This is a genomic window from Acidovorax sp. BL-A-41-H1 (assembly GCF_051942715.1).
In genome coordinates this window covers 1-113,085 of sequence record NZ_JBPVJQ010000011.1, presented here as the reverse complement: position 1 = coordinate 113,085, position 113,085 = coordinate 1, and the positions used below count along the sequence as shown (strand labels likewise).

99 protein-coding genes and 2 pseudogenes are annotated in these 113,085 nt (G+C 63.9%); 36 read left to right on the top strand and 65 right to left on the bottom strand.

Annotated features, from left to right (window positions below; translation table 11 throughout):
- The 10 genes from ACTPOI_RS24485 to ACTPOI_RS24440 all read left to right on the top strand — a co-directional run.
- Positions 1 to 496: branched-chain amino acid ABC transporter permease (locus tag ACTPOI_RS24485; protein ID WP_440113924.1), on the top strand; the 496-nt coding region annotated here is incomplete at its 5' end.
- A gap of 5 nt (positions 497 to 501) precedes the next feature.
- A complete protein-coding gene (locus ACTPOI_RS24480; RefSeq protein WP_252659156.1) occupies positions 502 to 1,341 on the top strand; it encodes an ABC transporter ATP-binding protein in 840 nt (279 codons plus the stop codon).
- Positions 1,338 to 2,156 (top strand): ABC transporter ATP-binding protein, encoded by an 819-nt coding sequence (locus tag ACTPOI_RS24475; RefSeq protein ID WP_440113920.1) that lies wholly within the window; start codon positions 1,338 to 1,340, stop codon positions 2,154 to 2,156. The genes ACTPOI_RS24480 and ACTPOI_RS24475 overlap by 4 nt, the downstream gene beginning before the upstream one ends.
- Positions 2,157 to 2,163: 7 nt before the next feature.
- On the top strand, positions 2,164 to 4,020 hold the full coding sequence (locus ACTPOI_RS24470; RefSeq protein ID WP_440113917.1) for an AMP-dependent synthetase/ligase: 1,857 nt from the start codon (positions 2,164 to 2,166) through the stop codon (positions 4,018 to 4,020).
- A gap of 203 nt (positions 4,021 to 4,223) precedes the next feature.
- Positions 4,224 to 5,390: an ABC transporter substrate-binding protein gene (locus tag ACTPOI_RS24465; RefSeq protein ID WP_094288797.1), complete on the top strand. Its 1,167-nt coding sequence runs from the start codon at positions 4,224 to 4,226 to the stop codon at positions 5,388 to 5,390.
- A 131-nt stretch (positions 5,391 to 5,521) separates the two neighbouring features.
- Positions 5,522 to 6,682, top strand: coding sequence for an acyl-CoA dehydrogenase family protein (locus ACTPOI_RS24460; protein ID WP_440113912.1), 1,161 nt, complete (start codon positions 5,522 to 5,524; stop codon positions 6,680 to 6,682).
- A gap of 214 nt (positions 6,683 to 6,896) precedes the next feature.
- Positions 6,897 to 8,102, top strand: a complete 1,206-nt coding sequence (locus ACTPOI_RS24455) for an acetyl-CoA C-acetyltransferase (protein WP_440113909.1) — start codon at positions 6,897 to 6,899, stop codon at positions 8,100 to 8,102.
- Between the two features lie 23 nt (positions 8,103 to 8,125).
- Positions 8,126 to 10,297, top strand: a complete 2,172-nt coding sequence (locus ACTPOI_RS24450; protein WP_440113906.1) for a 3-hydroxyacyl-CoA dehydrogenase NAD-binding domain-containing protein — start codon at positions 8,126 to 8,128, stop codon at positions 10,295 to 10,297.
- A 245-nt stretch (positions 10,298 to 10,542) separates the two neighbouring features.
- Positions 10,543 to 10,989, top strand: a complete 447-nt coding sequence (locus tag ACTPOI_RS24445; protein WP_440113903.1) for a hypothetical protein — start codon at positions 10,543 to 10,545, stop codon at positions 10,987 to 10,989.
- Positions 10,989 to 11,123, top strand: a complete 135-nt coding sequence (locus tag ACTPOI_RS24440; RefSeq protein ID WP_440113900.1) for a YHYH domain-containing protein — start codon at positions 10,989 to 10,991, stop codon at positions 11,121 to 11,123. The genes ACTPOI_RS24445 and ACTPOI_RS24440 overlap by 1 nt, the downstream gene beginning before the upstream one ends.
- Before the next feature lie 59 nt (positions 11,124 to 11,182).
- Here ACTPOI_RS24440 and ACTPOI_RS24435 read toward each other — a convergent pair whose 3' ends face one another.
- The 24 genes and pseudogenes from ACTPOI_RS24435 to ACTPOI_RS24320 form a co-directional block, all read right to left on the bottom strand.
- Positions 11,183 to 12,088 (bottom strand): 3-keto-5-aminohexanoate cleavage protein, encoded by a 906-nt coding sequence (locus ACTPOI_RS24435; protein ID WP_440113897.1) that lies wholly within the window; start codon positions 12,086 to 12,088, stop codon positions 11,183 to 11,185.
- Between the two features lie 14 nt (positions 12,089 to 12,102).
- On the bottom strand, positions 12,103 to 13,275 hold the full coding sequence (locus ACTPOI_RS24430) for an acyl-CoA dehydrogenase family protein (protein ID WP_440113894.1): 1,173 nt from the start codon (positions 13,273 to 13,275) through the stop codon (positions 12,103 to 12,105).
- The gene (locus tag ACTPOI_RS24425) at positions 13,272 to 15,206 is read right to left on the bottom strand and encodes an acetyl/propionyl/methylcrotonyl-CoA carboxylase subunit alpha (RefSeq protein WP_440113891.1); all 1,935 of its coding nucleotides are present in this window, start codon (positions 15,204 to 15,206) and stop codon (positions 13,272 to 13,274) included. Before ACTPOI_RS24425 ends, ACTPOI_RS24430 begins: the two co-directional genes overlap by 4 nt.
- The gene (locus tag ACTPOI_RS24420) at positions 15,203 to 16,012 is read right to left on the bottom strand and encodes an enoyl-CoA hydratase/isomerase family protein (protein WP_440113888.1); all 810 of its coding nucleotides are present in this window, start codon (positions 16,010 to 16,012) and stop codon (positions 15,203 to 15,205) included. Before ACTPOI_RS24420 ends, ACTPOI_RS24425 begins: the two co-directional genes overlap by 4 nt.
- Before the next feature lies 1 nt (position 16,013).
- Positions 16,014 to 17,192: an acyl-CoA dehydrogenase family protein gene (locus ACTPOI_RS24415; protein WP_440113885.1), complete on the bottom strand. Its 1,179-nt coding sequence runs from the start codon at positions 17,190 to 17,192 to the stop codon at positions 16,014 to 16,016.
- Positions 17,193 to 17,237: 45 nt separating this feature from the next.
- Positions 17,238 to 18,368 (bottom strand): DNA alkylation repair protein, encoded by a 1,131-nt coding sequence (locus ACTPOI_RS24410; RefSeq protein ID WP_440113882.1) that lies wholly within the window; start codon positions 18,366 to 18,368, stop codon positions 17,238 to 17,240.
- Between the two features lie 23 nt (positions 18,369 to 18,391).
- Positions 18,392 to 20,004, bottom strand: a pseudogene (locus tag ACTPOI_RS24405) (acyl-CoA carboxylase subunit beta).
- Complete coding sequence (locus tag ACTPOI_RS24400) at positions 20,001 to 20,930, bottom strand: SDR family oxidoreductase (RefSeq protein ID WP_440113879.1); 930 nt, start codon at positions 20,928 to 20,930, stop codon at positions 20,001 to 20,003. The pseudogene ACTPOI_RS24405 and the gene ACTPOI_RS24400 overlap by 4 nt, the downstream one beginning before the upstream one ends.
- A 24-nt stretch (positions 20,931 to 20,954) precedes the next feature.
- Entirely contained in the window at positions 20,955 to 21,692 is a 738-nt protein-coding gene (locus ACTPOI_RS24395; RefSeq protein WP_440113876.1) for a TetR/AcrR family transcriptional regulator, read from the bottom strand.
- Between the two features lie 1,094 nt (positions 21,693 to 22,786).
- Positions 22,787 to 23,563 carry an enoyl-CoA hydratase gene (locus ACTPOI_RS24390; RefSeq protein ID WP_288853635.1) on the bottom strand — a complete coding sequence of 259 codons (777 nt, stop codon included), beginning with the start codon at positions 23,561 to 23,563 and terminating at the stop codon, positions 22,787 to 22,789.
- A gap of 68 nt (positions 23,564 to 23,631) precedes the next feature.
- Complete coding sequence (locus ACTPOI_RS24385) at positions 23,632 to 24,504, bottom strand: acyl-CoA thioesterase (protein WP_082564986.1); 873 nt, start codon at positions 24,502 to 24,504, stop codon at positions 23,632 to 23,634.
- A gap of 27 nt (positions 24,505 to 24,531) precedes the next feature.
- On the bottom strand, positions 24,532 to 25,422 hold the full coding sequence (locus ACTPOI_RS24380; RefSeq protein ID WP_440113871.1) for an alpha/beta hydrolase family protein: 891 nt from the start codon (positions 25,420 to 25,422) through the stop codon (positions 24,532 to 24,534).
- A 326-nt stretch (positions 25,423 to 25,748) separates the two neighbouring features.
- A complete protein-coding gene (locus tag ACTPOI_RS24375) occupies positions 25,749 to 26,948 on the bottom strand; it encodes an acetyl-CoA C-acyltransferase (RefSeq protein ID WP_440113868.1) in 1,200 nt (399 codons plus the stop codon).
- Between the two features lie 12 nt (positions 26,949 to 26,960).
- Positions 26,961 to 27,470, bottom strand: a complete 510-nt coding sequence (locus ACTPOI_RS24370) for a DUF4442 domain-containing protein (RefSeq protein ID WP_440113865.1) — start codon at positions 27,468 to 27,470, stop codon at positions 26,961 to 26,963.
- Between the two features lie 31 nt (positions 27,471 to 27,501).
- Positions 27,502 to 29,904 (bottom strand): 3-hydroxyacyl-CoA dehydrogenase NAD-binding domain-containing protein, encoded by a 2,403-nt coding sequence (locus tag ACTPOI_RS24365; protein ID WP_440113862.1) that lies wholly within the window; start codon positions 29,902 to 29,904, stop codon positions 27,502 to 27,504.
- 66 nt (positions 29,905 to 29,970) lie between these two features.
- Entirely contained in the window at positions 29,971 to 30,408 is a 438-nt protein-coding gene (locus ACTPOI_RS24360; protein WP_252660324.1) for a DUF2147 domain-containing protein, read from the bottom strand.
- Between the two features lie 44 nt (positions 30,409 to 30,452).
- Positions 30,453 to 32,249 (bottom strand): acyl-CoA dehydrogenase C-terminal domain-containing protein, encoded by a 1,797-nt coding sequence (locus tag ACTPOI_RS24355; RefSeq protein WP_440113858.1) that lies wholly within the window; start codon positions 32,247 to 32,249, stop codon positions 30,453 to 30,455.
- Positions 32,250 to 32,254: 5 nt separating this feature from the next.
- The gene (locus ACTPOI_RS24350) at positions 32,255 to 33,001 is read right to left on the bottom strand and encodes a TetR/AcrR family transcriptional regulator (RefSeq protein WP_094288845.1); all 747 of its coding nucleotides are present in this window, start codon (positions 32,999 to 33,001) and stop codon (positions 32,255 to 32,257) included.
- A gap of 177 nt (positions 33,002 to 33,178) precedes the next feature.
- Positions 33,179 to 33,853, bottom strand: a complete 675-nt coding sequence (gene slmA, locus ACTPOI_RS24345) for a nucleoid occlusion factor SlmA (RefSeq protein ID WP_440113855.1) — start codon at positions 33,851 to 33,853, stop codon at positions 33,179 to 33,181.
- A 232-nt stretch (positions 33,854 to 34,085) separates the two neighbouring features.
- Positions 34,086 to 35,537 carry a sensor histidine kinase gene (locus ACTPOI_RS24340; protein ID WP_252660331.1) on the bottom strand — a complete coding sequence of 484 codons (1,452 nt, stop codon included), beginning with the start codon at positions 35,535 to 35,537 and terminating at the stop codon, positions 34,086 to 34,088.
- 89 nt (positions 35,538 to 35,626) lie between these two features.
- The gene (locus ACTPOI_RS24335; protein ID WP_063459990.1) at positions 35,627 to 36,319 is read right to left on the bottom strand and encodes a response regulator transcription factor; all 693 of its coding nucleotides are present in this window, start codon (positions 36,317 to 36,319) and stop codon (positions 35,627 to 35,629) included.
- A gap of 24 nt (positions 36,320 to 36,343) precedes the next feature.
- Positions 36,344 to 37,234 carry an acetylglutamate kinase gene (gene argB, locus ACTPOI_RS24330; protein ID WP_094288851.1) on the bottom strand — a complete coding sequence of 297 codons (891 nt, stop codon included), beginning with the start codon at positions 37,232 to 37,234 and terminating at the stop codon, positions 36,344 to 36,346.
- Between the two features lie 148 nt (positions 37,235 to 37,382).
- Positions 37,383 to 38,486, bottom strand: a complete 1,104-nt coding sequence (locus ACTPOI_RS24325) for an MraY family glycosyltransferase (RefSeq protein ID WP_252660333.1) — start codon at positions 38,484 to 38,486, stop codon at positions 37,383 to 37,385.
- Positions 38,483 to 39,235, bottom strand: coding sequence for a glycosyl transferase (locus ACTPOI_RS24320; RefSeq protein ID WP_440113849.1), 753 nt, complete (start codon positions 39,233 to 39,235; stop codon positions 38,483 to 38,485). Before ACTPOI_RS24320 ends, ACTPOI_RS24325 begins: the two co-directional genes overlap by 4 nt.
- Before the next feature lie 106 nt (positions 39,236 to 39,341).
- Here ACTPOI_RS24320 and ACTPOI_RS24315 point away from each other — a divergent pair, with 106 nt between their 5' ends.
- Positions 39,342 to 43,106: a methyltransferase domain-containing protein gene (locus ACTPOI_RS24315; RefSeq protein ID WP_440113846.1), complete on the top strand. Its 3,765-nt coding sequence runs from the start codon at positions 39,342 to 39,344 to the stop codon at positions 43,104 to 43,106.
- 27 nt (positions 43,107 to 43,133) lie between these two features.
- On the top strand, positions 43,134 to 44,432 hold the full coding sequence (locus tag ACTPOI_RS24310; protein ID WP_440113843.1) for a tetratricopeptide repeat protein: 1,299 nt from the start codon (positions 43,134 to 43,136) through the stop codon (positions 44,430 to 44,432).
- Positions 44,433 to 44,485: 53 nt separating this feature from the next.
- On the opposite strand, the gene ACTPOI_RS24305 is transcribed toward ACTPOI_RS24310, so the two are convergent.
- The 17 genes from ACTPOI_RS24305 to ACTPOI_RS24225 form a co-directional block, all read right to left on the bottom strand.
- Positions 44,486 to 45,355, bottom strand: a complete 870-nt coding sequence (locus ACTPOI_RS24305) for a class I SAM-dependent methyltransferase (RefSeq protein ID WP_440113840.1) — start codon at positions 45,353 to 45,355, stop codon at positions 44,486 to 44,488.
- A 62-nt stretch (positions 45,356 to 45,417) separates the two neighbouring features.
- A complete protein-coding gene (locus ACTPOI_RS24300; protein WP_440113837.1) occupies positions 45,418 to 46,311 on the bottom strand; it encodes a class I SAM-dependent methyltransferase in 894 nt (297 codons plus the stop codon).
- A 190-nt stretch (positions 46,312 to 46,501) separates the two neighbouring features.
- Complete coding sequence (locus tag ACTPOI_RS24295) at positions 46,502 to 47,782, bottom strand: ABC transporter ATP-binding protein (protein ID WP_440113833.1); 1,281 nt, start codon at positions 47,780 to 47,782, stop codon at positions 46,502 to 46,504.
- Between the two features lie 32 nt (positions 47,783 to 47,814).
- Entirely contained in the window at positions 47,815 to 48,615 is an 801-nt protein-coding gene (locus ACTPOI_RS24290) for an ABC transporter permease (RefSeq protein WP_440113830.1), read from the bottom strand.
- Between the two features lie 75 nt (positions 48,616 to 48,690).
- On the bottom strand, positions 48,691 to 49,527 hold the full coding sequence (locus ACTPOI_RS24285) for a peptidylprolyl isomerase (RefSeq protein WP_440113827.1): 837 nt from the start codon (positions 49,525 to 49,527) through the stop codon (positions 48,691 to 48,693).
- A gap of 186 nt (positions 49,528 to 49,713) precedes the next feature.
- Entirely contained in the window at positions 49,714 to 51,480 is a 1,767-nt protein-coding gene (locus ACTPOI_RS24280) for a cell surface protein (protein WP_440113824.1), read from the bottom strand.
- A gap of 187 nt (positions 51,481 to 51,667) precedes the next feature.
- Positions 51,668 to 52,096 carry a hypothetical protein gene (locus ACTPOI_RS24275; RefSeq protein WP_440113821.1) on the bottom strand — a complete coding sequence of 143 codons (429 nt, stop codon included), beginning with the start codon at positions 52,094 to 52,096 and terminating at the stop codon, positions 51,668 to 51,670.
- A gap of 75 nt (positions 52,097 to 52,171) precedes the next feature.
- Positions 52,172 to 54,634: a type II secretion system secretin GspD gene (gene gspD, locus ACTPOI_RS24270; protein ID WP_440113818.1), complete on the bottom strand. Its 2,463-nt coding sequence runs from the start codon at positions 54,632 to 54,634 to the stop codon at positions 52,172 to 52,174.
- Between the two features lie 666 nt (positions 54,635 to 55,300).
- Positions 55,301 to 55,861 (bottom strand): type II secretion system protein GspM, encoded by a 561-nt coding sequence (gspM, locus tag ACTPOI_RS24265; protein WP_252660347.1) that lies wholly within the window; start codon positions 55,859 to 55,861, stop codon positions 55,301 to 55,303.
- Positions 55,858 to 57,171: a PilN domain-containing protein gene (locus ACTPOI_RS24260; protein ID WP_440113814.1), complete on the bottom strand. Its 1,314-nt coding sequence runs from the start codon at positions 57,169 to 57,171 to the stop codon at positions 55,858 to 55,860. Before ACTPOI_RS24260 ends, gspM begins: the two co-directional genes overlap by 4 nt.
- A gap of 11 nt (positions 57,172 to 57,182) precedes the next feature.
- The gene (locus ACTPOI_RS24255; RefSeq protein ID WP_440113811.1) at positions 57,183 to 58,001 is read right to left on the bottom strand and encodes a type II secretion system protein GspK; all 819 of its coding nucleotides are present in this window, start codon (positions 57,999 to 58,001) and stop codon (positions 57,183 to 57,185) included.
- Positions 58,002 to 58,051: 50 nt separating this feature from the next.
- Positions 58,052 to 58,714, bottom strand: coding sequence for a prepilin-type N-terminal cleavage/methylation domain-containing protein (locus tag ACTPOI_RS24250; protein WP_252660350.1), 663 nt, complete (start codon positions 58,712 to 58,714; stop codon positions 58,052 to 58,054).
- A gap of 241 nt (positions 58,715 to 58,955) precedes the next feature.
- Positions 58,956 to 59,111 carry a PulJ/GspJ family protein gene (locus ACTPOI_RS24245; RefSeq protein WP_440113808.1) on the bottom strand — a complete coding sequence of 52 codons (156 nt, stop codon included), beginning with the start codon at positions 59,109 to 59,111 and terminating at the stop codon, positions 58,956 to 58,958.
- Positions 59,108 to 59,572, bottom strand: coding sequence for a GspH/FimT family pseudopilin (locus tag ACTPOI_RS24240; RefSeq protein WP_440113805.1), 465 nt, complete (start codon positions 59,570 to 59,572; stop codon positions 59,108 to 59,110). The genes ACTPOI_RS24245 and ACTPOI_RS24240 overlap by 4 nt, the downstream gene beginning before the upstream one ends.
- A 15-nt stretch (positions 59,573 to 59,587) precedes the next feature.
- Positions 59,588 to 60,037, bottom strand: a complete 450-nt coding sequence (gene gspG, locus ACTPOI_RS24235; protein WP_440113802.1) for a type II secretion system major pseudopilin GspG — start codon at positions 60,035 to 60,037, stop codon at positions 59,588 to 59,590.
- Positions 60,038 to 60,065: 28 nt separating this feature from the next.
- Positions 60,066 to 61,313: a type II secretion system F family protein gene (locus ACTPOI_RS24230; RefSeq protein ID WP_440113799.1), complete on the bottom strand. Its 1,248-nt coding sequence runs from the start codon at positions 61,311 to 61,313 to the stop codon at positions 60,066 to 60,068.
- Positions 61,306 to 63,033, bottom strand: a complete 1,728-nt coding sequence (locus ACTPOI_RS24225) for a GspE/PulE family protein (protein ID WP_440113796.1) — start codon at positions 63,031 to 63,033, stop codon at positions 61,306 to 61,308. The genes ACTPOI_RS24230 and ACTPOI_RS24225 overlap by 8 nt, the downstream gene beginning before the upstream one ends.
- 143 nt (positions 63,034 to 63,176) lie before the next feature.
- On the opposite strand from ACTPOI_RS24225, the gene ACTPOI_RS24220 reads away from it, so the two are divergent.
- Positions 63,177 to 65,090, top strand: coding sequence for a hypothetical protein (locus ACTPOI_RS24220; protein WP_440113793.1), 1,914 nt, complete (start codon positions 63,177 to 63,179; stop codon positions 65,088 to 65,090).
- A gap of 25 nt (positions 65,091 to 65,115) precedes the next feature.
- Here ACTPOI_RS24220 and rfbC read toward each other — a convergent pair whose 3' ends face one another.
- The 5 genes from rfbC to ACTPOI_RS24195 all read right to left on the bottom strand — a co-directional run bounded on the left by rfbC (position 65,116) and on the right by ACTPOI_RS24195 (position 70,644).
- Positions 65,116 to 65,664, bottom strand: a complete 549-nt coding sequence (rfbC, locus tag ACTPOI_RS24215; RefSeq protein ID WP_440113790.1) for a dTDP-4-dehydrorhamnose 3,5-epimerase — start codon at positions 65,662 to 65,664, stop codon at positions 65,116 to 65,118.
- 6 nt (positions 65,665 to 65,670) lie between these two features.
- The gene (gene rfbA, locus ACTPOI_RS24210; protein ID WP_440113787.1) at positions 65,671 to 66,555 is read right to left on the bottom strand and encodes a glucose-1-phosphate thymidylyltransferase RfbA; all 885 of its coding nucleotides are present in this window, start codon (positions 66,553 to 66,555) and stop codon (positions 65,671 to 65,673) included.
- Positions 66,556 to 66,568: 13 nt separating this feature from the next.
- Complete coding sequence (rfbD, locus tag ACTPOI_RS24205) at positions 66,569 to 67,459, bottom strand: dTDP-4-dehydrorhamnose reductase (protein WP_440113784.1); 891 nt, start codon at positions 67,457 to 67,459, stop codon at positions 66,569 to 66,571.
- A complete protein-coding gene (rfbB, locus tag ACTPOI_RS24200) occupies positions 67,456 to 68,544 on the bottom strand; it encodes a dTDP-glucose 4,6-dehydratase (RefSeq protein ID WP_440113781.1) in 1,089 nt (362 codons plus the stop codon). The genes rfbD and rfbB overlap by 4 nt, the downstream gene beginning before the upstream one ends.
- 111 nt (positions 68,545 to 68,655) lie before the next feature.
- Positions 68,656 to 70,644: an SDR family oxidoreductase gene (locus ACTPOI_RS24195; RefSeq protein WP_094288896.1), complete on the bottom strand. Its 1,989-nt coding sequence runs from the start codon at positions 70,642 to 70,644 to the stop codon at positions 68,656 to 68,658.
- A gap of 227 nt (positions 70,645 to 70,871) precedes the next feature.
- Between ACTPOI_RS24195 and ACTPOI_RS24190 the strand changes: the two genes are divergently transcribed.
- From ACTPOI_RS24190 to ACTPOI_RS24180, 3 genes are all read left to right on the top strand, one after another.
- Positions 70,872 to 71,465, top strand: coding sequence for a phasin family protein (locus tag ACTPOI_RS24190; RefSeq protein ID WP_094288898.1), 594 nt, complete (start codon positions 70,872 to 70,874; stop codon positions 71,463 to 71,465).
- A gap of 239 nt (positions 71,466 to 71,704) precedes the next feature.
- Entirely contained in the window at positions 71,705 to 72,367 is a 663-nt protein-coding gene (locus ACTPOI_RS24185; protein ID WP_094288900.1) for a TetR/AcrR family transcriptional regulator, read from the top strand.
- 52 nt (positions 72,368 to 72,419) lie between these two features.
- A complete protein-coding gene (locus ACTPOI_RS24180) occupies positions 72,420 to 73,196 on the top strand; it encodes a tetratricopeptide repeat protein (RefSeq protein ID WP_440113776.1) in 777 nt (258 codons plus the stop codon).
- Between the two features lie 192 nt (positions 73,197 to 73,388).
- Here the strand turns inward: ACTPOI_RS24180 and ACTPOI_RS24175 are convergent, their stop codons facing one another.
- Positions 73,389 to 74,156, bottom strand: a complete 768-nt coding sequence (locus ACTPOI_RS24175) for a type III pantothenate kinase (protein ID WP_094288902.1) — start codon at positions 74,154 to 74,156, stop codon at positions 73,389 to 73,391.
- Between the two features lie 173 nt (positions 74,157 to 74,329).
- Here ACTPOI_RS24175 and lysM point away from each other — a divergent pair, with 173 nt between their 5' ends.
- Complete coding sequence (gene lysM, locus ACTPOI_RS24170) at positions 74,330 to 74,815, top strand: peptidoglycan-binding protein LysM (RefSeq protein WP_094288904.1); 486 nt, start codon at positions 74,330 to 74,332, stop codon at positions 74,813 to 74,815.
- 201 nt (positions 74,816 to 75,016) lie between these two features.
- On the opposite strand, the gene ACTPOI_RS24165 is transcribed toward lysM, so the two are convergent.
- From ACTPOI_RS24165 to ACTPOI_RS24135, 7 genes are all read right to left on the bottom strand, one after another.
- The gene (locus ACTPOI_RS24165) at positions 75,017 to 75,433 is read right to left on the bottom strand and encodes a rhodanese-like domain-containing protein (protein WP_440113772.1); all 417 of its coding nucleotides are present in this window, start codon (positions 75,431 to 75,433) and stop codon (positions 75,017 to 75,019) included.
- A gap of 13 nt (positions 75,434 to 75,446) precedes the next feature.
- Positions 75,447 to 76,403, bottom strand: a complete 957-nt coding sequence (locus tag ACTPOI_RS24160) for a M48 family metallopeptidase (protein ID WP_440113769.1) — start codon at positions 76,401 to 76,403, stop codon at positions 75,447 to 75,449.
- 10 nt (positions 76,404 to 76,413) lie between these two features.
- The gene (locus ACTPOI_RS24155; RefSeq protein WP_440113766.1) at positions 76,414 to 77,199 is read right to left on the bottom strand and encodes a lysophospholipid acyltransferase family protein; all 786 of its coding nucleotides are present in this window, start codon (positions 77,197 to 77,199) and stop codon (positions 76,414 to 76,416) included.
- Positions 77,200 to 77,265: 66 nt separating this feature from the next.
- A complete protein-coding gene (gene gmhB, locus ACTPOI_RS24150) occupies positions 77,266 to 77,877 on the bottom strand; it encodes a D-glycero-beta-D-manno-heptose 1,7-bisphosphate 7-phosphatase (RefSeq protein ID WP_440113763.1) in 612 nt (203 codons plus the stop codon).
- A gap of 49 nt (positions 77,878 to 77,926) precedes the next feature.
- The gene (gene glyS / locus ACTPOI_RS24145) at positions 77,927 to 80,068 is read right to left on the bottom strand and encodes a glycine--tRNA ligase subunit beta (protein ID WP_440113760.1); all 2,142 of its coding nucleotides are present in this window, start codon (positions 80,066 to 80,068) and stop codon (positions 77,927 to 77,929) included.
- 20 nt (positions 80,069 to 80,088) lie between these two features.
- Positions 80,089 to 80,994 carry a glycine--tRNA ligase subunit alpha gene (gene glyQ / locus ACTPOI_RS24140; protein ID WP_015012411.1) on the bottom strand — a complete coding sequence of 302 codons (906 nt, stop codon included), beginning with the start codon at positions 80,992 to 80,994 and terminating at the stop codon, positions 80,089 to 80,091.
- 241 nt (positions 80,995 to 81,235) lie between these two features.
- Positions 81,236 to 82,324, bottom strand: coding sequence for a type II asparaginase (locus tag ACTPOI_RS24135; RefSeq protein WP_440113756.1), 1,089 nt, complete (start codon positions 82,322 to 82,324; stop codon positions 81,236 to 81,238).
- A gap of 179 nt (positions 82,325 to 82,503) precedes the next feature.
- Here ACTPOI_RS24135 and ACTPOI_RS24130 point away from each other — a divergent pair, with 179 nt between their 5' ends.
- The gene (locus tag ACTPOI_RS24130) at positions 82,504 to 83,412 is read left to right on the top strand and encodes a LysR family transcriptional regulator (RefSeq protein WP_440113753.1); all 909 of its coding nucleotides are present in this window, start codon (positions 82,504 to 82,506) and stop codon (positions 83,410 to 83,412) included.
- Between the two features lie 76 nt (positions 83,413 to 83,488).
- Here ACTPOI_RS24130 and fabB read toward each other — a convergent pair whose 3' ends face one another.
- The 6 genes from fabB to ACTPOI_RS24100 form a co-directional block, all read right to left on the bottom strand.
- Positions 83,489 to 84,718, bottom strand: a complete 1,230-nt coding sequence (fabB, locus tag ACTPOI_RS24125) for a beta-ketoacyl-ACP synthase I (RefSeq protein WP_440113750.1) — start codon at positions 84,716 to 84,718, stop codon at positions 83,489 to 83,491.
- Complete coding sequence (fabA, locus tag ACTPOI_RS24120) at positions 84,715 to 85,239, bottom strand: 3-hydroxyacyl-[acyl-carrier-protein] dehydratase FabA (protein ID WP_094288927.1); 525 nt, start codon at positions 85,237 to 85,239, stop codon at positions 84,715 to 84,717. Before fabA ends, fabB begins: the two co-directional genes overlap by 4 nt.
- Positions 85,240 to 85,399: 160 nt before the next feature.
- Positions 85,400 to 86,992 (bottom strand): apolipoprotein N-acyltransferase, encoded by a 1,593-nt coding sequence (gene lnt, locus ACTPOI_RS24115; protein WP_440113747.1) that lies wholly within the window; start codon positions 86,990 to 86,992, stop codon positions 85,400 to 85,402.
- 20 nt (positions 86,993 to 87,012) lie between these two features.
- Entirely contained in the window at positions 87,013 to 87,888 is an 876-nt protein-coding gene (locus ACTPOI_RS24110) for an HlyC/CorC family transporter (protein ID WP_094288931.1), read from the bottom strand.
- A 100-nt stretch (positions 87,889 to 87,988) separates the two neighbouring features.
- Entirely contained in the window at positions 87,989 to 88,729 is a 741-nt protein-coding gene (locus ACTPOI_RS24105) for a GNAT family N-acetyltransferase (RefSeq protein ID WP_440113743.1), read from the bottom strand.
- 341 nt (positions 88,730 to 89,070) lie between these two features.
- Positions 89,071 to 89,553, bottom strand: coding sequence for an Lrp/AsnC family transcriptional regulator (locus ACTPOI_RS24100; RefSeq protein WP_109790902.1), 483 nt, complete (start codon positions 89,551 to 89,553; stop codon positions 89,071 to 89,073).
- Between the two features lie 165 nt (positions 89,554 to 89,718).
- On the opposite strand from ACTPOI_RS24100, the gene ACTPOI_RS24095 reads away from it, so the two are divergent.
- The 5 genes from ACTPOI_RS24095 (at position 89,719) to phhA (ending at position 94,909) form a co-directional block, all read left to right on the top strand.
- Entirely contained in the window at positions 89,719 to 90,660 is a 942-nt protein-coding gene (locus ACTPOI_RS24095; RefSeq protein WP_094288937.1) for an esterase/lipase family protein, read from the top strand.
- Positions 90,661 to 90,663: 3 nt separating this feature from the next.
- Positions 90,664 to 91,653, top strand: coding sequence for a lipase secretion chaperone (locus ACTPOI_RS24090; protein ID WP_440113738.1), 990 nt, complete (start codon positions 90,664 to 90,666; stop codon positions 91,651 to 91,653).
- 196 nt (positions 91,654 to 91,849) lie between these two features.
- Positions 91,850 to 92,962, top strand: a complete 1,113-nt coding sequence (gene hppD, locus ACTPOI_RS24085; protein ID WP_094288941.1) for a 4-hydroxyphenylpyruvate dioxygenase — start codon at positions 91,850 to 91,852, stop codon at positions 92,960 to 92,962.
- A gap of 73 nt (positions 92,963 to 93,035) precedes the next feature.
- On the top strand, positions 93,036 to 94,004 hold the full coding sequence (locus ACTPOI_RS24080; RefSeq protein WP_440113734.1) for a Bug family tripartite tricarboxylate transporter substrate binding protein: 969 nt from the start codon (positions 93,036 to 93,038) through the stop codon (positions 94,002 to 94,004).
- 65 nt (positions 94,005 to 94,069) lie between these two features.
- Positions 94,070 to 94,909, top strand: a complete 840-nt coding sequence (gene phhA / locus ACTPOI_RS24075) for a phenylalanine 4-monooxygenase (protein ID WP_137747068.1) — start codon at positions 94,070 to 94,072, stop codon at positions 94,907 to 94,909.
- 980 nt (positions 94,910 to 95,889) lie between these two features.
- Here the strand turns inward: phhA and ACTPOI_RS24070 are convergent.
- Positions 95,890 to 96,783: an esterase/lipase family protein gene (locus ACTPOI_RS24070; protein WP_440113730.1), complete on the bottom strand. Its 894-nt coding sequence runs from the start codon at positions 96,781 to 96,783 to the stop codon at positions 95,890 to 95,892.
- A 97-nt stretch (positions 96,784 to 96,880) separates the two neighbouring features.
- Between ACTPOI_RS24070 and ACTPOI_RS24065 the strand changes: the two genes are divergently transcribed.
- The 9 genes from ACTPOI_RS24065 to ACTPOI_RS24025 all read left to right on the top strand — a co-directional run bounded on the left by ACTPOI_RS24065 (position 96,881) and on the right by ACTPOI_RS24025 (position 107,146).
- Positions 96,881 to 97,627 (top strand): FFLEELY motif protein, encoded by a 747-nt coding sequence (locus tag ACTPOI_RS24065; RefSeq protein ID WP_440113727.1) that lies wholly within the window; start codon positions 96,881 to 96,883, stop codon positions 97,625 to 97,627.
- Positions 97,628 to 97,871: 244 nt separating this feature from the next.
- Positions 97,872 to 99,554 (top strand): AMP-binding protein, encoded by a 1,683-nt coding sequence (locus tag ACTPOI_RS24060; RefSeq protein ID WP_440113724.1) that lies wholly within the window; start codon positions 97,872 to 97,874, stop codon positions 99,552 to 99,554.
- A 468-nt stretch (positions 99,555 to 100,022) separates the two neighbouring features.
- The gene (locus ACTPOI_RS24055; protein ID WP_440113721.1) at positions 100,023 to 100,976 is read left to right on the top strand and encodes a sugar ABC transporter substrate-binding protein; all 954 of its coding nucleotides are present in this window, start codon (positions 100,023 to 100,025) and stop codon (positions 100,974 to 100,976) included.
- An 87-nt stretch (positions 100,977 to 101,063) separates the two neighbouring features.
- Complete coding sequence (locus ACTPOI_RS24050) at positions 101,064 to 102,719, top strand: sugar ABC transporter ATP-binding protein (RefSeq protein ID WP_440113718.1); 1,656 nt, start codon at positions 101,064 to 101,066, stop codon at positions 102,717 to 102,719.
- The gene (locus ACTPOI_RS24045) at positions 102,716 to 103,708 is read left to right on the top strand and encodes an ABC transporter permease (protein WP_260666191.1); all 993 of its coding nucleotides are present in this window, start codon (positions 102,716 to 102,718) and stop codon (positions 103,706 to 103,708) included. The genes ACTPOI_RS24050 and ACTPOI_RS24045 overlap by 4 nt, the downstream gene beginning before the upstream one ends.
- 56 nt (positions 103,709 to 103,764) lie before the next feature.
- Positions 103,765 to 104,787 carry a LacI family DNA-binding transcriptional regulator gene (locus ACTPOI_RS24040; protein WP_440113715.1) on the top strand — a complete coding sequence of 341 codons (1,023 nt, stop codon included), beginning with the start codon at positions 103,765 to 103,767 and terminating at the stop codon, positions 104,785 to 104,787.
- A complete protein-coding gene (gene rbsK, locus ACTPOI_RS24035; RefSeq protein WP_440113712.1) occupies positions 104,784 to 105,728 on the top strand; it encodes a ribokinase in 945 nt (314 codons plus the stop codon). The genes ACTPOI_RS24040 and rbsK overlap by 4 nt, the downstream gene beginning before the upstream one ends.
- Positions 105,725 to 106,114, top strand: coding sequence for a D-ribose pyranase (gene rbsD / locus ACTPOI_RS24030; RefSeq protein WP_440113709.1), 390 nt, complete (start codon positions 105,725 to 105,727; stop codon positions 106,112 to 106,114). The genes rbsK and rbsD overlap by 4 nt, the downstream gene beginning before the upstream one ends.
- A 99-nt stretch (positions 106,115 to 106,213) precedes the next feature.
- A complete protein-coding gene (locus tag ACTPOI_RS24025; protein WP_440113706.1) occupies positions 106,214 to 107,146 on the top strand; it encodes an MBL fold metallo-hydrolase in 933 nt (310 codons plus the stop codon).
- 50 nt (positions 107,147 to 107,196) lie between these two features.
- On the opposite strand, the gene ACTPOI_RS24020 is transcribed toward ACTPOI_RS24025, so the two are convergent.
- The 3 genes from ACTPOI_RS24020 to ACTPOI_RS24010 form a co-directional block, all read right to left on the bottom strand.
- Positions 107,197 to 107,493, bottom strand: coding sequence for a hypothetical protein (locus tag ACTPOI_RS24020; protein ID WP_165773894.1), 297 nt, complete (start codon positions 107,491 to 107,493; stop codon positions 107,197 to 107,199).
- A 66-nt stretch (positions 107,494 to 107,559) separates the two neighbouring features.
- Positions 107,560 to 108,129, bottom strand: a complete 570-nt coding sequence (locus ACTPOI_RS24015; RefSeq protein ID WP_440113703.1) for a DUF4124 domain-containing protein — start codon at positions 108,127 to 108,129, stop codon at positions 107,560 to 107,562.
- Positions 108,130 to 108,272: 143 nt separating this feature from the next.
- The gene (locus ACTPOI_RS24010) at positions 108,273 to 110,258 is read right to left on the bottom strand and encodes a lytic transglycosylase domain-containing protein (protein ID WP_094288967.1); all 1,986 of its coding nucleotides are present in this window, start codon (positions 110,256 to 110,258) and stop codon (positions 108,273 to 108,275) included.
- 14 nt (positions 110,259 to 110,272) lie between these two features.
- Here ACTPOI_RS24010 and ACTPOI_RS24005 point away from each other — a divergent pair, with 14 nt between their 5' ends.
- The 3 genes from ACTPOI_RS24005 (at position 110,273) to ACTPOI_RS23995 (ending at position 112,024) form a co-directional block, all read left to right on the top strand.
- Positions 110,273 to 110,845, top strand: a complete 573-nt coding sequence (locus ACTPOI_RS24005) for a 5-formyltetrahydrofolate cyclo-ligase (protein ID WP_094288969.1) — start codon at positions 110,273 to 110,275, stop codon at positions 110,843 to 110,845.
- Positions 110,846 to 111,014: 169 nt separating this feature from the next.
- Positions 111,015 to 111,707 carry a glutathione S-transferase family protein gene (locus ACTPOI_RS24000; RefSeq protein WP_440113699.1) on the top strand — a complete coding sequence of 231 codons (693 nt, stop codon included), beginning with the start codon at positions 111,015 to 111,017 and terminating at the stop codon, positions 111,705 to 111,707.
- An 8-nt stretch (positions 111,708 to 111,715) separates the two neighbouring features.
- Entirely contained in the window at positions 111,716 to 112,024 is a 309-nt protein-coding gene (locus ACTPOI_RS23995) for an NIPSNAP family protein (RefSeq protein WP_440113696.1), read from the top strand.
- A 24-nt stretch (positions 112,025 to 112,048) separates the two neighbouring features.
- Here ACTPOI_RS23995 and ACTPOI_RS23990 read toward each other — a convergent pair whose 3' ends face one another.
- Positions 112,049 to 112,504, bottom strand: a complete 456-nt coding sequence (locus ACTPOI_RS23990; protein ID WP_440113693.1) for a hypothetical protein — start codon at positions 112,502 to 112,504, stop codon at positions 112,049 to 112,051.
- Between the two features lie 44 nt (positions 112,505 to 112,548).
- On the opposite strand from ACTPOI_RS23990, the pseudogene ACTPOI_RS23985 reads away from it, so the two are divergent.
- Positions 112,549 to 113,085: pseudogene (locus ACTPOI_RS23985) on the top strand (multifunctional CCA tRNA nucleotidyl transferase/2'3'-cyclic phosphodiesterase/2'nucleotidase/phosphatase); the annotation flags it as partial.

Below are 113,085 nucleotides of genomic sequence, written 5' to 3'. Positions count from 1 at the left end.
AGGGCGCGCGTTTGTCGCCATCCGCGATTCAGAGATATCGGCGCAGAGCATGGGCATCCACCTCGCGCGCTACAAGACGCTGTCGTTCTCGCTGTCGGCCGCGCTGGCGGGCATCGGCGGCGCACTGTATGCCCACAAGCTGCAGTTCATCTCGCCCGACCAGTTCAACATCCTGCAGTCCATCGACCTGCTGCTCATGATCGTGATTGGCGGCCTGGGCTCGGTGCACGGGGCGTTCCTGGGCGCGATCTTCCTGATCTCGATGCCGCAGCTCATCTCGCTGAGCAAGGATTGGCTGCCCGCTGCCATCGGCCAGGCGCCTGGGCTGCAAGCAGTTGTGTATGGCGCGGTGCTCATTGCCTTTGTGCTGTTCGAGCCCATGGGCCTGTACGGCCGCTGGCTCAAGGTGCGCACCTGGCTACAGATGTTCCCGTTCTACCGCCAGGGCATGTTCAAGCGGCAGAAGTCCTTTCAAAAATCCGACAGGTTGAAATGACTGCGATGACCAACGAAGTCCTGCTTTCGGCCCAGAATCTCAGCGTACGCTTTGGCGGTGTGCTGGCGGTCAACAACGTGAGCTTTGACGTGCGGCGCGGCGAGGTGTTCACCCTCATCGGCCCCAACGGCGCGGGCAAGACCACGGTGTTCAACCTCATCAGTCGCATCTACACGCCCACCACCGGCACCATTGCCTATGCAGGCCCGGGCGGCGCCATGCTGCCGCTGACCGACCAACCACCCCACAAGGTGGCCAGCCTGGGCATTGCGCGCACCTTCCAGAACATCGAGCTGTTTGAACACGCGAGCGTGCTGCACAACCTGCTGATCGGCCGCCACACGCAGCAGCACAGCAGCCTGTGGGCCGAGATGTTCTTCACCCGCAAGGTGCGCGAAGGGGAAATCCTGGCGCGCGAAAAGGCCGAGCAGATCATCGACTTTCTCGACCTGCAGCACTACCGCGACACCATGGTGGCGGGCCTGCCCTACGGCGTGCGCAAGGTGGTGGAGCTGGCCCGCGCGCTGTGCACCGAGCCAAAGCTGCTGCTGCTCGACGAGCCCTCGTCGGGCCTGAACGTGGAGGAGACCGACGACATGGCCTTCTGGATCCAGGACATCCAGCATGAACTGGGCATCACGGTGCTGATGGTGGAACACGACATGTCGCTGGTCTCCAAGGTGTCTGACCGCGTGCTGGCCATGAACCAGGGCGAGGTGGTGGCCATGGGCACACCGCGCGAAGTGCAGACACACCCTGGCGTGGTGGAAGCCTACCTGGGCACGATCGACGATGTGAGCAATCTGCGCCGCCCGGCAGGTTCCAGCATGGGAGTCCGCACATGAGCGCCGTGCTGGCCGCAACCCCCCCGTCCGCTGTGGCCGCAGCGGACCAGCCCCTGCTGCGCCTGCAGAACGTGGAGAGCGCCTACGGCCCCATCAAGGCCATCCGGGGCGTGAGCCTGCAAGTGCGGCGCGGCGAGATCGCCGCCGTGCTGGGCAGCAACGGCGCGGGCAAGACCACCATCCTCAAGACCATCAGCGGCATCATCGACCCGCGCAAGGGCTCCATCGAATTCCAGGGCGCCGACATCACCGCCAACGACCCGGCCGCCATCGTGCGCCGGGGCCTGATGCATGTGCCCGAGGGGCGCGAGGTGTTCCCCCTGCTCTCGGTGCGCGACAACCTGCTCATGGGTGCCTACACACGCGCCGACAAGGATGGCGTGGCGCGCGACATCGAAACCGTGTTCGGCTACTTCCCCATCCTGAAGGAACGCGCCGCGCAGGACGCGGGCCTGCTCTCGGGCGGGCAGCAGCAGATGCTGGCCATCTCGCGCGCGCTCATGGCCGCGCCCGAGCTGATCCTGCTGGACGAGCCCAGCCTGGGCCTCAGTCCGAAGCTCACCAAGGAGATCTTCGAGATCGTGGTGCGCATCAACCGCGAGCGCGGTACCACCATCCTGCTGGTGGAGCAGAACGCCAACATGGCGCTCAACGCGTCGGACTACGGCTATGTGCTGGAGAACGGCCGCATCGTGATGGAAGACAGCTGCGAGCGCCTGCGCGAGAAGGACGACATCAAGGAGTTCTACCTCGGCATGAAGGATGAAGGCGTGCGCGGTGAGCGCAGGTGGAAAAAGAAGAAAACATGGCGATGAGGACAACATGAGCAATCTCTGGGACCTCGATCACATCCAGCCCGCAGGCACCGACGTGCTGGCAGGCGACACCATCGCCGCCATGTTCTGGAACGCCGTGGCCGAGCGTGGCCCGCGCGTGTGGATGCGCCAGAAGGAGCTGGGCATCTGGAAGAGCTGGACCTGGGACCAGACGGCCGACGCCGTGCGCGAGATTGCGGGCGGCCTGATGTCACTGGGGTTTGCGCCGGGCGAGTGTGCATCCATCCTGTCCAACACCAACATCGAATGGGTGCTGGCCGACCTGGCTGTGCTGAGCTGCGGCGGCGTGGCCAACGGCATCTACCCCACCGACGCGGCCGCGCAGGTGCACTACCTGAGCGAAGACTCGCGCACCACCGTGTTGTTTGTGGAGGACGACGAGCAACTCGACAAGGCGCTGGAGGTGCGTGGCCAGTTGCCGCTGCTGCGCAAGATCGTCGTGTTCGACATGGAGGGCCTGCGCGGCCTGCAAGACGCCGATGTGCTGAGCCTGGCCGCCCTTCGCGAGCTGGGCCGCGCCTGGAACGCCCAGCACCCCGAGGCACTGATGCAGCGCGTCAAGGCCTGCCGCCCAGACGATGTGGCCATCCTGGTCTACACCTCGGGTACCACGGGCAAGCCCAAGGGCGCCATGCACACACACGCCGCACTCACCTACACCGTGCGCGGCTACAACACGCTGATATCGCGCAGCGAGGCGGACGAGACCATGTGTTTTCTGCCGCTGTGCCACATTGCCGAGCGCATGGGCGGCGAATACTTCTCGCTCTACACCGGCGCGCGCCTGAACTTTGTGGAGAACCCCGACACCGTTCCCGAGAACGTGCGCGAGATCGCGCCCACGGTGTTCACGGCCGTGCCGCGCGTGTGGGAGAAGTTCTACTCCGGCGTGATGATTGCCCTGAAGGAATCCACGCGGCTGCAGCAGGCGGCCTATGCCTGGTCCATCGGCGTCGGCACACGCATTGCCGACCTGGTGCTGGCAGGCCAGCCGGTGGGCGGGTTGCTGAAGCTGCAGTTCCAGCTGGCGCGCTGGCTGGCACTCAACAACGTGCGCAAGCTCATCGGCATCCACCGCGCGCGTTTTCTCGTCACCGGCGCCGCGCCCATCTCGCCCGAGCTGGTGAAGTGGTACCTGGCCCTGGGTGTGCCCATGCTGGAGGTGTGGGGCATGACCGAGACCTGCGGCGCTTCCACGGGTGTGCCCGCCACCCGCATCAAGCCTGGCTCCATTGGCCCGGCAGCCAGCTACAACGAGGTGCGCATCGACCCCGCCACCGGCGAGATTCTGGTGCGCGGTCCCAATGTGTTCAAGGGTTACCTCAACCAGCCCGAGAAGACGGCCGAAACCATCGACCCTGACGGCTGGCTGCACACGGGCGATGTGGGCGCCATCGACGCCGATGGCTACCTGCGCATCACCGACCGCATGAAGGACATCATCATCACGGCGGGTGGCAAGAACATCACGCCCAGCGAGCTGGAAAACGAGCTTAAGTTCAGCCCGTATATCACCGATGCGGTGGTCATTGGCGACAAGCTGCCCTACCTCACGGTCATCATCATGATCGACCAGGAGAACGTGGAGAAGTACGCGCAGGACCACGACGTGCCCTTCTCCAACTACGCCAGCCTGACCCGTGCGCGCGAGGTGCAGGATTTGATCCAGGCCGAAATCGACCGTGTTAATGCCAAGTTCGCCCGGGTGGAGCAGATCAAGAAATTCTTCCTGCTCGACACCCAGCTCACGGCCGAGGACGAAGAGCTGACGCCCACCATGAAGCTCAAGCGCAAGCTGGTGCAGCAGAAATACGCGCCGCAGATTGAGGCGATGTACCGTTAGGTCCCGGCCTTCGGCAGACTCAGGCTGAACGGACTCTGAGCGTGTTGAGGTTGGCCCCACCGTTCGGGCTGAGCCTGTCGAAGCCAGGGCACACCGCTGGCCAAAGCGCTGTTCGAGATAGGGAAAGTGCTGGTGCCCCACCCCGGGCATCGTTCTATAACGAGCGATCGTTTTTGTTTCGATCCAACCGAAGGAGACGTGCCATGAAGTTTCATCACATCGCCGCGCTGGCCCTCGTGGCCATGGCCGGTGCCTCCGCCCAAGCCCAGCCCAGCCAGGGCGTGAGCAAGGACACCATCACGCTGGGCTCCATCCAGGATCTTTCCGGCCCGCTGGCAGGGTTTGGCAAGCAGGTGCGGCTGGGCATGATGCTGCGCGTGGACGAAGCCAACGAGCAGGGCGGCATCAACGGCCGCAAGCTGGACCTGAAGGTGGAAGATTCAGGCTACGACCCCAAGAAAGCCGTGCTGGCCGCACAGAAGCTGGTCAACCAGGACAAGATTTTCATCATGGTGGGCCACATCGGCACGGCCCAGAACCTGGCGGCCATGCCCGTGCAGTTCAGCAAGAACGTGATCAACTTCTTCCCCATCACCGCCGCGCGGGAAATGTACGAGCCCTTCCACAAGCTCAAGTATTCGTTTGCCGCCACCTACTACGACCAGATCCGCCTGGCCGCGCCCAAGCTCATCAAGGAAAAAGGCGCCAAGAAGATCTGCACCATCTACCAGGACGATGAGTTTGGCCTGGAAGTGATGCGCGGCGGCGAGGCCGCGCTCAAGTCCATCGGCATGGAGTTCACCGAGAAGACCTCGTACAAGCGCGGCGCTACCGATTTTTCGTCGCAGGTCGCCAAGATGAAGTCTTCGGAATGCGACTTCGTGATCCTGGGCACCATCATCCGCGAGACCATCGGCACGATTGGCGAGGCGCGCAAGACGGGCTTCAACCCCACCTTCCTGGGCTCCAGCGCCGCCTACACCGACCTCATCCACAAGCTGGGCGGCAAACCCATGGACGGCCTGTACGCCACCATGACAGTGCAACACCCCTACCTGGATGAAGCCAGCCAGCCCATCCGCTTCTGGGCCAACAAGTACAAGACCAAGTTCAACGAAGACCCCACCGTCTTCTCGGTCTATGGCTACAACGCGGTCGATGCGTTCATCAAGGCGGCACAGAAGGCGGGCCCCAACCTGAGCACCGACAGCTTCATCAAGGCCATGGACACCATGGTGATTCCGCCCGACATGTTCGGCAGCGCCGAAGCCACCTTTGGCCCGCAAAAGCGCCTGGGCAGCGACCTCTCGCGCCTGTCACAGATCACCGACAGCAAGTGGAAGGTGGTGTCGGACTACGTGAAACCATGAGGACCTGAGCGCCCTCACCCCAGCCGCCTTCGGGCGGCTTTTTGCATTTCAGGGGGTGCGTTCCGGCGGCGTCGATGGCAAAATGATTTTAACCAAGCAGTAACTTTGCATAAATAGGATCGACCAGCACCATGATCGAACGCACCCTCTTCCAGCCCGACCACCAGGCCTTTGCCGACAGCCTCCGCCGCTTTATCGAGAAAGAGGTGACGCCCCACCACGCCGACTGGGAAGACCAGGGCTATGTAGCGCGCGAGGTGTGGAGCCAGGCGGGCGCCAACGGCTTTCTGTGCATGAGCCTGCCCGAGGAATACGGCGGCGCCGGGGCTGACAAGCTGTACTCGGTGGCGCAGATGGAAGAGCTGGCGCGTGCAGGCACCACCGGCATCGGCTTTGGTCTGCACAGCGAGATCGTGGCGCCGTACATCCTGCACTACGGCACCGAGGAACAAAAGCGCAAGTACCTGCCGCAGATGGCCAGCGGCGCCGTGGTGGGCGCCATCGCCATGAGCGAGCCTGCTGCGGGCAGCGACCTGCAGGGCATCAAGACCACGGCCATCAAAAGTGCAGATGGATCGCACTACGTGCTCAACGGCAGCAAGACCTTCATCACCAACGGCTGGCATGCCGACCTGGTGATCGTGGTCGCCAAGACCGACCCGGCCGCTGGCGCCAAGGGCACCAGCCTGTTGTTGGTCGAACGCGGCATGCCCGGCTTTGAGAAGGGCCAGCGCCTCAAGAAGATGGGCATGAAGGCGCAAGACACCTCCGAGTTGTTCTTCAACGACGTGAAGGTGCCTGCCGAGAATCTGCTGGGCGGGCCCGCCATGGAAGGGCGCGGCTTTATCTGCCTGATGGAGCAGCTGCCGTGGGAGCGCCTGCAGATCGCCATCACCGCCGTGGCTGCGGCCCAGGCCGCAATTGACTGGACGCTGGACTACGTCAAAGAGCGCAAGGTCTTCGGCCAGCCCGTCGCATCGTTCCAGAACACCCGCTACACCCTGGCCGAACTGCAAACCGAGGTGCAGGTGGCCCGCGTGTTTGTGGACAAGTGCTGCGAGCTGATCGTGAAAGACCAACTCGACACCCAGACCGCCAGCATGGCCAAGTACTGGACGACCGATCTGCAGTGCAAGGTGATGGACGAATGTGTGCAGCTATTCGGCGGCTACGGCTACATGTGGGAATACCCCATCACCCGCGCCTACGCCGACGCGCGCGTGCAGCGCATCTACGGCGGCACCAACGAGATCATGAAAGAAGTCATCTCACGCGGTATGGGCTTGAAATGAGACACCCCCCTGTGGCGCTGCGCGCCCTCCCCCCGCTCTCGCATTGCTGCGCAATGCGGGCAGGGGGACGCAGCCCTCACTGCGGGGCGGCCCTTGCTTGGCTGCCCGCGCCTGGGCCAGTGGAGAAACCGCCCACCGCTACCGTATTCATAGCTATCAGCGCTCGATGGACGCGCGCAAACGGCCAATTTCATTCAAATCTGGAGACCACACCATGACCGAAGCCTATGTTTTCGACGCGCTGCGCACCCCGCGCGGCAAGGGCAAGAAGGACGGCACCCTGCACGAAGTCAAGCCCATCGACCTGCTCACGGGCCTGCTGGCGGAGCTGCAAGCGCGCCACCGCTTTGATACGGCGGCGGTGGACGACGTGGTCATGGGCATCGTCTCGCCTGTGGGCGAACAGGGCTCGGTGCTGCCGAAGGTGGCCGCGCTCAAGGCCGGGTGGGACTTTCGCTGTGCGGGCGTGCAGGTCAACCGCTTTTGCGCATCGGGCCTCGAAGCCGTGAACCTGGCCGCGCAGAAGGTGCGCAGCGGCTGGGAAGACCTGGTGGTGGCGGGCGGCGTGGAGAGCATGAGCCGCGTACCCATTGGCTCCGACGGCGGCGCCTGGGCGCAAGACCCGGAGACCAACTCCGCCACGCTGTTCGTGCCCCAGGGCATCGGCGCCGACCTGATCGCCACGCTGGACGGATACACCCGTGCCGACGTGGACGCCTTCGCACTCGAATCCCAGCGCCGCGCCACCGCCGCGCGCGCAGCGGGCTACTTCAAGAACTCCGTCGTGCCCGTGCGCGACTTCATCGGCCAGACCATCCTGGCGGAAGACGAATTCATCAAACCCAAGACCACGCTGGAGGGCCTGGGTGCCCTCAAGCCCTCGTTCGAGCAACTGGGCGGCATGGGCTTTGACGCCGTGGCGCTGCAGCGCTACCCGCAGGTGGAGCGCATACACCACGTGCACCACGCGGGCAACTCATCGGGCATTGTGGACGGCGCAGCCGCCGTGCTGATCGGCAACGAGGCCGCCGCCAAGGCACATAGCCTCACACCGCGCGCACGCATCGTGGCCACGGCGCTGAGCGGTGCCGACCCCACCATCATGCTCACCGGCCCCGTGCCCGCCGCCAAAAAGGCGCTGGCCCGCGCGGGCATGACCATTGACCAGATCGACCTGTTTGAAGTGAACGAGGCCTTCGCCGCAGTGCCCATGCGCTTCATGCGCGAGCTGGGCGTGCCCCACGACAAGGTCAACGTGAACGGCGGCGCCATCGCCATGGGCCACCCGCTGGGCGCCACGGGCGCCATGATCCTCGGCACCCTGATTGACGAACTGCACCGCCGGGGCCAGCGCTACGGCCTGGCCACGCTGTGCGTGGGCGGCGGCATGGGCATTGCCACCATCGTCGAGCGAATCTGATTGACTGGGAAGGAGACAACAACATGCAAACCATCCGCTACGAACTCATCCCCGCCCAGGGCACCAACGGCGAAGTTGCCGTCATCACCTTTGACGAAACCAACTCCCCCGTCAACACCATGTGCCGCCAGTGGCAGCAAGAGCTGGGCGAGGTCACCGCCCAAGTGCTGGGCGACCGCGAACGCCTGGGCGCTGCGCTCAAAGGCATCGTGCTGGCATCCGCCAAGACCAGCTTCTTTGCGGGTGCCGACCTCAAGGCCACCATGCGCCTCACACCCGCCGATGCACCCAACGCGTTTGGCGAAATCGAGCGCATGAAGAAGCACTTCCGCACGCTCGAAACTCTGGGCATCCCCGTGGTGGCGTGCCTCAACGGCGCGGCGCTGGGCGGCGGCTGGGAAGTGGCGCTGGTCGCCCACTACCGCATCGCCGTGGCCGACCCCAAGATCCAGTTCGGCCTGCCCGAGGTCACGCTGGGCCTGATGCCTGGCGCCACCGGCGTGACCAAGATGACGCGCCTGCTGGGCCTGATGGGCGCACAGCCCTACATCCTGGAAGGCAAGCTCTTCAACCCCGCCGAGGCGCTGGAGCTGCAACTGGTGCACGAGCTGGTGGCTGCGCGCGAACAGCTGCTGCCCGCCGCGCTGGCCCACATCGCCACCCACCCGCACGCCGTGCAGCCGTGGGACGACAAGAATTACAAGATGCCCGGCGGCACACCCGCCAACCCCAAGATTGCAGGCGCCCTCACCGTCGCGCCCGCCATGCTCAAGAAGACCACGCGCGGCCGCTACCCCGCGCCCGAGGCGGCGCTGGCTGCCATGGTCGAAGGCGCGATGGTGGACTACGACACTGCCCTGCGCATCGAAAGCCGCTACCTCGCCCGCCTGATGACAGGCCCTGTGGCGCGCAACATGATCAACACGTTCTTCTTTGACATGAACGCGATCAAGAGCGGCAAGTCGCGCCCCGGCGCCACACCACGCTACAAGCCACAAAAGGTCGGCATCCTGGGCGCCGGCATGATGGGCGCGGGCATCGCCTGGGCCCAGGCCAGCCGGGGCATCGCCACCGTGCTCAAGGACGTGAGCGCGGAGAAGGCCGAGGCCGGCAAGGCCTACAGCGCCAAGCTCACCCAGGCCCGCGTGGACAAGGGCCGCATGACGGCCGAGGCGCAGCAGGCACTGCTGGCGCGCATCACGCCCACCGCCAGCGCGGCCGACCTGGCGGGCTGCGACCTCATCATCGAAGCCGTGTTCGAAAGCCGCGACCTCAAGGCCAAGGTCACACAGGAGGCCGAGCCGCAGCTGGCACCCGGCGGCTTCTTCGCCAGCAACACCTCCACCCTGCCCATCAGCGGCTTAGCTACGGCCAGCAGCCAGCCCGAGAAATTTGTCGGCATCCACTTCTTCAGCCCCGTGGACAAGATGAAGCTGGTGGAGATCATCCGCGGCAAACAGACAGATGACGAAACCGTGGCCCGCGCCTTCGACTACGTGCAGGCCCTGGGCAAGGTGCCCATCGTGGTCAACGACTCACGCGGCTTCTACACCAGCCGCACCTTTGGCACCTTCGTGATGGAAGGCGCCGCCATGCTGGGCGAAGGCATCCCCGCCGCCGCGATTGAAAACGCCGCCATGCAGGCCGGCCTGCCCGTGGGCCCGCTGGCCGTGCTGGACGAAACCGCGCTGACCCTGAGCGTGCACGTGCTGGACCAGACCCGCGCCGACTACGCCGCCGAAGGCAAGACCTACACCGCCACGCCCGGCGAGCTGCTGGTGGAGCGCATGGTCAAGGAACTGAAGCGCCCCGGCCGCGCCGGTGGCGGCGGTTTTTATGACTACCCCGCAGGCGCCAAGAAGCACCTGTGGCCGGAGTTGAAACCCCTGTTCGAAAAGCCCGGCGTGGAATGGAGCGTGCAGGAGATCCAGGACCGGCTGCTCTACCGCCAGGCCATCGAGACCGCGCGCTGCCTGGCCGAGGGCGTGTTGACCAGCGTGCATGACGCGAACATTGGGTCGATCTTTGGGATTGGGTTTCCGGCGTGGACGGGGGGGGCGATGCAGTTTATTTACGGAACGGGCGTCGAGGCGTTCTTCAAGCGTGCGGATGAACTGACGGCGAAGTATGGAGCGGGGTTTGCGTTAGATAACAACACGAGAAATGCCATTGCGCTTTCTGTCCCGGTGTACTGATCAAATCATTTGAGCATCACCAGTCAAGCGCATGACAGTTGCGCATTTCTGCGCCAAATCAGAATAGCCGATATAGGTGGGCTATGCGCGTGCTCGGCGCTTGCATTTGACCCACCTTACCGGCTCTATCGCTTGACAAGAATCAAGACAAAAACTTTTTGCCGTACATCTGACTGACTGCACATTTTTTGCTATTGCGCATACTGCTTTCTGAGTAACATGTTGTCACACCTATTGGATGACACATGAAATTCACAACCGTCTTGCTTACCTCCACCGCAATCATTCTTGGAGGCTGCTCGACTGCCGCAAAAGACATCGCGCCAACCTACGTTTCACCGATCCAATATCAGTCCTACGACTGCCAGCAAATCGAAGCTGAGAATGCACGACTCGTCAACCGCGTGAGTCAACTTGGTGGCCGCCTGGATGAAGCTGCCTCTAATGACAAGGCCATCGGCGTCGTGGGAGCTGTATTTTTCTGGCCAGCGCTTTTTGCACTGGGAGGCACCAAGAATCAAGAAGCCGAATACGCCCGTATCAAAGGCGAACACGATGCTTTGCAACAAGCGTCTATTCAAAAGAAATGCGGGATGCAGCAGGCAAAGGAGGCAAGCCCGGTTCCAACAAAGGTCGAACCAGCGCAACCACCTGTAGAGCCTGCGGCAGTAGCTGTTGATAGCAAGAAGTAATGGCAATGCAGATGAAAATTCTGATCGCACTACTTGCTCTGTGCACCACAGTTGCAGTGCATGCGCATTCAGGTGGCACTGACAAACAAGGTTGCCACATGGATAGCAAGACAGGCATTAGGCACTGTCATTGATGAGATCCGCCCGCCCAGTGCGGGTTCTTTAGCCGGACGGACTCTCCAATTGGCGCGACTCACGCACCAACGAATTCTCGAGAATCCTTCAACCCCAGCATCCCCCTCGCCTCCTGCGGCGAAGCCACGTCCCGCCCCGCATTGCGCGCGTATTCCGCCAGCTTCTCAATCAACGGCCCATTCGAATCCGCCTTGGTCCCATCCGGCAGATAGAACGTGTCCTCCAGCCCCGTGCGCAAATGCCCGCCCAGCTCGGCCACGCGCTGGTGCACGGGCCAGATCTCGCTGCGGCCGATGACGGTGGCTTGCCAGGGGGCGTCCTTGATTTTCAGCTTGAGCAGGATGGGCAGCAGGTCCGGGTCGGCGGGCATGCCGGACTCGACGCCCATCACGAAGTTGTATTCGGGCAGGCGCTCGGTGTACATGCCGGTCTGCACATACATCTCCACGCAGCGCACGATGCCCACGTCGAAGCATTCAAACTCGGGCAACGTACCGGTCTCCAGCATCACGTCGATGAAGTCCTTGACCTTGGCGGGCTGGTTGTCGAACAGCATAGGCGGCCAGGCCCATGTGCCGTTGCTGCGCACCTTCAGGTAGTTGAGCGAGCCGGCGTTGCACGCGGCCATCTCGGGGCGGGTGGCGCGCAGGCAATCGAGCGGGCCCTGGTAGTGGGGGCCGACCACGCCGGTGGTCTGGTTGATGATCAAACCCGGGCAGGCCTCGCGCATGGCCTGCACGCAGTCGCGCGCCACCTGCGGGTCCCAACTGGGCAGGTGGCCCTTGCCGGGCTCTTGGTTGCGAAAGTGCACGTGGACCACGGCGGCACCTGCGTCGCAGGCGCGGCGGACTTCTTTAGCCAGCTGCGCGGGCGTGACGGGCACGTGGTGCTGGCCGGGGTCCGTCAGCACGCCCGTGATGGCGCAGGTGATGATGGCTTTGTTGCCGTGGTCAGTGCTGTGCATGGTGGCTGTCTCCTTCAAATGCCGAGCTGCTTGGCAGCCAGGTCTTTCATGATTTCTTCTGCACCGCCGCCAATCATCATGACCTTGACCTCCCGGTAGATGCGCTCGCTGACGGTGCCGCGCATGAAGCCCATGCCGCCCAGGATCTGCACGGCCTGGTCGGCACAGAACTGCATGGTTTGGGTGGCGTGGTTCTTGAGCAGACACACACTCGCTACCCATTCCGGTCCGGTGCGGCCCGCGTCGGCCTGCGCGGCCACGGACTCGCACCACGCGGCGGTGGACTGGATGCGCATCTGCATGTCCACCAGCTTGTGGCGGATGACCTGGTGCTCTACCAGCGCGGCGCCAAAGGTCTTGCGCTGGCGGGCCCAGGCCAGGGCCTCGTCGTAGCAGGCCTCGGCAAAGCCCAGGGCCGATGCGGCCAGGCCAAACCGTTCACCGTTGAAGTTGGCCATGATGATGCGAAAGCCCGCGCCCTCTTCGCCCAGCAGGTAGCGCGCGGGCACGCGCACGTTGTCGAAGCGCAGGTGGGCGGTGTCGGAGCAGAGCCAGCCCATCTTGTCGAGCTTGCTGCGCGACAGGCCTGGGCTGTGGCCAGGGATGAGCAGCATGGAGATGCCTGCGCTGCCCTTGCTGCCAGCATCTCCCGTTCTGACAGCTACCGTGATCCAGTCCGCCCGCATGCCGGAGGTGATGAACACCTTTTCGCCGTTGACGATGTACTCATCGCCCTCGCGCCGCGCGGTGGTCTTGAGTTGGGCCACGTCGGACCCGCCACCGGGTTCGGTAATCGCCAGTGCGGCAATCTGCTCGCCCGCCAGCACGGGCGGGATGACCTCGGCACGCACGGCGTCGCTGCCATGCGCCAGCACGGGCGGCAGGCCGATGTTGTGCGACAGCAGGCTGGCTAGCACGCCACCGCTGGCCCCGTGGCGGCTGAGCGCGCGCCACAGCGGCAGGCGCAGCAGGTAGCTGGCGGGTGTGCCGCCGTACTGCTCTGGGTAGCCCAGGCCCAGCAGGCCCAGGTCGGCCGCGCGGCGGTACAGGCTGCGGGGGAATTCACCGGCGGCATCCCACGCGTCCACATGCGGCGCGATCTCGGTGCGGGCAAAGCGGGTGACGGTGTCGGTGAGGGCGGTGCGGTCTTCGTCGCTCACAGAACTTGCATCGGATGTGGCGGTCATGCGGGCGCTCCTTGCGTGGCGGGTGCAAAGCGGGCCAGCACCTGGCCGGGCGACACCTGCTGGCCGGGGACCACCAGCAATTCGACCACGGTGGCAGCTGCAGGGCTGGCCAGGCTGTGTTCGAGCTTCATGGATTCGATGACCACCACCGTATCGCCCGCCGCCAGCACCTGGCCTGCGGCCACGGGCAGCGCGACCACCTTGCCGTTGAAGGGTGCGCGCAACTCCGTCGCACCGCCCGCCGCACCCGCGCGCGCAGCGGGTTCCCATGAGGCGTCTTCCACCCAGCCGTCCACGCTGCCGGTTTGCCAGTGCCAGCGTCGGGAGCCCACCGCCACGCAGTGCACACCGCGCTGGGGCAGTTGCAAAGCCACAGGTTCTGCCCCGGCCTGCTCCACCAGCAGCCGCCCACCGCCCAACTCCCGCACGGCCACTGCATGCACCTGGCCCTCGTGGCGCAGGCGCATCGGGCGGGCGAGCGCACAGGGCAGATCGGACGACATTTTTGAAGAACAAATGGCCCCTACCGCGCATTGGATAAGCGCTTTAAGCTCTTTTTTTAATAGCAATTCTTGCAAATCTGCGGCATGTGCGGCCAGGAACGGCACCAGCGCCTGCCCGCTGGCAAACACGGGATGCTGCAGGCACGCCGCCAGAAACGCGCGGTTGGTGGGAAGACCCAGCACGCGGGTGCCCTGCAGCGCGCGCACCAGGGCGGCAACAGCCTCGGCCCGCGTGGGCGCGTGCACGATGAGCTTGCCCAGCATGGCGTCGTAGTGGGGCGAGACCTCGGCGCCCTCTTCCAGCGCATGGTCAAAGCGCAGCGCGCCCATGGCCGAGCGCTCAAACGCGGTGGCTGGAGGTGCGCTGAACTGCAGCACGCGGCCGGTGTGGGGGTGGAAGTGCGCGTCCTCGGCGCACAGGCGCACCTCGATGGCGTGACCTTGCAGATGCACATGGTCTTGCGTGAGCGGCAGCGCCTCGCCCCGCGCCACGCGGATTTGCCATTCCACCAGGTCCAGCCCGGTGAGCGCTTCGGTCACCGGATGCTCCACCTGCAGGCGGGTGTTCATCTCCATCAAGAAGAATTCAGCCCCGTCCAAAAGGAATTCCACCGTGCCCGCGCCCACATAGCCAGCGGCCTGCGCCAGCGCCACAGCGCAGGCACCCATGCGTTCGCGCAGCGCTGCGTCCACGGCGGGGCTGGGGGACTCTTCAATGATCTTCTGGTGGCGGCGCTGCACCGAGCAATCGCGCTCGCCCAGGTGGATGCACGCGCCGTGGGCGTCGGCAAAGACTTGCACCTCCACATGGCGCGGCTGCAGCAGTGCGCGTTCGATGAGCAGGTCGCTACAGCCAAAACCCGCCAGCGCCTCCGACCGGGCACTGGCCAGTGCGGCAGGCAACTGCGCCAGGTCGGTGACCAGGCGCATGCCGCGCCCTCCCCCACCCGCCACGGCCTTGACCATGAGGGGCGTGCCGATGCGCGCAGCCTCAACGGCAAAACGTTCGTCGCTCTGGTCGTCGCCCGCATAGCCGGGCAGGCAGGGCACGTCCTGCGACTGGGCCAACGCCTTGGCCCCGGCCTTGCTGCCCAGCGCGCGGATGGCGCCGGGCGGGGGGCCAATCCAGGTCAGGCCCGCATCGACCACGGCCTGGGCGAAGTCAGCGTTCTCGCTGAGGAAGCCATAGCCGGGGTGCACGGCATCTGCGCCGGTGGCACGGGCGGCGGCCAGCAGCTTGTCGATGCGCAGGTAGGTGTCGGCGCTGGCCGCGCCACCCAACGCCACGGCCTGAGTGGCTTCGCGCACGTGCAGGGCGTTGGCATCGGGGTCGGAATAGACCGCGACGGTTTCGATGCCCATGCGGTGGGCGGTGTGGATGATGCGGCTGGCGATCTCTGATCGATTGGCAATGAGGATTTTCTTCATGAGTTCGCACTCCAGGGCGGCGCCTTGCGCGCAGCAAACGCCGCCAGCCCTTGCGGCGCCTCGGGCCCGCGCAGCGCTTTCGCAAAAGCCACGGCCGCGTCATCCAGCAGCGCGGGCAACGGCGTCTCAAATTGGGCCAGCAACAAACGTTTGGTGGCGGCCACGGCCTGCGGCGCTGCGGCGGCGTGGCGCGCAATGGCGGCCTGCACAGCAGCCTCCATGTCGCCAGCCACCACCTCATCGACCAGCCCCGCGCGCTGGGCCGTCGCAGCATCCCCGCGCTCGCCCGTCAGCAAACACCGCCGCGCCGCCGCATAGCCGAGGCGGCGCACCACAAACGGCGCGATCTGCGCAGGCACGATGCCCAGCGTTACCTCGGGCGTGGCGAACTGCGCGCTTGTGTGGGCCAGCACATGGTCGGCACAGCAAACGAGCCCAAAGCCGCCCCCCATCGCCGCGCCCTCCACCGCCACGATGAGCCACTGCGGCAGCGCACACAGGGCCTGCAGCAGCGCGCCAAAGCGGCGGTTCAGTGGCACCAGCGGGTCAGCCTCGCCCACAGCCAGGGGCTGGCCAATGGTCTTGGCAAAGCCGCCCAGGCTGCCACCCGCGCAGAAGTGGCCACCCGCGCCACGCAGCACCACGCCGCGCAGGTCGGCATCAGCCACAGCGCGCTCACACGCAGTCAGCAGGGCATCCACCATGGCCTCCGACAGCGCATTGCGGCTGGCCGGGTCGTTGAGCGTCCAGGTTTCCACACAGCCGCTGGCCAGCGGCGCGCGGTCGATCAACAGCAATTCAGCCATGTCAGTGCACGGGCCGCTTGGCGATGCCCATGAGCTTGGACAGGATGCCGAGCATTACCTCGTCGGCCCCGCCGCCGATGGACGCCAGCCGCCCGTCGCGGTACATGCGCGAGACCTTGTTCTCCAGCGTGAAGCCCATGCCGCCCCAGAACTGCAGACAGGTGTCGGGCACCTCGCGGTTCAGCCGGCCGGCCTTGAGCTTGGCCATGCTGGCCAGCTCCAGCACGTCCTGGCCGTTCACGTACAGGTCGCAGGCGCGGTAGGTGAGTGCGCGCAGGGCCTCGACCTCGGTCTTGAGTTCGGCCAGCTTGAACTGCACCCACTGCTGGTCGGCCAGCGTGGCGCCAAACAGCTTGCGCTCCTGTGCGTAGTCGATGGTCCACTGGATGCAGTTGGTCAGCGATTCGAGCGTGCTGGCGGCGCACCACAGGCGCTCTTCCTGAAACTGCTGCATCTGGTAGATGAAGCCCTGCCCCTCGGCGCCGATGCGGTAGCGCTGCGGCACACGCACCTCGTCAAAGTAGATCAGGCCGGTGTCGCTGCTGTGCATGCCGATCTTGCGGATCTTCTGTGCCACCTCGATGCCCTTGGTGAGCTTGCCGCCCGGGCCATCCCGCATGGGCACCATCACCAGGCTTTTGTTCTTGTGCACGGGGCCTTCGCCGGTGTTCACCAGCATGCACATCCAGTCGGCCTGCAGGCTGTTGGTGATCCACATCTTCTGGCCGGTGATCAGGTAGTCGTCGCCGTCCTTGCGCGCCACGCTCTTGATGCCCGACACATCGCTGCCCGCCGCAGGCTCGCTCACGCCGATGCAGCCCACCATGTCGCCCGCAATCGCAGGGGCCAGAAAGTTGCGCTTGAGTTCTTCGCTGCCATAGCGCGCCAGCGCCGGGGTGCACATGTCGGTCTGTACGCCAATGGCCATGGGCACACCGCCGCAGTGGATGTGGCCCAGCGCCTCGGCCATGGCCAGGCTGTACGAGTAGTCCAGCCCCTGCCCGCCGTATTCCTCGGGCTTGCACAGGCCCAGCAGGCCCAGGTTGCCCATCTTCTTGAAGACCTCGTGTGCGGGGAAGATCTCGGCCGCTTCCCACTCGTCCACGTGGGGGTTGATCTCCTCGTCGATGAAGCGTTTGAGGGTTTTCTGGATCTCGCGGTGCTCGTGTGTGAACTGCATGGTGCTTGTCTCCTGCGGTTGTATTGGTATGGCTGCGAACCTCGATCACGAAAGCTGAAATTGCCCCAGCGGCTGTGGCCGCCCGTTGAGCACCAGCTCCACCTGGTGCGCGCCGGGGTAGTGGGTGCGTGTGGTCATCTGCTGCAGCGACAGCGTCTTGCCCACCGCTACGGTGGCGCCGGGCGGTATGTCCAGCGTCTGCAGCTTGAACACCTTGGGCGCCGCACCGCCGTGGGCCTTGACGTAGTGCACCTTCAGGTCGGCCAACACGCGCTGAGACTGGGGTGTGGGGTTGTGCAGTTCGACCTCGATGCGCACCTTGTCGCCGATGCGTGCGCAGGCGGGCACCACGCGTGCGGCCCGCACGTCCAGCGCCACGGCATGGCCCACGCCCAGGGCATCGAGCGCGCCAGCGTCGCCACGTTTGATGAGAAAACGCAGGCCGTGGCGCACCAGGGCTTCACGCGGGGCGGGTGCACCCAACAGCCAGGTGCGCGCGGTGCCCACGGCCAGGTCGGGGTGGTCCTTGGCGATGTCGCCCAGGTGGTTGGCCACGGAGCGGCGCACGTAGGACGATGGGTCGTCCTTGAGCGCATCGAGCAACGGCAGGGCCAGTTGCGGGCTGTTCTGGAATGCAGGCAAACGCGGCGCCCAGGGCAGGCGGGGCCGCGTGCCTTCGCTCACCAGGCGGCGCAGGTGGGCGTTGCCATCCTGCGCCCAGTCCCGCAGCCGCGCTAGCGTGGCGCCCTGGTGGTGCAGCAGGTAGGGGCGGATGCTGAACTCGGCGGTAAAGCGCTGGGTGAGCGCGTGCTGCGCGGCCATGGCCGCCTCGAAATGCGGCAGACCGTGTGTGCCGATGTAGATGCTGTGGGGCAGGTACAGGAAGGCGCTGTAGGGGCGGTCACCCGCGTCGGGCTCACCGGCGGCATCGATGCCCATCGGCGGGTCCATCGAATCGACCAGCACACCCAGCGCGCGCGGCACGTCTTGCGGCAGGTGGGCCTGCAGGGCCTGCGCAATGCGCTGGCCGCGTGCCATCAGCTCCAGCGATTCGTAGCCGGGCTCTACCTGCTGCAGAAATGCAGTGGTATCGAACTTGCGCCACGCGCGCCGCACCATGGCAGCGATGCGCGGCGGCACGGAATCATTGAGCAGGTGTTTGAGAGGCTCGGCCATCGGGGAGATTGCGTGCGAAGCGCTTACATCCGCGCCACGCCAAAGCTCAGGGGCCGCAGCGTGCGGGCCTCTGCCTCGGCGCAGGTGTCCAGGCAAAACGCCAGCACGGCACGTGTGTCGCGCGGGTCGATCACGCCGTCGTCCAGCAGCAGGCCGCTGGTGTAGAACGCATCGGCCTGGGCCTCGAACATGGCGACGATCTTGTCAAACTGGGCCTGCATTCGGCCGGGTCGGGCGTGATGCCTTTGCGCGCGAGCGCCGCCTCGGTCACGATCTGCATGGTGCGGGCGGCCTGCTCGCCGCCCATCACGGCCGTCTTGGCACCGGGCCAGCTAAACAGGAAGCGCGGCGCATAGCCGCGCCCGCACATGCCGTAGTTGCCCGCACCAAAGCTGGCGCCACACTGGATGGTGATCTGCGGCACGGTGGCGTTGGTCACGGCCTGGATCATCTTGCTGCCGTGCTTGATCATGCCGCCCTGCTCGCTGTCCTTGCCCACCATGTAGCCCGTGGTGTTCTGCAGGTAGATGATCGGGTGGCCCAGCTGGCACATCCACTGGATGAAGTGCGTGGCCTTGTTGGCGCCCGCCACGTCGATGGGGCCGTTGTTGCTGATGAAGCCCACGGCATGCCCGCCGATGCGGCCCTGCGCGCACAGGGTGGCCATGCCGTAGCGGGCCTTGAACTCGAGCAGCTCCGAGCCATCCACCAGCCGCGCCATCACCTCGCGCATGTCCACGGGCTGGCGCAGGTCTGTGGACATCAGGGACAGCAGGTCATCGGCGGGCAAGAGAGGTACAGGCGCGCTCGGTCGCCGGGGCATGCTCCAGCCCAACTGCGCGACCACATCTCGCGCCAGGCCGATGGCCTCGCGATCGTCCTGCGCCAGGTACTCGCCCAGGCCCGAGACGGCGGTGTGCATCTCGGCGCCGCCCAGTTCTTCTTCCGTCGCAATCTCGCCCGTCGCAGCCACGAGCAGCGGCGGCCCGGCCAGGAAGGCGCGCGAGCGGCCCTGCACCATGATGACCACATCCGACAGCCCCGGCATGTAGGCGCCGCCTGCGGTGCCCGAGCCGTGCTGCACGGTGATGACCGGAATGCCTGCCGCCGACAGCCGCGCGAGGTTGCGGAACAGCGTGCCGCCGTGCACGAAGCCCTCCACCCGGTAGCGCATGAGGTTGGCGCCTGCGCTCTCCACCAGGTGGATGAACGGCAAGCGGTTTTGCAGCGCGATCTCCTGCACGCGCAAGATCTTTTCCAGGCCCATGGGCTGGATGGCTCCGGCCTCGATGCCCGAATCGCTGGCCACCACCATGCAGCGCACGCCACTGACAAAGCCGATGCCCGCGACCATGCCGCCACCGGGCACGGACTTCTCGGGGTCCTTCACGTCCTGCAGGTAGCCCGCCAGCGTGCACAGCGGCAGCCAGGGCGCACCCGCATCCAGCAGCAGTGCCACGCGCTGGCGCGGCAGCAGCTGGCCGCGTTTTTCAAACTGGGGCAGCGACCGGGCCGAGGCGGCGGCGGCACGCTCTTCCAACGCGCGCAGGGCGTCCAGCCGGGCCTGCAGCGCCGCGCGGCGCTGCGTGGCCTCGGCGCTGCCTGGGTTGAATCGGGAAGTGAAGACGGCGGTCATGCGGCCTCGGTCTTGGGGGTGTGGGAAGGGGCAAACACCTGCGGCACCTGCGCGCGGTGAAAGCCGTCAAATGGCCGCACGGCCGGGTGTGCTGCGGCAGTGGCACCAGGCGGGCGCTGCGGCCAGCCCATGCGCACCTGGGGCCGTGCGCCATCCACCCGCAGCGTGGTACCGCTGATGAAGCTGGCTGCCGGGCTGAGCAAAAAGGTGATGGCCGCCGACACCTCGGCCTCGTTGCCAAAGCGCCCAAGCGGCACCGTGCGCGGCATGGCACGCAGCATGTCTGCAGCCTCGGGCGGGTAGTTGTCCATGCCGCTGGAGGCGATGTAACCCGGCGCCACGGCGTTCACGCGCACACCGCTGTGCGCCCATTCCAGCGCTGCCGTTTCCGTCAAGCTGACCATCCCCGCGCGCGCTGCACCGCTGTGCCCCATGCCCGGCATCGAGCCCCACATGTCGGCCACGATGTTGACTACTGAGCCGCCGTGCTGCGCCATCCACTGCCGGTAGCACTCTCGCGCCATCAAAAAGCCGCCGGTGAGGTTGGTGTGCAGCACGGCCTCCCAGCCCTTGGCACTGATGGATTCAAGCGGCGACATGAACTGCCCGCCCGCGTTATTGACCAGCGCATCGATACGGCCCTGCGTAGCAAGGATTGTCTGCACCAGCGCCACCACACCTTCTTCTGAGCGGATGTCGCACACCTGGCATGACACGCGGCCACCATCGGCGGTGATCTCTTCGGCCACGGCCAGCAGCTTTTCTGGCTTGCGCCCGACCAGCACCACATGCGCTCCCAGGTGTGCAAGTTCGTGTGCCGTGCACCGGCCAATGCCCGAGCCACCGCCGGTGACCACCACCACCTGGCCCTGGAACAGGCCCGGAGCAAACACAGACTGGTAGGCGTTGCGCGCGGTGGGGGCCATGGTGACTCTGCCTTGATGGGCTTGTTATGAACGGATGAACAAGGCGAGTGCCTCGTCGGTGAGCGCGTCGAGCGACTTGCCCTTCTTGGGCGAGAACCATTGCACCGCCCAGTTGAGCGCCCCAAAGATGAACAGCCGCGCCACACCGGGCTCGGCCTGCAGCGCGCCCTGCTGTGCCAGCGCTTCCAGCACAGGCATCCAGGTGGCCTCGTAGCTGTCCTTGATGCGGGCAATGCCCTTGCGCTGCGCGGGCGTGAGCGAGCGCCATTCGTACAGCATCACCGGGATGAAGCTGCTGCGGGGCCCGAGCAGGATCTCGAAGTGGTGGCGAATGAGCGTGTGCAACTGCTCGCGCGGGGTGGCCTGGGCTGGCAGTGCATCGAGTGCCTGCTGCTGGCTTTGCGTGGCCATGGTCATGCCCTCGCTCATCACGGCGTAGAGCAGCGCGCTTTTGCTTTCGAAATGGTAGAAGGGCGAGCCGCTGTGCATGCCTGCCGCCGCCGCGATGTCGCGCGTGCTGGTGGCGGCAAAGCCCTGGGTGCGGAAGAGCTTGGCCGCGCCGTCCATGAGCTTGCGGCGGCGGTTGCCGTCGTCGAGTTCTTCGGCGGTCTTGCGGGGGCGGCCGCGGGGGCGGCGGGTGGGGGTTGCCTCTGCAGTGGCTGCGTTGGCGTCGGAGGAGGCTACGGCCTTGCTGCGAGTGCGGGCCGAGGGTTTCTTGGGAGCGGGGGCGATGGCGCTGGCGCGCGGTACGGGTGAATCCATGCAGGCACGATAGCAAAACTGTTTATTTTTAGCAAGCAAGTGCTTTGTAAAAATAGATGGCTTGTCTGATCGTGATTGCTACGGGTGCTTTTGAGGTTGAGCGCCAGTATTCACTGCCTGATTTGCTATTCATTTGGAAGCAAATCGCGTGCCTATGCGAAGGACGGAGGCCGGGAGTCGCCCGGCATGCGAGTAACTTTCTTTCGCGTCGCCGAAAGAAAGTCACCAAAGAAAGGGCGACCCTGCTGCGCGCGTCCCTTCGCTGCGCTACGGGCAACCTGCGATGCTCGCACAGGGGTGCGCCGCAGAACTCACTGCGCGCTACGCGCTCCGTTCAAACAACTGCGGCAAGTCAGTGCACGAAGTGCGTGTGTCCTTCGGCACACGCACGCACCCCCTGCCCTGCGCTTCTCGGCACGCGCAGAAGGGAACCCGAGGGACATCCACTCGGGCCATTGCTTCGCTACGCTGCGCTCGGCCCCACCTCGCGGGCGCAAGCGCCACGCGCTGCGCAGGCGCGGCCGAGCGAAGCGATGGCCCGAACGGATGTCCGGCTGTTCGGTTGTTTGGATGTTCGGCTGTCCCACCCCTGCTGGCTGCGCCTGCGGCGGGGCGGTTGCGGGGTGAGCATGGGCGTCGGAGCGCCCATGCCTCGTGCACTGACTCGCCGTGGATGTCTGAACGAAGCTGCAACGCAGCGCAGTGAGTTCCACGGCGCACCCCGCAGCCGCCCCGCCGCAGGTTTGCCCCTTCGCAACGCGAAGGGGTCGCAGACTGGGGGTCGCCTTTTCTTTGGTGACTTTCTTTTGGCGAAGCAAAAGAAAGTTACTCGCACGCCGGGCGACTCCCGGCTCCCGCACTCAACACGGGCATGCAGTAGCCACCGCACAAAAGCTTCGACAGGCTCAACCCAAACGGACGGGGCGAGACCGAACTATAAAAACAATAGCTGCCAGCGCTTTGTTTAGAAGCGCCAGCAGCCAAAAACCCCTCAGAACCAACGACTCAAACCGCGCTGAAGTCGGGACGGCGCTGTTAGCGAAAGATCACTCAGCCCGCTACGCGGTCTGCACCGCTATCGCGGCGGCCAGATTTCAGCTCTTGCTGAAATCTGGCTTTCTCTTTTCCATAAACGCCGAGAACGCTTCCCGCGCTGCAGGCTCGCGCAACATGCGCCCAAAGCTCTCACCTTCTTCCGCCATCACCTCCAGCACCTTCGCCGTCTGCCCGCCCTTCATCAACCGCTTGGTTTCGATGAGCGACGACAACGGCTTGGCAGCCAGCTTCTTCGCCTGCGCCTGCGCCACCCCATTGCACTCGGTGGGCGGCACCACACGGTTCACCAGGCCGACTTCCAACGCGGCCTCGGCCATGAAAGGCTCGCCCAGCAGCAAGGCTTCCGCAGCGCGGTGGTACCCCAGCATCTGCGGCACCAGCAGGCTCGATGCGGCCTCGGGGCACAGGCCCAAATTCACGAACGGCATGGAGAACGCCGCGTTGTCGCCCGCATAGACCAGGTCGCAATGGAACAGCATCGTCGTGCCGATGCCCACGGCCGGGCCACACACCGAGGCGATCACTGGCTTGGGGAAGGTGGCGATTCCGCGCAGGAAACGGAACACGGGCGAATCCTGCGTGGCGGGCGGCTGCTGCAAAAAGTCGCCGATGTCATTGCCCGCGCTGAAGATCGCCACATCGCCCTGGAACACCACCACGCGCACGCTGGCATCTGCCTTGGCGGCATCGAGCGCATCGGCCATGGCGGCGTACATGTCGCGCGTGATGGAGTTCTTCTTATCCACGCGGTTGAAGGTGATGGTGGTCACGCCCGCTTCGGTGTGAGCAAGGATGTCTTGGGTGGCTTCGGTCATGGTGGTAAGGGTTCCGGAGGCTGATGGATGGAGGAAAGAGTGCGCGTGCAGAGCAACGGGCCGACTTCCTATTCCTTGTAGTAAACGATCTGATGGCTGGTGGCCAGCATGGTGCCAGCCTCGTTCCACAGCTGCACGGTCTGGTCAAAGAAACCATTGCGGAATTCCTGCCCGCGCGCCTGGCCTAGCAGGAAGCCCGTGCCCGTGGCCTGCAGCTGCTCTGCTGTGGCGTGAAAGTACACGGTGATGGACACCGTGCCCGCAGGCACCTGGCGCGCACGGCGCAGCCACACGCGGGGAAAGAACACATCGGCCAATGCGGACAGCGCCACGAAGTCGAGCGGCCGCGGTGGTGTGTCGCGCATCCACAGCTGCGTCAGGCTGTGGTCGCCGCTGCCGTCCCAGGTGCGCGGGATGAAGCCAGCAATGGGGCGCATCTCGTAGCGATTGAGCCATTCCACAGCGCCCAAAGGGGCGACGATGGCTTTTTGCTCTACAGGCGGGGGCACCTGCGGCATGGGCACATCGCCCACGCTCCAGGTCTCGCGGCGCACGGCCGTGACGGCGGTGGCCGTGGTGGTAACCACCTGCGCGCCGTCGGCACCGGCCTGCAGGATCGACAGCGTCCAGTGCTGGGTGGAACGATTGGTGCGAACAGGAGTTGCCTGCACCGTGAACGCACCAGCGGTCAAAGCGCCCGCATAGTTGACAGTGAGCGACAGCGGATCGCCCAGCCGGTCGGGGTGCTGCAAGATGGCCTGTAGCAGCGTGGCAGCGGTGATGCCGCCAAACGGGCCGACCATGTTCCAGTAGCCGGGGTGGGTCTGCCCTTCGTACTGGCCCGTCGCAGCGGACGAAGCCGTCAGTTGCAGCGCCTCGTCCAGCGGGTGGGTAGCGGAGGACGAAGACGCAGACGAAGAAGTGGATGAAGAGGAAGTCATGCTGCAAGTGTGCCGCGAAACGACCGCTCAGGCCGTCGTACCGGAGACTTCGCCATGGGGCATTCTGCCACCGCCCAGTGCGGCCAGCGCAGCCGCTGCGCGCGGCCACAGGCTTTGGCGGAACTGGTCGCGAAAGAAGCCAAAGTGCCCAATGCGCCGCACCTGCAGGTCGGCCGGTGTGATGCTCTCCACCCGGCGCTCGGTGTTGGCGTACAGGTTCACCAGGTTGTGCGTGCCGCGCAAGGTCATCAGCTCGTCGTCCGCCATCGATAGCGCCAGCACCGGGAACCGCACCGCGCCATAACTCTGCGCCACCGCAGGCCCCTCTGCCCCCACGCTGTAAGCAGGGTCCAGACACCAGCGCCGCCACTGCAGGATCACCCCAGCAGGCAGGTCGCCCACCTTCTTGAGCGTGCGCCCCGGAAAGTACCCGCACAGCCGCGTGGCCAGCGGCACCAGCACCCACCAGAAATACGGAACGATGCGCTTGAGCTGCGGCGCGTTGTCACGCCAGTAGCCGCTGCCTGCGGCCACGCTCAGCAGGCCCGCCACCTGTTCGGGCTTCTTGAGCAGCCCTGGCAATTGCGCGCCCAGGCTGTGGCCCAGCAAATACAGCGGCTGCGACGGCAGCGCTGCCTTGGCGGCTGTGATCACCGCCTCGTAATCCTGTGCCCAGTCAAACAGATCCGCCTTCACATCGCGCATGGCGCCCTGCAGCGAATCGCCGTGGCCCCGGTAGTCAAACGTGGTGACCCGAAACCCCTGCTGCGCCATCCACAGCGCAAAGGCCTCGTAATACGACTGCCGCACCCCCATCGCGCCACCGATCACGACGCTGGCGCGTGGCGCGCCCTGGGGTTCATAGACACGCAGCGCCAAAGACACTGCCCCGTTGACCTGCAAGGTTTGCTTATCCATGTCTGTCTCCTTGGTTCGAAACCGATCTGCGCCGGCTTGAAAAGAAAACGATCGCTGAGGCTGAGCCTTGGCTTCGACGGGCTCAGCCTAAACGAGTTAGGGTGTGCGCCCCGGCTTCGACAAGCTCAGCCCGAACGGGTGGGGAGTCGGGATGAGAACATCCAGATTTCTTGCCCCGGGCCCCCCTGCCTTCCCACCCCGCCCTCAAGGGCGTAGCGAGCGGGATCAGCTGCTAGGCGGACGGAGCACAGGAACCGGAACGTACTTCCTGTACGTGAGGATTCCGAGCACCGCCCAACGACGCAGATGGCCCGCGCAGTAGCCAGTTACAACGCCTCGATGATGCCGGCGGCGCCTTGGCCTGTCCCTACGCACATCGTGACCATGCCGTACTTCAGCTTGTGCCGACGCAGCGCATGCACCACCGTCGCCGCACGGATGGCACCGGTGGCACCCAGCGGATGCCCCAATGCAATGGCCCCACCCATGGGGTTCACGTCCGCAGGGTTCAGGCCCAGCGTATTGATGACGGCCAGCGACTGCGCCGCAAACGCTTCATTCAGCTCATACCAGCCAATGTCGTCGCTCTTGAGGCCCGCATAACGCAGGGCCGCAGGAATCGCTTCGATGGGGCCAATGCCCATGATCTCGGGCGGCACGCCCCGGGCGGCGTAGCTCACAAAACGCGCCAGGGGCGTCAGGCCAAACTGCTTCACGGCCTTTTCGCTGGCCACGATCAGTGCACCCGCGCCATCGCTGGTCTGCGAGCTGTTGCCCGCCGTGACGCTGCCGCGTGCAGCAAACACGGGCTTGAGCTTGGCCAGGCCTTCCAGGGACGTGTCGGGGCGCGGGCCCTCATCCAGGCTCACGGTGCGGCGCTTTTCCACCACTTCGCCGGTGGCGAGGTTGGGCGAACGCTCCACGATTTCGAAGGGCGTGATTTCGTCGCTGAACTCACCGGCCTTTTGCGCCTTGATGGCACGCAGGTGGGATTCGAGGGCGAACGCGTCTTGCGCTTCGCGGCTCACCTTCCACTGCTGGGCCACCTTTTCGGCGGTCAGGCCCATGCCGTAGGCGATGCCTACGTTCTCGTCCTTGGCAAAAATCTCGGCGTTGAACGAGGGCTTGTTGCCGCCCATGGGCACCAGGCTCATGGACTCGGCGCCGCCGGCGATCAGCACGTCGGCCTCGCCCACGCGGATGCGGTCAGCCGCCATCTGCAGCGCGGTGATGCCCGATGCGCAAAAGCGGTTCACGGTCACGCCGCCCACGGGGTGGTCAAACGCCAGGCCCATGGCGATGCGGGCCATGTTCATGCCCTGCTCGCCTTCGGGGAACGAGCAGCCGATGATGGCGTCTTCAATCGCCTTGGGGTCCAGCGTGGGCACCTGCAGCATGGCGCTCTTGATCGCGGCGACCAGCAGATCGTCGGGGCGGGTGTTCTTGAAATAGCCGCGGCCCGAGCGCCCGATGGGCGTGCGCGTGGCGGCGACGATGTAGGCGTCCTGGACTTGTTTTTGAGCCATGGTGAAACTCCTTCAATTCTTGGGGGGGCGGCTGGAAGGAACCCAGGCCCACGTAAATACACATTCGACCGGCTCCACACCGGCTTCGTCGGTGACGGTGACTTTCACCTGCACCTCGCCCTTGTCGCTGGCCAACATGGCGGCGCGCTGCTCGGCGGTGAGCGTGGCCACGGCCTTCAAGCCGCCCGTGGCGCGCTTCTTGAACGCCATGCTCAGCTCCTTGGCCAGCGGCAGGCAGTCGTCGCGCACGTTCATGCCCACGACCATGCCGGTGGCCGTTTCGGCCAGCAGGTTCATGGCCGAGGCGTGCACACCACCAATGTGGTTTTGCACACGGCGCTCGTTGGCAAGATGCACTTCGACCCGCTCAGGCGTGAGCGACACGAACTTCACCCCGGCCGTGCCGGTAAAGGGCACAGCCCGGCGCAAGATGATGTTCTGCACGAACCCGCGCATGAAGGCGGGGGCCTCGTCCAGGCGCATCAGCGAGCGCTGCAATTTGTTGGGGGCGTGTTCGCTCATGTCGGTCTACCGGTATCCATCGACGTCCGGATCAGTTGCGAACCGGCTTGCCGGTAGACAACATGCCCAGGATGCGCTCATGCGTCTTGGGCTGGGCGATCAGGTGGCAGAACACCTTGCGCTCCAGCGTGAGCAGGTATTCCTCGCTCACCATCGAGCCAGCATCCACATCGCCGCCACAGACCACTTCGGCGATCATGGCGCCGATCTTGAAGTCGTAGGCGCTGATGAAGCCGCCGTCGCGCATGTTCACCAGCTGGGCCTTGATGGTGGCCAGACCGCTGCGGCCGGCCACGGGGAACAGGCGCTTGTGCGGCGCACGCCAGCCGCTCGCGGCCATGGACTTGGCTTCGTTGATGGCGACGAACAACAGCTCATCCTTGTGGGGCACGATCACGTCGCTGTCCAGCAGGTAACCCAGCTTGCGCGACTCCAGAGCGCTGGTGCCCACCTTGGCCATGGCGGCGGCGGTGAAGCCTTCGGTCAGGAAAGGCAGGATGTCCTTGGATGTGGAAGCTGCCATGTTCTCGGCCGCGCGGCGGGCGATGTAGGTCAGGCCGCCGGCGCCGGGCACCAGGCCCACGCCCACTTCGACCAGGCCGATGTAGCTTTCCATGTGGGCCACGCGCTTGGCCGAATACACGGCCAGCTCACAGCCACCGCCCAGCGCCATGCCATGGATGGCTGCGACGACAGGCACCTGCGCATAGCGGATGCGCATCATCAGGTTTTGCAGCTCCTGCTCGATGCTTTCCACCGCATCGGCGCCGCCGACCATGAAGGCGGGCATCGTGGCTTCCAGGTCCGCACCCACGCTGAAAGGAGCGTCGCCGGACCAGATGACCATGCCTTGGTACTCAGACTCGGCCAGTTCCAGCGCTTCCATCAGCGCTTCCATCACCTCGGGGCTGATGGCGTGCATCTTGTTCTTGATGCTGGCGATGAGTACTTGGCCGTCCAGCGTCCAGGTGCGCAGCGCCTTCGATTCAGCAATCGTGGTGCCAGCGGTGCGCCAGTCGGGCAGGCTGGTTTCGCCCAACAGGGCCTCGGGGAAGATCTGGCGCTCGTACACGGGCAACTGGCGGCGGGGCATAAACTTGTTCTGCGATGCACTCCACGAACCTTGCGCGGTGTGCACGCCACCGGCCTCGGCCACGGGGCCCTTGAAGACCCACTCGGGCAGCGGTGCCTTGCACAGCGCTTTGCCAGCGTCGATGTCTTCCTGGATCATCTTCGCGACTTCGAGCCAACCGGCTTCCTGCCACAGCTCGAAGGGACCCTGCTTCATGCCGAAGCCCCAGCGCATGGCCTGGTCCACGTCGCGGGCGTTGTCGGCGATGGTGCCCAGGTGCACGGCAGCGTAGTGGAAGCTGTTGCGCAGGATGGCCCAGAGGAACTGGCCGGGCGCGCCTTCGGCGTTGCGCAGCAGGCGCAGGCGCTCGGCAGCGGGCTTCTTGAGCATGCGGGCATACACCTCGTCGGCCTTCTGGCCGGCGGGCACGTACTCTTCGCTTTCCAGCTCGAAACGCATCACATCGCGGCCGACTTTCTTGAAGAAACCGGCCTTGGTCTTCTGGCCCAGATTGCCCAGCTCCAGCAGCTTCTTCAGCACGGCGGGCGTGCCAAAGCTTTCGTAGAACGGATCGGTCTCGATGCTCAGGTTGTCCTGCAGCGTCTTGATCACGTGGGCCATGGTGTCCAGGCCCACCACGTCAGCGGTGCGGAAGGTGCCGCTCGATGCGCGGCCCAGCTTCTTGCCTGTGAGGTCGTCCACCACGTCATAGGTCAGGCCAAAGTTCTCGACCTCTTTCATCGTGGCCAGCATGCCGGCGATGCCGACGCGGTTGGCCACGAAGTTGGGGGTATCGTGCGCGCGCACCACGCCCTTGCCCAGGCCGCTGGTGACGAAGGCTTCGAGCTGGTCCAGCACTTCAGGCTGGGTGGTGGGCGTGTTGATCAGCTCCACCAGCGTCATGTAGCGCGGGGGGTTGAAGAAGTGGATGCCGCAGAAGCGCGGCTTGATGCTCTCGGGCAGCACTTCGGACAGCTTGGTGATCGACAGACCCGAGGTGTTGGACGCCAGGATGGCGTGCTTGGCCACGTGGGGCGCGATCTTGGTGTACAGGTCGAGCTTCCAGTCCATGCGCTCGGCAATGGCCTCGATCACGAGGTCGCATTCCTTGAGCAGGTGCATGTGCTCTTCGTAGTTGGCCTGCTGGATCAGCGCCGCGTCGTCGGCCACACCCAGGGGCGAGGGCTTGAGCTTTTTCAGGCCTTCGACGGCCTTGGTGACGATGCCGTTCTTGGGGCCTTCCTTGGCAGGCAGGTCGAACAGCACCACGGGCACCTTCACGTTGACGAGGTGGGCGGCGATCTGCGCGCCCATCACGCCTGCGCCGAGCACGGCGACTTTCTTCACTTGGAATCGGGACATGGGTTGGGTTCCTGGTTGGGGCGTTGCGCAACACCGCATGGCGCGCGCAAGGCCACGGGAATGGGTTTACTGGATGCGGATCCAGGTTTGCGTGCGGCCAAACGGGCCGATGGAGCCCCGCACTTCGAGCTTCTTTCCGCCCTCGACGGGGGTCATGCGCAGGGTGTAGTTGCGGCCGTTCTCGGGGTCGAGAATCTTGCCGCCTTCCCACACCTCTTTGCCGTCGGCCTTCTTGGCGCCACGGATGATCTCCAAGCCCAAGATGGGCTTGCCCTTGCGGTCATCCGAGCATTCGTCGCAGACCTCGTCGGGCTTGGCGTCTTTGGACAGGCGCTTTTCCAGCGCCCCGTTCAACACGCCGCCGCCGATGTCGCGGATGCGGATTTCGGCCTTGGCCTCGCCGGTCTTGTCGTCGATGTTGCGCCACAAGCCTTCGGGCGTCGCCTGCGCCCAGACGGGCGCCGCAGACGCTACAAAAACAATAGCTGCTACCGCTTTATACATAGGCGCTCCGTGCCAAAAAAGCTTGAAATCCGCAGATCTACCGATCAGGCCAGGGCCAGATCGGTATCCATCAGCACCTTGCTGCCAGCACGGGCCGTGCGCATCAGCGTGACGGTCTCGGGGAACAGCTTGGCGAAGTAGAAGCGGGCCGTCTGCAGCTTGGCGCCGTAGAACGGGTCGGTGTTGCCAGCGGCGATCTCGCGCAGGGCCACCTGGGCCATGCGGGCGAACAGGTAGCCGAACACCAGGTGACCGGCCACGCGCAGGTAGTCCACGGCGGCTGCGCCCACTTCGTCGGGGTTCTGCATGCCCTTGAAGCCGATCTCGGTGGTGAACTTGGTCATCTGGTCACCCAGCATGGCCACCGGGTTGATGAACTCGGCCATCTTCTCGTTCACGCCTTCTTCTTCCACCAGCTTGCCGATCAGCTTGCCCAGCTTCTTGAGCGTGGCGCCGTTGTTGCCCAGGATCTTGCGGCCCAGCAGGTCCAGCGACTGCACGGTGTTCGTGCCTTCGTAGATCATGTTGATGCGGTTGTCGCGCACGTACTGCTCCATGCCCCATTCCTTGATGAAGCCGTGGCCGCCGAAGACCTGCATGCAGGCGTTGGTGGAGATGTGGCCGTTGTCGGTGATGAAGGCCTTCACGATGGGGGTGAGCAGCGCCACCATCTCTTCGGATTCGGCACGCACCTTTTCATCGGGGTGGCTGTGCACCTTGTCCAGCAGCAGCGTGCAGAAGATCTGCAGCGCGCGGCCGCCTTCGGCGTAGGCCTTGGCGGTGAGCAGCATCTTGCGCACGTCGGGGTGCACGATGATGGGGTCGGCGTCCTTGTCCTTGGCCTTCACGCCCGACAGGCTGCGCATCTGGATGCGGTCCTTGGCGTAAGCCAGCGCATTTTGGTACGCCACTTCGGTCAGGCCCAGCGACTGGTTGCCCACGCCCAGGCGGGCGGCGTTCATCATGACGAACATGGCAGCCAGGCCCTTGTTGGGCTGGCCCACCATGGTGCCGATGGCGCCGTCGATGGCGATCTGCGCGGTTGCGTTGCCGTGGATGCCCATCTTGTGCTCCAGGCCCGTGCAGAAGATGGGGTTGCGCTCGCCCAGCGAACCGTCGGCCTTGATGTTGAACTTGGGCACCACAAACAGGCTGATGCCCTTGCTGCCCTTGGGCGCGTCGGGGAGGCGGGCCAGCACCAGGTGCACGATGTTGGCGGCCATGTCATGTTCACCCGCGCTGATGAAGATCTTGTTGCCGGTGATCTTGTAGGTGCCGTCGGCCTGGGGTTCGGCCTTGGTGCGCAGCAGGCCCAGGTCGGTGCCGCAGTGGGGTTCGGTCAGGCACATGGTGCCGGTCCACTCGCCGCTGGTCAGCTTGGGCAGGTAGATCTTTTTTTGCTCTTCGGTGCCGTGGGCGTGCAGGGCTTCGTATGCGCCGTGCGACAGGCCGGGGTACATGGTCCAGGCCTGGTTGGCCGAGTTCATCATCTCGTACAGGCACTGGTTCAGCACAAAAGGCAGGCCCTGGCCGCCGTAGGCAGGGTCGCACGACAGTGCCGCCCAGCCACCTTCGACGTACTTGGCATAGGCGTCCTTGAAGCCCGTGGGGGTCTTCACTTCGTGGGTGGCCTTGTTGAGCACGCAGCCTTCGGTGTCACCGCTGATGTTCAGCGGGAAGGTCACTTCGGCAGTGAACTTGCCGGCTTCTTCGAGCACGGCGTTGATGGTGTCCACATCCACCTCGGCGTGGGGCGGCATGGCCTTGAGTTCATCGCTGACCTTGAGCACTTCGTGCATGACGAATTGCATGTCGCGCAGGGGCGGCGTGTACATAGGCATGGGGTTTACTCCTTGGAGGTGGTGGTTTGGTTGGAAACTTTGCGGCGTTTGGCAGCAGCAGCAACGGGTGCTGCTTCTGCGCTGGCGCCTGGTTGTGTGGCGCTGTAGCGCGCCAGGATGTTGTGAAAGCCCTGCACCGCCCGGGCCATGGAGCCCGGGGTCTGCAGGAACCGCGCTTCGTAGTGCAGCGCGAGGATGAGGCCGTGGATCTCGAACAGCATCTGCTCGGCATTGGTGTCCGCGCGCAGCTCTTCCAACACCTTGCACTGCTCGATGGCACGGCGCATGGCAGCGTGCCAGGTCAGCACCGAGCTGGCCAGCGCATCGCGCACGGGGCCGGTGCGGTCATCAAATTCGACCGCGCCGCTGATGTAGATACAACCTGAGTCGATTTCGATGGAGGTGCGCTTCATCCAGTTGTCGAACAGCGCCGACAAACGCGCCACGCCGCGCGGGGCGGACATGGCGGGGTAGAACACTTCCTGCTCGAAGCGGGTGTGGTATTCGCGGATGACGGAGATCTGCAGTTCTTCGCGCGAGCCAAAATGGGCAAACACGCCCGACTTGCTCATGCCCGTGACATCGGCCAGCGCGCCGATGGACAGGCCTTCGAGCCCGATGTGCGTGGCCAGGCCCAGCGCCGCCTCGACGATGGCCGCCTTGGTTTGCTGGCCCTTTTGCAAGGCGCGGCCCGTGCTGCTGCGCGCGCGCGGGCTGCGGCTGGCTTGGCTGGATTCTGAGGTGGCGGGCATGCTGACAAATAAAAACGAACGTTCGTTCTATTCTGCAGCAATTTCAGGGCATGGCCAAAACCCCTGGAAAAAATAGGGAGGGCCACCCAAACGCGCGTTGCGGCGGTACCACCGCACGGCAGTGGCGCCCTGCCCCCCTGCCTCAGCCCGCAGCGGCGGGCGTGGGCAAAAAGTGCTCTACAAGATCAGCGCCAGGCTGGCATCCAGGTGTTCCGACGGCAGGCGCTTGAAACCCGAGCGCGCATAGCGCTGCAGCCGCCCCAGCGCAAACGCCGTGAGCACGCTGGCCGCCACCTGCGCATCCACCGTGGGCGTGGCCGATGCCGCCGTGGCCGGGCGCAGGCACTGGCGCAGCGTGGATTCGATGCGGTCAAAAAACTGGTTCATGCGCTGCTGCAGGCGCTCGTGCTCAAACACCAGGGCGTCGCCCACCATCACCCGCACCATGCCGGGGTTGCGCTCGCCAAACTGAAGCAGCAGCGCCACGATGCGCGCCGCCTGCCGGGCGCCCACCTCAGCCGACTGCGCCGGGTCGGGCACCCCGCCCCCGGTATCGCGGCCGGTGATCTGCGCCACCAGGGTGAACACGGTCTGCTCGATGAAGTCGATCAGCCCCTCGAACATCTGCGCCTTGCTCGCGAAATGGCGATACAGCGCCGCCTCGCTCACCGACAGGCGCGCGGCCAGTGCGGCGGTGGTGATGCGCTCGGCACCCGGCTGCTCCAGCATGGCCGCCAGCGCCTGCAGGATCTGCACGCGGCGCTCGCCCGGCTTGGGCCGCTTGCGTGCGACGGGGGAATCCCCCGTCTCGTCGGTGGACGCGGGCTCGGGCTGGGGCGAGAGTTCGGACATGCGGGACAGGGGCTCCGGTAAGGCCTGGCGCCCACCACCTGCCAGCAAGGCATGCGCAGGGGCGACGGGGCAGGAAGAATCGTCACGGCTGGTGCAGTCACTGGCAATGGAAGGCAGGCCACCAGCGCCAGGGGAGCGCTGTCGCACCACCTGTTTGCACAAGTCAATCGTGTATGGAAATGATTCTCGCACAGCCCTTCGGGGCCCGGCAGCCCCGCCTTGCCAGGGCGGGCTACAGGGGGAACACGACCGTCACCAGCAGCCCGCGCCCCTGCGGGCCAGCACCCAGCGTGAGCGCTGCCCGGTGCACACGCGCAATCTCGTCCGCAATGGCCAGCCCCAGGCCCGTGCCCTCGCCGCCCGCACCCGGCACGCGGTAGAAGCGCTGTAGCACCCGAGTGCGCTCGGCCTCGGGCACGCCGGGGCCGTCGTCCTCCACCTCGACATAGGCACGCGGCGGGCCGCTGCGGCCTTGGCGCAGTCCGCAGCGGATGGTGACGACACCGCCCGGCGGCGTGTACTTGATGGCGTTATCCACTAGGTTGGACAGCAGCTCGCGCAGCAGCCAGCCGTGGCCGGTGACATGCACAAGCTGCACGTCCAGCCCCAGGTCCAACCCCTTGCCGGTGGCCGCGTCCAGAAAGTTCTCCAGCAGGGATTCGCACAGGTCCTTCAGGTCCACCCGCTGTGGCGGCTGGGCATCGAGGCTGCGTGCATCGGCACGGGACAGTGCCAGCAGCTGGTGTGCCAGCTGCGAGGTGCGGCGCGTGGCGTTGCGCAGCTTCTCGATCTGATCAACTCCTAAAACAATAGCACCCTGCGCCCTGTCCTCGCGCGCAAACGGCATTTTCCGATCGAAATCCGGAAACGAAACCTGCGGTGGAGCCGCCGCCTTGGCCATCATGGCCCAGGCTTCGACCTGCGCCTGCAGCCCCGCCAGCGGCGTGCGCAACTGGTGGGCCGCATCAGCCACAAACCGGCGCTGCCCTTCGGCCTGGGCATTGACCAGGGCAAACAGGCGGTTGAGCGAATGCACCAGCGGACGCACCTCGTCGGGCGAGGCGGCCTCGTCGATGGGGCTCAGGTCGCGCGGCGAGCGGCGCTCCACCGCCTCGGCCAGACCCACCAGAGGCTTGAACGCCTGTCGCACCGCCCAGTGGATCGCAAAACCCGCCGCCAGCAGCAGCACCAGGTTGGGCAACAGCACCCTGAGCAGCAGTTGCTGGGCCCATTTCTGGCGCGGGTCGGAGCCATCGGCCAATGCCACCACCAGCTCGCCCGCCCCCGTGCGGCCGCGCTGCACGGCCACCCGGTAGGTCACACCGCCAAACTCCACGCTGTGGAACTCAGGGGCCTGCGTGGTGGGCACCGCCCCATGCACCCAGGCGTCGCCCAGCAGCAGCCGACCTGAGGTGTCGCGCACGCTGTAAGCAGAAAACCCGACGTTCTGGCGCAGAAACTCCTCGATTGGCGGCGCGAGCAGCAGCAAGGGCGAAGCGTTGTCGCGGATGGGCGGCGCCAGCACCGAGTCGGCCAGCGCGGGCAGCAGGCGCACCAGGCGCTGGTCGTGCTGGACAGCCGCCTCGTCGGCCGAGCGGTAGTCCAACCAGACCCCCACCAGCGCAAGGGCACACAGCGGCAGCACCAGCATGAGCAACAGCCGGGTCCGCAGGTCGGACGTCATGGCGCGCAAACCGGGCCGCTTGGGGGAAGGGTTCCGAAGCAGCATGGCGGGCGCAGGAGAAGAGGAAAGAGACCGGGGCCGCTGCCCCGTCAAGGGTTCTGAAGTTCGAGCCGGTAGCCGAACCCCCGGATCGACCGCAGCGCCACACCGTGGGGCTCCAGCTTGCCGCGCAGGCGGGAGACATAGACCTCGACGGCGTTCGGCGTGATCTCCTTGTCCCAGCCCGTCAGCGCCTGCAGGAGTTTGTCTTTGCTGGCGGGTTTGGGGGCGTTGATGAGCAGGTACTCCAGCACCGTCCACTCACGCGGCCCCAGCTCAATCACCTGCTCGCCCGCATCGCTGCGGATGCTTGCGCGGCGACCGGCGGTGTCCAGCTCCAGCGGGCCAAAGCTCAGCACCGCCGTGGTGGCGGCCTGCGAGCGGCGCAGCAGGGCCCGCAGGCGCGCCAGCAACTCGGGCAGCTCGAAGGGCTTGACCATGTAGTCGTCTGCGCCCAGATCCAGCCCCTGGACCCGATCATGCAAAGCATCGCGCGCCGTGAGGATGAGCACCGGCATGGCGGGGCTCGCCATGTCCGGGCGCCGCAGGCGGCGCGTCAGCTCCAGGCCGTCCATGGCTGGCAAGCCAATGTCAATGATGGCCGCGTCGAACGACTCGGTGCGCAACACCTCTTCGGCACGCTCACCACTGCCGACCCAGTCCACGGCATAACCCGCATCGGTCAGCCCCAGCTTGATGCCGCTGGCCACCATCACATCGTCTTCGACCAATAGCAAGCGCATGGCGGGCCGCCGAAGTATCAAAAATCAGTGCGACCGGATCATCGTGCCGTAGGCCTGCTCGGTCAGGATCTCCAGCAGCATGGCATGCGGCACCCGACCGTCGATGATGTGCACGGCGTTGACACCGGCCTTGGCGGCATCCAGCGCACCGGCAATCTTGGGCAACATGCCGCCGGAGATCGTGCCATCGGCAAACAGCTCGTCAATGCGACGGGCCGTCAGGTCGGTCAGCAGGTTGCCCGCCTTGTCCAGCACGCCCGGGGTGTTGGTGAGCAGCACCAGCTTCTCGGCCTTGAGCACCTCGGCCAGTTTGCTCGCCACCACGTCGGCGTTGATGTTGTAGCTCTCGTTGTTCTCGCCAAAGCCGATGGGGCTGATGACGGGGATGAACGCGTCGTCCTGCAGCGCCTTCACCACGCTCGGGTCAATGGAAACGATATCGCCCACCTGGCCCACATCGTGTTCGATGGCGGGATTCTTGTTGTCCACCATCTTGAGCTTCTGGGCGCGGATCATGCCGCCGTCGCGGCCGGTCAGGCCCACAGCCTTGCCACCCGCCTGGTTGATCAGGCCCACGATGTCCTGCTGCACCTCGCCCGCCAGCACCCATTCGACCACTTCCATGGTCTCGGCATCGGTCACGCGCATGCCCTGGATGAACTCGCCCTTCTTGCCCAGGCGGTTCAGGGCCGTTTCGATCTGCGGGCCACCGCCGTGCACCACCACAGGGTTCATGCCCACCAGCTTGAGCAGCACCACGTCTTCGGCAAAGTCCGCCTGCAGGGCGGGGTCGGTCATGGCGTTGCCGCCGTACTTGATGACCATGGTCTTGCCATGGAACTTGCGGATGTAAGGCAGCGCCTGGGCCAGGATTTCAGCCTTGTCGCGCGGGGCAATCGAAAGAAGGTCGGTCATGGAGGCGTGCCATCCGAAAGAAGAAAAACAAACAGGGTGAAACGCAAATTGTGCCGCATTCACGGGGCGCACAGCTGTCGGGAGGTTGAAGAACGCTCCACAAACCCGGTTGCCGGGCGACCGGCAGAAACCGGTGGCTCCGGGCTGGTCAGTGGCGCAGCCAGTGCGGCACCTTGAAGCGCACGATGGCCAGATAGGCCATCACATAGCTGACCACAAACAGCCCACAGAACGCCATCAGCAGCAGCGTGTTGTTCCAGAACAGCACAGCGGGCACCACGGTCAGCAGGGTAAAACCCCACAGGTAGGGCGAAGTGCGGTTGTTGCGCATCAGCATGCGGCGCGACTCATCGTCGTGGAAAACCCCGCGCACAATGCGGCGGTAGATGAGCTGGTGAAAATGCAGGGCATCGGCCACCCCCGGCGACACCCCCCGCACCGCCTTGCGGTAGATCGAGAAAATCGTTTCCCAGACGGGGTAGATCAGCAGCAGCATGGGAAACCACGGCGACACATCCGCATTGCGCTGCACCAGGGAAATACTGGCCATGGCAATCACCACGCCCCATACATAGGCCCCGCCATCCCCCGCAAACAGCATGCCCCGCGGGTAGTTCCAGACCAGGAACCCCCCCGTGGCCGCCGCCGTGGACACCAGCAGCGCCGCCAGCGCCCGGTCTCCCACCTGCAGGGCCACATGGGCCAGCGCGAGGCAAACGATCAGGGCCACCATGCCCGCCAGGCCGTTGTAGCCATCGATGATGTTGAAGGCATGGGGCAGACCGGCAACGGCCAGCACCACAATGGCAACCCCCAGCCAGGGAGCCGCCGCCAGAACGGCATCCAGCCAGGGCCAGCCCATGCGGGGAAGGGTCAGGTCCAGTAAAACCACAGCAAGGACACCCGAGGCGCCAGTCAGTACAAGCCGATAGCGGGCCGAAAGGCGCTGGGTCATGTCCTCAGCAATCCCCCCCAAGGTAGCTGGCAACAACACCACCAGCCACCCCCACACCCATCCCCCCAGCCGCAGTGAGCCTGGATCGCCCCACTGCAGTGACTGCAGCACCCCCAGGCTCCAACCACAACCAATCCCCAGAAGCAGCGCAGCCCCACCCAGGCGAGGAACATCACCGAAATGAAAGCGCTGCGGCATCCCGTTGCCGTATGCGGAAGCGTGGCTGCGCATCCATCGCACGACCAACCCGGCCGCCAGCGCAACCACCACGAAAGCCACAAGAGACAACCAAATCATGAGCGGCCGATGGTACCCGTGCTTGCCGCCCCAGCCCGTAACAAAAGACGCGCCTGCGCATATACGGGCGAATTCCAAAGCCTCAGCAGGCTGCGCACATGCCACCGCAAATGACTCCACCGCCTGTGACTGGCACGCTGCCCCGCGTGCACGACATGCACAGGCACCCGCACCAAGGTGCGCCCCAGCAGACGAATACGCAAGCACAGATCCACATCTTCACAATACATGAAGTACGCCTCATCGAATCCACCAACCGCTAACCATACGGGCTGCGGAAGCACCAGGCAGGCCGCATTCACCCAATCGACCTGGCTCTCGTCGCGCCCCAGAAGGCGTCGTCGCCACAACGCCCAAGGGGTAGGCAACTCGCGCTCGCTATCTTGCAACCGCCCCTGCTCATCCAGTTGTACCGGGTACGCACAGCCAGCCCCTGGCTGCCCTGCAGCTTGCACGAGAAGTGCAAAGGGGTCCCCCCCGCCAAGCCGCACATCTGGGTTGAGCACACAGACTGTGGACTCCTCTGCCCCCGCCAAAGCCCGGTTGTGGTTGCTGCCAAAACCAGCGGGTGCTGTATTTTTGACAATTTGAAACACAAATGGCCACCCGCCGACTGGGGCTTCGGGCTCTGCCTCAGGCAAATTTTGCGTCAGCACCACACGCCCAACTGTCTCCGCAGACAATCGGGCCAGATCGTGAAGCAAAGCCTGGACCAGCGCGCCATGACCATGGCTGACCACGGAGATCACAAGACTGCACCGAGAGGTAGGGGAGACATTCATCAAGCCGCCATTGTCCCAGTTCTCACACCGTCCTCTGTTACAAGTGCACTCTCCCCACCGTCATAATCCCCGGATGACGCATTCAACGGAAGATTTGCACGTTTATCTACGTAGTATCACAGCGGGCGAACGCACTTCGCTGTCGGTATTGGCCAGCCTGATTCACAGCAACGCAACGGTGCTGGACCTGGGCTGCGGCAGTGGAGCACTGGGACAGCACGTGACCGAGACACAGGATTGCATTGTGGACGGCGTCACTCTCAGTGAAGCGGAGGCCACCCATGCCAAGCCCTACTACCGCCGCGTGGTCGTAGACAACCTCGAGTCATGCGACTTGGTTGCCACTTTCGAAGGCCAGCGCTATGACTACATTGTGTGCGCGGACGTGCTGGAACACCTGAGTCGCCCCGAAAAGGTCTTGGATGCTTGCCGCAAGCTGCTCAAGACCAATGGAAAACTGCTCATTTCTGTACCCAACGCAGGCTACAGCGGCCTCATTGCAGAATTACTGGAGGGTGAATTCCTTTACCGCGAAGAAGGCCTGCTGGACCGTACGCACCTGCGTTTCTTCACGCGCAAATCGCTGCAGCGTTTTCTCGGCGAGCATCGCTGGGCCTCGGACTCCATTGACACCATCGTCCGGGAGCTGCCCGAGTCGGAGTTCGATGTCGCTTTTGACCGCCTGCCACCCTCGGTAGCACGGCACCTCCTCGGCGTCCCTGACGCTCTGACTTACCAGTTCATTTGCGTCGCCCACCCTACTGCCGAGGCGGCAGCAAACGCGGCAGAGCCCACTGCGCGCTCCGAAATGCCCGTCCAGGCGTTGTTTACGACCCAGCTTTATCTAGGTTACGCGGGTCGATACGACGAGGCTCACAAGCTAACGGCGTCAGGTGTCATTGGCAAGGAGCGCCAAACCCTTTGCTTTGATCTGCCCGACTCAGAACTGCCCGTCACACAACTGCGACTGGATCCTGCCGATCGCCCAGGCTTCGTCCACCTGTACCGATTGACGTTGCGAACTGCACAAGGAGGCGTTTTGTGGCAATGGATGGCTGACTCCGGTTCGCGCTCACTTCTGGCCACAACGCCCCATAGCCAGATCGTCTGGCAGGCCCCATTGCCCGCAGCCTCGGGCGCCACACTGTTGCTGCTTGCTGGGGACGAGCCCTGGTTTGAGCTGCCTATCTCCGCCGAAGCCTTGGCCAACAGCCCGCGAGGCGGCACCAAGCTAGAAGTCGAATTGGGCTGGCCCATGTCGGCGGACTATGTCGCCTTGTCTGGCACAGTACTTCCACTGCACGACCGAATCGTTCAGTTGGAAAACAACTGCCGTGACACTGCGAGCAGGCTGAATCAGGCGCAAGCAGACCTCGCAGCCACACAAAATCGCAACCAGATCCTCGAAGAAGCCAGCCAAGCCGCATCTCGGCAGCGCGCCACCTGGCAGCAAGAAGCGACTCGACTCCGTAGCGACCTGGACGAACTGGCCCAGCATCTCCACAACATCGAAACCTCTACCGTGTTCCGCGCCACTCGTCCCATTGTTCACGCCAAGATGCGCCTGGACCGACTCCTGGGCCGAGGCCCCAAAGCAGCTCAGCCAGCCAAGCCGGCCCACCAGCCCATGCCAGCCACGCCCCCTCAGCACCCGGTGGACATCATTGTTCCCGTATACCGCGGTCTGGCCGACACCCGCTTGTGCGTTGAATCCGTGCTGGCCAGCGCCAACCAGTGTGCCTGGCGTCTGATTGTCATCAACGATGCCAGCCCTGAACCTGAAGTCACGGAATGGTTGCGCGAGCGCGCCACACAAGACAGCCGTATCACTCTGCTGGAAAACACCGAAAACCTGGGTTTTGTCGGCACAGTCAATCGAGGCATGGCACTCAGCGACAGCAACGATGTACTGCTGCTCAACAGCGACACCGAAGTGGCCAATGACTGGCTGGACCGCATTCGCCGCGCCGCTTATGGCGATAGCAAGGTGGCCTCGGTCACACCGTTTTCAAACAACGCCACCATCTGCAGCTACCCCCGGTTCTGCAAAGACAACAGCTTGCCAGCCGGCTACGACACCGCGCGGCTGGATGCCCTGTGCGCCCAGACCAACCCCGGCGCGGTGGTGGACGTGCCTACGGGCGTAGGTTTTTGCATGTACATCCGGCGCGATTGCCTCGCGCAAGTTGGCCTTTTTGACACCGAGAACTTCGGCAAAGGCTACGGCGAAGAAAACGACTTCTGCCAGCGAGCGGCAGAGGCGGGCTGGCGCAACCTGCACCTGCTCGACACCTTTGTGCTGCACACCGGCGGAGTGAGTTTTGGCGACAGCAAAAGCCCCCGCGAGCGCGCGGCCATGGAAACACTGCGCCGCCTGCACCCCCGCTACGAACGGGATGTGATGGCTTTTGTTCAGGCTGACCCTGCGCAGCCCTACCGCCTGGCACTTGATATTGCGCGCATGCACCAAGCGCACTTGCCGGTGGTATTGGCTGTTTTGCACGACCGGGCGGGCGGAACCTTACGCCACGTACGAGAACTGGCCTCGCACCTCACAGAGCACGCCCTTTTTCTCACACTCACTCCGGCGCCAGACCGTTGTGTGCGCCTGGAGTTTGCCACCCGGCATGAGGGTTTTCGGCTCACCTTCCGATTGGAGGATCAATACCAGGATCTCGTCCGGATGCTGACGCTACTGGGAGTCAGGCATATCCACTACCACCACCTGTTGGGTCATGATCCAGCGATCATGGACCTGCCTTCGCAGTTGGGGGTCCGCTATGACTTTACCGCGCACGACTTTTACAGCTTCTGCGCGCATATCTCCTTGACGGGCAAAGACAACCGGTACGCCCCCGAACTGGCGCCTGGCGAGTGCGCATGCTGCTCGCCTCAAGACCCAGCCCCTTCCGGCACAGGCACCGTGGCAGACTGGCGGCACCGCAACCGCCACTTCCTGATCGGGGCTCGCCTTGTGATGGCCCCCAGCCACGACACCGCAAGACGCATGGCAGCCTTTGCGCCTGGAGCGCGTGTGCGCGTCATACAACATACCGACATCGCCGATCGGAGCACAACACATCCATCCCAGGCGCCGAACCCCAGCCCACTGCGGCCGGATAAGCCGCTCAAAATTGCGGTGTTGGGTGCGCTCAGCGCCATCAAGGGGGCGGATGTTCTAGAAGCCACCGCACTATACACAGCCCAGTCGGGTGCACCGCTGGAATTTCACCTGCTTGGATATGGCTACCGTCACCTGCAAACCCAGCCACGAGCGCGGCTTACAGTGCACGGCGCCTATCAGGATGAAGACTTGGCCGGGCTGCTCACGTGGCTGCAGCCAGACATCGTCTGGTTTCCAGCAGTTTGGCCAGAAACGTACAGCTACACCCTCAGCGCAGCCATACAGGCAGGCCTGCCGGTGGCAGTGCCAGATATAGGCGCTTTTGTAGAACGCGTGGCAGACCGTCCGTGGAGTTGGGTCTGCCCCTGGGACCAAAACCCCAAACAATGGGTCGGCTTCTTTACCGGCATCCGAGCGGAGCACTTTGCGCAGGCCGTTGGCCCAATGCCCCCGCCATATCCGCTCATCCCAGCCTCTGGTGATGCCTGGGGCTACATTCGCGATTATCTCAGTGGCGTAGAGTCTGCGCCGCGCGCGTCGGCCCCTATTTCTGCGGAGACCCTCCTGCCCTACGCGCAAAAAGCCTCCGCAACAATCCGTTCAGGCGCCCTGGATGCCTTGGTGCACATGCGCTCCTTGCCCCTGCTCAGCAGCATGGCACGTGCCATTCCGCTGCACTGGCAGCGTCGCGTCAAGAACTGGCTACAGAAGTAATTGCACGGCTTATTCACCACGAACATCATGTCAGACCCCAATCTCCTCCTCATCGAATCCGCCCGCGTACTGATTGACCAAGGCCAGTTGACCGAGGCCGCAGATGTGCTCAATAAGGCACGGGCGCAAATTCCCAATGACCCACGCGTTTACATGATGGCCGGTGTCATGTCCGAAAAGGCGGGTAATGTCGCAGGTGCATTTCAACTCATGCGCACCGGGCTGGAACTCGCGCCCAACTGGGCGCCCGGTATTGTCGTTCTAGCCCAATTGCAGGCCAGGCAGGGACAGCTTGCAGAAGCAAAGGAAAACGCAGCCACCGCACTGCAGCTTGATGCCGAAAGTGGAATGGTGCGAGACGGCGCAATCGATGTGGCACATCACATGATGGACGTCAATTTGGCAGTCAGCCTATTGCAGGATGGGCTGAAGCTGCAGCCGACCAACGCCAAGTGGCGCCTGCTGCTGGCTAACGACTTGAGCCATTTGGAGCGCTACGACGAGGCCCTCGCACTTTGGGATGGCCTGATTGCAGAGTCACCCCATGACGAGAAAGCGTTGACGGGTCGCATGCACACACTGCTCGCAGCAGGTCGTCTGAATGAGGCCGCCGCAATGACAGCAACCTTGCTTGCCCTCGACCCTGCGAACGCGGTTTACGCTTACTACGACGCGCGTGCGAAGGGTCAGACCCCCACCCACCAGCCAGCTGAGCTCAATCGCAAGCTGTTCGATACCGCAGCTCATATCTTCGACCAGCAGCTTGTGCAAGGTTTGCGCTACCAGCTCCCGGAGCAGATCGCGAGAAAACTGGTCGCGCTTCACCCAGATAAAAAAATCCGGCTCCTCGATCTGGGCTGCGGTACCGGACTGCTCGGCGCACGACTGGGCAAACTCGACGGACGCCTCGACGGCGTGGACGTGTCACCAAAAATGCTGGAGCAGGCCAGCCGCCTCAAGCTTTACGACAGCCTGAAAGAGGCGGACTTGCACGACACACTACGTCAAGCAGAGGCTGAATCCTACGATGTGATCGCTGCACTGGAGGTTTGCGTATACGTGGGCGATCTGACGGAGGCCGTTCCTGCAGCTTGGCGCGTATTAGCACCTGGTGGGCGCCTAATTTTTTCCTGCGAAATTGGCCCCGAGGACGGCCCCGACCTGTTTCTCAATCCGACTACTGAGCGGTACGTACACAAGCGCAGTCATGTTGAGGGAGTGTGCCGCGCCGCTGGTTTCTCTGTGGATTCTGAAAACACGGTCTTGCGCTACCAAAAAGGCCAACCCGTGCATGGCTTCGTGATCACGGCACAGAAGATCGCCTAGCGGAAGAAACGCGCGCGGTAAACGCTGGTAGCGGCAAGCAAGCTGCCTTGCCGCTACCCGCCTTTTCGCAAGAGCAGGAAAATTTCATTGTTTCGCAAGACGGTATCGCCGTACTGTTTCAGCAATTGCGCAGGCGGCTGTAACTCCACATTGCGCCGATCTTGCCGCTCTACGGTAAAGCCTGCTTGCTCTACTAGGCTAACCAACTCGTCTGCAGTCAGCCGGTTGAGATGTTGATACTCCTTGAAAACAAACCGCTTGTAGCCCTCCACGCCAAAATCGGCAAACCCGAAATCCACCTCTTCGGCATTGATGGGGCCTTGATGGGCATCAATGATTTGCCACAGCTCCTCCTCAGGCACCAGCAGGTGGTGCCATGGCACATCGTCGTAACGCCGCAGGTGGGAGCCAAACGGTGAGTGGAACAACGGCTCAATCTGGAGAAAAAAAACCCCCCCTGTGCGCAAGCAGGCGTGCAAATCCCGCAGGATTGGCAGAACCTGTTCGCGCTGCACATGCTCAAACGTGGACCAGCTCATGATGCCGTCCATCCCCTTATGGCGACTTGCCAGTGGCGTTCCAGGCAAGATCGTCTCAAAGGTCAACGCAGACGGAATCCTGTGCATGCCCAGTTGCTCACGCGCAATACGAGGCAGCTTGGCATACTCGCGGCGAATATCTACGCCATGGATGGCTGTTGCACCATACCGCAGCACCAGCGATAGATCGGTAATTCCATCACCGCACCCAAAATTGAGAAACCGGGCAGATCGCATATCCAGCACATCGCCCACCCATTGATGTACAACATCGGCCGCGTAGTTGAAATGCGCCCGAAACCACTCGTCACTGATTTGCTCGGCATCCCATGGCGCCAGGCCCCATATACGCTCTTGCAGCTTAAGCCACCAGCTACTGTTCATCACATCTCCGTGAAATGCACCATGTCACAAGACCTTGTACTTCCAGACGCGGGGAAAGCCACTCAGGGCCGACGCAGCACATAGGCATCCTGGTGATTCCAGAAGTGCACTGGTGCCTTATGCACCAGCCTGTCCGCTCCAACGGTTTCAGCGATCCGCGCCAGCACGAAGGCCTCTGACGTGAACGTTGTTCCATACTCTTGTTCATCGATCGCCGTTGACTCACTTGATGCGGCGAAAAAGTACCCCTCCGGATCCAGGGTCACATGGTCAAAGTCGGCAGCCTTGGTGCCATGGGTGCTGAACACGAGCAACCCACCCGGCGCCACCGACTCGTATAGCACCTTGAGCCAGCGTGACCAGGTAGAGCGGGGCAAATGACTAAAAAGGGACAACACAAAGACCAGGTCATAGCGCCCAGGCCATTGCACGGCTTCAGGCATGCTGGCCGAGAGAAAGCCATTCACACCAAACGTTTCTCTGGAGAAACTGATCGCACTTGGCACCACATCCGAGACCTCCACACGGGCAGGCCCCAGGGCCTTGACCAAATGCCGTGTAAATCTGCCATGCCCACTCGCAAACTCCAGCACACGCTGGGTTTTGAGCAGAGGCTGGTCCACGGCCTCCAGTAGCAGCATCAACTCCGACAAGGTGCGCCAACCATCCGCAAGATAGTCCCGCAACGGATTCAAGCTGGAGTGGTGGCCTCTGAAGAATCCAAAAATGTCGTCTTGCTCGGAAATCGTGCAATCCAGGCCCATGACGTTGGTGAACGAGCCGACAAGGTCATTGGTTTCAATGAGCGCGTGGGCAGTCAACACCACATCGCGCTCGTTGCGGGCCCGGGCAAGCACCTGCGCGGCAGCCACTCGGTCACCCCTGCTGAGCAGTTCGCGCCCTTCCTGCAGCAACTGCTGCCCCAGGGTCAATGGTGATTCTGAAGTTGAAGTCATATTCTTTCTATACCGGAGACAGCCGATTATCAAGCGCACGCCCCGAGCTCTCGCTGCCAGCCTGTTGCCCATACCTTACGTAAAAGATGTTGCACAGAACATGTAAGGTTCGCAGCACAATTGCATCCCCAGGCGGACTGATCCGCTGAGGACCGGGACAGAGCGCATGCTGCGCCAAGCTTTTCTGGCACTAGCGCCAGCTGTGCGGCAACCGCACCAGGCCCGGCAGTGGTTTGGGGAAAATGAACCGGAAATGAAGAAACTGGAACCATTCGTCGTAGACAGCCAACCCTGTTTCGTCGAACAGGAATGCACTGATCACGTAGTCCCCGCTGTGCAGCGGCAAGTCTGGGAACGTCAGCACCGACTGCCAAGTACCATCGTTCAACTGTAGAGGCGCCGCCCCCTCTTCGTGTGTTGCCAGCGAGGTGATACCAACCCCTTTGGACTGCTCAATCATAAAACCGATATGGGGTCGTTCTGCACCACGCCCCCGGGCCCGGATCGTCACCATTAGATCTTGCCCCTGTAGCACGGGTGGCTGGTTTCCCACGGGCTCCCCCAAATTTGCCACATCCACAGACAGAATACAGGCACCACCTCCTTCGCCTGCCGCCTGCTGCGGCGAACCTGCGGAACATTGCGGCCCGGCTGCCATGTCGTCCGTTGGAGACTCTTGCGAAGCAGTCTTGGCTATCGATTGGGCGGGCTCATTCGGGGCATTGGCGCCTGTTGCTTTTTCGCGCTCTCGGGTGTGCACGTCGTAGGCAGCCAACACCGCTTCGGTGTTGCCAAATTGCTCCACCCGCCCCGCCTTGAGCCAAAGTGCCCGGTCGCAAAGATGGCGGATGTGATACGGGCTGTGCGAGCAGAACAGAATGGTGCACCCGCTATTGCGGAACGCCGTAATACGTTCGACGCATTTTTTTTGAAAGTTTTGGTCGCCAACAGCCAGTGCCTCGTCGATGATCAGAACATCTGGCTGCACTGCCGTCACCAGAGCAAAGGCCAAGCGTACCGTCATGCCGGACGAGTACGTTTTTACAGGCCGATCCAGTGCCTCACCCAGTTCGCAGAAATCGATGATTTCGGGCTCCAAGCGTGCCATCTCATCATGGGTGATGCCGATCAGGCTGCCAGCAAAGTAAAGATTGTCTCGCCCACTGAAGTCGGGGTGAAAGCCAGCCCCCAGCTCCAGAATGGCCGTCACCCGGCCTACGCGGTCAATGCGGCCATGGCTGGGCTGCAAGGTGCCCGCCAGTAGTTTGAGCAAGGTACTCTTTCCTGCTCCGTTGTCGCCGATCACGCCAATGCATTCACCCCGCCGTAAATCAAACGAAACATCGTTCAGCGCCCAGTGACTGCGGTGTGTGGCCCTGCCCGTCAACAACGCACGCAATCGGGCTCGGGGGGTGGGATATAGCTTGTACTCCTTGGCGACGCCTGCCACCGACAAAACGGTGTCGAGCATGGCGTCTTCTGGATGGGAAAAACTTTTGGCACTCACAACCAGTCCACCAATTGATCGCGGCTCCGAGCCACCAATGCGTTCAAAGCAGCCACTAGCAGGCCCACCCATACAAGCGCAGCGCACCACGCACTCCAATGCGGCCACTGGCCTTGCAGCAGCACCTGTTGATAGCCCATCACAAGGCCCGTCATCGGATTGAGCCACAGCACCCAGCGCCAATCCTGGGGAAAGAGCTGGATAGGGAACAAAACGGGCGAAAGATAAATACCCACGGAAAGCAGAAAGCTGACCAGTTGCGCCACGTCTCGCAGAGCCGCCGCCAATATGGCCAGTGCGTAACCCAGCACCATGCACAGCAGCATTTGCAGCAACAACAAAGGCAGCAGGGCCAAGATGGCAGGCTTCAGCCCATGGGCAGGAATGTAAGCCACTGCCACCAGCAGCAGCAATGGTCCATAAATTGAAAAACTGGCCAGCACCGTGCGTGAAGTAAAGAGCACGGGCGGCAGCGGGTTCTTGTGCAGCAGACTACCAGCATCGATCAAGCTCGTCATACCACGCTGCACCGCATCGCAAAACGCCATCCAGGGCAAGGCGCCAACCACCAAATAGGCGCCAACGGCCCGCGTAGGGGCCTGCTCCCCAAGGCGCATGCCAAAAACCACGTCAAACACCAAATAGTACGCAGCTACAGTAAGCAACGGCTGCAGGTACGGCCAGACAATGCCCAGCGCCGTGCCAGTGTGGCGCGAGGCCACCTCACGGCGCGTGAGAACCCACACCAACATGCGCGCGCGCCATAACGCGCGCGCTTCGTTCCAGATAAAGGTCATGAGCGAAAGGGTTGCGGGCGGACGAGCCGCCTGCTGTGGCTTTTCTGGTCTGTTGTTGCTTTTGGCAACGAGCTGTTACTTGCCGCTCTGCACCGGAATGCCTGGGCCCTTGGCGTAGCCTGCAGCAAAGGCTTCAATCGCCTTGGTGTCGGGTTCCACGCCTTCGCCCAGCTTTTGCGCGGCCTTCACGCGGGCGTCTTGCGTCACGCTGGCACGCACTTCCTTGAGCAGCTCTTCCTTCACTTCGTCAAAGGTGCGCGTGGTGGGTGCTTTGCGATCTTCCAGCTTAAGGATATGGAAGCCAAACTGCGTTTCCACCACACCACTCAGGTCACCCTTCTTCTGTAGGGCAAAGGCAGCTTCTTCAAAGGCGGGCACCATACGACCTTTGGCAAATAGCCCAAGGTCGCCACCGCGTGCGGCGCTACCCTTGTCGGCTGATTGCTCTTCTGCCAGCTTGGCAAAATCGGCGCCCCCCTTGATGTCGGCCAACAGCTTTTCGGCCTGTGCGCGCGACTCAGGCTTGGTACCAGCAATCAGAATGTGCCGCACCTGCACTTGTTCGCCCACCTGGAAGCGCTCTGGTTTGGCGCGGTAAGTGGCGCGAGCCAATTCCAGCGCAGCAGCATCGCTGGGAGCATTTTGGCTATCAATGCGCTCCAGCATCATGTCCGACAACACTTTGTCGCGCGCGAGCTGTAGCATGGCCGCTACCTTGGGGTCTTTGTCCAGCCCTTCTTGCACCGCCTGCTGACCCAGCGCGCGGCGCACATACATGTTCATCGCCACCTGGCCCACGCTCTGCTTGTTGGCCAGCACCATAGGGCGCATCTCTGCGGGCATGCGCATCAGTGCATCGGCTTCGATGTCGGTGGTGGTGATCGCGAATTTGCCGCCTTGGATCAGGGGCACTGGGCCTGCCGCATGCACCAAAGATCCACCTGCCAGAACGGCAGCAGCAAGAGCCATGCTGCGCATTGGCGAGAAACAGGTTGTCATCAAGAGCTTCATGGATAAGAAAACAAGTTGTGAAATGAAAAAAAGGCGGGGAAGACCCCGCCTTTTTGGATCGCGTTGCCGCGATTAAGTGCCCACGAATTAACGCGTGAAGCGGTGTGCCCAGTTGATACCGTAGGTACCAGACACGCCAGCACCAGCTTGTGGGTTGCTCAGCTTGATGAAGGACTCACCCAGCAGTGGCAGACCTTGGGCTGCGTTGGTCGTATCGATCACGCCCCAGCCGTTGGTGTAGAAGCCGGAAGTGACCGTGTTACGAGCCACCGAAGCGCCCAGAACGGAGTTACCGGTGTCTTGGAAAGCCAGCACGCTGACTTCACCGCAGAACGACACGGTGCTGGCGGTGCCAGGCGAGAACACGGGGCCAGCCGAAGCGGAGGTTTCTTCACGGTCGAAGAACTTCTGGCCGTCAGCGAACACGCAAATGTTGCCAGCGGTGTCCACAGTGGTGTTGCCACCAGCCTTGTACGTACCAGCACCCGTCGTGTAGTCAGCGCTCACAGCAGGGTAGAACCACTCACCAGCTTGCGTGCCGTTGGCATTCAGGTCGGTGAACAGACGGTACTTGGCGTTGGCGGTCGTTGGGCCCGTAGCGCCAGTCGTGCCGGTCACAGCAGCGTAGTTGGCAGCCACGTTGTAACGGCGTGCGGGCATGGAGAACACCCAGTCAGTCTTGGCCGTGATGGAGGCGTCCAGAGCGTACTGGTTGGTCACCGACTTAACCGACAGAGCCGTCAGCAGCGCCGTGGATTGTGCCAGCGTGTTAGCGGACGTAGCGGCGCTGAAGAAAGGCGTCGACAGGTCAGGCGCGTCGTAGTTCAGCATCGTCAGTGCAGCGGTCGTAACCTTGGCACCAGCAGCGTCGAACACGTTCACGTTGCGGAACAGCGGGTCAGCGGTCACGCCGTTGGCAGCATCGGCACTCAGGGTCACCAGGTTGTTACCCAGTTGAGCGAAGTGGCGGAAGTTACCGACAGCAGGAGCAGTACCAGCGCCCGTGTTAGCCACGATAGCGGTAGCAGCGCCAGAGAACGTCGTGGTTTGTGGCACGTTGATGATGTACCAGTCACCCATCAGGCCGCCCGAACCGCTGTCCAGACCAGCCGTAGCCGCTTGCAGCTGCGTGGTGTAGTCAGCAATAGCTGCGTTGTTCAGCAGAGTGCGAGCAGCAGAACCAGCCACAGAGCAAGGAGCCACGCCGCTGACGTGCTTAGTAGCGGTGTACAGAGCCGAGCGGTTAGGGCCTGCGGCGTTCAGAGCACCGTTGGTGTCAAAAGCCTTCAGCGCCGAAATGTCAGCCACGTTGAAGATTTCAACGTAACCTTCGCGGGTCAGCGCGTTGCGCTGAGCTTCGGTCAGGTACGAAGGCAGACGGGCGGAGGAGTTGTTGAACGACTGAGGCACGCCAGCAGCCAGAGCGGGCACCGTGCAGGTGTTGTCGGCAGTCACGATCTGTGCCAGACCATTGGCGTCTGCAGTAATAGCAGCAGTCCACACGTCGCCAGGCGACAGGAACACTTGGAAGTCCAGCAGATCGTCAGAGTTCGAGGCAGAGCGGAAACGCACCTTGGCGACCTTGCCGTTGACTTGATCAGTGTTGGTCACGTGCAGAACGGTCATGTTGCCGTTTTGCGCATTGAAGTAAGGCACGATCAGAGCGTGGCCCACGCCTGCACGCGTCACTTCGAGGTTGTTGGCCGTAGGCGCAGCGATCTTGCCAGCAGCCATGTCAGCAACGGTCAGAGGCGTTGCGCCGGTACCGACGATCACGTCGGCCGAAGCGGCACCAGCGAAGCCCAGGCCACCAATCATGGCAGCAATGCTCAGGGCCATCACATTTTTTTTCATACAAGAACTCCAGTTAAAAAAGTTGGTAAGCGCAACTACCACGATTGATTACGCTAGGGAATCGTAGCACAGCACTTCTGGGAACTACACTTGATTACGCGGGCCCATTCTTCTTTGTTGACCAAATACAACAGTCCCAAATACTCAAATATCATCCCCTGGGCCTGCAAGGAGCCGCCGCGAATCTTTACAGATCCTGGTAGCGCCACCACTGGCCGTCTTCCAACAGCCAAGTCTCACTCAGGTGGGTAGCAATGGTACCCAAATTCATGCCCACCAAGGCAGGTGCGGCACTGATTTTAATGCGGACTGTGCATTTTTCCGGCTCACACGTGACATTGACGGGTTCAGCGTCCTTGAGGGACACTGCGCCGCCAAATTGCATGCGAAACTGCTCAACCGTATGCAGCTTGCGGTAAGAGGGGGCGGACAGGGCATAGGCCTTGGCGTGATCCCCAGCAATGCGGGCCTTCCAATATTCGGCGGCACGCTGCTGCACCACCTGCTCTGGCGTGCTCGACATGGTGGCGCACCCCACCAACGCGGTGGTCGTCATGGCAACCAAACCCACCGCCCGCAAACTGCGGCGCATGCGGCTCCACAAGAAGTTCTTCATTTCATCTCCTTAAACTATCACTAGCTACCATCAATAGAAAATTGACATGGGTCGAGCAAAACGGTAGCAGACCCTTTACTGCGAAGGTGCAGGCTGCACAGCCGCCCCCTCTGCGCCACCCGTGGCAACGCGAGGCTGGGCACGCTCGCGCATTTCAATGATGTTCAACCCCCGCAGGCGATCACGCAGATCCTCGCTGACCTCGCGGATCTCAGGATCGGTGCGAACCACTTTGGGCGTAATGACCACCAGCAGTTCGGTGCGCGCACCGGTGTTTTCGCTATTGCTGAACAGGGCCCCCACCAACGGTACGTCCTTGAGCAAAGGCACCCCCGTCTTGCCCGACGACCGCTTGTCCTTGATCAGCCCTCCCAGCACGATGGTTTCACCGCTGCGCACCGCCACTTTGCTGGCAATTTGGCGCTGCATGAAGATAGGCTGGCCGTTGGCACCAGTGCTGGGCGACTGGTCAGTCATGACCTGATCGATCTGCATCGTGACCAAGTTGCCAGCATTGACAGAGGGCGTCACCGCCAAGTTCACACCTGTATCACGGTACTGAACGGTGCTGGTGGTGGTGCTGCCAATATTGCTGTCAATGATGCTGGAGAGCACCGGAATCTGGTCGCCCACAGACATGGATGCGGTGTGGTTGTCCAACACCATGAGCGAGGGGCTGGAAACCACCTTGAGTAGATCCTGGCTGGCCAGGGCATTCAAGATGACCCTTACGTTGCCCGCCGAGTTGATGAGCGAGTAGGTGAACCCCTTGCCCGCACTGACGTTGAGGTTGCCACTGTTGCTGGCGTTGTTGGTGCCTGTGGACAATTGCCCCGTCCCAGAGCGTCCGCCCCCCGTGCCACCGCTAAACGCCCATTGCAGCCCATATTGCAAGGAGTCATTGAGGGTGACTTCGATGATAGAGGCATCAATAAGCACCTGGGTGGGCGGCAGATCCAGCCGCTTGAGGGTGGATTCGATTTTGAGGAATTCCGAACGCGTGCTCCACACCAGAATGGAGTTATTGAGTTCATCGGCCATCACACGCACGCCACCGATGTTTGTGGCCGTACCCGTGGCGCCCGTCTGGGCTGCCGCGTTCTGGCCCGTGCGGTTCTGCGTATTGCCAAAGGCGTTGCCAAATCCACCTGCGTTGCCAGTGCCTGTTCCCGTGCGGCCCAGGCTAGAGCCTGTATTGCCCCAGGTGTTGCCAAAAGGGCTGGTGTTGCCAAGCCCCTGCTGTTGACCGAATGACAAACCCCCACTCGTACCCAACCCTGGAGCCACTCCGCTGTTGGCGGCATAGCCCGCGTTTTGAGTAGCCCCAAAAATACCCGAAAGCACACCGGCCAAGTGCTTGGCATTGCCGTTTTGCACGCGGTAGATGAACAGCTGCGCCTCTGCCCCGTTGTCACTGGGCTGGTCGAGCTTTTCAATCCAGCGGCGCGCCTCCTCCAGATAAGCAGCACGTGGAGTAACAACCAGAATGCTGTTGAGCCGCTCCACCGGCATGATGCGCAGCGCACCAAACAAGGGGTTCCCCTCCCCGAGCATCGCAGCGGAAGCCGCCGAGGCCGCCCCCGCAGATCCACCGGTCACCGCAACAGTGGAGCCGCTCGGCGCGGTGGGACTGGCCTGGGGAGAGCCGCTGACAAGGCGCAGGGCTGCTTCAACTTCCTTGATGGTGGCGTACTTGAGCGGAAAGAGCCCCACGGACATGCCTTTGAGCAAGTCCACGTCGAAGGTGTTGATGAGATCGAGCCAACCTTCTGCCTGACTGCGTGTACCGGCCAGCACCAACAGATTGCGAACATTGTCCACCCGCACAATGGCATCGTTGGGTGCCATGGGCCGCAAAATGGTAGCCATCTCTGCGGCACCGATGTACCGAAGCGGCACAACAATGGCGCCATACCCCGGAGGCAACGGCGCTCCATTGCCCGTCACTTGCCGCACGGCACTGCCCACAGTGCGCAAAGCATCGGCCCGCCCCACGTGGTATGTGCCCCGCGCATCGCGCACCATTGCAAGCCCGTTGGCCTGCAGAGCACCCTCAAGCAAAAACACCGCCTGATCAGGTGATATGGGTGCACGGCTGGAAAGTGTGACAGTGCCACTCAACGGTGGATGCAGCACGTAGGCCATTTTCAGGATGTCCCCCAAAATCGTGCGCGCAACTTCCGCAACAGGCGCCTCTTCGAAATTGAAAGTCAGTGGAGGCCCATCCACAGTCGGTGCGGCTTTGGCAGGCGCCAGAATCTGATCGTTGCCCCGGATGTAACGCGGCTGAGAGGCAGCTGGCGCGACGTCACTGGCAGGCCGAGCAGACTCGGAGGATTCCGTTGCAACAGGCGCGCCGCCTTGCCCCCCGAGAGTCGGCATATCCGCCACAGGTTGCCGCAGAGCATCTGACGCAGGATTTGACACGCCCTGAGCAAGCACGGCTTGGCACGCTGCCAATGCCGCAACGGTGAGTACAAGTCGGGTTGAATTCATAAATTTACGCAAGCCCTTGTGGGGAAAATGATTACGGTGCACGTCACAGACATCCTCAGTGCGCCGCGCTGCCGCCGAAAACGGGTTGCAACAGCCGCCCCCCCGCGCGGGACGACTGTGGCGAAGGAGCGCCAGCCCCAGGAACAACTGACGGCGCGCTGGGTGGCGCCTGCACCGCCCGCACAGGCGCGGACGGCACGCCCGCAGACGGAGCCAACCCCGTGTATGTTGTCACCGCCGCTCGCGGAAGCTGCAGCACGCGGCTCTGGCCACTCCGAGTGAAAGTCACGCTTCGGTCCTGAATATCAGACAACAACCAGCCTTCCACGTTTTCGTTAAGACGTACGCGTCGATGCTTCCCGGCGATCTGAATAATGACGCCGCCATCCTTGTCGCCCCTGAAAAGGCCCGACAGTTGCGCCGTAGTGAGGTTGTCCACAGGCTCCTTTTCCTGCGGAGGCGGAGGTGGCGGAGGAGGACGGCGTGTAGGCGAAAACACGGGCCTGTCCAGCATCGCTATGAACTGGCTTGTGTCAGCTGGCGCCACACCCGGGACACTGGGCACCATCGCCCCGTAGTCAGCCGTTTGCGGTTTGGGCGCCTGCCAGCGCACGTTGCGCAGATGCCCCGCCGAGTCAAACCACAAACGCGCGAGGACAAGCGCCAAGATGACATTGAGAAGCACAAGCATGTGCAGCGAGTATTTTTTCATGAACGCTCTCGCAACACGCTCAGGGTAAATTGGGCGGACAGCCGAGGCGCCAGCTTGGGGTTGAGGTTGGCCAAGCCACCCTGAACCTGAATGTCGATCTCGCTGATGACAATGATGGGCTGCTGATTGCCCAGCACCGCCAATGCACTTTGCACAGCCAGCATTTCCCCCTCTGCGCGCACAACCAGAGGAATGCGATCAAAGCCCTTCTCCTCCTTAGAGGGAAGAACTTGGCTGCTCAATACTTGCAATCCAGCAGACGAAAAGATGTCTCGCACCTTCTGTTGGGCCTGGTTCCCCGTTTGGGCATCGTCTTGCGCCATCGGGTACACGAACTGCTTTCGCAATTCAAAGGCTTTCAATTTGGCCGCTTCAATGTCGGCGCTTTGCAATTCGAGCCCCAGAAGACGCGCATGTCGCGGCTCGATCTGCGCAAGGCGCTCTACCCCCCAGACATGTTTGCGATAAACGTACCAGCCTCCCGCAGCAACGGGTGCCAAAGCCAGGGCGCTGATGAGAAAAAGAAGTGCGGCGCGGCGCAAGGCGGGCTTGTTCATGGCGTTTCTTTGCGCTCAGGCTTAGCGGTGGCAGGCTTGGGTTGCGGTGGCGCGGACTGCGCTGGCCCGCCGCCAAACACTGGCACAAGCGCCCCGCCAGCCGCAGGTGCCGTCTTGGCAGCAACCGGCGCGCTGGGTACCGACGCCAGTGGAGCAGATGCAGCCGCCGCAGACGCAGACGCTGCTTGCGGAGGCGCTACCGCGATGGCAGATGCCGCAGGTGCCGCAGATGCAATGGGCGGTACAGCAATTGGCGTTGCACCTTGCGCAGTAGCAACACCAAATTCCTGAGGATCAACCATGAACTCGATCACGAAATTCTCTTTGGAGTTCGCCCCCCCTGTACGCGTCGCAGGGTTGGGAGCGCGGACATCACGGACGCCAGACTGTTCTCCCAGTATTTGCATGACCGCCGAAGCATTGGACGTGAGTCCGTTGAGGGTGACCTTCTGCCCTTTCAGCGTAAATGCTTGCAGTGCCGTGTCGTCAGGCAGGATTTTGGTGAGGCGATCAAGGACACGCAGAGGCTCAATGCGTCCTGCAAGCAACTCCGACAAGGCTCCGAGTTTTTCTGCCGATTGCATTAGGAGCTCACGCTCCTTTACCAAGGGTGGTGTACGGTGCACTACAGAATCATGGGCCTTTACCGCTTCTATGGCACGCGCTCGCAGTTGCAAAGTGGGAGTGATTGCAATCCCCCCCACAATAGCCAGAGCCAGCGCCAACAAGCCATAACGAACCCTTCGGCCTCGTAGACTTTTTGCCTCACGAGCGCTTTCACCATAACCCGACAGCACGATGGGCGAACCCTGATTGAGCGTAGCCCATACCTCTGCCCCCCCCCTTCCCAAGCGGCTGGCCTGCTCCTGCAGATACTGCGCAACCTGCTTGGATGACGCCAGCGCCAGTTCCACTTGGCTGTGTCCCTCGGGTTGCCGGCGCGCGCAGTAACCCCAGACCAAATCGTGTTCAGCAAAGGGGCTGATCGCCCGGGCCTGCAACAAGGCAGCGCTCGCAATATCAGACTCACTCATGGCTGGCATGGTCAGCGCGCGGCGCAACAACAGGTCTTCAGGGATCTCCAGCGCGTTGAATTCGGCGTTTCCACCTTTGACGCCATTTGGAACACGCACCCCACCCCGCCACAACGATTCGCCGCCATCTGCTTGAAAAAGTCGAACAGATGCCTCCGGTGTAAACCAGACAAACGGGGGCACATCCTGCAAACCGGCCCATGCCTGGCATACGTCGCGCCACAAAGCGTGAAAATCGACCCCAAAAAATCGGGCGTCAGATTGGATGGAGGACATAGCGTTGTACTTCAGGGGTTCTTGCGGGCTAGCGGCTCAACGCCAACTGTCGCGCGAAAGGTGTGCCAAGGGGCTCCGTCGGGAGTGCGTGCATCCAGGGCGACGCTGCGCGAAATGCGGACATAGCCCCCGTCTGCCATAGGCACACGAGCCTGAACTTGCATGCGCCGGGAAACAGAAGCGTCGAGAAGATTGGAATCCAGTGCCGAGGTGTCTACTCCCACTTGGCCTGCATCACGCGCTGCGGCGATTTGTGCGGCCACAGCGGTATTACCCCCGGCCAACACAGTGAGCACACCAATCGGCGCAGCCATAGGATTGACGCGCCCGGTACCTCGTACATCAGCCGTCAAAAGGTCGGCAAGTCTAGCATAGAGGTCATAGTCGATCCCTGGCACTTGCAGCAAGTCCTCAGGTGCCTCAAAACTGAGCGCCCCACCTCGGGACGTCCGCCCAAGGCGGGTCTGGACGATGCTTTGCGCGGCAGTTTGCGCAGCATCGGGCGACAGCCCTCCCGCCACAACCAAGAGCCGCTCCAGAAGCGGTGGAGTTGCCATATTGATATCGATGAGCCCACTCAATGGCATGACTTGCACTTGCATAGCCACCCCGCGATAGACAACCTCGGTAAGGAGCACTTTGGATACCGGCTGGTTGCTGGCAAGCAGCGCCTGCAAGGCAATTTGAATAGCACCCTCTCCCAGCGCCTGGGCTTCAACTTCTTGCCGGGCCTGGACAACTGCGCGGCTCTCTGACCGAATGGAGCGCGTGATCCCGGTGGCGATAATGCTGAGAGCCGCCACAGTCCACAGGACTGCCAGCAATGCCATCCCATGGCCGCGTTCGCGCTTAAACGCGCCTACTGCTGCAGATGCCACGATCAAGTCCCCCCAAACACCGGGCCACTGGAGCGTGGGTCACTGGCAGGCAGCACCCGAAGCGGAACAACGATATCCGGCCAAACACCCGCGACCGTTTGTATGGAGATCATCACGCGATCGGGCAAACGATCAGTCACTGTCCACTGCGGCATAGATGATGGCGGCTCTCCAGCCGCATCCTGGTACTGCAATGCGAGCCTCGTGACACCCGAGAGCAACCCGACGCTCTGTGCGGAGGTCCAATCCGGCTGGATGCCTCCACCTTCCCAGAGCAGATACTGAAGCAGGAGAACCCCCCCCTCCGCGACGCCAAGCCGAAAGTGGTAACGCCCGCCCGCTCCATAGCGCGCGGGCATGACGCCCACCCAGGTCATGAAGTCCGAAGCACCATTAAAGAAAAACGGACTCGAGCCAAGCTCAACCGGCAAAGTCGTCTTCTGCGCAGACACACGGCCGAGCACCGAACGCAAAAAACCATTCACGACGCGCAGGTCGTCCACACGCTGCAGCCGATCATCCACGCGAACCTCGGTCTGCGATGCTGTGCGCAAAGCGGAACCCATTGCCAACACAAGAAGCGACATCAAGACAAGAACGATGAGCAACTCCACCAAGGTAAAGCCGCCCCCCCTGCCAACATTGACACGATAGCCACCAGTCATCGACGCACCTGTTCTGGCGGCCTGCGCTGAGGGCGCAGCGTGGTGAGATTCAAGCTGCGTAAGCGTTCGCCCTCCCCCCAGGTGACGGCGATACCGACCTCATGCAGCACGGGGATCGTCGGTCCAGACAAACCAGTGGAATAGGGCGCCGACTGAATTCGCCACTGATAACCAGCAGACTCCCCGGCCTGCTGCCACCCCCCCTCAGGGACGGTATCACGCAACGCGAGCAACGACTGTGCTAATACGGCTGCACGTTGGTATCGTTCGATATCCCATGCGCTGCGGACGCCCCCCCCATGATGCGATACAACATGCCCAAGGAGAGCGCCATGATGGCAAAGGCCACCAGCAACTCGAGCAGCGTCAGGCCACGCTGTCCATTTTCGATTCTCATGGCAGAAGAGCTTCCTGCGTGGTTCGACCCGAAAGCCAATCCACACGCAACCGGGTGCCCACCCCAGGCGCACGCAGTATCTCTACACTTCCACCAGTCGCACCGCCCGAAGGCAGAAATCGGATGGACATTACACCTTGAGAAGCGACCTCACGGTCTGCCACAGTGACGCGTAACAGCAGCGACTCGGGCAAAGTCTTGAGCGGCTCGCCATCCAAGCCATAGCGGCGACGCCCCATATCAACAACAAAACTAACATCCCGCCCACCACTGATCGCCAAGGAGCGGGCTAAGCGCATTTGACTGAACATGGTGCGAACGGCATCACGGTACTGCGAGCCGTCGCGCATACGCTCATAAGCCAGCGGCACCAGCCCAGCAACCAACGCCATGATGGCAAAAACCACCAGAAGTTCAACCAGCGTGAAGCCCTGCTCGCGCCGCAAGGGAAATCCCGCCATGGCCAGCAGCTTTAATCAGGGTGTATTGCGGATATCGGCATTTTCACCATCACCACCAGGAGCACCATCTGCGCCCAGCGAGAGAATTTGAATAGCGCCACCCGAATTGGCATAACGATAGGGATGATTCCAAGGGTCAGAAGGTATCCCCCCCTTCAGGTAGGGGCCATTCCAACCATTCACACTTCCTGGCTTCTTGACCAGGGCTTCAAGCCCCTCTTCAGATGTGGGGTAACGCCCCACATCCAGCTTGAATAACTCTAGTGATTTGTCCAGATCAGCAATCTGCACTGCCGCCGTCTTCGCCTTAGCACCGCCAAGTTGGCCCAGCACACGAGGCCCTACCAGCCCCGCCAGCAGGGTGAGGATTGCTAGCACCACCAGCAATTCAATCAGCGTAAAACCGCGGCTGAAACGGTTTGCAGATGCGGGGCCAAAAATGCGGCGGGCGCGGGTACTCACCATGAGAGACAGATCCTTGGGCAAACAAAAATTATACGGCGAGGTCATTGATCGACAGAATCCCGAGCAGTATGGACACAATGATGGCGGCAATCAGCACACCCAAAACCAGGATGAGTACAGGCTCAACCAAAGTCAGCAGGCGCTTGATGCCAGTCTCAACATCACGATTCAATATATTGGACAACTCCAGCATCATTGATCCGATGCGCCCGGTCTCCTCCCCCACTCGGATCAGGTTGACTGCAAGAGGTTCAAAGATACCTGTAACTGAAATTGCTTGAACCACTTTGCCCCCCTCCTTGACGATAGGGGCAATCCGAGCAAGCGCCTGACGCAAAACTATGTTCCCTACTGTCTCAGTCGCTATGTGCAATGCAGTGAGCATAGGCACACCATTTCCAAGCAGGGTCCCCAGGGAGCGCGAAAAAAGTGTGAGCTGGTACTTGAGAGCGATGCGTCCCACAATCGGCAGCCTCAGCAGACGAGCCTGCCACCACTGTCGACCGATGGGTGATTTCAGCCACCGCATCAGCCATGCCGCAACAATAACGACCCCCGCCCCAATCACCAACCCGTAGTTCGTAAACGCCTGCCCCATCACCATCACCACACGTGTCGGCAAAGGAAGAGCATCGCCCATATCTGAAAAAAGCTTTTCAAACTGCGGCACCACAAACCCCAGCATGGCAATCAACGAGAGCACAGCCACCCCCAACAGGATGGCAGGGTAGATGGTGGCCGATATCACACTATCTCTCAGTGCACGCTGACGCTCCATGTGCTCGACCAATCGATCCAGTACGGCTGACATCTGCCCACTGACCTCACCCGAGCGCACCATATTGATATAGAAGTCACCAAAAAGGTCACGACGTGCCGCCAGCGCACGACTTAGGGGTGTGCCGCCTTTAACCGCATCAAGAATGCCCTGCACCAACACAGAGAGACTCGGCTTGTGACTCATGTCAATCAGTACGCGCAACGCATTGTCTAACGCCAACCCCGCGCGCAGCATGATTGCAAGCTCTGCCGTCAGCGCAAGCACATCTGCAGCTGTTACAGGGCCCTTGGAATGACGCGCCTTGGACGCAGCCAATACCCCACTCCCTTCTGGCAAGGCAGTCTTCACACCCGCGACGGCGACATCATCAACACGCAACGGTGTCATTCCACGTTCGCGCAACAGCTTGATGACCGCTGCGCTGCTGGACGCAAACAGTCTCCCCTCTTCGATCTTGCCTGCCGCTGAGGCAGCCCTCCAGGCAAAATCAGGCATCAGACTGATCCTGAGTGACGCGCGCCAGTTCGTCAAGCGTGGTAACGCCGGCCGCCACCTTGCGCAACCCATCCTCAAACAAACTCAGCATTCCAGAACCAGCGGCGATTGCATTGAGTGCATTGGCATCTAGTCCCTCAATGATGGCACGACGCATAGGCTCATCCAGCACAAAAAGCTCGTGGATCCCAGTCCGCCCGCGGTAACCAGACTGCCGACAGTGCTCGCACCCAACAGCCCGGTAAATGGGACGATCAGAAGGACAGAAACGCGTTAACCCCGTACTCTGGCGCACCTCCGGCCCAGGCTCATAAGGCTCCTTGCAATGACTGCAGAGGGTGCGCAAGAGACGCTGTGCCAGCACCCCATTGACCGAAGAGGTAATGAGGTAACTCTCTACCCCCATGTCTTGCATGCGGATCACAGCACCAGCCGCCGTATTGGTGTGAAGCGTGGAGAGCACCAAATGGCCGGTGAGAGCAGATTGCACTGCAATTTGGGCAGTCTCACCATCACGCATTTCACCAATCATGATGATGTCGGGATCCTGACGGAGGATAGAGCGCAACGCGTTAGCGAAGGTCAGATTGATTTGTGGGTGTACTTGGATCTGATTGATCCCCTCAAGCTGATACTCGACCGGGTCTTCTACCGTAATGATCTTGTTCGAGTTCGCATCTATTTTCGACAACGCAGCATAGAGCGTAGTGGTCTTGCCGGAACCCGTGGGGCCAGTGACTAGCAGGATTCCATGTGGACGAGCGAGCAAAGCATTGAAACGCGCCAACGTATCCTGCTCAAAACCCATGGTATCCAAATTAAGCCGCACACTGGCGCGATCCAGCACACGCATCACGACGCTTTCACCATGCACCGTCGGCACGGTGGAAACACGCAAATCCAGCTCACGCCCCTTCACCCGCGTTTTGATACGTCCATCTTGAGGCAAGCGACGCTCGGCAATGTCCAGATGCGCCAGCAATTTAACGCGGGAGCTAACAGCAGCCGACAGACGAGGGGGCACCAGCTCACCCATATGTATCACCCCATCGACGCGGTAGCGCACATGCAGACCGTCGTCAAAGGGCTCCAGATGAATGTCAGACGCTCTCAAGTCGGTCACGCGGCCGATGATGGTATTGACCAAGCGAATGACCGGCGCCTCGCTGGCCAAATCTTTGAGATGCTCAACAAAATCCCCCCCGTCAAGGGCATCGCCAAAACCATCATCGTCTTCTGGCGCCTCCTCCACGGGCTCCACCAGCGCCTTTTCGATATCATTTTCCAGAGCCAAGTACGGACGAATGGAGAACCCCGTGGCAAGGCGCAGGGCCTTTACTACGAATGCATCTTGCGGCACCGCCATAGCTACATGAAGCTCCCGCCCATCCAAGCGCAGCGGGAAAACAGCGTTCGCATGCAAGAACTCTGGCAGCAAGCCTTCCACCTCTGGCATGAGGTCAGGAAAACCATCTGCCGCCACAAAGTCCAGCTTCAGCTGACGCGCAAGCATGTTGGCGACGTCAACATCCGAAACCAGCCCCAACCGAACCAACACACGCCCCAACATTCCGCCCATTTCCAATTGGGCGGAGAGCGCTCGCTCAAGATCGCGGGCGCTGAGTTTTCCGGCTTGCACCAGCAGCTCGCCCAACCTCGGCTGCTCCAAGGCTGCACCGCCCTGCAGCTCAGCCGTGGGAATCAATGTTTGTGTGGTCATGATGATCTGAAAACCGAGCCCGATGGGCGAGAAAGCCAGCGAACTGCAAAGAATGGGCGAGAGTGTAGCCCGGGCTCTCAAACCGGGTGAATCATGGGCAACCCAACAACTCAACAGGCGAACGCCACACGAAGCCAAGCGGGATGCTCAACATCACCTTCGCGTACAGTCGTTGGAAAACATTCCTTGAGCACATGCACGCAATCTTCCAGAAAACCACAGCGTTTGCCATTGCAGGGGCATCCTGTAGCGTCGCTATCGCCGGTATTGTCGGCGCCGCATGGTTTTACAAAGTCGCCCCATCCACTCCCAAACCATCAGGGCCAATGATGCTGGCCCCTATGGTTGGCGTGATCGACACCTGTATTTTAAGACCCGAGGCTGACACCGCCCCCGACTCACTTGCGCAGCACTGTACAGGGCCGCAAGGCTCTGCTGCCGCCCTTGTAGAGTCCACACTGTCGCAGCTACAACCCTCGCATCGCACTCACTCCCCATTCCCCATGGGATACACACTGCCAGTTCCGCTGCTGCAGTTGTTTCGGGCGCAAGGCTCCGACTGGGTCATTGACACGGAGAGGATCAAACGCCTGGTGCGAACGGTGCGCGATACAGAGCGACCGCTGATCCTGTACCTTTTTTCCACCCATTTCTCGGCGCGGGCCCCCATTGAGGAAACCCTGGCACGCAATGCCGCCAATCTCGCACAGACCCGCGACGGGCCACTGCCTGTAAGTACATACTATGGAGACCCTGTTTATCCATGGACTTTTGCCACCACACAAACAGAAATCTCTACCAAGCGTATGCAGGCAGTCCACGCACTGCTCGACGAGTTATGCACATTGCCAGCACATGACATATCCAAGGTCAGGGGGATAACACTGCTGGGGGAACTACACCACCTGTTCCCCGACTTTGAAGGAGGGATGGGCTTCAACCCACCCTACCGAGTGACGGACTACAGCCCCGCCTCCGTTGCAGGATTCCAGAGATACCTGACAACCCAGTTTGGGAACATTGACCAACTGAACCGTGTGCTGGGCTCGCAGTTTTCGTCTTTTGCGGATGTTTCTCCACCATCGCGAGACATCCGAACCGAGTCGCTGCAAAACTACTTTGAGCATATCGATTCACATGCCCACGGCAGCATGCCGATTGCCGGATGGGCCTTCGCCCCTCCCCAAGATGCTGCTTCCCCCCCTGCCTGGATCCACGTTTACCGCAACGGTATCTTTGTCGGAAAGACAGCGGTCAACAAAGGGCGCCAGGATGTTCTCCTCGCGAAGCCCGAATTTGGCGATGCCAACACCGGCTGGCGACTGGACATGGATTTCAGACAACTGCCTGCAGGTCTACACAAGATCGATATATTCCTGGAACGCACCCCGGGCCACTTGATTGCACTGGACACCCGACGGGTTGCCATCATGGATCGAGAGCAAAAAACACCAGTCCTGCAGCCACAGCGTCCACTACCCAAACATACTCTGGCGGACGGTACGCTGCCAGCCTACGTAGACATGCCTGCGGATCAATCGTCCTACTACTACAACCCGCTGGTTCCACTGTGGCATGCGTTTCGAGGCCAGCAGGTATTAGCCTATCTACTTTTTTTTGACGCTGTCGTCGGGCAATCCTGCCTAGCCAAGGCACCACGCTATACCCATCAAATCATCCCTTTCGCCAACCCTAGCTGGGACGCTCAGAAGTTCGCTATAGATGCATCACTTCGCAACACAAACAGCATCCGACTTGGTGTAAGTCTGTATGGTGATGCAACTTATGGGCCTGATTTTCCTGCGTGGTATGGGACAACTGCACACCGCAGATATGGCATCACGGAGTTTCACCCCCTCAAAGCACTCTCTGCCCCCGAGCTGCGTAAGGTTCTGGACCAGCACGCCCGACAGGGGGCCGATTTCCTGTCATTCTTTCTGGAGCCCTACTGGCAAGGCAACGCGGTCGCGCGCGATCACAACCTGTTCTCGCTAGACCCGCAGAATGCGAAATTCGGCTCCTCCGATCTCTACAAGGCTCTCCAACGCCTTCACTGAGCTCCCTCCCTCGGGAACGTCATCGTCAACAAAAGAGTTCAGCCTCTGCGAGCCGGATTCCTTTTGCGTCTTTGGCCGAAAGCAGAGGCTGCAGCCCCGCAAGGCGCCAATCAATTGCAAGATCCGGATCATTCCATGCAATGCAACGCTCATGCGCTGGGGCATAGTAATCCGTGGTCTTGTAAAGAAACTCTGCCGTATCGCTTAGCACTAGGAAACCATGCGCAAAGCCAGGCGGTACCCATAACTGGCGACGGTTTTCCTCACTGAGTTCTTCACCCACCCAACGGCCAAAGGTGCGAGAACTACGCCGAATGTCTACCGCCACATCAAACACTGCACCACGCACTACGCGGACCAGTTTGCCTTGAGGCTGTTGAATCTGGTAGTGCAATCCCCGCAACACCCCCTTGACGCTACGGCTGTGGTTGTCTTGCACGAACTGCTGAGAAGTACCTGTAGCTTCGTTGAACACGCGCTGGTTGAAGCTTTCGTAGAAAAAGCCTCTGGAATCACCAAACACGGTGGGTTCAACAAGAAAAACATCCGGAATGGACAGCGACGTAATTTTCATGGGATCTCAATAAATTCTATCTTTGAGCAAACGCAACAGATACTGCCCATAGCCGCTCTTAATGAGTGGCAGAGCAATGCTCTCAAGTTGACTGCTATCTATCCATTGATAGCGCCACGCGATTTCTTCAGGGCAAGCGATTTTGAGCCCCTGGCGATGCTCCAGCGTGGCGATGAACTGGCCCGCTTCGAGCAGGCTTTCATGCGTGCCGGTGTCCAGCCAGGCATAGCCGCGCCCCATGATTTCGACATTCAGCTGCCCCTGCGCCAGGTACAGCCGGTTCAGATCGGTGATTTCCAGCTCTCCGCGTGGCGAGGGCTTGAGGTCCTTGGCCATCTGAACCACCTGGCCGTCGTAGAAATACAGGCCCGTGACCGCATAGCTGCTCTTGGGCTGCCTGGGTTTCTCTTCCAGCGACAGCACCTTGCCCTGGTCATCAAACTCGGCGACGCCATAGCGCTCAGGGTCTTGCACATGGTAGGCAAACACGCTGGCGCCTGCCTCGCGCTGCCGGGCATTGCCCAGCAGTTCGTGGAAGTCGTGACCATAGAAGATGTTGTCGCCCAGCACCAGCGCACTGGGCGCCCCATCCAGAAACGCCTCGCCGATCACAAACGCCTGCGCCAGGCCATCCGGGCTGGGTTGCACTGCGTATTGCAGATTCAGCCCCCACTGGCTGCCATCGCCCAGCAGCTGCGCAAAACGTGGCGTGTCCTGCGGGGTGCTGATGATGAGGATGTCGCGGATGCCCGCCAGCATCAGCGTGCTCAGCGGGTAATAGATCATGGGCTTGTCGTACACCGGCAGCAGTTGCTTGCTGATGGCAAGGGTGGCCGGGTGCAGCCGGGTGCCGGAGCCTCCGGCCAGGATGATGCCTTTGCGTTGCGTCATGTGAGGGTGCCGTTCAGAGAATTTCAGCCAGCATGCGCGCCACACCGGCCTGCCAGTGCGGCATCTGCAGACCAAAGGTGGTCTGCAGCTTGGCCGTGCTCAGGCGCGAGTTGTGCGGGCGGGCCGCCGGGGTCGGGAAAGCACTGGTGGGCACAGGCGCCACCTCTTTTGCTATTATTTTAATAGCTGAATTTTCAATATTGGCGCGCGACAGAACGTATTTTGCATACGCATTCCAGGTCGTTTCGCCTGCGGCAACGCAGTGGTACAGGCCCGCGTGCTCGGGGTGCCTCTGCAGGTGGCGGATGGCGTGGGCCGTCACATCGGCCAGAAGGTCCGCGCCGGTGGGCGCACCCCACTGATCATCGATCACCGTCAGGCGTTCACGCTCCTGCGCCAGGCGCAGCATGGTCTTGGCAAAGTTGCCACCGCGTGCGGCGTACACCCAGCTGGTGCGCAGAATCAGGTGCCTGGCGCCGGATTGGGCGATCAGCTGCTCGCCTTCGAGCTTGGTGCGTCCATACACACTCAAGGGTGCGGGCGTGTCGGTCTCGACCCAGGGGCGGCTGCCGCTGCCGTCAAAAACGTAGTCGGTGCTGTAGTGCACCAGCCATGCGCCCAGCTCGGCGGCCTCCTGCGCGATGGCGCCGGGGGTGGTGGCGTTCAGCGTGCGGGCGAAGTCAGCCTCGCTCTCGGCCTTGTCCACGGCGGTGTGGGCCGCCGCATTGACGATCACATCGGGGCGCAGAGCGCGCACCGTCTCGGCCACGCCAGCGGGGTTGGCAAAGTCACCACAGTGCTCGGTGCTGTCGTGGTCCAGCGCGGTGACGGTGCCCAGCACCGACAGGCTGCGCTGCAGCTCCCAGCCGACCTGGCCGCCCTTGCCGAAGAGCAGGATGTTCATGCGCGGGCGCCCGCCACGGCTGCGGGCTGCTGCTCGTACTGGGTCTCCACCCAGTCGCGGTACGCGCCGGTCTGCACGTTGGCCACCCAGTCGGCATGCTCTAGGTACCACTGCACGGTCTTGCGGATGCCGGTGTCGAAAGTCTCGGCGGGCTTCCAGCCCAGCTCGCGCCCGATCTTGCGGGCGTCGATCGCGTAGCGACGGTCGTGGCCGGGGCGGTCCTTCACGTAGGTGATCTGGGTGCGGTAGCTCTGGCCGTCGGCGCGGGGGCGCAGCTCGTCGAGCAGGCTGCAGACCATGTTCACGATCTCGATGTTGGGCTTCTCGTTCCAACCGCCTACGTTATAGGTCTCGCCGGGAGCGCCCGCCTCCAACACGCGGCGGATGGCGCTGCAGTGGTCCTTCACGTACAGCCAGTCGCGCACCTGCATGCCGTCGCCATACACCGGCAGGTTCTTGCCCGCCAGGGCGTTGACGATCATCAGCGGGATCAGCTTCTCGGGGAAGTGATACGGCCCGTAGTTGTTGCTGCAGTTGGTGGTGAGCACCGGCAGGCCGTAGGTGTGGTGCCAGGCGCGCACTAGGTGGTCGCTGGCGGCCTTGCTGGCGCTGTAGGGGCTGTTGGGCTCGAAGCCGCGCGTCTCGGCAAAGGCGGGGTCGGTGGGTGCCAGCGAGCCATACACCTCGTCGGTGGACACATGCAGAAAGCGGAAGGCGGCACGGTCGCTCTCTGGCAATGCGCCCCAGTAGGCGCGCACGGCTTCGAGCAGGCGGAACGATCCGACGATGTTGGTCTGGATGAAGTCCTCGGGCCCGTGGATCGAGCGGTCCACATGCGACTCGGCCGCAAAGTTGACCACGGCGCGGGGCTTGTGCTCGGCCAGCAGGCGGGCCACCAATGCGGTGTCACCGATATCGCCCTGCACAAAGATGTGGCGCGCGTCACCCTGCACACTGTCCAGGTTGTGCAGGTTGCCCGCGTAGGTGAGCTTGTCGAGGTTGACCACGGGCTCGCTAGTGGCAGCGAGCCAGTCAAGAACGAAGTTGGCGCCAATGAAACCTGCGCCGCCGGTAACCAGAATCATAGGGAGGGCTGTGTGAAATGCCAGCTCGGCACAACCCACGATTATCCCACCCTGACCGGCCCCCCGGTAACAGAGTTCAACGCGGGGGGTTCTGCGCGGGCCGGACGGTCATCAGAAGTGAATACCACGCATCATCTGCTGCAGCGCCACCGCCTCGGCCGAGAGCTGCGGCTTGGCGTCCTTGCCACCGCCCTTGGCGGCCGTGGAATCCGGGAACATCCGAAAGCTGGTGTTCATGGTGATCTGCGCCACGCGCGGCACCAGCGCGTGCAGCAGCTGCCCCGTGATGCCCAGGCGCGTGGCGATGCGCACCGGCTTGAAGATGCAGGCCTGGGCGATCATGTCAGCGGCCTCTTCGGGGCTCAGCGTGGGGACATTGTTGTAGATCTTGGTGGGCGCGATCATGGGCGTGCGCACCAGCGGCATATTGATGGTGGTGAAGGTGATGCCCTGGTCGGCAAACTCGCTGGAGGCACAACGCGTCCAGGCGTCCAGCGCCGCCTTGCTGGCCACATAGGCCGAGAAGCGCGGCGCATTGGTCAGCACGCCGATGGAGCTGATGTTGACCACATGGCCCTTGCGCTTTTCCACCATGCCGGGCAGGAAGCCCATGGTCACGCGCAGGCAGCCAAAGTAATTGAGCTGCATGGTGCGCTCGTAGTCGTGGAAGCGGTCGTAGCTCGACTCGATGGCGCGGCGGATGGAGCGACCCGCGTTGTTGATCAGGAAATCCACACCGCCATGGTTGTCGATGAGCAGCTGCACAAAACGGTCGCAGTCGGCCATGTCGGCAATGTCGGCCGAATAGGCGATGAACTGGTAGCCCTTGGCCTTGGCTTCGGCGCAGGCTTCGTCCAGCTTGTCCTGGTCTCGGCCGCAGATGATGGTGGTGGCGCCCGCCTCGGCAAACTTGTGCGCAGCGGCCAGACCGATGCCCGATGAGCCACCCGTGATCAACACCACCTTGCCCGCCACCGTGCCCTTGAGCGTGCGGTCGATGAACAGCTCGGGGTCGAGGTTGCGCTCCCAGTAGTCCCACAGGCGCCAGGCGTAGTCCTTGAGGTTGGGGCAGGCCACGCCCGAGCCCTTGAGCGCCGCCATGGTTTCGCGGCAATCGAAGCGCGTGGGGTAGTTCACGAAGGTCAGCATGTCCTCGGGCAGGCCCAGGTCCTTCATCACCGCATTGCGCACACGGCGCACGGGCGCCAGCGCCATCAGGCTTTTCTTCACGCTCTTGGGAATGAAGCCCAGCAGCGCAGCGTTGACGAACAGGTTCATGCGCGGTGCATGGGCGGCGCGGCTGAAGATGTCGAGCACATCGCCCACGCGGTAGCCCACCGGGTCCACCAGGTGGTAGCACTTCTTGCCGATGTCCTTCTGGTGGCTGATGACGTTGAGCGCGTTCACCACAAAGTCCACGGGCACGATGTTCACGCGCCCGCCCTCCAGGCCCACCGTGGGCATCCAGGGCGGAAGCAGCTGGCGCAGGCGCTGGATGAGCTTGAAGAAGTAGTAGGGGCCGTCGATCTTGTCCATCTCGCCGGTGGTGCTGTCACCCACCACCATGGCCGGGCGGTACACCGTCCAGGGCACCTTGCAGTCCTGGCGCACGATCTTCTCGCTCTCGTGCTTGGTCTGGAAGTACGGGTGGTCCAGGCCCTCGGCCTCGTCGAACATGTCCTCGCGGAACACACCTTCATACAGGCCCGCAGCAGCGATGGAAGAGACATGGTGGAAATGCCCGGCGTCAATGGCCTTGGCCAGGTCCACCGTGTTGCGCGTGCCCTCGATGTTCACGGCCACCTGGGTTTCCTCATCGGCAGCCAGGTCGTACACCGCTGCCAGGTGGTAGAAGTGGTCGATCTGGCCCTTGAGCTTCTTCACATCATCGGCCGCCACGCCCAGCTTCTTGGCGGTAAGGTCGCCAAACACGGGAATCGCACGCGTGGGCCCCACACCCCAGAAGCTGCGCAGGTCGGCCACCTTGTCGGCACTCTCCTTGCGAATCAGGAAGTGGACCACAGCGCCCTTGCGCTCCAGCAGCTTCTTCACAAGCCGCTTGCCAATAAACCCCGTTGCCCCCGTCACGAAATACTGCATGGATAACTCCTCTGAGATAACTTCATTCTTGCGCAAGGCCTGCGCACCCCGATTCAGCAGAAACCCGCGCCGATACTAGGCGGCCAACGATCCACAGGCTAGATGACACGCTCTACATTTTTAGGAGCGCGCGCCTACACCTTGCGGACCGTGCGGCGTACAGTGCGGCCATGCGTCGAAGGCAAAATCGCCCCGGCAACCCCAACCAACCGCACCACGGAGGCCTTATGGTCAAGAAACTGCAGAAACTCAGCGCTGACAAAAAGAAGAGCAACGCCCAACTGTCCAGCACCGTCAAGGACTCCGCACAGCAGATCTGGCTGGCGGGCCTGGGCGCCTTCTCCAAGGCACAGGAAGAAGGCGGCAAGGTGTTTGAAGCCCTGGTCAAGGAAGGCCTGACCATCCAGCGCAAGACCCAGGCCGTGGCCGAAGAAAAGATCACCGAAGCCACCAGCCGCGTGACCACCATGGCCAGCGACATCGGCTCCAAGGCCCAGGGCCAATGGGACAAGCTCGAAAACATCTTTGAAGACCGCGTGGCCAAGGCCCTGGCCAAGCTGGGCGTGCCCTCGGCCCGCGACCTGGAAGCCCTGAGCGCCCGTGTGGACGCCCTGGCCAAGGGCAGCAAGGCAGCTCCCGCCAAGGCTGCAGCCAAGCCCGCCGCCAAGGCCCCTGCCAAGAAAGCCGCAGCCAAGAAGGCCGCTCCTGCCAAGGCAGCCGCCAAGCCCGCAGCCAAGGCACCCGCCAAGAAAGCTGCAGCCAAGAAGCCCGCAGCCCGTGCCGCAGCCGACACCGGCGCCAGCACTCCATCGGCCAGCTGATCGCTCACCACCCACTGGCGCAGGCGGGCAGCAGCCCGCCCGCTGAAAGCGGCCCACGTGCAACAGCGCGCTGGCCGCTTTTCTTTTTTTGGTGAAACCTGTGAAGTGCGTTAAAAGCAACTGCAGCAAGGGTTTGCCGCAAGACGGCATGCCGCACTGCAGCATGACTGCGTGGGTTAGAGTAGGCATCAGAGAGACACCGAAACAACGAAGCACAACGACGCGAAGGGCCTGCACACATGGTGAAGAAAGCGCCACGCCGCACCGCAGAACGCATTCTGGAAGTCACGCTGGACCTGTTCAACCGGTTCGGCGAACCCAACGTCTCCACCACCCTGATTTCGGCCGAGCTGCGCATCAGCCCCGGCAACCTGTACTACCACTACCCCGCCAAGGACGAGCTGATCAACGCGCTGTTTGATCGCTATGAGCGCTCGCTCACCGAGTTGCTGGCCGCCGCCGACGGCGTGCGCAATGTGGAAGACGCCTGGTTCTTCATGCACACGCTATTTGAGCTGATCTGGCAGTACCGCTTCCTGTACCGCGACCTCAACGACCTGCTGTCCAAAAACCGGCGCCTGGAGACCCACTTCCAGGCCATCCTCAAGAACAAGACCCGGGCCGTGCGCGCCATGCTCGATGGCATGGGCCGCGCGGAATCCCTGCACATCGACTCGCGCGAGCTGGAGGCCACCGCCACCAGCATGGTGGTGGTGCTGACCTACTGGCTCAGCTTTGAATACGTGCGCGACCCGCGCCGCGCACTGGAGCCCGAAAGCGCCCAGGCCGCATTGCTGCGTGGTGCCCACCATGTGCTGAATCTGCTCATGCCCTACCTCGAAAGCGGCCAGCGGGCCCACCTGCTGCAGCTGGTCGGCGCTTATGCAGCAGCGCCCGGCTGATACCGCCCACCCGCCACAGACATCCACCAACAAGAACTTCCGGAGACACACCATGGCCAAATGGACCCCCTTCCCCCACGCGGGCGACTACCGCTTTGACGCCGCGAGCGTCAAAAAGCACTGGGCCCGGCTGCATGGCGGGGACGCCGAACCCTGCCCCAAGGACACCGCCGTGCTGGAAGCCTGGGCACTGTTCCACAACGGCGACTTTGAAAAGGCCGCCGCTGCAGGCCTGGCCGCCGGTAGCGCAGGCATCACCGTGGCCAACAAGGCCACGTCCATCTACGCCAACTACCTGGAACCCAAAGAGAAAACGCGCCTGGACCTGTTCACCCAGGTGGCCGAGCGTGCCGAGGCCCAGGCGGGCGAAGACCCCAGCAACGCCAACGCCTGGTACTGGCATGCCTACGCGCTGGGCCGCTACAGCCAGGGCATCAGCGTCGCCAAGGCGCTGGCGCAGGGCCTGGGCGGCAAGGTGAAGGAATCGCTGGAGAAAGCCATCGCCCTGTCACCCAAACATGCCGACGCGCGCATCGCACTGGGCGCCTTCCATGCCGAGGTGATCGACAAGGTGGGCTCGCTGATTGGCGGTATGACTTATGGCGCCAAGAAGGACGCGGGCCTCAAGCTGTTCCAGGAAGCCCTCAAGCTCAACCCGGGCTCGGCCATCGCCATGATCGAGTACGCCAACGCCCTCGTGATGCTGGAAGGCGACAAGAAGATGAAGGAAGCCACCGCGCTCTACGAAAAGGCCGCCGCAGCAGAGCCCATGGACGCCATGGAGCGGCTGGATGTGGAAATGGCACGGAGTGAACTAGAGGAAGAGTAAGGGAGCATCCCCCTGAGGCGCTTCGCGCCTTCCCCCTTTTCTCGACTGGCTACGCCATTCGGGAAGGGGGACGACACCCTCGCTGCGGGGCGGCCCTTGCTCGGTGTCCCAGGCGTGGGCAGCGCCAGTTTTGCAGGTCGATGGGCATAGAAAACCGCTTCGCACTGATGCAGCGACTGCGTTGCAAGGCCCTCAGCCCCCAAACCGCCGCGCGGCAATCTCCAGCAAGCCGTCAAAAATCAGGTTGTCCACCAGCTCGAACGGCCGGGTCATGCTGGGCGCCATCTTCCAGCCCGCGCCGCCGGTCATGATGCAGGCGGGCTCCTGACCGCAGTGCTGCAGCAGGTGCTGGTACATGCGCTCCACCGCTCCGGCAATGGCATAGGTGCCACCGCTGGTCAACGCGTCGCTGGTGTTGGTCGGGAACAGGCGCACTTCGCCCGTGGGCACATGCAGGCCGGCGGTACCGGTCTCCAGCGCCCGCAGCATGATGCCGTGGCCGGGCAGGATGAGGCCACCCATGAAACGGCCTTCAGCGTCGATGCACTCGACCGTGACGGCCGTGCCCACCATCACAACGATCAGCGGCCGCGCAGGGCCTCGGGCCAGCACATGGTGGCGCGCGCCGATCATGGCCACCCAGCGGTCCGAGCCCAGGCGCGAGGGGTGGTCGTAGCCATTGGTGAGCCCTGCTTCCTGCGCGGATGACACGACCCAGGAGGGTGCCACGTCCCACAGTTCCATTTGCTCCTGCACCCGGCGCTTGACGGCATCGCCCGCCACCACACAACCCAGCATGTGCTCCGGGTGGATCAGCGGGGCCCAGCTGCCTTCGGCCAGGCGGTCAATGTGGTCGAGGAACTCGGCGCCATGCGCCATCAGCGCAGCCCCGGGGCGGGGAGCGTCGTACAACGCCCATTTGAGACGGGTGTTACCGACGTCGATGGCCAGAAAAGTCATGCGGCGGATTATCCCGAGTTTTGGCATCCGGGCTGATCCCGCTGCGACAGCCCTCCAGCCGCCCTGGCGGGATTGTGAAAAATCGTTTCGCGCCGCTGTCTGACACGGGGTGGCCTCGCATTGCCGCTACAGTGGTCGTTCCTTATTCTTTCTGCAACCTCAGGAGGTACGACATGGGTCTTTTCAGTTTCATCAAGGAAGCCGGTGAAAAGCTGTTTGGCGGCAAGGACGCGCAGGCTGCCACCGCCGCCGCTCCCACGCAGGATGAGCTCAACACCAAGGCCGGCAAGGCCATCGAGACCTACATCGCCGCCCAGAACCTGGGCGCCAGCAACGTGCAGGTGGCCTTCCAGGGCCCGGAAGGCAAGGTCACCGTCAAAGGCGCAGCCCCCACGCAAGCCGCCAAGGAAAAGATCACCCTGTGCTGCGGCAACGTGGCCGGTGTCACCAGCGTCGAGAACCTGATGGAGGTCACCAACCCCGAGCCCGAAGCCCAGTACCACGACGTGGTGCGCGGCGACACGCTCAGCGCGATCGCCAAGAAGTTCTATGGCGATGCCAACAAGTACCCCGTGATCTTCGAGGCCAACAAGCCCATGCTGAGCCACCCCGACAAGATCTACCCCGGCCAAAAGCTGCGCATCCCTGCACTGAAGTAACCCCCCTGAGTCGCCTTCGGCGCCCTCCCCCAATGGGGATGCACCCGGTGGCCCGGCAAAGCCGGTTCCACGGGTGCACAGGCGGGAGCGGGGGTGTATTTGACGCCCGAGTCCGTGCGCAGCGCGCGGCTCCCGCGAATTCAGGAAAAGTAGCTGCTACCGCTTGATAGACAGGCGCTAGCAGCTATTCTTTTAGGAGCATCAACCCTGCTTCCACGGCAGGCCATGAAAGCGCCAGCCGCCCTTCTTGCCGCGCTGGCCTTGCGCATCCGCGTCGCCCTCAAACCCTTCGAGGATGTTGTACGCGGTGATGCCCAGCTCGGTGGCGCGGCGCGCGGCGGCGATGGAGCGCACGCCGCTGCGGCATAGCAGCACGGCGGGCGTTCCGGCAGGCACGGCGGCGCGCATCTGGGCATCGAAGTCGGCATTCATCGCCATGCCCGGCCATTGCTTCCAGGCCACGGCGGCGGCGCCGGGCACCTGGCCCACCCACTCGCGCTCGGCATCGCTGCGCACATCCACCAGCACAGCCTGGCCAGCCTGTACCCACTGCCAGGCTTGCTGGGGGGTTACGTCTCCGGCATAGCCTTCGGCGGGGCGAATCGTTGGTTCAGTCATCGTCGGGGTCCTTTCAATCCCACAAAGGGGCGGGTTCGTCGCGCAAACGACTTCGCAGTTGCGCGTAGTCGGGCACCACGGTGGCCACGGTGTCCCAGAAGCGGGGGCTGTGGTCCATCACGCGCAGGTGGGCCAGTTCGTGCGCCACCACGTAGTCGATGATGGCCGGGCGGTAGTGCAGCAGGCGCCAGTTCAGGCGGATGGAGCCGTCGGCCTTGGCGCTGCCCCAGCGGGTGTTGGCGCTGGACAGGCGCAGGCTGGCCCAGCGCACGCCCAAGAGCGGCGCAAAGTGGTCCAGCCGCTCGGTGAAATGGCGGCGCGCGTCGCGCATCAGCCAGGCCTGCACGGCGTCGCGGATCTGCGCGGGGCTGGCGCTGTGGGGCAGGCCGATGTGCAGGCTGGGCTGTTCCGTTGCAGTGACCAGCGCCCCGCCCTTGCCCGCAAAGCCGTGGCTCGGGTCCAGCACCACCGTCAAAGGCTCGCCCAGGTAGGGCAGCACGGCACCATGCGCCCACACGATGCGGCCGCCCTCCATGCGCTGCTGGCGCTCGCGCGCCTCGCCCAGCTTGCGCAGGATCCAGTCGGATTTTTCGCGCAGCGCAGAATCCACCGCGCCCAGCGTGACCCAGCTCGGTGCCCGCACCGACAGGCCATCGGGCCCCACCGAGAAGCCGATGCTGCGGCGCCGCGCGCGCTGCAGCGCGTAGGCCACCACGGCATCGCCCAGCAGCACCTCGCGGTTGGCCTGGGGGTGGCGAAACTCGGCGGGGGACAGCAGGGAAGGCAGCGGCACGGCGGGCGCTGCAGGGCGGTTTACTATCGTTTTAGGAGCTACCAGCGCTTGCCCATCGGGCGCAGAGGGCATTTTTTGTTTGGTATCGGGCACCCCAGCCGCCAGTGCCACGGGTGCAGGTGCCGCAGCGGCCGGCGGGTCAAACAAGTCCAGCGCCAGTTGCACAAGCCGCTGCATCACGATGGGCTTATTTCCCGCTTTGGGTGGTTGTGTCGGCCGCAGGGGCAGCGGGGGCTTGCGGGTAGGCCCCGGGATCCAGGCGGCGCATCTCGGCCTCGATCCAGGCTTCGACCTCGCGCATCAGCTCATCGGGCTCGCGCCCCACGCTGGAGATGGGTTGGCCGATCGACACGTCCACCACGCCGGGGCGCTTGATGAAGGCCTTGCGCGGCCACACCTTGGCCGAGGTCACGGCAATCGGAATCACGGGCGCACCCGTGTCGATGGCCAGGCGCGTGCCGCCGGTCTTGTACTGGCCCTTTTGCCCGCGCGCGATGCGCGTGCCTTCGGGGAACATGATGATCCAGATGCCCTTGGCCAGCAGGTCCTTGCCCTGCTGCACCACCTTGTTGAAGGCCTGGGTGCGCTGGCTGCGGTCGATGTGGATCATGTCCAAGCGCCCGATGGCCCAGCCGAAGAAGGGCACGTAAAGCAGCTCCTTCTTGAACACGTAGGCCAGGGGGTGCGGCATGATCGTGGGCATCAGAAACGTCTCGAACGTGGACTGGTGCTTGACCAGCAGCACCGCACCTGCGTTGTCGCCCTGCGGCAGATGCTCCATGCCGGAGATCTCCACCCGGATGCCCAGGATGGTCCGCGCACCGCTGATGCACAGCGACAGCCAGGCCCGCGCGATGCGGTACAGCGGCAGGCCGCGCACCCCCAGCAAGGTGCCCAGCATGATGGCCAGGGCGTAAGGCACCACGGTGATGCCCATCCAGAGAAGGTGAATGACAGAACGGAGAAAGGCCATTTTTTGATGGTTTTTAGGCCGCTACCGCCTGTCCATCAAGCGATTACAGCTATTGAATTGATAGTATCAGGAGACTAGGCCACCCACCGCAGGCAAGGGCGTGGCCGCCAGCGGTGGCGCCGTGGCGGGCACTGCAGGCAACAGCTGGTCCACAAAATCGCCCAGGCTGGCATGCACGCGCAGGCCCGGTGGCAGCCCTGCAGGCAGCGGCCCCATTGGGTGCACCTGCGCCGACTGCCCCGTGCATACCAGGTGCAACTGCGCACCCAGCGCAGCCCCGGCCTGCAGGTGTGCGGCGCAGCTGCCCACCACCTGCACGTCGTGGCGTTCCACCCCGTAGCGGTCGCTGATCTGCTCCAGCAGGCCGGGAGCGGGTTTGCGGCAGGCGCATTCCTCGTCGGCCGCATGGGGACAGTAAAAAACAGCGTCGATGCGCCCACCCACGGCCGCCACTTGGCGGTGCATCTTGGCGTGGATGGCGTTGAGCGCCACCACGTCAAACAGCCCGCGCCCCAGCCCCGGCTGATTCGTGGCCACCACCACATGCCAGCCCGCGTGGTTGAGCCGCGCAATCGCTTCCAGCGCGCCGGGCACGGCGGTCCACTCGTCGGCCGAGGTGATGAAGTCCTCCCCCAGCGGGTTGAGGGTGCCGTCGCGGTCCAGGATGACGAGTTTCATAGGAGGGGGTACCTTGTGGAAACAGACCGCCAGCCTATCAGCCCCGGGGTCACACCGCCAGGCGGGACAGGTCGGCCACGCGGTTCATCGCGTTGTGCAACATCTTGAGCAGGCCCAGGCGATTCATGCGCACGTCCAGCTGTTCGGCGTTGACCATCACATCGTCAAAGAACGCATCCACCGGCGCGCGCAGCACGGCCAGGGTCTGCAGGCTGGCGGTGTAGTCGCCCGCGTCGAACTGCGCATTGGCCTCGGGCACAAAGCGCTGCAGGGCGGCGAACAGGTCCTGCTCGGCCTTTTCCTGCAGCAGCTCGGGGTTCACGTGGGCGTCCACGGGGCCTTCGACCTCGGCTTTTTTCAGGATATTGCCGACGCGTTTGTTGGCTGCGGCCAGCGCAGGCGCTTCGGGCAGCGACGCAAAGGCGCGCACAGCCGCCAGCTGCTTCTCGACCAGGGCCAGGCGCTGCGGGCGCAGAGCCAGCACGGCATCCACCTCTTGCGCGCTGTAGCCTTGTTCGCGCAGGCTGCCAGCGAGGCGGTCGTAGATGAAGTCGGCCAGAGCTGCTGAAGCGTCGGTGATCTTGTCGCCAAAAGCAGGCACGGCACCGGCCAGCAACGCGTTCAGATCCAGCGGCAGGTCTTTCTCGACCAGCATGCGAATCACGCCCAGTGCATGGCGGCGCAGTGCAAACGGGTCGCGGTCGCCCGTGGGCAGGTTGCCGATGCCGAACATGCCGACAAGGGTTTCCAGCTTGTCGGCCAGAGCCACCACGACGCCAGCGGTGTTGCGCGGCAGCGCGTCGCCCGCAAAGCGCGGCTTGTAGTGGTCTTCGATCGCGTGCGCCACGGTCTCGCCCAGGCCGTCGTTCAGGGCGTAGTAGCCGCCCATGATGCCCTGCAGCTCAGGAAACTCGCCCACCATGTCGGTCACGAGATCGGTCTTGGCCAGTTGCGCGGCCAGATCGGCATAGGCCACCAGGGCGGCGTCGCCCAGTTGCGTGGCGATGGCCTTGGCAATGGCGCGCACGCGCTCCACGCGCTCGCCCTGCGTGCCCAGCTTGTTGTGGTACACGACCTTGCCCAGGCCCTCGACGCGCGACGCCAGGGTCTTCTTGCGGTCCTGGTCAAAGAAGAATTTGGCATCGGCCAGGCGCGGGCGCACCACGCGCTCGTTGCCGCCGGTGACAAAGCTGGTGTCGTCGGGGCTGATGTTGCTCACCACCAGGAACTTGTTCGTCAGCTTGCCTGCGGCGTCCAGCAGCGGGAAGTACTTCTGGTTGGCCTTCATCGTGAGGATGAGGCACTCTTGTGGCACGCCCAGGAACTGCTCTTCAAACTGGCAGATGACCACGTTGGGGCGCTCGACCAGCGCGGTCACTTCGTCCAGCAGGGCATCGTCTTCGATGGGGCGGGCGCCATTGCCCACCTTGGCGGCAGCAGCAGCGAGCTGGCGGGCGATCTCGGCCTTGCGCTCGGCAAAGCTGGCGATCACGGCACCGTCCTTCTTCAGCGTGGCGGCGTAGCTGTCGGCATCGGCCAGCACCACGGGCGACACGGCGGCTTCAAAACGGTGGCCGGTGGTGCTGTTGCCCGCCGTGAGACCCAGCGCCTTGACGGGCACCACGGTGCTGCCATGCAGTGCCACCAGGCCGTGCGCGGGGCGCACAAAGTTCACGCTGGTCCAGCCGGGCAGCTCGCAGTCCGTTTCGAGCTGGTAGCTCATGACCTTGGGGATGGGCAGCTTGGCAATGGCTTCATCCAGCGCCTTTTGCAGGCCCGCCGCCAACGCGGCACCGGGTACCACGCTGTCGTAGAACAGGGCTTCGGCCTTGCCGTCCTGCGCGCGCTTGAGCGCGGCCACTGCGGCTGCGGGGTCGGACACATCCGCACCCAGCGCCTGCAGCTTTTTCAGCAGCGCGGGCGTGGCGTTGCCGTCCTTGTCCAAGCCCACGGTCACGGGCATCAGCTTTTGCTGCACGGCCTTGTCCGCAGCCTTGTCGGCCACGGCCGTCACATGCGCAGCCAGGCGGCGGGGCGATGCAAAAGGGGTGACCACAGAAGCGGCTGTGGCCAGGCCCTGGGCCTTGAGCTGGTCGCCCAGCACGGTGGCAAAGGCATCGCCCAGCTTCTGCAGCGCCTTGGGAGGCAGCTCTTCGACAAACAGTTCAACGAGGAGGTTTTGGGTCGTCATGTTCTTGTTCTTTCGCTCGTTCACGCGGCCTTTTTGACCATCTGTTCCACCCACTCGCGCGGCGCCATGGGGAAGCCCAGGCGTTCGCGGCTCTCGTAGTAGCTTTGCGCCACGCTGCGGGCCAGGTTGCGGATGCGGCCGATATAGGCAGCGCGTTCGGTCACGCTGATGGCACCGCGTGCATCCAGCAGGTTGAAGCTGTGTGCGGCCTTGAGCACTTGCTCATACGCAGGCAGCGCCAGCTGTTGTTCCATGAGGTACTTGGCCTGCTTTTCGTGCGCGTTGAAGGCGGTGAACAGGAAGTCGGCGTCGCTGTGCTCGAAGTTGTAGGTGGACTGCTCCACCTCGTTTTGCTTGTACACGTCACCGTAGCTCAGGGTGTCGGTCCACTTCAGGTTGTAGACGTTGTCCACGCCCTGCAGGTACATGGCCAGGCGCTCCAGGCCGTAGGTGATCTCGCCCGTGGCGGGCTTGCAGTCGATGCCGCCCACTTGCTGGAAGTAGGTGAACTGCGTCACTTCCATGCCGTTGAGCCACACTTCCCAGCCCAGGCCCCAGGCGCCGAGCGTGGGGTTCTCCCAGTCGTCTTCGACAAAGCGGATGTCGTTCTTTTTCAGATCAAAGCCCAGGGCTTCCAGCGAGCCCAGGTACAGCTCCAGGATGTTGGCCGGTGCGGGCTTGAGCACCACCTGGTACTGGTAGTAGTGCTGCAGGCGGTTGGGGTTCTCGCCATAGCGGCCGTCCTTGGGGCGGCGGCTGGGCTGCACGTAGGCGGCCTTCCAGGGCTCGGGGCCGATGGCGCGCAGGAAGGTGGCGGTGTGCGAGGTGCCTGCGCCCACTTCCATGTCATAGGGCTGCAAGAGTGCGCAACCCTGCGCGTCCCAGTAGGACTGCAGCTTCAGGATGATTTGCTGGAAGGTCAACATGAGGTTCGGGGCACTGGCAGGGCCAGGGCCGGGCAATGAGGAAGGTGAAACAACAACGGGATCAAGCCGGTGCCCGGGCCCGCTGTCTCTCAAGAAGAAACGGCGTTGTGCCAGGGCGAAACCGGTGATTTTACGGCGCCCCGCCAAGAACAAAGGCCGGGGCCCTTGTGGAGCCCCGGCCTCGGCAACCGGTGTCGCGTGCAGTGCGCTCTGGCGAGCGGTTGGTGCGCAGTTCGGGAGATCAGTATTCCCAGAAAATGCGCTGGAGTTCCTTGCTGTCCTGGGTCTTGGTCAAAGCCACCATGGCAAGGATGCGGGCCTTTTGCGGACGCAGGTCATGCGCCACCACCCAGTCGTATTTGTCGTCAGGCTGCTCGGCATTGCGCAGCACAAAACCATCGGGCACGCGGGCCGAGCGGATGATCTGCACGCCCGAGGCGCGCAGGGCCTTGAGCGATTCCACCGCCTGCGCAGCCACCGAGCCGTTGCCGGTGCCAGCATGGATCAGCGCCTTCACGCCCGCCTTGCCGTAGGCTTCGATGCCGGTGGTGTTCATGTTGCCGTAGCCGTACACGATGTCCACAGCAGGCAGCGCCTTGATGTCGTCGATGTTGAACTCGGATTGCGTAGTGTGGCGCTTGACCGGCGCGCGGAACCAGTAGTTCTTGCCTTCCACCACCATGCCCAGCGGGCCCCACTGGCTCTTGAAGGCCTCGGTCTTGATGTTGATGGTCTTGCTCACGTCGCGACCGCTCTGGATCTCGTCGTTCATCGTGACCAGCACGCCCTTGCCGGCAGCGTCCTTGCTGGCGGCCACGGTCACGGCGTCGTACAGGTTCAGTGCGCCGTCGGCCGACAGGGCTGTGCCGGGGCGCATGGAGCCCACCACCACGATGGGCTTGGTGGTGCGCACGGTCAGGTTCAGGAAGTACGCGGTTTCTTCCAGCGTGTCGGTGCCGTGGGTGATGACGATGCCGTCCACGTCAGCCTGCTTGGACAGGGCGGAGACACGCTGGCCCAGGCGCAGCAGGTGCTCGTTGGTGAAGCTCTCGGAGGCAATCTGGAACACCTGCTCACCAGACACCTTGGCTACATTGGCCAGCTCGGGCAGGCCCGCCAGCAGCTTATCGACCGGCACCTTGGCGGCGGCATAGGTCGCGCTGTTGGCAGCCGAAGCGCCCGCACCGGCAATGGTGCCGCCCGTGGCGAGCACGACCACATGGGGCTTGGCCGCCTGGGCCAGGGCGACCGTGGACAGGGCCGAGAGCACGACGCCCGCAAACCAGCGGCGCGTGATGGACGAGGAAGAAGAAGCAGAAAAAATTCGCATGGTTGTGTCTCCGGGTCATTCTCCGGGCGCTGCGGGGTGGTGCGGCGCCCTGCTGCCGTCCGCCCCGGTGCGCGGGTGTCGGACGGTGCGGCATCCTATGAGAAATCCACACACAGCCAAGTGGAATAATTGGCGCCACCCTGTGAATTGAATTCACACCCCTTTTTCACGGAATTCCCATGAACCTGCGCCAGCTCGAAGTGTTCCAGGCCGTTTTGCAGACCGGCAGCATGAGCGCGGCAGGCCGTCTGCTGTGCATCACGCCCTCGGCCGTGAGCAAGGCCGTGGCCCACACGGAGCTGCAGCTGGGCTACCGGCTGTTCAACCGCACGCCAGCGGGTTTGACGCCCACGCCCGAGGCGCAGGTGCTGGCCGTGGAATCCGGCAGCATCCACCGCCAGCTGGATGCACTGCAGCGCACGGCGCGCAACCTGGCGACCACCGAGCTGGGCGATGTGCGGCTGGCAGCCATCCCGTCCATCACCCACGAATTTCTGCCCAAGCTGCTGCATCGCCATGCGCAAAAGCACCCACAGGTGGGGGTGGAGGTGCGCACCATCCACCAGGACCAGATGACGCAGGCACTGCTCACGCGCAGCGTGGACTTTGGGCTGGGTTTCTTTGAGCATCCGCACCCGCAAGTGCACAGCGAACTGCTGGTGAGCGGGCGCCTGTCGCTGGCCGTGGCCCGCACCCTGTGGGACCGCGCCCCGCGTGCCGCCAGCACCGCTGCACGCCTGGCGCAGGTGCCCGCCATCCGGCTGGTGGGCGACGACCCGATGCGGCAGTCCATCGACCACACGGCCGACCGCCTGGGCACACCGGGCGGGCCGGGCATCCAGGTGCAGACATCGCGCCTGGCGCTGGAGCTGGTGCGGCTGGGCATGGGCTGGACGGTGGTGGACTTCCTCACCGCCATCCGCCTGGACCCGGCGCACATGGTGGCAGTGGAACTGCCCGACCTGCCGCCCATGTCGCTGTACAGCTACCACGCGGGCAACCACCCACCGGGCCTGCAGGCCACGCGCATGCTGGCCATGCTGCCTGCGCTGCTGCATGAGGCGCTGTCACCCAGGCCGCGCAAGTAACCCCCCCGCAGCCACAAAAAAACCCGCCGCCGCAAACGCGGGGGCGGGCTGGGACGCAGCGGCAGTGACTACCGCGTCAGGCGCCCATCCAGCGGCGCAGCACCAGGCTGGCGTTGGTGCCGCCAAAGCCAAAGCTGTTGGACAGCACCGTGGTCAGCTGCGCATCCCGCGTCTGCGTGACCAGGGGCATGTCGCCCAGGGCCGGATCGGGCGTTTCCACATTGGCCGATCCTGCGATGAAGCCCTGGTTCAGCATGATCATGCAGTAGATCGCCTCCTGCACTCCGGTCGCACCCAGCGAGTGGCCGGTGAGCGATTTGGTGGACGAGAACGGCGGCACCTTGTCGCCGAACAGGGCCTTCATGGCGCGCACTTCCTGCATGTCACCCACCGGCGTTGAGGTGCCGTGGGTGTTGATGTAGTCGATGGGGGCGTCCAGGCCTTCCATCGCCTGCTGCATGCACGCAATGGCACCGTCGCCGGAAGGGGCCACCATGTCTTCGCCATCACTGGTGGCACCGAAGCCCACCACCTCGGCCAGGATGGTGGCGCCGCGGGCCTGGGCATGCTCCAGGCTCTCCAGCACCACGGCGCCGCCGCCGCCTGCGATCACAAAACCGTCACGGTTCGCGTCGTAGGCGCGCGAAGCGCGTTCGGGGGTTTCGTTGTACTTGCTGGACATGGCGCCCATGCCGTCAAACAGCAGCGACATGCCCCAGGACAGCTCTTCACCACCACCCGCGAACATCACGTCCTGCACGCCCCAGGCGATCTGCTGCGCGGCTGCGCCGATGCAGTGCGCCGAGGTCGAGCAGGCCGAGGTGATGGAGTAGTTGATGCCCTTGACCTTGAAGTTGGTCGCCAGGCAGGCAGAAACCGTGGAGCTCATGCAGCGCGTGACCTGGTACGGCCCCACACGGCGGATGCCCTTTTCGCGCAGCGTGTCGGCCGCTTCGATCTGGTTGGCAGGCGAGCCACCGCCCGAGCCCATGATGAGGCCGGTGCGCGGGTGGCTGACCTGTTCGGGGGTGAGACCCGCCTGCTGGATCGCGTCTTCGAGCGCGATCTGGGCATAGGCCGCCGCATCGCCCATGAAGCGCAGCTGCTTGCGGTCGATGCGCGCTTCGATATCGATCTCGGGCGCGCCGCCCACCTGGCTGCGCAGGCCCAGTTCCTTGAACTTTTCCACGGCCTTGATGCCACTGGTGCCCGCACGCAGCGAGGCCTCCACTGTGGCCAGGTCGTTACCGATGCACGAGACGATGCCCGCACCGGTGATGACTACACGCTTCTTGGTCGTCGTCATGCTGCTACGTCCTTGTCGTCGCCCTCGCGCTTGAACAAACCCACGCGCAGGTCGTTGGCGACGTAAATTTCCTTGCCATCGGCCAGCAGGCGGGCGTCGCCAATGGCCATCACCAGCTTGCGCTTAATCACGCGCTTGATGTCGATTTCGTAGGTGACCAGCTTCACGTCCGGGCCCACTTCGCCGGTGAACTTGACTTCACCCGCGCCCAGCGCGCGGCCCCGGCCGGGCAGTTGCAGCCAGGTCAGGTAAAAACCGATGAGCTGCCACATGGCATCGAGCCCCAGGCAGCCGGGCATGACCGGGTCGCCCTGGAAATGGCAGGCAAAAAACCACAGGTCAGGCTTGACATCCAGTTCAGCGCGGATTTTTCCCAGCCCGTGCGCCCCCCCATCACTGTCGATGTGCGTGATGCGGTCAAACATCAGCATGGGTGGCAGCGGCAGACGCCCGCTGTCAGCGCCGAACAGCCGGCCTTCGCCCGAGGCGATCAGTTGTTCGTAGGAAAAGGAATCTGCCATTTTCAGTCGTGCTCCAGAACGGCGGGTTCGCCCGCCTCAAATCATCGTTGTCCGCAAAACAAGCCCCCGCTTGCGGGGCTCTATTATCAAGGCATAGGGAGGAGCCTCTAAAGAAGGGATTGTCCGGCCCTCTGGCGGCTCCACAGGCGGATGACCTAAATCAACCGCCCCGCGCCCTGCGCACGCCCCGCGCCAGCAGGGCCGCAACCAGCGCCAGCCCCCCCAGGGCCCACAGCGGCCACAGTCCCCAGCGCGCCACCCACCATGCATAGGGCGTGATCGCCCAGCCGGTTTGTGCGCTGAGCCCGCGGCCTTGCACGTCGCCCCGGAGCACGCCCCGGGTGTGGCGCTCCAGCTGGTGCGTGACCACGCCCCGGTGGTCAATGATGGCCGTGGCGCCTGTGTTGGTGGCACGCACCATGGGGCGCTCGAACTCCAGCGCGCGCATGCGGCTGATGTGCAGGTGCTGGTCAATCGCCACCGAATTGCCAAACCAGCCGATATTGCTGAAGTTCACGAACACGGTGGGCGCCTGGGCCGGGTCGATGAAACGCGCGCCCAACTCCTCGCCAAACAGATCCTCGTAGCAGATGTTGGGCGCAATGCGCTGCCCCTTCCACACGAAAGACGCCTGACCCACGGCGCCCCGGTTGAAGTCGCCCAGCGGGATGTCCATCATGGCCGTGAACCACTTGAAGAAGGGCGGAATGAATTCGCCAAAAGGCACCAGATGGTGCTTGTCATAGCGGTAGGGCGTGGCCTGGGTGGCGGGCCCCATGCCAAGCACCGAGTTGGTGTAGCCCAGCGTTTCATCCCCCAGCGGAATCCCCAGCAACGCGGCCTGCGGGCCTTGTGCGTAGTGCTGCTGGATGCCCTCGAGGTACCCCGGAATGAGCTGCTGCGGCAGCAGCGGAATCGCGGTTTCGGGCGCCACCACCAGGTCGGCCTTGGCATCGCGCAGCGCGGCGGCGTACCACTGAAGGGCCACAGGCACACCACTGCCCGGCTGGAATTTCTCGTCCTGCGGAATGTTGCCTTGGAGCAGCTCCAGGCCCAGCGCTGGCGGCTGGGGTTGCGAGGGCGTGTGGCACAGGTTGACCGCACAGAAGCGCTGCGCCGTGGCCCCGGCCAGCACGGCTGCCAGGGCCAGCAGCAGCGCCAAAATGCGCCACCGGCGCGGGTCGGCGAGGCGTAGTTGCACCACCCCCATGGCCAGCGCTGCCGCCACGGCGCCCAGGCCATAGACCCCCACATACCGTGCCAACGGCGCCAGCGGCCCGTCCACATGGGCATAGCCCCCCGCCCCCCAGGGAAAGCCCGTCCACCAAATGCCCCGCGCTAGCTCGGCCAGCAGCCAGAGCGCTCCAAAAAAAAGAGCAGCTCCGCCTTGATGGACGGGCGCAAGGCGGCAAAAAAGGCCTAAAACAACGGCGTAGTAGCTGCCCAGAAACGCGGCCAGCGCCAACACGGCGGCCACCGCCAGCGGCGCAGGCAGGCCGCCATAGGTGTGCATGGAAATGAACAGCCACCAGAAGGTGCCTGAAAGCCAAGCCGTGGCAAATACGCCGCCAATCAGCGCCCCCCGCTGCCAGGACACCACCGCCCCCGCACCCGGCCGCACCAAGCGCGCCAGCACGGCCAGAGATAGCAGCTGCAGCCACCACAAGGGCTGGCCATGGCCCGGCCAGGCCAGGGAGGCCGCCTGCGCCAGCCCAGCGGTCAGCGCCATCAGCGCCTGCAGGGGCCAGCGCATCGTCAGGGAAGCCCGCGCCATCAAGCGGCAGCGCTGCCGTCTTCGGCCTTGGACACCTTGAACCAGCGCACGGCACCGCCCTTGGTGTGCAGCACCACAAACTGCAGGCCACCCAGCTGCAGCTGCTCGCCGCGCTTGGGCACATGGCCCATTTCGTGGGCAATCAGGCCACCAATGGTGTCAAAACTTTCGCCGGGATCGCTGCTCTGGATCAGTACATCAAAGGCTTCACAGACGCGCTCGACCGAGGTGTCGCCGCTCACGCGGTAGGTGCGGTCGGCGAGGCCGAAGATGTCGCCGTCGTCCTCGGGGATATCGAACTCGTCCTCGATCTCGCCCACGATCTGCTCCAGCACATCCTCGATGGTGACCAGCCCGGCCATGCGGCCAAACTCGTCGATCACGATGGCCAAGTGGTTGCGGTTGCCCCGGAACTCGCGCAGCAGGTCGTTCAGTCCCTTGCTCTCCGGCACAAACACCGCCGGGCGCAGCAGGGCGCGGATGTTCAGCTCGGGCGCGCGCTGCAGCTTGAGCAGGTCCTTGGCCATGAGGATGCCGATGATGTTGTCACGCTCGCCCTGGTACACCGGGAACCGCGAATGCGCGGTGTTGATGACCAGATGCAGCAAATCGTCGAACGGGGAGTCGATGTTGACCAGATCCATGCGCGGCGCGGCCACCATCACGTCGCCCGCCGTCATGTCGGCCATGCGGATCACACGCTCCAGCATCACGCGCGACTCGGCGCCAATGACCTGGTTGTCCTCGGCTTCGGCCAGGGTCTCGATCAATTCCTGGGTCGAGTCGGGGCCAGGGTGGATGAACTCTGCCACCTTCTGCAGGAAGGTGCGTTTGTCTTCCTTTTCGGGCGGGCGCCCGGGATGCGGATCAGACACTGTCGTGGAGTGCAGGACGTGCGGTAGTGGATCGGGCCCCTAGGATAGCGGATTGTGGTGACAGGCCCCGCACCGGCCCCGCCCCGTGCCCAGCCAGGCCTTACTCGGCCGACTGGTGGCGCGCGTGTTGCACGCCGCTGCGCACTTCCTGCACGTTGGCCAGGAAGTCCCAGAACTGCTTGGCCTGCTTCTTGATCTGGTAGTCCACCTCGGCAAACTGCTGCTCCACGATCTCGGCCATGCGCGTGTCGAGACTGGCGGGCGGGATCTGCAGGTAGGCCTCGGACTCGGAGCCATCGCGGCGCACCGTGGCACCCGCGTTGCGCGCGATCTTGAGCATGGCCGTGTTCTCGGACAGCGCATGGATGAACACCATGTTCACGCCTTCATTGCGCGCGTGCATCACGGCACGCTCGAACAGGCGTGCGCCAAACCCACGGCCCCGCGCCTGCTTGAGCACGGATACGCCAAACTCGGCACAGGGCTTGTGTTCGGGGTTTTCCGAGAACGCCAGGTGCGCCATGGCGATGAGCTCAAGGCGGCGGTTGTAGATACCAAAGATTTCGTCGCGCTCGAAGTTGAGCTGCTCGGCGTAGCGGCGGATCTGCTCGTCGTTGGCGGCATAGCCAAAGCGCAGGTAGCGGTCTGCAGGCTCCAGTTGCAGCAGGTGCTGGGTGATCCGCTCCCGGTAGGAAGGGCCCAGGGAGCGGATAGGAACCATCACGGGCGTCTCCTGCTGGTGGATGTGAATGTCAGAGGCAGAGGAGCCGCCCGTTACCGGGCGCAGCATGTCCCGGCCTGCGTACCAGGATGCCTTGAGCCAGTCTTTGGTTGCGAACATGCAGCCAAATATAAGGGTTTTCCCTCATTTTTTCCAGTCCAAATTGCTGCGCCGCAGCAAAATAGTGACACTACTCAAAAGGCAAAGAAATCGGCTCCAAGCGCCTGATGAACAAACTTCAGAAGCTATCAATTTAAGAGTAATCATGCTGTGAAACTCCTCTGCAGGGGTCGCACATGCGACGGCTGGGTAGCTGGACTGCCGTCTGCACCATGCCCCTTTAGCACCCACCGGAGCGTATAGCGCGGCGCGCCTGGCAGCAACCTCCGCCGCACCGACAGGCACGCTAAGAAATCACGCCTGCGACATGCACAGGCGCATCCGAGGACGAAGGTGCCGGGCTACACCGGCACGGCCGTGGTCGCTTTCACGCGGTCGAGCACAAAGCTGGTCTTGCAATCCTGCACGCTGGGGTGCTTGAGCAGGGTGTCCATGATGAAGCGGCTGTAGTGCGCCATGTCGGCCACCACCACGCGCAGCAGGTAGTCCATCTCGCCGGTGAGCGAGGCGCACTCCACCACCTCGGGCCAGGTCTGCACGCTGGCGCGGAACAGGTCCATGGGGTTGCGCTTGTGGCTTTCGGTGTGTTTTTCGAGGCGCACGTTGAGGTAGGCCGTGAGCCCCAGCCCCACCGCTTCGGGCGGCACCAGGGCCACATAGCGGTCGATCACGCCGCTGTCCTCCAGCCGCTTGACGCGGCGCAGCACGGCGCTGGGCGACAGGCCCACCTGCTCGCCGATCACGTCGTAGGTCTCGCGGCCGTTTTCTTGCAGACGGCGCAGGATGGCGCGATCCAGCTTGTCCAATGCGTCAAAAGCTTTCATGGCGCAGGATTTTACGGAATCCAGGCAATTTCCCGCCGACCACATTGCAGGCACGGGTATGTCCCGATAGTGACAGCAGCCATCTCCCCAAAAAATAAGCACTGCAAAAACGAACGACCGTTCTATTTTGCAAACATAAGAAATCACATCAACGGAGACAAACACATGACCGGATTTTTCAGCCGCTTGTTGCGGCGACTGGTGCTGGCAGCAACGGCGGGGTTGCTGCTGGTGGGCGGGGGCGCGCAGGCGCAAACGGGCTACACGCAAACGCGGTATCCCATCGTGCTGGTGCACGGGCTTTTTGGCTTTGACTCGGCGCTGGGCATCGATTACTTCTACGGCATTCCCGACGCACTGCGCCAGGGTGGTGCCAAGGTCTACGTGGCCCAGGTGTCGGCCGCCAACAGCACCGAGGTGCGGGGCGAGCAGCTGCTGGCCCAGGTCAAGACCATCCTCGCCATCACCGGCGCGGCCAAAGTGAACCTGGTGGGCCACTCGCACGGCGGCCCCACCACGCGCTATGTGGCGGGTGTGGCGCCGCAGTTGGTGGCCTCGGTCACATCCATCGGGGGCGTGAACCGGGGTTCGCGCGTGGCCGACATCCTGCGCGGCGTGGCGCCTGCAGGCTCGGTGTCCGAGGCCGTAGCCAATGCGGCGGCCAAGGCGCTGGTGGGTTTGATCAACCTGACCTCGGGCGGCACGGGCCTGCCCCAGATGCCCACGGCGGCGCTGGACTCGCTGACCACCGCAGGCTCCGCCAAGTTCAACAGCCGCTTCCCACAGGGGGTGCCCACCTCCGGCTGCGGCAATGGTGCTGAGCTGGTGAATGGCGTGCGCTACTACTCCTGGACCGGCACCCTGCCCCTGACCAACGTGCTCGACGCCAGCGACGCACTGCTGACCACGCTGAGCCTGACCTTTGGCGAAGCCAACGACGGCCTGGTGTCGGCCTGCTCGTCGCGCCTGGGCAAACACCTGGGCGACTACCGCCAGAACCACCTTGATGAAGTGAACCAGTTGCTGGGCCTGCGCGACTGGTTCTCCACCGACCCGGTGACGCTGTACCGCCAGCACGCCAACCGCCTCAAGCAGCAAGGCCTGTAAGCCATGGCCCAACCCTTGCGCACCTGGGCGGTTGCCGCCGCACTCCTGGCCTTCACCACGGCCGCCGTGGTCTGGTGGCTGGGAGGCCCTGCCGGGTTGGGCGCGGGGGATACGCATCAACCACCCGTGGGGGCGGCCGCCGCCACCGCCGGTGCCCAGGTACAACCATCGCCAGCACAGGGCGTGGACAACAGCTTTTTTGCACGCCGCCGCGCCATCACCGCCGATGGCCCGGCCGACCCGCTGCTGGTGCACGGCCTGCGCGACACGCTGGAAGCCCTGTTGATGGAAGCGGGCGACGCCAGCGACCCGGCCGTGCTCAAGCAGCGCCTGGCCGCACTGGTGAACCAGCATTTCCCCGCCACCCTGGCCACCCGTGCGCTGGCCCTGGCCGAGCGCTATGTGGACTATCGCGTGGCCCTGGGCAGCCTGCGCGCGCCGCAGGACCTGACCGACCCACGCGCACTGCGCGACGCACTGGAAGCGCGCCACAAGGTGCGCCTGCAGTTTTTTGACGACGCCGAATACGACGCCCTGTTCGCCCGCGAGGCCGAGCTGGACCGCTACACCCTGGCGCGCCTGGAGATTGAGCGCAACATCCAGCTCAGCCCCGAGCAGCGCGCCCAGGCGCTGCAGGCGGCCGACAACGAACTCTCTGCCGAGCGCCGTGCCGAACGCAGCGCCGCCACCGAACACATGGCCGCCGCCGCGCAGACGGCCGTGTTCAACGCCAGCAATGCCGACGAGCGCACCCGCTACGCCGCCCGCAGCGCGCAATACGGCCCGGCGGCCGCCCAGGCCATGGCCCAGCTGGACCGGGAGGAACAGCACTGGAACCAGCGCCTGGACCAGTACAGCCAAGCCCGGGCGCAACAGGGCGAGGGCCCTGGCCTGCAGCAATTGCGCCAGCAGCTTTTCTCGCCCGAGGAGCAACAACGCATCGACGCCGCGCTGGCGCTGCGCCGGCTTAGCGCGGGCGCTTCGGGCTCCTAGCGCTCTGCAGGCACCTGGCGACGCCGCATCGGCGCGGCGACCTTCCCTGCCCGAAGCGCCGCCTGATTGCGCGGAATTTTGATCATTCACAAGATTCCTGCAAATCAAGCGGCAAAGCCTCTTGATTTCGCCAGAAACATGAGGCAGGCCACGCCTACAGTCCATGACATTCATCAACGAATGCCGGAGACACCCCATGAACGCCGCCTTGCCGCAAGAAACCACCGCCCAGCTCGCTGCCTGGGACAACCCCATGGGCCTGATGGGCTTCGAGTTCGTCGAATTCACCTCGCCCCAGCCCGGTGTGCTGGAGGCCGTATTTGAAAAGCTGGGTTTCACGCTGGTCGCCAAGCACCGCTCCAAGGACGTGGTGCTGTACCGCCAGAACGGCATCAACTTCATCCTGAACCGCGAGCCCCACAGCCAAGCCGCGTACTTTGGCGCGGAGCATGGCCCGTCTGCCTGCGGCCTGGCCTTCCGCGTGAAGGATGCGCACAAGGCTTACAACCGCGCACTGGAACTGGGCGCCCAGCCTATTGACATCCCCACCGGCCCCATGGAACTGCGCCTGCCCGCCATCAAGGGCATTGGCGGTGCACCGCTGTACTTGATCGACCGCTTTGAAGACGGCAAGTCCATCTACGACATCGACTTCGAATTCATCGAAGGTGTGGACCGCCGCCCTGTGGGCCATGGCCTGAACCTCATCGACCACCTCACCCACAACGTGTACCGGGGCCGCATGGGCTTCTGGGCCAACTTCTACGAGAAGCTGTTCAACTTCCGTGAGATCCGCTACTTCGACATCCAGGGCGAATACACGGGCCTGACCTCCAAGGCCATGACAGCGCCCGACGGCATGATCCGCATCCCACTGAACGAAGAAGCCAAGCAGGGTGGCGGCCAGATCGAAGAATTTTTGATGCAGTTCAACGGCGAAGGCATCCAGCACATCGCGCTGATCTGCGACAACCTGCTGGACGTGGTGGACAAGCTGGGCATGGCCGGCGTGCCCCTGGCCACGGCACCCAACGAGGTCTACTACGAAATGCTGGACACCCGTTTGCCCGGCCACGGCCAGCCCGTGCCCGAGCTGCAGTCGCGCGGCATCCTGCTTGATGGATCCACCGCTGACGGCACGCCCCGCCTGCTGCTGCAGATCTTCTCCACGCCCATGCTGGGCCCGGTGTTCTTCGAATTCATCCAGCGCGAAGGCGACTACCGCGACGGCTTTGGCGAAGGCAACTTCAAGGCGCTGTTCGAGTCGCTGGAGCGCGACCAGATCCGCCGTGGCGTGCTGAACACCTAAGTCATCAGACATCCAGGGTTAACCCTGAACAGGTGCCTATACTGCGCGCTCCCCGGAACTCAAAAGGATCCCGATGTCGCTCCGTAGCACCCTGTTCAGTGTTGGCCTGACCTGTGTGGCCACCTTTGCCATGGCCCAAAGCCCCTCTGCCCCGCTCACCATCGTGGTTCCCTACCCCGCTGGTGGTCCGCTGGACACCTCGGCCCGCATCGTGGCCGACGGTGCTGCCGCCCAGTTGGGCTCCATTACCGTGGAGAACAAACCGGGGGCGGGTGGTAGTACCGGAGCCGACCAGGTCGCCAAATCTCCCAAGACCAGCAACCAGGTGCTGATGGGCGCCGTGGCCACCCACGCCGTCAATCCCTGGCTGTACAAGAACTTCCCCTACAACGCACTCAAGGACTTCAAGCCCATCGCCCTCGTGGCGCGCACGCCCAATGTGCTGGTGGTGAGTGCGGCGCAGGCCGCCAAGCTGGGCATCAAGACCACGCCGGACCTGGTGCAGTACCTCAAGAAGAACCCGGACCAGGCCAAGTACGGCTCGGGCGGCAACGGCAGCATCGGCCACATCTCGGCCGAGATGTTCAAGTCGCTCACCAACACCAAGATGGGCCACACGCCCTTCCAGGGCTCCAAGCCCGCGCTCGCCGCGCTGGAATCGGGCCAGGTGCTGATGGTGTTTGACAACCTGGCCTCGGCGCTGCCGCAGATCCAGTCGGGCAAGCTGCTGGCGCTGGGTGTGACCACCCTCAGCCGCAACGAGGCGCTGCCCAACGTGCCCAGCATCAACGACAGCGTGCAGGGCTTCAATGTGTCCACCTGGTTCGGCCTGTTCGCGCCGACCTCGCTGCCTGATGCGGACGCGCGCCGCTATGCCAACGCGTTCAGCGCCGCGATGCACTCGCCCGCTGGCAAGGAGAAGTTCAAGAAGATGGGCATCACGCCCGAAGAGCTGACGCTCGACGGGTTTGCGCAGTTTGTGCGCTCGGAAAACAGCAAGTACGAATTTCTGATCCGGGCCGCAAAGATCAAGATCGATTAGCAGCCGCGTGGGCTGGTGCGCACCCCCATCGCGGTGCGCCGACCATGGCGGCAAAGGAGAAAAAAATGGGACAAGCCCCTGTCGTCTATGGCCAATCCACCCGCCCACCGCGCGGCGACTATTCGCGTGCGAACGCGGACTACACCTGCCCGCAGGACTACGCGGCCTACACCGCCGCCGACCACGACACCTATCGCCGTCTGTACGAGCGCCAGCGCGCCCTGCTGCCCGGCCTGGCGAGCCAGGCGTTCATCGACGCCCTGCCCTCACTGGGCGCGAGCGACCGCATTCCGCGTTTTGAAGAGGTGAACGAGCGCCTCTACAAAGCGACCGGCTGGGAGCTGGTGGGCGTGCCGGGGCTGATCCCCGAGGTGCCCTTTTTCACCCTGCTGGCCAACCGCAAGTTCCCGGTGACGGACTGGATCCGCAAGCCCGAGGAGTTCGAGTACATCGTCGAGCCCGACATTTTTCACGACCTGTTCGGCCATGTGCCGCTGCTGTTCAACCCGGTGTTTGCGGACTATGTGCAGCGCTACGGCCAGGGAGGGCTGAAGGCGCAGGGGCTGGGGTCGTGCGAGATGCTCTCGCGTTTGTACTGGTACACCATCGAGTTCGGGCTGATCCGCGAGGCGGGGCAGTTGCGGGCGTACGGGGCGGGGATTTTGAGCTCGTCGGGCGAGTTGGCGTATTCGGTGCAGAGCCCGGAGCCGCAGCGCATTCCGCTGGCGCTGGAGCGCACCATGCGCACGCGCTACAAGATCGATACGTACCAGCAGACGTACTTTGTGATCGACAGTTTTGAGCAGCTGTTCGAGATGACGGCGGCGGACTTTGCGCCGATCTATGAGCGGCTGCGGGGGTTGCCGGAGTTTGCTGCGGATGAGCGGGAGGCTGTGGCGGCTTGATTTTTTGAAAGAAATTGGCTGCCTCCGCCTGTCTAAAAAGCGCTGACAGCTACTATTTTTATAGCACTACAGTGACCGTTCGGGCTGAGCCTGTCGAAGCCTTGGCGTACTGGTTTGGAAGGCGTGCTTGGGTTGAGGGCGGAGGCCGGGGTGTGCGCCCGGCGGCGCAGTGGCTTTCTTTTGCTTCGCCAAAAGAAAGTCACCAAAGAAAGGGCGACCCTGCTGTCTGCGACCCCTTCGCTGCGCTACGGGGCAACCTGGGGTGCTCGGTCACGGGGTGCGCCGCAGAACTCACTGCGCGCTGACGCGCTCCGTTCAAACAACTGCGGCGAGTCAGTTCACGAAGCATGGGCGCTCCGACGCCCATGCCCACCCCGCGCCCTGCGCGCCCCAGGCGCATACAGAAGGGAACCCGCGAATCGGACATCCATTCGGGCCATCGCTGCACTCGGCCCAGCCTGCGCAGCGCGAGGCGCTTGCGCCCACGAGATGGGGCCGAGCGCAGCAAAGGCCCGTGCGGCTGCTTGGCTGTTCGGCTGTTGGATGTTCGACTGCCCAACCCCCTGCTGGCTGCGCCTGCGGCGGGGCGGTTGTGGGGTGAGCATGGGCGTCGAAGCGCCCATGCCTTGTGAACTGACTCGCCGTGGTTGTCCGAGCGGCGCGCCGCAGGCGCAAAGCGAGTTCCACGGCGCACCCCGCAACCGCCCCGCCGCAGGTTCGCCCCTTCGCAACGCGAAGGGGTCGCAGACTGGGGGTCGCCTTTCTTTTGGGTACTTTTCTTTGGCGAAGCAAAGAACAAGTACCTCGCCCGCCGGGGCGAGTCCCGGCTCCCGCCCGGAACACTGGCATGCAGTAGCCACCGAAAGCCCAGGCTTCAGCAAGCGAAGACCAAACGCTCCCGGCAAAACTCAGTAGCTACAAAAACAATAGCTGCTAGCGCTTTATAGAAAAGCGCTAGCAGCCAAAATTATCCAAAAAGACTATCGCTCAATCTCCTCCAGACAGGCCCGCATCACCCCAGGGTCAAACGCCATCTCCACATGCGCAACCCCTTCCACCAACCGGTGTTCCGCCCCCACCAACGCCGCAGTAGTCGCCGGAAACACGATGTTGTCGCAGTTCGAATACCAGCACGTAAACAACGCTGCCCGCCCCGCAGGCTCCGCCCGCTGCAAGGCCACCACCCAGTCCCCCGCCAAGCTCATCTGCCGCCCATTCACCGCGCGACTGAACCGCCCCAGCCACGTGCCCCCATGCGGCGTGCCCAGCGTCAACACACGGTGCACCCGCCCATCCGCCTGGTGCGCCCGCAGCCACGCCCGCACCGCCAACCCGCCCATGCTGTGGCACAACAGCACCGGCGCCTGCCCCGTGGCCGTCGTTACCTTGCGCACAGCGTCTTCGATGATGTCGGCGTACTCGTCAATCGAGCCCATCACCGGCTCCAGATTGACCGCCACATAGGCATGCCCCCGCGCCTGCAACTGCGCAAACCACGGCAGCCACAGGCCCCGGTTGCACATGAAGCCATGCACTAGCACCACGCCGCGCTTTCCGGTGGGCTGCGCAGGCAGCCAATCGGGCAATGACTGGTGGCGAAACGGCTGGCGCCAGCAGAAGACCAGCAGCGCCACCCACACCTCCGCCCACCAGGCACCCACCACCTGCGACAGGCGGGCGCGGGGCGCAGCATCGGCACGGTTGGTGATGTGCATCAGCACAAACTCCACCGCCATCACCACCAGGTAAATGCTGAGCGGCACCAGTGCCCCCAGCACAGCACGCAACGGTGAATGGGGCCATTGCCACACCAGCCAGGCGGCCATGGCCAGCAGGATGCACAGGAGAAGGATTCGTTGCCAGCGCGCGATCATGGTGGTGAGGGCAAATGTTGTAATCGACCAGCCGCATTGTGCGGTCTGACCACCGCCCGACACCGCACCCCGCAGAACGCTGAAAGGACACCACCCCATGGATGCCGCCCAGACCATCCGCGATGCCATTGCCGACGTGACCGCCCTGCGCCTGCACCGCACGGGGGACCCGGCGCTGGGGGCGGCGGTGGGCAGCGTCAAGACCTTTCAGGCGCGGCGCTTTCGCGGCACCTATGCCGACCTGATGGCATCGCCCGCGTTCGGGCCCGCAGCGCGCTTTTTTCTGGAAGAGCTGTACAGCGACACCGACTACACAGACCGCGACCAGCAGTTTGGCCGCATCGCGGGCACGCTGCAGACCATGTTCCCCCAGCCGGTCGTGACCACCGCCGTGGCCCTGGCCGTGCTGCACGCGCAGACCGAGGAACTGGACCAGGATATGGGCCGCGCCTGGCTCGCGCATAAAGACGTCGATGCGGCCAACGACCCCGCCCGCTACACCGCTGCCTGGCGCACCGTAGGCCAGCGCCACGCGCGCCAGCAGCAGTTACAGCGCGTGCTGGCCATGGGCAATGACCTGGCGCGCCTCACGCGCACGCCCGGCCTGCGGATGATGCTGCGCATGATGCGCGGCCCGGCCAACGCAGCGGGCATGGGCGCACTGCAACAGTTTCTGGAGGCGGGGTTCGACACCTTCGGCCAGCTCGCTCGCCAGCGCGGCGGGGTGGAGCAGTTCCTGGCCACCATCGAGCAGCGTGAGCGGGCGCTGATGGATTTGCTCTTCGATGCCGACCCTGTCACCTGCGGGACCCAGCTTAACCACACACTAGGACAAGCCCGATAGCCCGCAACGCGCCCGCCTTCCACAATCTGTGCCCACCTATCAATGGCATTTGGCGAACACAGGGATGTCCTGCATGACCCTCGCGAGTCGGTGGTAGTGCGGATCGGGATGGGCCGCAAGGCGCCTTTTTGCAGCCAATAGCCCAGCTATTGGCAAGAAAAGCAACGCAGCGGACCGCCCGAGACCGCGCTATCACCGACCGCAGGGAGTTATGCAGGACATCCCTAACGAAGGAAACACGCGCATGGAAAAGATCTGGCTCAAGAGCTACCCCCCGGGCGTCCCACACGACGTGAAGCCCGAGCAATACCGCTCTGTGGCCCACCTGCTGGAAGAGTCGTTCCGCAAACACGCCTCCAGCCCGTTCTCGGTCTGCATGGACCAGTGGATGACCTATGGCGAGCTGGAACGCCGCTCCGCTGCGCTGGGCGCCTATCTGCAAAGCCTGGGGCTGGAGCCCGGTGCGCGCGTTGCCATCATGCTGCCCAACATTCCGCAGTTTGGCGTGACCATGGCCGCCGTGCTGCGCGCGGGCTACACCTGCGTGAACGTGAACCCGCTGTACACCGCGCGCGAGCTGGAGCACCAGCTCAAGGACTCGGGCGCCACCGCCATCGTGATCCTGGAGAACTTTGCCCACACGCTGGCCGATGTGATCGACCACACGGCCGTCAAGCACGTGGTGATGGCCTCCATGGGGGACCTGCTGGGCTTCTGGTTTGGCAAATGGATCACCTTTGCCGTGCGCCACCTGGCCAAGATGGTGCCCGCGTACGACCTGCCGCTGTCCAACGGGCGCAAGGTCGTCACGTTCAAGAAGGCGCTGTCGCTGGGCGAACACAAGTCGCTCGCACCCAGTCAGGCCACGCTCGATTCGATTGCCTTCCTGCAGTACACCGGCGGCACCACGGGCCTGTCCAAGGGCGCAGTGCTCACCCACCGCAACATCGTGGCCGCCACGCTGCAGGCCGAGGCGTGGTTCACGCCCGCTCTGTCCAAAGTGGGCGACCTGAGCAAGGCCAACAGCATTGCCGCACTGCCGCTGTACCACATCTTCGCGCTCACGCTGTGCCTGCTGGCCATCCGCCAAGGCTCCAGCATGACGCTGATCCCCAACCCGCGCGACATCCCGAAGTTCGTGGCCGAACTCAAGAAGCGCCCCTTCCACATGCTGCCTGCGGTGAACACGCTGTTCAACGCGCTGCTGCAAAACCCTCAGTTCAAGACGCTGGATTTTTCGCACCTGTGCGTGTCGCAGGCCGGGGGCATGGCAGCCAGCGAGGGCACGGCCAAGCAGTGGCAGAAGGTGACCGGCAGCACCATGATCGAAGGCTGGGGCATGAGCGAGACCTGCGCCATCGGCACCAACAACCCGGTGATCAGCACCCAGTTCAGCGGCAACATCGGCCTGCCGCTGCCGGGCATCGACATTGCCATCAAGGACGACGAAGGCAACAGCCTGCCCCAGGGCGAGTCGGGCGAGATCTGCATCCGCGGCCCCAACGTGATGGCGGGCTACTACAACCAGCCCGAAGAGAACGCCAAGGCCTTCACGCCCGACGGCTTCATGCGCACGGGCGACATCGGCATCATGGACCCGCAGGGCTACACCCGCATCATCGACCGCAAGAAGGACATGATCCTGGTGAGTGGCTTCAACGTGTTCCCCAACGAGCTGGAGCAGGTCATCAGTCTGTGCCCCGGCGTGGTCGAATGCGCAGCCATTGGTGTTCCCGATGAGAAGCAGGGCGAGGCCATCAAGGTGTTCATCATCAAGAACGACCCGGCCCTGACCGAGGACGAGGTGGCCAACTACTGCCACCAAAATCTCACCGGCTACAAGCGCCCCAAGTACATCGAGTTCCGCGACGAGCTGCCCAAGAGCAATGTGGGCAAGATTTTGCGTCGCGAGCTGCGCAAGGCTTGAGGCCGTTGTTCCTAAGGGCAGAGCGAAAAACGCTGCCCTCCATCACCTCCCCCAGGGCGCTTCGGCGCCCTTTTTCTTGGGCGTAAACCCTGCAGATCGCCCCACTGCGCCGGTAGTCCAATGTCTGCATCTTCGGGTTTTTACTGATTAGCAAACGTTTGCGCAAACGTTTGCTTTCGTTATCATCCCGTTCGCGACAAGGCACCGGGCATCCGTAGCCGCTCCTTTTTGGGGGCGCTGCCGGGGATTTCCCTCCACGCTGTCGGTCGCCTTAGGGCGACGCTGGATAAGTCTCCGCGATGCGGCGGGCCCTGGATCGGCATGGACTGCAAGGCGCAAACCAGAGTGATAGCCGTAGCTATCGCGAGGATTTGCAACGCTGCAGACCGTCTGAGCCATGGATGCGCCGGGCGCGAGAGGCTTGTTCAGCGTTGCCTTTGTCCACATTCCAACCTGGAGACAACACCCATGCAGTTCACCCGCCGTTCCGTTCAGACCGCCGCCGCCCTCGCCGTTGTGGGCAGCCTGCTGGCCAGCCCTGCCTTCGCGCAGGACAAGCCGAAGATCGCGCTCATCATGAAGTCGCTGGCCAATGAGTTCTTCCGCACCATGGAAGACGGCGCCAAGGCGCACCAGAAGGCCCACGCCAAGGAATACACGCTGGTGGCCAACGGCATCAAGAACGAGACCGATACGGCAGCCCAGATCAAGATGATCGAACAGGCCGTGGCGCAGAAGGTCAGCGCCATCGTGCTGGCCCCCGCCGACTCCAAGGCGCTGGTGCCCGTGGTCAAGTCCGCCATCGACAAGGGCATCCTCGTGGTCAACATCGACAACCAGCTCGATGCCGATGCGCTGAAGGAAAAGAACATCACCGTGCCCTTCGTGGGCCCGGACAACCGTGCTGGCGCCAAGCTGGTGGGCGACCACCTGGCCAAGACACTGAAGGCCGGTGACAAGGTCGGCATCATCGAAGGCGTGTCCACCACCTTCAATGCGCAGCAGCGCACGCTGGGCTACCAGGACGCCATGAAGGCCGCCAACATCACCGTGGTGGGCGTGCAGTCCGGCAACTGGGAGATCGAAAAAGGCAACACGGTAGCCGCCGGCATGATGCGCGAGCACCCTGACCTGGTGGCCCTGCTGGCTGGCAACGACAGCATGGCCCTGGGCGCCGTGGCCGCCGTGAAGGCCGCCGGCAAGACCGGCAAGGTGCAGGTGGTGGGCTACGACAACATCGGCGCCATCAAGCCCATGCTGGCCGACGGCCGCGTGCTGGCCACCGCCGACCAGTACGCCGCCAAGCAGGCCGTGTTCGGCATCGAACTGGCACAGAAGGCCCTGGCCGCCAAGACGCCGCAGAACCAGCTGCCCGCCACGGTGAAGACGGATGTGGTGCTGGTGACGAAAGACAGCAAGTAAATCCGAGAGCGGCGAACAAGGCCCTTCTGGCGTTATTCGCCACTCAACCGATAAACCCCGCCCTGCAGCCGCCTAATTCAAGCCCCCATGCCTAGTCGCTCGCCCGCTCCTCAGTCCCCGCCCCTGCTCGCCATCCAGGCCGTGGGCAAGGACTACACCGCCACCGTGCTCGACGGCGTGAACGTGGAGCTGTTTGCGGGCGAGGTGCTGGCGCTGACGGGCGAGAACGGCGCGGGCAAGAGCACGCTGTCCAAGATTCTCTGCGGCCTCACGCAGCCCACACGCGGCGGCATGTTGCTGGCCGGGCAGGCCTATGCCCCCGCGTCGCGCCGCGATGCCGAGCGCCACGGCGTGCGCATGGTGATGCAGGAGCTGGGCCTGGTGCCCACGCTCACCGTGGCCGAGAACCTGTTGATGGGCCGCCTGCCCCACCGGCTGGGTTGGCTGCAGCGCGATGTGCTGCACGCGGCGGCCCGCGCGCAGCTGGCCAAGATCGGGCTCGACACCATCGACCCCGCCACGCCCGTCTCGCAGCTGGGGATCGGCCAGCAGCAGATGGTGGAGATTGCGCGCAACCTGCAGGACGATACACGCATCCTGGTGCTCGACGAGCCCACGGCCATGCTCACGCCGCGCGAGACCAATTACCTGTTCGAGCAGATCGCGCACCTCACCGCGCGCGGCGTAGCCATCATCTACGTGTCGCACCGGCTCGAAGAACTGCGCCGCATTGCCGACCGCGTGGCCGTGCTGCGCGACGGCCGCCTGGTGGACGTTCGCCCCATGGCGGGCATGAACGAAGACGACCTGGTGCAGCGCATGGTGGGCCGCGTGGTCAGCGACCTGGACCACCGCCCGCGCCGCCCCGTCGGCCCGGTGGTGATGAGCGCTGACAAACTAGGCCGGGGCACCGCCGTGCAGGACGTAAGCCTGGAGTTGCGTGCGGGCGAGATCTTCGGCATTGCCGGGCTGGTTGGATCGGGCCGCACCGAGCTGGTCCGCCTGCTGTTCGGCGCGGACCGGGCAGACCGGGGCAGCGTCACATTGCACCCGAATTCTGAACAAAAACAGGCTCCAGCGCTTGATGGACAAGCGCAATCAGCTATACAAAACATAGCAAAGCCGCTTACCTTAACTGCACCCCGCACTTGGCAGCAGGGCTTTGCATCCCCGCTTCAAGCCATCGCCGCCGGTGTCGGCCTGGTCACCGAAGACCGCAAGTCCCAGGGCCTGCTCCTCTCGCAGCCCATCCGCATCAACGCCACGCTGTCCGACCTGTCGGCCGTGTCGCGCGGCGGCTGGTTGCAGCGCGGGCTCGAAAGCCGCCTGGTGCAGGGTTTTGTGCGCACGCTGGGCATCCGCTGCCGCAGCGCCGAGCAGCCCGTGGGCCAACTGTCGGGCGGCAACCAGCAAAAGGTGGTGTTCGCCCGCTGGCTGCACCGCGAAGGCCGCGTGCTGCTGCTCGACGAACCCACGCGAGGCGTGGACGTGGGCGCCCGCGCCGAGCTGTATGGCGAGCTGGACCGCATGGCCGCAGAAGGCCGCGCGCTGCTCATGGTCTCGTCCGACCTGCGCGAACTCATGGCCATGGCCGACCGCATCGGCGTGATGAGCGCGGGCCGCCTGGTGGCCGTGTTCGAGCGCGGCGAGTGGTCCGAGCAATCGCTGCTGGCGGCCGCGTTCTCCGAGCCCGGCGGACGCACCAGCACCACTCCTTCAACTTCTTCTCCTGTGACCGCATGAACGCCCCCACCACATCTGCCGCGCCCGCTGCGGCGCCCTCCTCGGCCTCGGTCTGGCGCAGCCAGCTGGGCACCTACCTGGGCCTGCTGGCCGTGCTGGCAGGCATGGTGGCGCTGTTCTCGTCGCTGTCCGAATACTTCTGGAGCGCCGAGACCTTCATCACCATCGCCAACGAAATCCCGGCCCTGGCCGTGATGGCCGTGGGCATGACCTTTGTGCTCATCATCGCGGGCATCGATTTGTCGGTGGGCTCTGTGATGGCGCTGGCCGCCGCCACCTCGGCCGCTGCCATCCTGCAGTGGGGCTGGACGGTGCCCGCCGCCGCCGCGCTGGCACTGGCCACGGGCCTGGTGTGCGGCACCATCACGGGCACCATTTCCGTCGCGTGGCGGTTGCCCTCGTTCATCGTGTCGCTGGGCATGCTCGAAGCCGTACGTGGCAGCGCGTATGTGGTGACCGACTCGCGCACGCAGTACGTGGGCGATGCGATCTCGTGGCTGTCAGCACCCTTCTTTGGCGGCATCTCGTTCGCCTTCTTGCTGGCCGTGGTGCTGGTGGTGGTGGCGCAGCTGGTGCTGTCGCGCACGGTGTTTGGCCGCTGCGTGGTGGGCATTGGCACCAACGAAGAAGCCATGCGCCTGGCCGGTGTGGACCCACGCCCCATCCGCGTCATCGTGTTTGCCATGACCGGCCTGCTCGCAGGCCTGGCGGGCCTGATGCAGTCGGCCCGGCTGGAAGCCGCCGACCCCAACGCGGGCACCGGCATGGAGCTGCAGGTGATTGCGGCCGTGGTGATTGGCGGCACCAGCCTCATGGGCGGGCGCGGCTCGGTGGTCAACACCGCGTTTGGCGTGCTCATCATCGCGGTGCTGGAGGCGGGCCTGGCCCAGGTGGGCGCCAGCGAGCCCAGCAAGCGCATCATCACGGGTTTTGTGATCGTGGCGGCCGTCATTGTGGACACGCTGCGCCAGCGCCGCGCCAAGGTCTGAGAGACTGCCCCCGCATCCAGCCGCCCCACCACCCACGACCTCATTCTTCTTTTTGCATGGCTACTATCAAGGACGTTGCGCGCCACGCCGAGGTGTCGGTCACCACGGTGTCGCACGTGGTCAACGGCACGCGCCGCGTGAGCCCCGAGGGGCGCGAGCGCGTCGAGGCCGCCATCCGCGCCCTGGGTTATGTGCCCAGCGCGATTGCGCGCAGCCTCAAGAGCAACAACACGCGCACGCTGGGCATGCTGATCCCCAACAGCTCCAACCCCTACTTTGCCGAGATCGTGCACAGCGTGGAAGACCGCTGCTTTGGCGCGGGCTACAACGTCATCCTGTGCAACACCAACGACGAGGCGCACCGCCAGGGCACCTACCTGCAGGTACTGGCCGAGCGACGCATCGACGGGCTGATCGTGGTCTCTACCGGACATGACGCCACGCTGGCCACGCAGCTCGCGGGCCTGTCCATCCCCACCGTGCTGGTGGACCGCGAAATCGACATCGCTGAACAGCAGCCCTGTGACCTGGTGGAAACCGCCCACATGCAGGGCGGCCTGCTGGCCACGCGCCACCTGCTGTCGCTGGGCCACCGCCGCATTGCCTGCATCGGCGGCCCCGAAGGCATTGCCCCCAGTGAACAGCGCATTGCCGGCTGGCGCACGGCCCTGGCCGACGCGGGCTGCGGCACCGGCGAAGGCCTGCTGTGGCACGGCAACTTCACCAGCCAGGGCGGCTACGAAGCCATGCACGCCGTGCTGCGCGCGGCCGAGCCGCCCACTGCCGTCTTCGTCTGCAACGACCTCATGGCCATGGGCGCCCTGTGCGCCGCGCACGAGCGCGACCTGCGCGTGCCCGAGGCACTGTCCATCGTGGGCTTTGACGACATCGAACTCACCGCCTTCACCAGCCCACCCCTCACCACCGTGGCCCAGCCCAAGCAGCGCATCGGCGCACTGGCGGTGGACATGCTGCTGGAGCGCATCGACGGCAAGCGCCAGGACGCACGCAAGGTGATGCTGCAGCCCGAGCTGCGCGTGCGCGCCTCCACGGCACATGCGCCCGAAGGTGCTGCATGAGCACGAACACCGCGCCCCGCATCGCCGTCGTCGGCAGCCTGAACATGGACCTGGTGCTGCAGGTGCAACACGCACCCGGCCCCGGCGAAACCGTGCTGGCCGACGCCCTGCACCTGGTACCCGGCGGCAAGGGCGGCAACCAGGCCGTGGCCTGCGCACGCCAGGGCGCCCAGGTGGCCTTGTTCGGCCGGGTGGGCGATGACGGCTACGGCCAGACGCTGCGCGCCGGGCTCGACGCCGACGGCATCGACCACAGCGGCGTGCAGACCGACACCGCAACCACCACCGGCGTGGCCGCCATCACCGTGGAGGCCAGCGGGCAGAACCGCATCGTGGTCGTGCCCGGCGCCAACGGCCGCTTCGTGCTGGATGCCGCCTCGCTGGGCGCTGCGTTGCAGGGCGCAGGCGGCCTGGTGCTGCAGTTGGAAACGCCTCTGGCCCAGGTGCTGGCCGCCGCCGAGATGGCGCATGCGGCGGGCTGCCCTGTGGTGCTCAACCCCTCGCCCATCCAAGCCCTGCCCAAAGCCCTGTGGCCGCTGGTGCACACGCTGGTGGTGAACGAGGTGGAAGCCGCCGCGCTGGCAGGCCAGAACGTGACCACACCCGCCGATGCCGCGCAGGCCGCGCAGGCCCTGCGCGCCAAGGGCCCCGCCCAGGTGGTGGTGACCCTGGGCGCTGCGGGCGCCGTGGCCGCCGATGCGGCAGGCAACCGCTACCACCCAGGCCTCGTCGTGAAAGCCGTGGACACCACAGCCGCTGGCGACACCTTCCTGGGTGCACTGGCCGTGGCCCTGGCACGCGGTGAGCCGCTGGATGCCGCCGTGCGCGAAGGCATCCGTGCATCGGCCCTGTGCGTCACCCAGCCCGGCGCCCAGCCCTCCATCCCCACCCGCGCCGCCGTGGCGCTAAGCCCCCAACCGCCCGCCTGGAGCCCCCTGTGAAACGCACCGCCCTGCTGCACGCCGAACTCTCCCACGCCATCGCCACCCTGGGCCATGGCGACATGCTGGTGATCGGCGATGTGGGCCTGCCCATCCCCCCCGGCCCGCGCCGCATCGACCTGGCGCTTACGCCCGGCATCCCGGCTGTGGCCGATGTGCTGCGCGTGGTGCTGGAGGAAATGCAGGTCGAGAAGGTCTTGATCGCCACCGAAGCCGTGGAGCGCAACGGGGGCCAATTGCCCGCGTGGTGCCAGCTACCGGTTACGCCACAGTCCGTGTCGCACGACGAGTTCAAACGCCTGACCCAGCAGGCCCGCGTGATGGTGCGCACGGGCGAGTGCACGCCGTACGCCAACGTGATCCTGGTGGCGGGCGTCACGTTCTGACACACCACACCCCGACGGGGAGTGTTCGCGTGCGGGTTTTGGAGAACGCCTGACAGTGCCCAGCTGCGGTACGCTGGACTGTCACCGTTTGCCTGCCCCATGCCCAGTTCCGCCCCCCACGACCTGCTCCCCCCCGAAATCACCGTGCTGGAGCGCGGCTGGCTGTCGGCCAACAACATCCTCTTCATCGGCCACCACGACACGGCCATCGTGGACACCGGCTACTGCAGCCATGCCGAGCAGACCGTGGACCTGGTGCGTGGCGCCTTGGAAGGGCGCGCGCTGGACCGCGTGCTCAACACCCATCTGCACAGCGACCACTGCGGCGGCAATGCCGCGCTGCAAAAGGCTTGGCCCGGTGTGCTCACCGCCATCCCGCCCGGCCAGGCCGACCATGTGCGCCAGTGGGACGCCTATGCGCTCAGCTACACCCCCACGGGGCAGGAATGCCCGCCGTTCCGGGCCGACACCTTGCTGATGCCGGACTCGTGCGTGCTGCTGGGCGACAAGCCCTGGCAGGTGCATGCGGCGCCGGGGCACGACCCCCACTCGGTGGTGCTGTTCGAGCCCCAGGACCGGGTGCTGATATCCGCCGATGCGCTGTGGGAAAACGGCTTTGGCGTGGTGTTCCCCGAGCTGGAGGGCGACAAAGCGTTTGCCGAAGTCGCCGCCACGCTGGATGTGATCGAAAAACTGTCACCCCAGGTCGTCATCCCCGGCCACGGCCCCGTGTTTGCCGACGCCCCCCGCGCCATCGACGGCGCCCGCCGCCGCCTGGATGGTTTTGTGCGCAACCCCGGCAAACATGCGCTGTATGCGGCCAAGGTGCTGCTGAAATACAAGCTGCTGGAATGGCAGCAGATCACCATGGCCGACCTCACGGCCTGGGCACAGGGCACGCCGTATTTCGGCATGCTGCACCAGCGGCATTTCGGTGATCAGCCCGAGGGGGAGTGGCTATTGAGCCTGGTGGAGGACCTCGTAAGGTCGGGGGCGGCGGTGCGGCAAGGGGATGTGCTGCACAACGTGTGATGTGGCTTGGTCAGGGTGGGGGACAGCGTTGAACCCACAGCGGCGAGTACCTAGGCAGCAAACGGTCCTCTCAAGACTCGGCCAGAACCGACGAGCGTTTGTCCTTCAAGAACGTCGAAATGAGTGCCGACCATCAGCGCAGAATAATCGACACCGGGCTCATAAATCAGCGCAGCTACAGAACGGGCTGTGGACCCGGGACTAACCAGTTGACCATCAACAAACGAGACGCCAAGGTATTCACCACCTTGGACACGCAAGTGTGGACGATAGATGCCGCCGGTGAGGACAGGCATCTTTGTACGACCTTCGATGGTCAACTCCACTTCGATAAGACGTCTCGGCATATGTCCGTTCCTGGCCTCAAGCAGGCGCCGGTGTATGTTTCCAGCCCCCAGCCCCGCATCTCCCCATCAATGCTTGAACTGCTTGTCGCACCCCATCACATGGTTGTTGCTGCTCGACATGCATTGGTAGAACAATTTCTTGTTGCCCGACGACGCCTGGCAGTCTGACACGCTGTATTTGCCCCGGGCCTCGCGGATCTTGGGGGCTGTCTTGTCGTATTCGGCCTGGGCCATGTAGCCGTCGCGCACGTTTTTCTGGCCCACCTCCAGCATCTGGTCGGCCTGGTAGTGGATGTTGTCCACGGCGGCGGCGCAGTTCAGGGGCACCTGTTTGCTGTCCACCTTTTCCAGTGCCTTCTTCATGCCCTGGCCAAACTCCTCCACGTCTTTGGGGATCTTCTTGGTGCCGTCGGGGTTGTACTGCTGGGCGGGCTTGGCAGACTGCGATGCGCTCCGGGTGCTGCCGTTGTTGCTTTGCAGCTTGAGCGGCTCGGCGTCCTGCTTGGCGGGCGGAGGTTGTGATCCGTAGTGGGTCTTGCCGTCGGCATCCACCCACTTGTACACGGGCTGCGCCTGGGCCGTGCCCAGCGCCCAGCACACCATGGCGGCCAGGGCCACCCCACACAGCTTGTTCATGGTTTTCCCTCCAAAAATATGAATCAAATCGGTGCTTTGCGCGCTTCCACCATGCGCTTATAGCTACTCTATTTATAGCAAACACTCGCCCACCCGCTTCGCATCTGCGGCAGCGGGTGCTGCGGCAGATGCGGATGGAGGCATCAGGGCAGGTCCTTGTTCACCTCGGGCGCCGATGCATCGCGCGGGCCGATGGTGCCCAGGCGGCCCTTGAGCGACTGGGGCTGGCCGGTGAGCATGGCGGCGTAGTTGGTGGTATTGGCCAGCACCTTCTTCACGTAGTCGCGGGTTTCGGCAAAGGGCACGTTTTCAGCCCAGATGGCGGCGTCCAGCACGGGGCCGTTGCGCCAGCTGCGCGGGCGGCCGGGGCCGGCGTTGTAGGCGGCAGCCGCCATGGGCATGGAGCCTGCAAAGTCGTCCAGTGCGAGCTTGAGGTAGGCGGTGCCGATGGTGATGTTGGTGTCGCGGTCGTTGATCTGGTCGGCGGTGAAGTTGTTCAGGCCGATCTTCTTGGCCGTCCAGCGCGCGGTGGCGGGCATGACCTGCATGAGGCCCGAGGCGCCGACGTGCGAGCGCGCATCCATGATGAAGCGGCTTTCCTGGCGGATCAGGCCATACACATAGGCCGGGTCCAGCCCAATGCCATTGGCACGCTCGACCACTGCGCTGCGGAAGGGGGTGGGAAAGCGCTGCGTGGCATCCACCACGCTCTTGGTGCGTTCGCTGGTGTTGATGCAGCGGTCCCACACCTCGCGCTGGCAGGCGAAGTCGGCTGCTGCCAGCAGTTCGCGGTCGCCCATGCCGCCGCTCTGGTGCAGGTTGGTGGTGTAGTTCCACTCGCGCACGCCTTCGCTGCGCAGGCCCAGCAGGATGGCGTACAGGGCGCGGTTCAGGCCCGGGTTGGCTCGGGCACCCGCTTTTTCTTCAGCGGTAAGGGGCGCCGGGGCGGGGGGCGTGGTGATGCGCTGGCCCAGCTCTTCCATGGCCAGCATTTCGTAGAAGCCGCGCGTGCTGGCAATGCCTTCGAGCAGCTGGCGCGCTTCTGCGCGCTCGGCGTCTGTCACGCGGCCCGACAACAGTGCGCGCGCCTTCCAGTACACCCAGGTGCTGTCCTGGCGGGCGTCGGGGCCCATCGCATCGACAGCCTTGCCCACGGCTTTCCACTGCCCGGCGCGCAAGGCGGCGCGCACCTTCCAGCCCAGCAGGTCGTCGTTCAGGTCGGTGTCCTTGGTGACGTTGGCAAAGTAACCCGCCGCGTTGGACGAGAGCTTTTGCGCGGCCGCCTTGCCGATCACGCCCCAGGCCCAGTTGCGCTCTTCGGCCGAGAGGTGCACGCCCCATTTGTTGTCCAGCTGCTGCGCGGCGCCGTCCGGGTCGCTGCCTGCGAGCTTGATCAGGGCCAGCAGCACCAGCTCTTGCCGGGCGTTGCCGCGTGCCGTGGCGCGTGAGAGCAGGAACTTGGTGGGCGCGTCCAGCACCTCCTTGAGCTGCGGCAGCGCGTCGGGCGAGACGATTTCGACCGCGTTGCGCACCACACGCGGGCGGTTGGCCTCCACGCCCAGTCGCGCCTTGCGCCAGATGTCGAGCGCGCTGAGCTTCTTGTAGCTGTACAGCTCGCTGGCGGCATGGGTGCAGCCGTCGTCGGCATCGCGGATGGCATACCAGTTGCTGCGCACATCGTCGGCCACGGTGGCGGGTGCGGAGCCTTTCAGGGTGTCGATCAACAGCGCGTAGCAGCGCACTTCACGGTCGTCCGACATGCGGTAGGCGGGGTGCTGCTCGGCAAACTGCGCCCAGTTGCGCCGCTGGCCCAGCAGCAGCAGCCAGTCGTTGCGCATGCGGTCCTCCTGGTAGCTGCCGGCGTAGCGCTGCATGAAGGACTGGATTTCTGCGGGCTGGGCCTCGGCCAGGCGCACGCGCAGTTCCCAGTAGGCGGCCCAGGGCTCCAGCGCATGGCCACGGGCGGAAGGCAGCAGTTGCTCCAGCCGCTTGCGGTCGCCCTTGCGGAAGGCCTGCTGCATCTCCAGCAGGGTGTCGTCCCCCTTGCTGTTTTGCGCCTGGACAAGGGGAGCCGCCATGGCAAGCAGGGCACTGGCGACAAGCGGTGTCAGAATTCGAAACAATTGCATGGGGGAATTATGTGATGGACAAAGCAGCCCTTCGGCGCGCATTGATAGAAGAACGCCTCAATCTGCCCGACCGCCTACAGCGGTCCGACCTGTTACAGCAGGTGATGCGCATCTGGCTGGTGAACCGGCCCGACACCGTGATCGGCGCCTATTGGCCCATCAAGGGCGAATTCGACCCCCTGCCTGCCCTGCACCGCTGGAAGGAAGACGGCGAACTGCTGGACGAGCCCCAGCTGCGCCGCATCGGCCTGCCGGTGGTCAACAAGCAGCACAAGACGCTCACCTTCCACGCCTGGTACCCCGGCTGCCCCATGGAAGAGGACGCCTACGGCATCCCCAAGCCCAAGGACACCGAAGTCATCGTGCCCACGCTGCTGTTTGTGCCCTGCGTGGGCTACGCGGCCGGGGGCTACCGCCTGGGCTATGGCGGCGGCTTTTACGACCGCACGCTGGCCACGCTGCAGCCCAAGCCGTTCACCGTGGGGCTGGGGTTCACCCACGGCTTTCTGGACGACTTCGAGCCCGAAGAGTTCGACCTGCCGCTCGATGCCATCCTGAACGACAACGGCGTGGTCTGGCCGGTCTGATCCCTCGGAGCCCGTTGGCGACCGCGCGGCAGGCTGCCAACGGGCGCTAGCCGGTCGGCACGAAGGCCTGTGATGCTCGCAGCGCATCATTCGGGCCGGTTTTTCGCATCGCTGGCGCGCCGCGCAGCCGCTAGCATGGCGGGCTGACCTCTTTTTTCAGGTGTCCACCATGCCCAAGCTCTACATCGGCAACAAGAACTATTCGTCCTGGTCCATGCGCCCCTGGGTGCTGCTCAAGCAGGCCGGCATCCCGTTTGAGGAAGTGCGCGTGCGCTTCGACAGCTTCGAGGCCGACTCGGAGTTCAAGCGTGTCATCGGCCCCGTGAGCCCCACCGGCAAGGTGCCGGTGCTGGTCGATGGCGACCTGGTGGTGTGGGACACCCTGGCGATTGCCGAATATGTGGCCGAGACCTGGGCCGACAAGCAGCTCTGGCCCCAGGACGCCAAGGCCCGCGCGCGCGCCCGCAGCGTCTGCGCCGAAATGCACAGCGGCTTCACCGCCCTGCGCAGCAACTGCCCCATGAACATCGAAGCCGACCTGGCCGACACCGGCGCCCTGATATGGCGCGACAAGCCCGGCGTGCGCGCTGACGTGCAGCGCCTGGTGGACATGTGGAGCGCCCTGCTGCAGGAACACGGCGGCCCCCTGCTGTTTGGCCAGTTCTGCGTGGCCGACGCCTACTTTGCCCCCGTGTGCATGCGCCTGCACACCTACGCCCTGCCCGTGCCCGCCCACATCACCGCCTATGTGAACCGCGTGCGCGCCCTGCCCGGCGTGCAGGCCTGGATCGCCGAGGCCCTGGGCGAGAAGGACTTCCTGGCCTTCGAAGAACCCTACCGCCTGCGCCACACCGAGGACTGAGCACCGCCATGGCCGTCACCATCTATCTGCGCTACGTGCTCAACACCAGCAAGCTCAAGGAGTTTGAGCACTACGGAAAACTGTGGATCCCGCTGGTCGAGAAGTTCGGCGGCCAGCACCACGGTTACTTCCTACCCAGCGAAGGGGCCAACAACATCGCGCTGGCGCTGTTCACGTTCGAGAGCCTCGCGGCCTATGAGCGCTACCGCGAGGCGTCGATGCAGGACGCGGACTGCCAGGCGGCGTTCCGCTACGCCGAGGAGACGGGGTGCATCGTGAGTTATGAGCGGAGCTTTTTCCGCCCTGTATTCCAGTGAACCGGTGGGGCCAGCGCGGCCCCGCTACCGGAACTGCTTGCGCAAAAACGCCTTGTGCCGCGCGATGTGCGCCAGCTGCACAGGGGCAATGGAGCCACCCAGGTCTTCGTCTTCGGTGTTGAGCACCTGGTTGGCGTAGGCCAGCGCACGGGCTACCACTTCTTCTTCGCTCACGCCCTGCGTGGCCGCCAGGTCCATGGCGACGCGGCGCATGGCGCGCTGCGACAGCATCCACATGGCGCCGAAGGAATCCCACGCGGCCGCCATCTCTTTGAACTTGTCGTGTTCGGCCAGGATGTCGTTGAGCGGCTTGGCCAGGATCTCCTGCAGCCCCTCCACCTGGGCCTTCAGCGCCTCCAACTGCGCCTCGCGCTGCAAGGCTTCGGCGGCTGCGTTGGCAGCGGCATCGGGCGCCGTGGGCACGGGCACGCTGCCGTCGGGGTTGAGCTGGGCGATGGTGAGGTCGGACGAGAGGGACATGGTGGGTTGAATATACGGCGCGGCACAGGTTCTAAACTAGCCCGATGCAAATCTACATGGTGGGCGGCGCGGTCCGCGACAAGCTGCTGGGTCGGCCGGTGAATGACCGCGACTGGGTGGTGGTGGGCGCCACGCCCGAGCAGATGCTGGCGCTGGGCTACCTGCCCGTGGGGCGCGATTTCCCCGTCTTTTTGCACCCCGAAACGCGCGAGGAATACGCCCTGGCCCGCACCGAACGCAAGAGCGGGCGCGGCTACCGGGGGTTTGTGGTGCACAGCGCGCCGGATGTGACGCTGGAAGAAGACCTCTCGCGCCGCGACCTGACTATCAATGCGATAGCTGAAAGCGTAGGCGGGACGAGCGCAGATTGCGTTTTTGACCCCTATTCTGGCGCCCAGGACATTGAGGCGCGCGTGCTGCGCCATGTGACCGACGCGTTCCGCGAAGACCCTGTGCGCATCCTGCGCGTGGCGCGCTTTGCGGCGCGCTTCACCGACTTCAGCGTGGCGCCCGAAACCATGCAGCTCATGCGCGAGATGGTGGAACACGGCGAGGTGGACCACCTGGTGCCCGAGCGCGAT

Excerpts from the sequence above, each read along its gene's own strand:
- ACTPOI_RS24080 (WP_440113734.1), top strand. The coding sequence starts at position 93,036 with ATGTCGCTCCGTAGCACCCTGTTCAGTGTTGGCCTGACCTGTGTGGCC.
- ACTPOI_RS24070 (WP_440113730.1), bottom strand. The coding sequence starts at position 96,783 with ATGATCGCGCGCTGGCAACGAATCCTTCTCCTGTGCATCCTGCTGGCC.
- glyS (WP_440113760.1), bottom strand. The coding sequence starts at position 80,068 with ATGACGACCCAAAACCTCCTCGTTGAACTGTTTGTCGAAGAGCTGCCT.
- ACTPOI_RS24430 (WP_440113894.1), bottom strand. The coding sequence starts at position 13,275 with ATGACCGCCACATCCGATGCAAGTTCTGTGAGCGACGAAGACCGCACC.
- ACTPOI_RS24230 (WP_440113799.1), bottom strand. The coding sequence starts at position 61,313 with ATGCCTGATTTTGCCTGGAGGGCTGCCTCAGCGGCAGGCAAGATCGAA.
- rfbC (WP_440113790.1), bottom strand. The coding sequence starts at position 65,664 with ATGAAAATTACGTCGCTGTCCATTCCGGATGTTTTTCTTGTTGAACCC.
- phhA (WP_137747068.1), top strand. The coding sequence starts at position 94,070 with ATGGGACAAGCCCCTGTCGTCTATGGCCAATCCACCCGCCCACCGCGC.
- ACTPOI_RS24255 (WP_440113811.1), bottom strand. The coding sequence starts at position 58,001 with ATGGCATTGCTGGCAGTCCTGTGGACTGTGGCGGCTCTCAGCATTATC.
- argB (WP_094288851.1), bottom strand. The coding sequence starts at position 37,234 with ATGACCGACCTTCTTTCGATTGCCCCGCGCGACAAGGCTGAAATCCTG.
- ACTPOI_RS24095 (WP_094288937.1), top strand. The coding sequence starts at position 89,719 with ATGACCGGATTTTTCAGCCGCTTGTTGCGGCGACTGGTGCTGGCAGCA.
- rfbA (WP_440113787.1), bottom strand. The coding sequence starts at position 66,555 with ATGACGCAACGCAAAGGCATCATCCTGGCCGGAGGCTCCGGCACCCGG.
- ACTPOI_RS24475 (WP_440113920.1), top strand. The coding sequence starts at position 1,338 with ATGAGCGCCGTGCTGGCCGCAACCCCCCCGTCCGCTGTGGCCGCAGCG.
- ACTPOI_RS24375 (WP_440113868.1), bottom strand. The coding sequence starts at position 26,948 with ATGGCTCAAAAACAAGTCCAGGACGCCTACATCGTCGCCGCCACGCGC.
- ACTPOI_RS24185 (WP_094288900.1), top strand. The coding sequence starts at position 71,705 with ATGGTGAAGAAAGCGCCACGCCGCACCGCAGAACGCATTCTGGAAGTC.
- lysM (WP_094288904.1), top strand. The coding sequence starts at position 74,330 with ATGGGTCTTTTCAGTTTCATCAAGGAAGCCGGTGAAAAGCTGTTTGGC.
- ACTPOI_RS24360 (WP_252660324.1), bottom strand. The coding sequence starts at position 30,408 with ATGTATAAAGCGGTAGCAGCTATTGTTTTTGTAGCGTCTGCGGCGCCC.
- ACTPOI_RS24165 (WP_440113772.1), bottom strand. The coding sequence starts at position 75,433 with ATGACTGAACCAACGATTCGCCCCGCCGAAGGCTATGCCGGAGACGTA.
- ACTPOI_RS24420 (WP_440113888.1), bottom strand. The coding sequence starts at position 16,012 with ATGGCTGAATTGCTGTTGATCGACCGCGCGCCGCTGGCCAGCGGCTGT.
- ACTPOI_RS24025 (WP_440113706.1), top strand. The coding sequence starts at position 106,214 with ATGCCCAGTTCCGCCCCCCACGACCTGCTCCCCCCCGAAATCACCGTG.
- ACTPOI_RS24380 (WP_440113871.1), bottom strand. The coding sequence starts at position 25,422 with ATGGATAAGCAAACCTTGCAGGTCAACGGGGCAGTGTCTTTGGCGCTG.
- fabB (WP_440113750.1), bottom strand. The coding sequence starts at position 84,718 with ATGACGACGACCAAGAAGCGTGTAGTCATCACCGGTGCGGGCATCGTC.
- ACTPOI_RS24060 (WP_440113724.1), top strand. The coding sequence starts at position 97,872 with ATGGAAAAGATCTGGCTCAAGAGCTACCCCCCGGGCGTCCCACACGAC.
- ACTPOI_RS24445 (WP_440113903.1), top strand. The coding sequence starts at position 10,543 with ATGAAATTCACAACCGTCTTGCTTACCTCCACCGCAATCATTCTTGGA.
- ACTPOI_RS24155 (WP_440113766.1), bottom strand. The coding sequence starts at position 77,199 with ATGGCCTTTCTCCGTTCTGTCATTCACCTTCTCTGGATGGGCATCACC.
- ACTPOI_RS24015 (WP_440113703.1), bottom strand. The coding sequence starts at position 108,129 with ATGAACAAGCTGTGTGGGGTGGCCCTGGCCGCCATGGTGTGCTGGGCG.
- ACTPOI_RS24415 (WP_440113885.1), bottom strand. The coding sequence starts at position 17,192 with ATGCAGTTCACACACGAGCACCGCGAGATCCAGAAAACCCTCAAACGC.
- ACTPOI_RS24425 (WP_440113891.1), bottom strand. The coding sequence starts at position 15,206 with ATGAAGAAAATCCTCATTGCCAATCGATCAGAGATCGCCAGCCGCATC.
- ACTPOI_RS24055 (WP_440113721.1), top strand. The coding sequence starts at position 100,023 with ATGCAGTTCACCCGCCGTTCCGTTCAGACCGCCGCCGCCCTCGCCGTT.
- ACTPOI_RS24385 (WP_082564986.1), bottom strand. The coding sequence starts at position 24,504 with ATGACTTCCTCTTCATCCACTTCTTCGTCTGCGTCTTCGTCCTCCGCT.
- ACTPOI_RS24000 (WP_440113699.1), top strand. The coding sequence starts at position 111,015 with ATGCCCAAGCTCTACATCGGCAACAAGAACTATTCGTCCTGGTCCATG.
- ACTPOI_RS24435 (WP_440113897.1), bottom strand. The coding sequence starts at position 12,088 with ATGCACAGCACTGACCACGGCAACAAAGCCATCATCACCTGCGCCATC.
- ACTPOI_RS24310 (WP_440113843.1), top strand. The coding sequence starts at position 43,134 with ATGTCAGACCCCAATCTCCTCCTCATCGAATCCGCCCGCGTACTGATT.
- ACTPOI_RS24245 (WP_440113808.1), bottom strand. The coding sequence starts at position 59,111 with ATGAGAATCGAAAATGGACAGCGTGGCCTGACGCTGCTCGAGTTGCTG.
- ACTPOI_RS24280 (WP_440113824.1), bottom strand. The coding sequence starts at position 51,480 with ATGAAAAAAAATGTGATGGCCCTGAGCATTGCTGCCATGATTGGTGGC.
- ACTPOI_RS24160 (WP_440113769.1), bottom strand. The coding sequence starts at position 76,403 with ATGCAGCGGCTTGTGCAACTGGCGCTGGACTTGTTTGACCCGCCGGCC.
- ACTPOI_RS24440 (WP_440113900.1), top strand. The coding sequence starts at position 10,989 with ATGGCAATGCAGATGAAAATTCTGATCGCACTACTTGCTCTGTGCACC.
- glyQ (WP_015012411.1), bottom strand. The coding sequence starts at position 80,994 with ATGTTGACCTTCCAGCAAATCATCCTGAAGCTGCAGTCCTACTGGGAC.
- ACTPOI_RS24240 (WP_440113805.1), bottom strand. The coding sequence starts at position 59,572 with ATGGCGGGATTTCCCTTGCGGCGCGAGCAGGGCTTCACGCTGGTTGAA.
- slmA (WP_440113855.1), bottom strand. The coding sequence starts at position 33,853 with ATGTCCGAACTCTCGCCCCAGCCCGAGCCCGCGTCCACCGACGAGACG.
- lnt (WP_440113747.1), bottom strand. The coding sequence starts at position 86,992 with ATGCGCTGGCCCCTGCAGGCGCTGATGGCGCTGACCGCTGGGCTGGCG.
- ACTPOI_RS24175 (WP_094288902.1), bottom strand. The coding sequence starts at position 74,156 with ATGACTTTTCTGGCCATCGACGTCGGTAACACCCGTCTCAAATGGGCG.
- ACTPOI_RS24105 (WP_440113743.1), bottom strand. The coding sequence starts at position 88,729 with ATGTTCGCAACCAAAGACTGGCTCAAGGCATCCTGGTACGCAGGCCGG.
- ACTPOI_RS24315 (WP_440113846.1), top strand. The coding sequence starts at position 39,342 with ATGACGCATTCAACGGAAGATTTGCACGTTTATCTACGTAGTATCACA.
- ACTPOI_RS24005 (WP_094288969.1), top strand. The coding sequence starts at position 110,273 with ATGGACAAAGCAGCCCTTCGGCGCGCATTGATAGAAGAACGCCTCAAT.
- ACTPOI_RS24195 (WP_094288896.1), bottom strand. The coding sequence starts at position 70,644 with ATGCAGTATTTCGTGACGGGGGCAACGGGGTTTATTGGCAAGCGGCTT.
- ACTPOI_RS24480 (WP_252659156.1), top strand. The coding sequence starts at position 502 with ATGACCAACGAAGTCCTGCTTTCGGCCCAGAATCTCAGCGTACGCTTT.
- ACTPOI_RS24370 (WP_440113865.1), bottom strand. The coding sequence starts at position 27,470 with ATGAGCGAACACGCCCCCAACAAATTGCAGCGCTCGCTGATGCGCCTG.
- ACTPOI_RS24225 (WP_440113796.1), bottom strand. The coding sequence starts at position 63,033 with ATGACCACACAAACATTGATTCCCACGGCTGAGCTGCAGGGCGGTGCA.
- ACTPOI_RS24180 (WP_440113776.1), top strand. The coding sequence starts at position 72,420 with ATGGCCAAATGGACCCCCTTCCCCCACGCGGGCGACTACCGCTTTGAC.
- ACTPOI_RS24460 (WP_440113912.1), top strand. The coding sequence starts at position 5,522 with ATGATCGAACGCACCCTCTTCCAGCCCGACCACCAGGCCTTTGCCGAC.
- ACTPOI_RS24065 (WP_440113727.1), top strand. The coding sequence starts at position 96,881 with ATGGATGCCGCCCAGACCATCCGCGATGCCATTGCCGACGTGACCGCC.
- ACTPOI_RS24455 (WP_440113909.1), top strand. The coding sequence starts at position 6,897 with ATGACCGAAGCCTATGTTTTCGACGCGCTGCGCACCCCGCGCGGCAAG.
- ACTPOI_RS24325 (WP_252660333.1), bottom strand. The coding sequence starts at position 38,486 with ATGATTTGGTTGTCTCTTGTGGCTTTCGTGGTGGTTGCGCTGGCGGCC.
- ACTPOI_RS24135 (WP_440113756.1), bottom strand. The coding sequence starts at position 82,324 with ATGCGAATTTTTTCTGCTTCTTCTTCCTCGTCCATCACGCGCCGCTGG.
- fabA (WP_094288927.1), bottom strand. The coding sequence starts at position 85,239 with ATGGCAGATTCCTTTTCCTACGAACAACTGATCGCCTCGGGCGAAGGC.
- ACTPOI_RS24020 (WP_165773894.1), bottom strand. The coding sequence starts at position 107,493 with ATGCCGAGACGTCTTATCGAAGTGGAGTTGACCATCGAAGGTCGTACA.
- gspM (WP_252660347.1), bottom strand. The coding sequence starts at position 55,861 with ATGAACAAGCCCGCCTTGCGCCGCGCCGCACTTCTTTTTCTCATCAGC.
- ACTPOI_RS24365 (WP_440113862.1), bottom strand. The coding sequence starts at position 29,904 with ATGTCCCGATTCCAAGTGAAGAAAGTCGCCGTGCTCGGCGCAGGCGTG.
- ACTPOI_RS24355 (WP_440113858.1), bottom strand. The coding sequence starts at position 32,249 with ATGCCTATGTACACGCCGCCCCTGCGCGACATGCAATTCGTCATGCAC.
- hppD (WP_094288941.1), top strand. The coding sequence starts at position 91,850 with ATGAACGCCGCCTTGCCGCAAGAAACCACCGCCCAGCTCGCTGCCTGG.
- ACTPOI_RS24090 (WP_440113738.1), top strand. The coding sequence starts at position 90,664 with ATGGCCCAACCCTTGCGCACCTGGGCGGTTGCCGCCGCACTCCTGGCC.
- ACTPOI_RS24050 (WP_440113718.1), top strand. The coding sequence starts at position 101,064 with ATGCCTAGTCGCTCGCCCGCTCCTCAGTCCCCGCCCCTGCTCGCCATC.
- ACTPOI_RS24465 (WP_094288797.1), top strand. The coding sequence starts at position 4,224 with ATGAAGTTTCATCACATCGCCGCGCTGGCCCTCGTGGCCATGGCCGGT.
- ACTPOI_RS24390 (WP_288853635.1), bottom strand. The coding sequence starts at position 23,563 with ATGACCGAAGCCACCCAAGACATCCTTGCTCACACCGAAGCGGGCGTG.
- ACTPOI_RS24470 (WP_440113917.1), top strand. The coding sequence starts at position 2,164 with ATGAGCAATCTCTGGGACCTCGATCACATCCAGCCCGCAGGCACCGAC.
- ACTPOI_RS24335 (WP_063459990.1), bottom strand. The coding sequence starts at position 36,319 with ATGCGCTTGCTATTGGTCGAAGACGATGTGATGGTGGCCAGCGGCATC.
- ACTPOI_RS24250 (WP_252660350.1), bottom strand. The coding sequence starts at position 58,714 with ATGACTGGTGGCTATCGTGTCAATGTTGGCAGGGGGGGCGGCTTTACC.
- rfbB (WP_440113781.1), bottom strand. The coding sequence starts at position 68,544 with ATGATTCTGGTTACCGGCGGCGCAGGTTTCATTGGCGCCAACTTCGTT.
- ACTPOI_RS23995 (WP_440113696.1), top strand. The coding sequence starts at position 111,716 with ATGGCCGTCACCATCTATCTGCGCTACGTGCTCAACACCAGCAAGCTC.
- gspG (WP_440113802.1), bottom strand. The coding sequence starts at position 60,037 with ATGGTGAGTACCCGCGCCCGCCGCATTTTTGGCCCCGCATCTGCAAAC.
- ACTPOI_RS24010 (WP_094288967.1), bottom strand. The coding sequence starts at position 110,258 with ATGCAATTGTTTCGAATTCTGACACCGCTTGTCGCCAGTGCCCTGCTT.
- ACTPOI_RS24040 (WP_440113715.1), top strand. The coding sequence starts at position 103,765 with ATGGCTACTATCAAGGACGTTGCGCGCCACGCCGAGGTGTCGGTCACC.
- ACTPOI_RS24275 (WP_440113821.1), bottom strand. The coding sequence starts at position 52,096 with ATGAAGAACTTCTTGTGGAGCCGCATGCGCCGCAGTTTGCGGGCGGTG.
- ACTPOI_RS24410 (WP_440113882.1), bottom strand. The coding sequence starts at position 18,368 with ATGGCCGAGCCTCTCAAACACCTGCTCAATGATTCCGTGCCGCCGCGC.
- ACTPOI_RS24045 (WP_260666191.1), top strand. The coding sequence starts at position 102,716 with ATGAACGCCCCCACCACATCTGCCGCGCCCGCTGCGGCGCCCTCCTCG.
- ACTPOI_RS23990 (WP_440113693.1), bottom strand. The coding sequence starts at position 112,504 with ATGTCCCTCTCGTCCGACCTCACCATCGCCCAGCTCAACCCCGACGGC.
- ACTPOI_RS24350 (WP_094288845.1), bottom strand. The coding sequence starts at position 33,001 with ATGCCCGCCACCTCAGAATCCAGCCAAGCCAGCCGCAGCCCGCGCGCG.
- gmhB (WP_440113763.1), bottom strand. The coding sequence starts at position 77,877 with ATGAAACTCGTCATCCTGGACCGCGACGGCACCCTCAACCCGCTGGGG.
- ACTPOI_RS24450 (WP_440113906.1), top strand. The coding sequence starts at position 8,126 with ATGCAAACCATCCGCTACGAACTCATCCCCGCCCAGGGCACCAACGGC.
- ACTPOI_RS24395 (WP_440113876.1), bottom strand. The coding sequence starts at position 21,692 with ATGGATTCACCCGTACCGCGCGCCAGCGCCATCGCCCCCGCTCCCAAG.
- ACTPOI_RS24220 (WP_440113793.1), top strand. The coding sequence starts at position 63,177 with ATGCTCAACATCACCTTCGCGTACAGTCGTTGGAAAACATTCCTTGAG.
- ACTPOI_RS24190 (WP_094288898.1), top strand. The coding sequence starts at position 70,872 with ATGGTCAAGAAACTGCAGAAACTCAGCGCTGACAAAAAGAAGAGCAAC.
- rfbD (WP_440113784.1), bottom strand. The coding sequence starts at position 67,459 with ATGAACATCCTGCTCTTCGGCAAGGGCGGCCAGGTCGGCTGGGAGCTG.
- ACTPOI_RS24400 (WP_440113879.1), bottom strand. The coding sequence starts at position 20,930 with ATGGCCCCCACCGCGCGCAACGCCTACCAGTCTGTGTTTGCTCCGGGC.
- ACTPOI_RS24290 (WP_440113830.1), bottom strand. The coding sequence starts at position 48,615 with ATGACCTTTATCTGGAACGAAGCGCGCGCGTTATGGCGCGCGCGCATG.
- rbsK (WP_440113712.1), top strand. The coding sequence starts at position 104,784 with ATGAGCACGAACACCGCGCCCCGCATCGCCGTCGTCGGCAGCCTGAAC.
- ACTPOI_RS24340 (WP_252660331.1), bottom strand. The coding sequence starts at position 35,537 with ATGACGTCCGACCTGCGGACCCGGCTGTTGCTCATGCTGGTGCTGCCG.
- ACTPOI_RS24130 (WP_440113753.1), top strand. The coding sequence starts at position 82,504 with ATGAACCTGCGCCAGCTCGAAGTGTTCCAGGCCGTTTTGCAGACCGGC.
- ACTPOI_RS24100 (WP_109790902.1), bottom strand. The coding sequence starts at position 89,553 with ATGAAAGCTTTTGACGCATTGGACAAGCTGGATCGCGCCATCCTGCGC.
- ACTPOI_RS24260 (WP_440113814.1), bottom strand. The coding sequence starts at position 57,171 with ATGTCCTCCATCCAATCTGACGCCCGATTTTTTGGGGTCGATTTTCAC.
- ACTPOI_RS24300 (WP_440113837.1), bottom strand. The coding sequence starts at position 46,311 with ATGACTTCAACTTCAGAATCACCATTGACCCTGGGGCAGCAGTTGCTG.
- ACTPOI_RS24305 (WP_440113840.1), bottom strand. The coding sequence starts at position 45,355 with ATGAACAGTAGCTGGTGGCTTAAGCTGCAAGAGCGTATATGGGGCCTG.
- ACTPOI_RS24295 (WP_440113833.1), bottom strand. The coding sequence starts at position 47,782 with ATGCTCGACACCGTTTTGTCGGTGGCAGGCGTCGCCAAGGAGTACAAG.